The following is a 114,173-nucleotide window of genomic DNA, read 5'->3' as shown; positions in this document are numbered from 1 at the left end:
GCTGGTGGAACACCGACTTGCCGTTGCGCAGCCGCAACGGCAGGCGGTCGCCGTACCCGCGGACGCCGCGCAGCATGCCGAAGTAGTGGTCGAAGGAGCGGTTCTCCTGCATCAGCACGATCACGTGCTCGATCGCGTCGAGCCCACCGGGCCGGATCGGTTGCGCCATCGCCGCGTGCAGCGACGGTGGGAGCAGCGACAACGCTGCCCCACCGGCTGCGGAACCAAGAACCAGGCGGCGGGAAATGTCAGTCATGCCCCGGACAGTAGGTCAGGACCGGCCGGTCGCGGGATGCCTCGCGACCGACATTCTCCTGAAGTTCACGCGCCCGTACGACGCTTGATCACGGCGTCGCGCAGACCCTCCAGCACGCCCACGGTGGTGTCCCAGCCCAGGCACGCGTCGGTGATCGACTGTCCGTAGGTGAGCGGCTGCGTCGGGTCGAGATTCTGCCGGCCCTCGACCAGGAACGACTCCAGCATCACGCCGACGACCGCCTTGTTGCCCTCGGCCACTTGCTGCCCGATCTCGGCGGCGACGGCGGGCTGGCGGTGGTGGTCCTTGCGGCTGTTGCCGTGACTCGCGTCGATGACGACCCGCTCGGGCAGGCCGGCCTTGCTCAGCAGTTCGGTGGCACCCGCGACCGACTCGGCGTCGTAGTTGGGTCCGGCGTCGGAGCCGCGCAGTACGAGGTGGCAGTCGGGGTTGCCGCGGGTGTGCAGGATCGCGGGGGCGCCGTCGTGGGCGATACCGGTGAAGACGTGCGGGACGGCCGCGGCCTTGATCGCGTCGACCGCGGTCGCGATGCTTCCGTCGGGACGGTTCTTCATGCCGATCGGCATCGACAGACCGGACGAGAGCTGCCGGTGCACCTGGCTCTCGACGGTCCGCGCGCCGATCGCACCCCACCCGACCGTGTCGGCGATGTACTGCGGGGTGATCGGGTCGAGGAACTCACACCCGACCGGCAGGCCCTTGGCCAGTACTTCGAGGAGCAGGGCGCGGGCCGTCCGCAAGCCGGTGTTGACGTCGCCTGAGCCGTCGAGACCCGGGTCGTTGATGAGGCCCTTCCAACCGAGGGTCGAGCGCGGCTTCTCGAAGTACACGCGCATCACCACGAGCAGACCGTCGGAGAGTCGCTCGGCGACCGGTCGAAGGCGTTCGGCGTACTCGAGCGCCGCCTGCGCGTCGTGCACCGAACAGGGGCCGACGACAACGAGCAGCCGGTCGTCGGTGCCGTTGAGCACGTCCGTCACGGCCTGCCGCCCGGCGACGACCGTCTCGGCGAGCTCGGCGCTCAGCGGCAGTTCCTCGTGCAGGGCGAGCGGGGTGATCAACGGGACGGTCTTCTCGATCCGTCGATCGACGACCGCGCCTTGCGGAACCTGGCGGACCTGCTGCGGGAGGGTGTTCATGGGGGACCTTTCCGCCGGTACTCCGCGGTGGACCCGAGGACAGCGCCGGCTGGGAACGAGAAAAGGCAAGGACGAATGTCCTTGCCTCAGAGCCGGCTGAAGTTTCTTGGTCAGGCGTCAGCGATCAGCTGAGCTACCCGGCACAACAGCCGGCCACTCAAAAAATCGCCAATACCAACGCTTCACGTCGCCGACGATATCACCCACCGCAACCGGCCCCCGAAATCGCCTCGCCTTCCGGCTCTCCCCCATGGTTGCCTCAGGCCATGACCACGATCCGCCGCAGCACCGCCGGCGAACTGATCCACCTGCAATCGATCGAGCTGGCGGCCGGGGCGTTGTTCCGCGAGATCGGCATGACGGATGTCGCCGGGCATCCGCCGCCGTCGATCGAGACGCTCGAGCGCTACCGGCAGGCCGCGCTGGCCTGGACCGCAGCCGGGCCGGACGACCAGGCGATCGGCTACGTGCTCGTCGACCTGGTGGACGGCGCCGCGCACATCGAGCAGGTCAGCGTTCACCCGGATCACGGCCGTCAAGGCATCGGGCGCCTGCTGATCGACGAGGTCGACAGCTGGGCCGCCGGCCGAGGACTGCCCGCCCTCACCCTCAGCACCTTCCGCAACGTCCCCTGGAACGCCCCGTACTACGCCCGCCTGGGTTTCCTTGAGTTGGCGGCCGGCGAGCTCACTCCGGGGTTGATCGAGGTTCAGCGGCATGAGGCCGCGCTGGGGCTGGATCCCGCGCAGCGGCTGTTCATGCGACGGGAGATCGGGACGGACAGTGTCAGGGGGTGAGATCTGGTTTGGGGGGTGTAACCGGGGGTGGGCGTGGGTCGTTGAGGGTCGCAACAGGTTGAGGGCTTTACTGACGACTTTCTAAGGGGTGCGCGCACGGTGGCAGGTCCGCTCGGGGGTCAGGGGTTGCTGGTGCCGTCCGGTTGTCGGCCTGCCGAGGCCCGGCGGTGAGGCCGCGGACTTTCGAACTGGTCCGCTTCCGCGATCTCAGCGGGGTCTCCGGCACCGGCGTGGTGGCCGAGGGGTGCGTGTTCACCGACGGGTCGGTGGCGCTGCGCTGGCGGGGCAACAACCCGGCGACGGCCGTCTGGCCCGATCTGGAGTCGGTGCTCGCCGTCCACGGCCACCAGGGCGCGACGGAGGTTCGCTGGCTCGAGGTCCCGGCGGACGACGCCTGGACCGAGTCCACCACCGAGGCCGGGCCTGAGTTCGACCTGGCGCAGCTCTTCGGCGAGCAGCACAACGTGCGGCCGCCGAGTTCACTCACCGACCCTTCCGCGCTCCCGCCCAGCCGCGCCAGAGGCTGGGCCGGGGCGCGCCATCTCCGGTAGAACATCCTCGTGACCCAGATCTACCTGGTTCGGCACGGTCAGCCGGACTACGCGCCGGTGGATAGCCGTGGCTGGCCCGGTATGGCCGCTGACGCCGCTCCGCTCACCCCGGAGGGCGCCAAGCAGGCCGAGGCCGTTGCGGACCTCCTGAGTGGCATCGGTGCCACCTACCTGGTCAGCTCGCCCTTCACCCGCGCCCTGCACAGTGCCGCCATCATCGGCCACCGGCTGGCCCTCGGCGTACGGGTCGACTACGACCTGCGCGACTGGCTGCCGGACAGCACGGGCTCGTGGCGCGGGGTGGCCGACGTACGGGCTGCTCAGGCGGAGCTGGACGAGTACGGCGGCGAGTGGCCCGAGGGGATCGTGCGGGCGTGGGAGCCGCTGTCCGCCGTACGGGCTCGGGCGCGGGCAGCGCTGGCGCGGCACACGGCCAGCACCGACGGCCCAGTGCTGGCGATCACGCACGAGATGGTCATCCGGGCACTGACGGGCGAACGCGACACAGCCCACGGCAGCCACCGGTACTTCCGCTACGACCCCGCCGACGACTAGCGGCGCGCTGCTGAGACCAGGGCGTTGACAGCGTCCGGCAGGGAGTTCACCCAGCCGTCCTGCTCACCCAGCACCTTCCAGCCCGGCCCACCGACCACCAGCCGGTACGACGGCCTGGTGCGCGCCAGGGAGCGCACAGCCTCCAGGTCGGCGGTTGCGGGCGCACTGGACCAGATGAAGACCGCTGCGGGCCGGATCAGGCGCACGGCACTCGACAACGCCTCCACCGGCGTCGCAGCGCCCAGTGTGCGCACCCGCACCCGGCGCTCGGCCAGCGCGGCCGCCACGGCCAGCAGCGGTAGCGCATGGTCCTCCCGCTCCAGACAGGCCAGTACTACGGGTCGCGCCGACTCGTCCGGCTTGAACCGGTCCAGTGCGCGCCGGGTGTGATACCTGAGGCCGCCGGCCACAGCATCGGAGGCAAGGTGCTCGACCTCCACACAGGCCTTGGTCTGCTCCCACTGGTCGCCCACCTTGACCAGCAACGGCATCAACCGGCTGGTCCACGCTTCGACGGCGCCCGACCGGTCCAGGCTGCGGGCGATCTCGTGGGTGAGCCGCTCGGCGTCCATGGCGTTCGCCAGCTCGAACAGGTCAGCCAGCTTGCCCGGCTCGGAGGCGCGAGACCGCGCGGACCGGCGTACCGGCTTCAGCGGCGCTTCAGCGCCCGACCGGGTGCCGTCGGCAACGGAAGTGGCGGATGTCACAGTGGGTGATTGCGCAGGGTAGATCTGGTCACGAACCGACGCCGCCGCCTCGGCCGTCGGCATGCCCTGCTCGACCATCCGCAGCATCGTCCGGAGCCGGACCAGATCCTCCGGGCTGTAGCGCCGATGACCGCCTACTGACCGTGCGCTCGGGCTCAATCCGTACCTGCGCTCCCAGCTCCGCAGGGTCGGCGCGGCGATGCCGAGCCGGCGCGCGGCGGCCCCGACGGTGAGAGTTTCCGAGTCGGTCGGCACAGCGTTCATGCTGCCCGATTCCCGCTCAGCGCGGACCGGAATCGCCACGTCCCGATAACAACTCGACCGACTTTCGAGACAACAAGGGTTGAACTGCGCATGAGTTGAGCATAGTTTTCACCGAGCGCCCGTCCGCGCTCACGGTGAGTCAAGGAGGTTGCCATGTCGAGAGGGATGCCTCGCCTACCCCGCCCGCTCATGGATCTGTGGGACTGGCAGTCGCAAGCCGCTTGCCGCGACGTCAACCCGGAGCTGTTCTTCTCCCCCGAATCGGAGCGTGGCGTTCGCAAACGCGCTCGCGAGATGGTGGCCAAGTCGCTCTGCGGTACCTGTCCGGTCCAGCCCGAGTGCCGCCAGCACGCCCTCTCCGTCGGAGAGCCCTACGGCGTCTGGGGTGGGACCACGGAATCCGAACGGGACAACGTCGTCCTCGCCGAACACAGGAAGTCCGCCTGACGGCCGCCGGCAACTGAACCACCTCGACCCACCCGGGTCCGGCCCTCGCGCCGGACCCGGTCCCCGATCTCCAGCGGCCTCACCCGCTCACAGATCGGCACAAACCCGGCCTGGCCGCGGTTGCCCAGCTGGCATCGATTGCAGCTCGCGATGCTCCTCCACCGCTGAGAAATTTGGTGGCGGAGGGCAAGCTGCGAAGCCAGCATGGGGAGATGCTCAGCGACGGTCAGCTCGAACAGTTCGCGCGCGACGGGATCGTGCGGATTCCTGGTGCCTTCGCGGCCGACGACGCGGCGCGGATGCGGGACGTGCTCTGGCGCGAGCTGGCCGAGTTGTACGGGATGCGGCCGGACGACCGGAGTACGTGGACGCCGCTGCGGCCCACCAAGCTGGTGGCGACCAAGAAGCATCCGGCCGCGAACGCGATCCTCGGCCTGCCGCTCCGGGCCGCGCTCGATCAGCTTCTCGGGCCGGCAGGCTGGATCGAGCCGCGGCACCAAGGGCAGGTCCTGGTCACCATGCCGACCGGCGAAGACTGGTCGGTACCGCATCGGCAGTGGCACACGGATGTCGGCTTCGACGTCCCGCAGGACGGCCCGGGAGGCGTCAAGATCTGGGCTTTGCTGGGCGATCTCGAACCCGGCGGTGGCGGTACGCCGCAGGTCGCCGGCTCCCATCGAGTGATCACCCGCTACCTGAGCACGACTGACGAGCGGGACTTCACCACGGTCCGCGACGAAGTCCTGGCATCCCATCCATGGTTCGTCGACCTGACTCGCGAGCACAGAACCACTGACATCGACTTCATGACCGAGGCCGACCTGGACGGGATCCCGGTCCGGGTAGTCGAACTCACCGGACACGCCGGCGACGTCTACCTCACCCACCCCTGGATCCTCCACTCCATCGCCCCCAACGCCCGCAAGACCCCACGCCTGATGCGCAGCCGAATGATCTGGAGAAGCTGACTGTGGACACGCCCTCGACGCCTCCGGCCGTCGTGATTGAAGCGTTTGCGATCACCGGCGAGCCCGTTCTTCTCCGCGGCGGTCGAGGTGGCACCTGGCGGGCCGGCAGTGTGATTCTCAAGCTGGTCGACTTCGCCGACGAGACCAATTGGCGAGCCGACATCCTCGACGCCCTGCCGGACTCCGAGCATTTCCGGATAGCGCGCCCGGTCCGCACAGTCGACGGAGCCTGGATCGCCGAAGGGTGGGAAGCCTGTCGAGTCGTCGACGGAGCCACCGACGTCAGCCGGCCGGACGACGTACTACGAGCCGGGATCGACTTCCATCGAGCCATCGCATCCGTCCCGCGCCCCGACTTCCTGGACGTTCGCCAGGACCCCTGGTCCACCGGAGACCGAGCCGCCTGGGAGGAGATCCCGTTCCAGCTCGATCCCGCAGCCGACCCGTTGACCCAACCGTTGAGCCGGGCCCGTCGACCCGTCGACCTTCCCTCGCAGGCGGTCCACGGCGACCTCCCCGGCAACGTCCTCTTCGCCGCGGGTATGCCACCGGCGATCATCGACTGGCCCGTCTACTGGCGCCCTCCGACCTGGGCCCTGGCCATCGCGGTCGTCGACGCTCTGTGCTGGTACGACGCAACCCCTGACCTCGCGGAGCGCTGGGCCTACCTACCGGCGTGGGGCCAGATGCTGGTCCGCGCCCTGATGTACCGGATCGCCACTGACGAAGCAGCTTCCGGCCCATCGTGCTGGACCACGTCCCGGCTCAACGCCTACCAGCCGACGGTCGACCTCGCAGTCATGATCGCCCGTACTACGAATGGCGGCGGGCGAGATGGGTGTGGATCTCCGCGTTGAGTTCCACGGTTTCGGGCAGGACCTCGAGGATTCGGCGGAAGACCTGGTCCCGGTCGGCGGGTTGCAGCATCACGTACGCCGAGACCGTCGAGAGCTGTCCGACGTAGTCGTGGGCGCTCATCGTCAAGCGCCGTTCGATCACCGCCTGCCGGACATCGGTGAACCACTCGGACTCCTGGAGCTCCGTGCCGGGCCATTCCATCGGGCGATCCGCGGCGGGTGTGCCGTCAGGCGACGGCACACCGTCGTTCTCCAGGTACGGCGCACGCGCCGCGCGCACGGCCTCCTTGAGCGCCGGGTCGGCCAACTGGATCGGTACGGCGAACGAGGCGAACACGCCACCCGGCCGGACCAGCGCGGCCATCCGGTCCCACCGGCCTTCAGGGTTGGTCCAATGCAGCGCGGCAGCCGAATACACCAAGTCGTACGACGAATCCAGCGGCAAGTCCTCGAACGCGGCCAGCACGGCGGTCACGTTCCCCGGCACGTTCTTGCGCAACTCCGCGAGCATCGCCGCATCCGGCTCAGTCGCCGTCACCGCAATCCCCGCCTCCGCGAACAGCCGCGTCGCCTTCCCCGTCCCAGCACCGAACTCCAGCGCGGACCGCACCGACCCACCGGCGTACCCCATCACCAACTCAAGCAGCTCCACCGGATACCCAGGCCGAAACCGCTCATACGCCTCCGCCACAACCCCAAAACTCAACCCCCGCGCAACCATGCCCAGCATCCTGACACCCTCCCCCGCCCCAGCGCTTGCGAATTATCGATGGCCCCGCCCAACGGGATGGCAGACAATCACGGAGTGGCACAGCTGATGCTGAACGGCCGCCTCGAACAGCGCTACAAGCTCGTCTCGCCAGAATTCCGTCCAGGGGGTGCAGCGTAAAGCAGTGAGCCTTCCGTCTTGAGGGGGACAAGGAGAGTGGAGGCGCTGATGGCGGAGCGAGACAAGGCGTTCGTCGAGTTCGTCGAGGCGGCGACACCGTCGCTGCGGCGGACGGCGTACCTGATCGGCGGTGACCGGCACAAGGCGGACGACGTCGTCCAGGAGACGCTCTACAAGGTCTACCTCGCCTGGCCGAAGGTGCAACGGGCCGGCAACCCGTTCGCCTACGCCCGCAGGATGCTGGTCAACGTCGCGTACGACGGTGGCCGGCGACCCTGGCGCCGGGAGGTCACCATCGCCGAGGTCCCGGAGCACGACGCCCACGGCGGCGACTTCGCGACCGGCCACGCTGAGCGGGACGAAGTGCTCGAAGCGCTGCGAGCACTGGGACCACGGCAGCGAGCCTGCATCGTCCTCCGGTACTACGAGGACCTCTCGGTCGAACAGACCGCGGAGATCCTCGGCTGCTCGGAGAGCACGGTGAGAAGTCAGGCCTCCCGCGGCCTCGATGCTCTCCGCAAGGCCATCGACCGGCGACGGAGTCCGGCGCTGTGAAGGAGAACGACATGGAAGACACCCGCGAGGTCAGCGCCGAACTACGCCGCCTGGCCGACGCCGAACCGCTGGATCGGTTCGACACCGCAACGGTCCTCACCCGAGGCCGCCGCGGCCTCCGCCGTCGCCGCATCCTGGGCGCGGGCGGCGCCGTCGCCGGCGTCGCGGCGGCAGCCCTCGCCGTCACCTTCATCCCCAACGTCACTGCCACCAGCGACCAACCCGGCGTGGCGAACACCGAAACCGAGAACTCCCAGTTCAGCCCGGTTCCCGGCGTCCCCCGCGGCGAGGACGGCGCCGGTCAGCGAATCTCCCGCGAGGAGGCCGAACGCCGCTGCCAGTTGCGGTTGGGCGGTCCGAAGTACCCGCTCGAGGGAGACGGCTTCCGGTCCGTGAGCAGTCGGGCCTTCGACGTGCGGAAGGATCCCAAGAGCGGGGGCCGCGGCGGTTGCGTGATCCCCGGCGGGGACAAACCGTCGGCCGCGCTGATCGCTGCCGCGAAGGCGGATCCGGACCCGAAGACCGCGGCCGGCCAGCTGCGCAACTGCTCGGTGAAGGCGTGGGTCGACATGACCAAGTGGGAGATCAAGGTCTCCGATCGGCTGGACCAGCGGGCCGAGGGAAGGTTCCCCGCCTTCGAAGCTGCACTGCTGATCGCGACCTCGCCGTCGGGCAAGACAGCGATCATCTGCCAGCCGCGGGTGACCGATTCCCTGGGTCGAGGCGGCGGCCTAGGCTGGGGCATCACCGCCGTCCGCCTCGACAACCTCGGCCCGGACGACCCGCGGGTCCCCTGGCCGGACGGGACCGCGGCCAAGCAGATCGGCGCCATGATTCTCGGAAGTTCGGACTGCGACGACACCGGCAAGATCTGCGCCCGATCGCTGCCGATGGGTTGGGGACGGGCACCGGCGGACACCGCCAAGGTCGTCGTCCAGGTCGGCTCCGGCCCGAAGTACGAGGCGCCGTTCAAGGACGGCTGGTTCGTCTTCACCGCGCTCGACAAAACCTCACATGCCAGCGCCGACAGGATGACGGTCAGGGCGTACGACAAGGACGGAAAGTTGCTCGACAAGCTCTACCCCGAGAAGTGATCGCGACGCCGGCCCGGGACCACCCCGGGCCGGCGTTCTGTCGCGCGCTAGAGGGCATAGCGGAGCAGGGCTACGCCGTTGTCGAAGGCGGTTGCCTCTAGCAACTGCATGGACCGGCGGTCCTCGAAGAGGTGGGTTCCCTGGCCGCGGGACGCCGGGCAGACCAGCAGCCGGACCTCGTCGACGACGCCGGCCTCGACCAGGGAGCGCAGCAGGGTCAGGCTCCCCCACAGCCAGATGTCCTTGCCGTCCTGCTCCTTGAGTTCGCGGATGGTCGCGGCCGGGTCCTTCGTCACGGTCGCGGCGGAGAAGTCACCCCACGGCGCATCCTCCAGTGTCGAGGAGGCGACGAACTTGGTGAGGCTGTTGAGCTTCTTGCCGTACCGGCCCTGGTCTTCGGCGTACGGCCAGTAGCCCTTGGTCTGGTGGTACGTGTTGGCGCCGAGAATCATCGTGTCGACCGAGTCGATGAACCCCATCAGGTTGTTCTGGAACGGGTTGCCGGTGACCGTGTCGTCGAACGGCTCCCCCGCGACGAAGCTGAGGCCACCGTCCTCCTCCGCGGCGATGTTGTCGACGGTGACCCACTGCTGAACGACGAGCTTACGCATGATTGAACTTCCATTCCGTGTCGATGAGCGGCCACCTGGCTGCCCTACATTCCTGAGACGAAGCCGTCGCGCCGCTCTCTACATCCTTTGACGATGTCCGGATGAATTGGCCGATGTGGTCGTTGAGCACCAGTTGCTGACCGCAGCCCGCCGTGCTCACGTCGCGGCACACCAGAATCCCGAGCTGTTCGCACCTGACGACCACGCCCAGTTCGGCGGCGGGCCGTGCTCAACTCGATCTGGCTCTGCTTGGCCGATCTCTGCCCGGTCACGACCAGGTGGCGGGCAACGTCGTCGAGGCGGCGGCCGGGCTGCTCGACCTGCAGGCTCGACAGCCGTGGGGAAAGCGCTCGGTCAGAGCTACGTCACCGGCTACGGAATCGACGACACCCGCCACCAACGGACACGCCAGTTCGGCCACGACCTCGACCCGGCCGTTCCCCCCGCCATCGCCGGGCGCACTCGCAGGCGGCGCCAACTCGCAACCAAGCCCCGACTTCCCGTACGACGCCCGCCTGGTCGGCCAACCACCCCAGTGCTGCTACCTCGACGAGCCGACGTCCGAGGTCACCAACGACATCTGCATCCGATGGAACGCGCCGCTCGTCTACCTCGCGACCTACCTCGATCGCCAGCAGCCCACCTGAACGCCCCCGCATGGCGAGAAACTGTGCCAGACCTACACAGTTCGGTCGACCATTTCGAGCTCAGCCGAAAATGACGTCAGGGCTTGTCGTCCGGTTCGGTGTCGGCAACCTCGGGTTCGTCTTCGCCCTTGGCCGCGTCCGCCGGCTTCTCCGGCTCGGGCTCCGGCTCGGGCGGCTTCACGGTGGTTCTGGGGTCGCGGTAGCGGTCCAGGGTCGCCAGGAAGTCCGGGTCGTCGTCGGGGGCTACCGGGCGGCCTGTCGGTTTGGTTTTGGGGACGGCGGCTCGCTCGCGGCGTACGGCATGGCTGCGCGACATCAGCAGCCAGACGATCGGGCCGACGAAGGGCACGAAGACGATCAGGACGATCCAGACCAGTTTGGGCAGGTAAGGGACGTCGTCGTCGCGTGTCTGGATGCAGGAGAAGAGCGCATACACGCTCAGCACCAGGCTGATCAGGAACGGCAGAAATCGGACCACACTCCAACAGTACGGGGCCGGGCGGCAACGGTCGGCCCAATCGGGCTGAGACCGCGCCGCCAGGCGGAGACGTCATGGTCCCGTAATCAGACGCCGGCCGTCTCGAGCTCCTGCTCCGGCTCGGTGGTGGCGCGGCGCCCGGCGACCCGGATGCCGTAGGTGACCACGGCCGCCCAGAGCACCACCAAGATGCCGTACACCAGGAATCGCGGCCCTTCGGCGACTCCGAGCCCCTTGAGCAAGGTGCGGGCGTTCGTCAGGATCAGTACCAGGCCTACGCCGACCCCGAGCCAGCGAGTGGCCAGCCGGGAGACGAGCCAGGCGGCCAGCGGCGCCGCGAGGACGCCGCCGATCAGCAGCGCGGCGACGATGCCGACCGGGATGTTCGAGGAGCCGAGGCCGAAGAGGAAGCCGATACTCGCCGCGACCGACACGATGAACTCGGCCGCGCTGACCGAGCCGACCGTACGGCGCGGTGCCAGCTTGCCGCTGCTGAGCAGCGTCGAGGTCGCGACCGGACCCCAGCCGCCACCGCCGGTGGCGTCGATGAAGCCGGCCACCAGGCCGAGCGGCCCGAGGAACCGGCCGCCGACCTTGCCCTCGATCACGGCCCGGACCTTGCCGGTCGCGAACCGGGCCAGGATGTAGACGCCGAGCAGGAGCAGCAGCGCCGCTACCCACAAAGATGCCGATTCGGTGGACAGATTCGACAGGAAGGTCGCGCCCGCGAAGGCTCCAATTCCGCCGGGGACGCCGATCAGGGCGACCACCCGCCAGTCGACATTCCCGAACCGCCAGTGCGACAGGCCGGAAGCGAGCGTGGTACCCACCTCGGCCAGATGCACGGAGGCGGAAGCGACGGCCGGTGAGATGCCGGTGATCAGCAAAGCGGTGGTGGCGGTGACGCCATAGGCCATGCCAAGGGTGCCGTCGACCAGCTGGGCGATCGAGCCGAGCAGGGCGATGAGGATGAGACGACGCACGGAACTGCTCCTTCGGGCGGAGGAGAACGGGAGGGATGAAGAAGTGCGCCGAAGGTCAACAGCAGGCGGAGTTCACGCGCAGCAGGTCGACGTGCCGCCGACGCGTGAGCGCGTCGCCGGGTGCGTTCCGGGTGACCTGCATGGCCTCTATGAAACCTGACAATGTCGAGCAAGATGCTGGTATTTCGCGATGTGAGACAGAAACTCACAACCTGAGACGCTTGAAACGACCGATCCGGAAGCCGAACGGCGCCGAAGACTTCCCGAGCTGCGACGAACAGGGTCAGCAAACTTGTTCGAAACTTATGCAACGGGAAGGCTTTCACCATGACCGGCGACCGTCCGACCGCCGCGGTCCTGGGCTCCGGAGTCTCCGGCCTCACCGCGGCGTACCTGCTGAGCCGCACCCACCGGGTGACCGTCTTCGAGGCCGACGACCGGCCCGGCGGCCACGCGCACACCCACGATGTGACCGATTCGGCCGGCCACGCGCTGCGGATCGACAGCGGCTTCATCGTCCACAACGAGCGCACCTATCCGAGTCTCCTCCGCCTCTTCGCCGAGCTGGGCATCCGCACCCAGCCGACCGAGATGAGCATGAGCGTGCACTGCGACGGCTGCGGTCTCGAGTACGCCGGTGGGCGCGGCGCCGCGGGTGTACTCAGCCAACCGCGGCGAGCCGGCGACCCCAGGTTCCTCCGGATGCTCACCGAGGTCCCCCGCTTCCACCGCGAAGCCCGAAAGGTGCTCGCCACCGGCGACGACCTGACCTGGTCAGACTTCCTCCGCACGCGCGGCTTCTCGCGGTACTTCGTCAGGCACTTCGCTCTGCCGCTGGTGGCGTGCGTCTGGTCAGCCGGCTCCGCTGACGCCGGGCTCTACCCGGCGCAGTACCTGTTCCGCTTCCTGGAGCACCACGGCATGCTGACGGTGAGCGGCTCCCCGCAGTGGCGGACCGTCAGCGGCGGTTCGCGTGCGTACGTCGATGCAGTGGTTGCCCGGATCGCCGAAGTACGTACCTCGACGCCAGTGCGCGCAGTACTGCGGCACGACGACGCCGTCGAGGTGATCACCGACCGGACCGAGGAGTTCGACCAGGTCGTCGTCGCCACTCATGCCGACACCGCCCTCGACCTCCTCGCCGACGCGACGCCCGACGAGAAGACGCTGCTCGCCACGTTTCGCTACTCGACCAACCCGACCTGGCTGCACACGGACACCACGGTCCTGCCGTCGGCGAAGCGTGCCCAGTCGTCCTGGAACTACCGCATGGCCAGTTGCGACACCGACCAGTCGCAGGTCCTCGTCAGCTACTGGATGAACCGCCTGCAAGACCTGCAGAGCCCTGACGAGCACCTGGTCACCCTGAACCCGCACGGCTGGGTAGACCCCACCACTGCCATCGCGCAGATGACCTACGCGCACCCGATCTTCACCCCGGAGTCAGTAGCCGCAGCACCCGTACTACGAACCGCCGGCGGCCCACGTCTCGCGTTCGCCGGCGCACACCTCGGCTGGGGCTTTCACGAAGACGGCTGCCGGTCAGGAGTCGAGGCAGCCGAGAGGCTCGGCGCAACGTGGTAACCCTCCCCCAGCTGCCAGCCGTAGTGGTCGGCCACGTCAGTCACTCCCGGCGGATGCCACTGCGCCACCGCTTCCGCTACCGCACGTACCAGTGGCTGGTAGACGTCGACCACCTCCCCCGACGCCGCTTCTCTGCTGCCGACCACCTAGGGCCGGGCCCTTCGTTGCGGGCCAACGTGGCTGCCTTCACCGAGGCGCAAGGCGTCCCCCTGCAACCGGACGACCGAGTAGTGATGCTCGCCAACGCCAGGAGCCCGCTCGGGTTCGTGTTCGACCCGCTGAGCGTCTTCTGGTGCCTGACGTCCGGCGCCGAGCTGCGCTGCGTAGTACTGGAGATCCACAACACGTACGGCGAGCGGCACGCGCAGCTGGCGAGACCTGATGCCAACGGACGCTTCACGCTGGGCAAGGAGTTCTACGTCTCGCCGTTCTTCACCGTCGACGGCCGGTACTCCGTGACGTTGCGGCTGGACGCCGAGCGGGTCTCCGTGGCGATCGACCTGGTCCAGCGCGAGCACCGGGTGTTCTCGGCAGCCTTCATCGGGCAGGCACGGCCGGCGAAACGGCTGGCCGTCCTCAAGGCGGCGTTGCTCACACCCTTCGTGACCTATCAGGTCTGGGCGCTGATCCGAATGCATGGTGTCTGGCTCTGGCTGCGCCATCTCCCGGTGGTCCGGCGAGAGCCCCACATCCCACCGGAGGGAGTCCGATGAGTTCCCTGCCCCTTGTCGATGCAGACCGATGGCCAGGCGTCGCCCGTACGCCGTACAGCCCGGTGCGGGCCGCCGCCGCCCGGCTGATCCTGCGCAGAGCGGTCCGCGACCTTCCCGTCGTCGTCCTGCTGCCCGATCGCAGCCGGCTCGGCGCGGGTGGTGCGGCCGCACCTGTGCTGGACATCGTTTCGGAGAGGTTCTTCCACCGGATCGGCGCGGATCTCAAGATCGGTTTCGGCGAGGCGTACCTGGCCGGCGACTGGCGAGCCGGTGATGGCACCGACCTGGCCGATCTGCTCACCGTCTTCGCCCCACGGCTGGGTGACCTCGTCCCGCCGGCGCTGCAGCGGTTCCGCAAGCTGGTCGAGCAGCGGATGCCTCGCGAGGAGGCCAACGACCGCTCGGGTGCGCGCGCGAACATCGCCCGGCACTACGACCTGTCCAATGAACTCTTCGCGCTGTTCCTGGACGAGACGATGACGTACTCGTCCGCCTGGTTCGACGGGCAACTCGCGGGTTCCGGACAGCTTGCCGGTTTCGGGCAGCTCGCCGCGGCACAGCGTCGCAAGATCGACGGTGTCCTCGACTACGCGGGCGTCCAACCCGGCACCCGCCTGCTGGAGATCGGTACCGGCTGGGGACAGCTCGCGATCCAGGCCGCCGAACGCGGCGCGATCGTCACGTCGGTGACGCTCTCGGCCGAGCAACGCGACCTGGCCCGCAAGCGGATCGCCGAAGCCGGCGTCGACGTAGAGGTCGAGCTCCGCGACTACCGCGATGTGCGAGGCCAGTACGACGCAGTCGTCAGCGTGGAGATGATCGAAGCCGTCGGAGCGCAGTACTGGCCGGCCTACTTCGCGACGATCGACCGGCTGCTGGCGCCGGGCGGGCGGTTCGCGCTGCAGTCGATCACCATGCCGCACGACCGGCTCCTCGCCACCCAGCATGCGCAGGGCTGGATCCACCAGTACATCTTCCCGGGCGGCCTGATCCCGTCGCTGACCGCGATCGAGCAGATCGCCGGCACGGCGGGCGGGCTCAGGATCGAGCAGCGTCGCGATCTCGGGCCGTCCTACGCGCACACGCTGCGGCTGTGGCGGGAGCGCTTCACCTCGCGGGCCGGAGAGGTCGCGAACCTCGGTTTCGACGCCGTCTTCCGGCGGATGTGGGAGTTCTATCTCGCGTACTCCGAGGCCGGCTTCCGCGCCGGGTACCTGGGCGTCTCCCAACTCGCCTTGGTGCGGAAGCACTGACATGGAACTCGCAGGCCGCCGGATCTGGGTCGTTGGCGCATCATCGGGCATCGGCGCGGCGCTCGCGAAGGAACTGTGCCGCCGGGGCGCACACGTCGCGATCTCCGCTCGGCGCGCCGACGCACTGAAGGAGGTCGCGGGCGACTGGATGACGGCGGTGCCGTGTGACATCACGGACGCCAAGCAGGTTCGCCAAGCGGCCGGGGTGGTCGCGGCCGAGTTGGGCGGGATCGACATCGCCGTCCTGAGTGCGGGCTACTGGCAACAGATGGGCGTCGAGTTCGACGTCGAGTCGTTCAACCGGCATCTCCAGGTCAACCTCACCGGGATGGCCAACTGCCTAGGCGAGCTGATCCCCCGGATGAAGGCGCAGCGAGCCGGGATGATCGTCGGCATCTCCTCGGTCGCCGGGTACCGCGGGCTGCCCGGCTCCGAGGCGTACGGCGCGACGAAGGCCGCTCAGATCAACCTGCTCGAAGCCCTGCGGGTCCGGCTGCGCCCGGACGGCATCGACGTCCTGACCGTCTGTCCTGGATTCGTCGAGACCGAGATGACCGAGCAGAACACGTTCCCGATGCCGTTCATCGTCTCGGCCGAGCAGGCCGGCCGGGCGATCGCGGACGGGATCGAGCAGCGGTCCGCCCGGATCGCCTTCCCGTGGCAGATGTCACTCCTGATGCGCGCCGCACGCCTCGTTCCCGACCGGCTTTGGGCGGTTGCTCTCACGCCTCGGTCGTGAGCTGTCCAGATCAGGACATGGGGATTGCCGGGTGGTCGCACAGGTGCATACGGTCCTTCGGGACTGTCGCCTTGGTGAGGAGCTTGCCTGATGTCTGTTGCCTCGGACAGCTGGACCCCTGGTGGACCATTGACCGCGGACAAGCTCACCACCGAGTACGCCGATCGCCCGCTCGGCACGGACGCGACCAGGCCACGACTCGGCTGGATCGCCACCGCACCGGGGTACGGCGCGACGCAATCGGCGTACCAGGTGCTGGTGGCGTCATCGCCTGAGTTGCTGACGCCGGAAGCGGCCGATGTGTGGGACTCGGGTCAGGTTGCCTCCGCTCGGAGCTTCGGCATCGAGTACGACGGTCCGGCCCTCTCGCCGCGGACTCGGTACCACTGGGCCGTCCGGTTGTGGGACGGCCTCGACCAGGTGGGCCGATGGAGTGCGCCGAGCTGGTTCGAGACCGGGCTGCTCGGCGACGGGTTCGGTTCGGCGCAGTGGATCGGCGCGCGGGAAGAAGTACGGGATGAGGATGTTCCGGCTCCGCTGCTGCGGCGGGCTTTTGCGTTAGGTGCGCCGGTGGAACGGGCGCGGTTGTATGCGAGCGGGTTGGCGTATCAGGAGCTGCGGATCAACGGTCAGCGCGTCGGCGACTCGGTGCTCGACCCGGGCTTCACCGACTATGAGGAAACCGTGCTGTCGGTCGCGTACGACGTCACCGGGCTGCTGCGGTCCGGGGACAACGTGCTCGGGGCGGAGCTCGGTCGTGGGTTCTTCGGGCTGTCGACTTCGAATACCTGGCGCTGGCACCAGACACCGTGGAACGCCGAGCCGCGGCTGCTCGCCCGGCTCGTGATCGAGCACAGCGACGGCACCGTGACCGAGATCGTCACCGACGACGCGTGGCGGGTGACCGACGGGCCGACTCGCTCCGACTCGCTGTTCTGCGGCGAGACCTACGATGCGCGGCTGCACCCCGACGGGTGGGACGAGGCCGGCTTCGACGACTCGGGCTGGAGCGCGGCGCTCGTCGTACCGGCTCCGCGGGGTGAGGTCCGGGCGCAGGAACACGAACCGATCCGAGTGATCGAGGACGTCGCTCCGGTGTCGTTCACCCAGCCGAAGCCGGGCGTGTGGGTCGCCGACTTCGGCCGGACCACGGCCGGCTGGACCAAGCTCCGGGTGAGCGCCCCGGCCGGTACGACGATCAGCCTGACCCACGGCGAGTGGTTACTTGCCGATGGCACCGTTTTCGCGCAGAACAAGCACGTGCACAAGGATCGCTTCCAGCGCGACGAATACATTGCCTCGGGCAACGGCATCGAGGAGTGGGAGCCGCGCTTCTCCTACAAGGGATTCCGCTACGTGCAGCTCGAAGGTTTCCCGGGTGAGCCGACGACGGGCTCGGTGACGATGCGGGTGGTGCACTCCGACGTCGCGATGATCAGCCGGTTCAGCGCGAGTCAGCCGCTGTACGAGCAGATCGACCAGGCGATGCGGCGGACCGTGCTGAACAACCTGCACGGCATCCCGACCGACACCCCGAAGCTGGAGAAGAACGGCTGGACCGGTGACGCGCAGGTCGGCGCACCGACGATGGCCGGCACCCTCGGCATGGCCCGCTTCTTCACCAAGTGGCTCGGCGATCTGCGCGACAGCCAGGACGCCGACGGCCGGTTGCCGGTGATCGTGCCGACCGGCGACTGGGGCTACACCGAGCTCGCGCCCGCCACCGAATGGTCGACCGTCTACCCGTTCATCCTCCGCGAGATGCACCGCTGGTACGGCGACGAGCGACTGCTGGCCGACCACTGGGACGCCGTACGACGCTACGTCCTCTACGAACTCGACCGGGTCGAGGACGGGTTGTCCCTGAGCGTCCTCGGCGACTGGATCCCACCGGGCTACCCCGAGGGCCCGCCTCCTGAGGACCGCCGCCTGACCGGTACTGCGTACCTGTATCGCGCGCTCCTCGCAGTGGCCGAGATCGGCGAGATCCTCGGCCACCCGGTGGAGGTCAGTCTGCTCCGCAAGTCTGCCGCCGAACTCGCGGACGGGCTGAACCGCGCCTTCCTGGACCGGGAGGCCGGCCTCTACCGGTCGGAGTCGGATCCGGAGTACCGGCAGACGTCGAACGCAGTACCGCTCGCCTTCGGGATGGTGCCCGAGGATCTTGTCCCCGCGGTGGTGGCGAACCTGGTGGCTGACATCGAGGCTCGTGGTTTCCATCTCAACACCGGGTGTCTCGGGGTCGGTGTGCTGCTACCGGTGCTGACCGCGCACGGTCATGCTGATGTGGCCGCGAAGGTGGCGTTGCAGCGGACTTATCCCAGCTGGGGTTACTGGTTCGACAACGGTGCCGACACGATGTGGGAGATGTGGGAGACGGACACTCGGTCGCGCAACCACTACTTCCAGGGGACTGTCGCGCAGTGGTTGCTGGAGAACGTGGCCGGGCTTCGCAACCTTGCGAACGGGTGGGAGCGGATCTTGGTCCGGCCCGATGCGCGATCGCAGGTTGACTCGGCGTCGCTGCGGACTGACACAGTGCGCGGCCGGGTCTCCGTGTCGTGGCGACGGGTCGGGCGGGTGTTCCAGCTCGAAGTACAGGTGCCGGTGGGTGCGACTGCCGAAGTACACGTGCCTGCTGAGCAGGTGTGCGATGTGACCGCGGTACCGGCGCCTTATGCGGGCGAGCCGGTGCACCGCGACGGCTACTGCGTCTTCACCGTGCCGTCAGGTCACTGGAACTTCACGTCGCGGACTTCGTGAACATGAGGTCGTGACACACCCGACCCTCGGCGTGCGCGCGTGACTCGAACTTGGTGATCGGTCGCCAGTCGGGTCGCGGCGCCCATCCGTCGTACTCGTTGGTCAGCAGCGGTTCGGCTTCGCAGATAGCGAGCATGGAGTCGGCGTAGTCCTGCCAATCCGTTGCCAGATGCAACCTTCCGCCGAGAGTCAGGCGTGAGGCAAGCAGTTTGACGAACGGCGCGGTGATCAGCCGCCGCTTGTGATGCCGCTTCTTCTGCCAGGGATCCGGGAAGTAGACCCGTACGCCGGCCAGTGTGTCGGGCAGCACGTGATCCCTCAGGAAGTCCAGCGCGTCACCGTGCAGCAGCCTGACGTTGTCCAGCTCGTACTTCTCCACCCACAACATCAGCTGCCCGAGACCAGCCGGATACACCTCAGCCGCCAAATGATTAGCCTCAGGCGCCTGCCGGGCCAGCTGCGCGGTCCCTTCCCCCATCCCCGACCCGATCTCCAACACAACCGGCGCCACCCGCCCGAACCACGCATCCAGATCAACAGTCCCGACTGGCAGATCTTCAAGCTTGCGGCCCAGGTCAGCCCAGTTGGTCTCCCAAACCCGCTGCTGCCCCACCGTCATCCGAACACTCCGCCGAACATGACTGAAAACCCCAGCCTGCCGAACCTGATCCACCATCTCCACCCCCCAATCCTAGGGTTCTGCTTCAGTCGCCCCAGAACAGGTGGTCTACTACGTTGCGGGCTTGGCGGGTTCGGCGGAGGTAGTCGTCGGAGAAGCGGCTGGTTTCGCCGGCGTTGTAGCCGCAGATCTGGGCTACTGCGGCCAGGTCTCGGGGGTCGCGTGGGAGGGAGTCGCCGGGGCGGGCGCGGGTGAGCATGATGGCGTTGCGGATGCGGGTGGCCATTTCCCAGGCGCGGCTCAGGACGTCGGCGTCGGGGGCTTCGACCAGGCCGACGTCGACTGCTGCACGGAGGGCGCCAAGGGTGCGGGTGGTTCGGAGGCCCTCGATGCGGTGGGCATAGCGCATCTGCAGCAACTGGACTGTCCACTCGATGTCCGCGAGCCCGCCGCGGCCCAGCTTGGTGTGGGTCGCCGGGTCCGCTCCGCGCGGGAGACGTTCCGCGTCCACGCGGGCTTTGATGCGGCGGATCTCCATCACGTCGCGGTCCTGGATCCCGCCCGCCGGGTAGCGCAGCGGGTCGATCAGTTCGCGAAACGCCTTGCACAGTTCGGCATCGCCACAGAGCGGGTCGGCTCGTAACAACGCCTGCGCCTCCCACACGGCCGACCAGCGGGCGTAGTACGAGGCATAGGAGGCAAGTGTCCGCACCAGCGGTCCCTGCCGGCCCTCCGGTCGCAAGTCGGCATCGATCGCCACGGCGGGGTCCGCGCCGGGCAGGGCCAGCAACCGCCGCAGCTCCGTCGCGACCTGCGTGGCGAAGTCCGTCGCCGCCTTTTCGGAAGCCCCAGGCACCGGGTCGTGCACGAACATCACGTCCGCATCGCTGCCATAGCTCAGCTCATGCCCGCCGAACCGCCCCATCGCGACGATCGCCATCCGCGTCGGCTCGGGCTGACCCTTCGCCACAGTCCGCCGGGCGACCTCGAGCGCGGCCGTCAGCGTCGCCACCGAGACCGTCGTGAGCGCCTCCCCCACCGCCTCGACCTCGAGCAGCCCGGACAGATCGGCCGCCGCGATCCGGAACAACTCCCGCCGCCGCGCTCCACGAATCGCGGCAACCGCGGCCACCGGCTCGTCCTGCCGACGACCGGCCGCCGACATCTCGGTCAGCAGCGACTCGAGAGCGCGCGGCGACAGCTCCCGCTCATCCGCAAGCATCGCCGTCGCCTCGGGAGCACGCTGCAACAGGTCGACGGCGTACCGGCCGCTGGCCAGCAAGTGCGCGAGCCGCTCGGCCGACGCGCCCTCGTCGCGCAACTGCCGCAGGTACCACGGTGTCGAGCCGAGCGAGTCCGAGATGGTGCGGAAGGCAAGCAACCCCGCATCGGGATCCGGCGACTCGGCGAACCAGCCGAGCATCGCCGGCAGCAACGCCCGCTGGATCGACGACCGCCGCGAAACCCCCTCCGACAACGCCTCGATGTGCCGCAGCGCCGACGACGGATCGGCGTACCCGAGTGCCGTCAGCCGCTGCTTGGCAGCCTCCGGCGTCAGCCGTACTTCGATGCCCGGGATCCGCGCGACCGCGGCCAGCAGCGGCCGGTAGAAGAGCTTCTCGTGCAACCGCCGGACTTCGAGCCCGTGTTTCTTCCACGCCGTGGTCAGCTCGTCGATCGGGTTCTTCGTGAACCCCAGCGAGCGCCCGAGCCGGCGCAGATCGTCGTCGTCGTCCGGCACCTGATGCGTACGCCGCAGCCGGTACAACTGGATCCGATGCTCCATCGACCGCAGGAACCGATAAGCATCAGCCAGTACTGCGCCGTCGGTCCGCCCCACATACCCGGAGCTGGTCAACTGCTCCAGCGCGATCAGCGTGGTCCCACTCCGCACCGACTCGTCACTACGCCCATGCACCAACTGCAGCAGCTGTACTGCGAACTCGACGTCGCGCAATCCGCCCGGACCGAGCTTGAGCTGGCGATCCGCATCCGCGGCCGGGATGTGGTCGACGACCCGCCGGCGCATCGCCTGGACATCCCCGACGAATCCTTCCCGGTCAGCGGCCGACCACACCAGCTCGCCGGTCTTCTCGGCGTACAGCCGGCCGAGCTCGGCGTCCCCGGCGATCGGTCGCGCCTTGAGCAGGGCCTGGAACTCCCAGGTTTTCGCCCAGCGCTGGTAGTACGCGAGGTGGCTGTCGAGCGTTCGTACCAGCGGTCCTGACTTGCCCTCCGGACGCAACGCGGCGTCGACCGGCCACAGCGTCCCTTCGGCGGTGTGCGCCGAGCAGGTCCGCATCGTCGCCACCGCCAGTTGCGTCGCGGTCTTCAGCGCGGGCGCCTCCGGCTCGCCCTCCAGCGGCTCGGCGACGAACAGGACGTCGACATCGCTGACATAGTTCAGCTCCCGCCCGCCGCACTTGCCCATAGCAACAATCGCGAGCCGGCAGTCCGCCGCCTCCGGATGCAGCTGGAAATACTCGTTCCGCGCGATCTGCAATGCGGTCTCCAGTGCACCACCGGCCAGGTCAGCCAGTACTGCGGCGGTCTCGTCGACCGGCAACCCTTCGGCCAGATCGCGGGCCGCGAGCCGCAGCAACAGCCGCCGGTACTCCACCCGGAGCGCGTCAACCGGTTGCGGCGCATCGACGGCGGTGGCGAGGCAGGCGGCGACATCGTCCGGCGTCGGGCGGGAGGCTGCCAGCGCGGGGTCGGCCAAGTCGTACCAATGCCGCGGATGCACGCTCAGGTGCCGCCCGAGCGCTTCGCTGGCGCCGAGCACGTAGACGAGGCGGCGGCGGAAGTCGGCATCCACGTCGAGGGTGCGCGCGAAGGCCCCGAGGTCGAACCCGCCGGCGTGCAGCGACTCCGCGATCCCGAGCAGACCGGTCAGCGCGAGATCGGGATCAGCGGACTCCGACAGCGACGCGATCAGCTGGTCGCCGGCCATCGGGCTGTGCTCCCCCGGGGCGCTCAGTGCGTCGAGCGCATCCAGTTGATCGAGCATCCGCCCAGCCCGCGCGGAATCCGCAAACCCAGCCCGCGCCAACCTCCCGGCCCCAGAAACCCTCCGCACCTCCGCCACAGCCACCACCCTAATGCGCCCCTCCGGCAAGGGGTTGCCGGAGAGGGAGTCCCGCGAAGACCCGCCGGCTCCCCCGCCCTCTGAGGGGTTGACCCCGCAATGGCAGGGTTGCCCGGCGAGATTCCGGTGGGGCAACCCACCCTCTGAGGGGTTGACCCCTCAGAGGGTTGTCGACCGGGCGAGGGGCGGGTGCGCGGGCAGATCTCGGGGAGCGCGCGGGCCGATTGCGGGGGGATTGCGGTCAACACACGGAGTTGCCTGGCATATTCGGGCTGTAGTCGGCATGATGACTCGTTATGGTCATGATGACGGGGTCGCTCGCTGTTCGGGGCACGGTGGTCTGGTTGACGCCCCAGCAGGGTGGGCGAGTGTCCGGGCCGCCCGAGCCGGACTACGACTACGACTACACAGCAACCGCCTACCTCCCACCGAGGACGGCCGAAGACGGGCAGGCGGGGCTCTCGCTGCGCCGGTTCGCGCCGGGTGCCTGGCGCACCCCCGCGGAAGGAATCCTGGTACCGGGCAAGGGCAACCGCGCTCAGCAGGTCGTGCCGGGCAACCTCGTGGTGATCACCGAGGGCGTCCGCCCGGTCGGCCTGCTCACTGTGGAAGAGGTCCACGCCCTCGCCCCCGACGGCACGGCCGTCCCCGAGCGCACCCCGGAGATCGACATCACCGGCCTCACAGCCCTCCGTCCACCAGCAGGCGGCCCACCAGCGAACGCCGACGCGCCGTACCGGCACTCCACCGCTTCCTCGCGGTGGGGCACTCAGGAACGCGCCGGCGCCAGCTGATTCCGGCGCCGGCTGATTACTGAGCAGCCAGCTGGTTCAGTACCGCGAACTTGTCCGTGGCGCCGCTGTTGGAGGCAACCACGATCTTGCGGGTGATGGTGTGGCTGTCACCCGCGGGGAGGTCGAGCTTGAACTTGCTCATCGTGAAGTTGCTCTGCGAGTACCCCGTGAAGGCGCCGCTGTCAGCGCTGTAGATCAGGCCGTAGGTCTGGTTGTCCGGTCCTGTGCCCGCCTGACCGATCCACCGCTTCGCGTCCGGAACCTGGCTGAACGGACCACCGCTGGTGACGACCGGGAAGCCCGAGACCGCGGAGCGCGACCCCGCACCGTCGTGGTCGAGCGCGTCGCCGGCCCACACCGGGAGAGCAGCACCCGAGTCGTTCGTGAACGTCGTGGCGGCGGTGATGAACTGGTCGTCCGGCCTGGCGGTGTAGGTCGTCACGATCCTCAGGCCAGGGTGCTCGGCGGAGGTCCCCGCCACGCGGACGACGGCCTTCGAACCGGTGTTCTCGACGACCTGTACGTCGTTCGACCGCGTCTGGAGCTGCGCCCATGCGTTGCCACCGAGCGGCTCGGCGGTGCTCACATAGGGCAGGTTGATCCAGTCCAACTGGTCCGGCTGACCAGTGATCGCCAGGTCCAGCACCTTGCCGGTGGTCGACTGGTTCAGTTGCGGGTCGTTGTAGACCTTCGCGACCGCCATCGCCAGCCGCTTGTTCTCGATCACGATGTCACCCGGTCCGCCTTCGACCAGCCCACTCGGCAGCCGCTTGCCGATGCTCGCGTCGACGGTCACCGGCGAGATCTCGAGGTTCACCTCGGTCGCTCCCCCGGCGCCGACCTCGAGCTCGCGGGCGGCGGTTCCGAAGCCGAGCTGGGCAACCTGGACGGTGTACTTGCCCGGTCCTTGTTTCAGCGGCAGCTTGTAGTTGCCTTCGGCATCAGTTGTGGTGGAGCCGAGAGCGGCGCCACCCTGCACGACGCTGACCGTGGTACCGGCTGCCGGGGCGCCGCTGACCTTGTTGGTCACCTTGCCGGTCACGACCGGCCACCGGGTCGCCGCGGTACCGCCCGGGGTGAACGCGTACAGGTTGCCGTCGAGCGCCCCCACGACGACGGTGTTCCCGCTGACCGCCGGACCGGCCGCCACCCAGGTGCCGATGTTCTGCTGCCACAACGGCTGGCCGGTACCGGCGTCGAGTGCGTAGAACCCACCACTGTTCGCACCCACGAACAGCGTGTTCCCGGACAACGCCGGCGAGGTGAACGAGCCACCCCGGTACTGCGAGCCGGGCAGCAAGTGGTCCCAGATGACCGCGCCGGTCGTGGCATTCAGGGCGGTCACCGCACCACTCGGGAAGGACATGTAGACGGTGTTGCCCTTGATCGTCGCCGCTGACGGGGTTGCACCGCCGTTGACCAGAGACGGATGTGAACTGCGGTAGCTCCACAAGACCGCGCCGGTCGCCCCATCGCGAGCGACGATGCCGTTGTTCGAACCGATGTACACCTTGCCGTTGCCCGCCGACGGAACGCCGTCCTGCCAGCCGCCTAGGGTGTCGGTGCCGGTCCACAGTTTCTTGCCGGTCGCCAGGTCGTACGCGATCACGATGCTGCCGTCGTGGTTCCCGACGTACACGCGGCCGTCGGCGACCGCCGGTGTCCCGTCGCTCATCGTGCTGCCCGCCATCGGCGAGGCCCAGATCCGCTCACCCGTCGTCGCGTCGAGGGCGAGCAGGAGGCCGGCCGCCGCCTCGCCGAAGCGGGTCTGGTACGGGTAGAGAACCTTGCCATCGGCGACCGTCACGCCGTAGTACCCATAGGTGCGCTGATTGCTGCCCGCCGGCGCCGGCCCGGGGTCGTTCCGCCACTTCAGCGTGCCGGTCCGGGCGTCGACCGCGAACAGTGAACCGCGCAGCGTCGGCACATAGACCAGACCCTCGGCGACCGCGATGCTGCCGTGCACCGAGGACGGCACCGGGTACGTCCACAGCACCTGCCCGGTGGCCTGCGACACGGCGTGTACGGCGCTGTTGCCGGAGCCGTTCTCGTCCCGCGTACCGGCGTACACGACGCCGTCGACGATCGCGGGTGAGCCGGTCAGGAAGGTGCCCTTGGTCCGGTACGACCAGGCCAGCCGCTGACCGGCCTCGATCGCATCGCCGGCGACACCGGTGTGCGCGGCGTCGCCGTGGTGCTGCGTCCAGTCGGCGCCGGCGACAGGCACGATCGCCTGGTCCGCGGTGAAGGTGAAGTTCGAGGTAGCGGTCCACCGAGCACCGTCCTCGTCCTCGACCTCCACCTCGACCGAGTGCGGCCCGATCGGCTTCTTCAGGCCGGCGGGCAGCGCGGCGTACCAGGTGAACTCACCGGTCGATCGCAGGTCCACCCAGCGGCCGCGGTCGATCCGGTACCGCGCGCTCACCGGCGCGTCCGAGGTGTCGTAGGCGTTCACCTGGATGCCGGGGAACTTGTCCAGCGGTACCGCGGTTCCCGGCGCCGGGCTGACGATGGTGAGGTCCTTCTCGGCGCCGTAGAGCCGGAACGGGTTGTCGAAGGTCTTGTTGTCCATGCTGACGAACCGGAACCCGCGCGGCGAGTTGTCGATCGTGTACGAGCTCGACACCGTCTGGACGTGCTTCGCGGTTCCGGCGAAGTCGCTCTTCGGCTCGACGTCGTTCGAGTGCTCATGGCCGACCAGCATCAGCTCGGCGCCGTACTGCTCCAGCACCTTGCCGTACTCGTCGTACACCGACGGCGACCCGAACGGCACGTTCATCGGCTGATGGGCGAGCACCACCAGATGCTTGCCCCGGCCGACGTTCCGGGCCAGGTCGGCCTTGACCCATTCGAGCTGCTCGGCGAACGGCGCGGCACCGTTGTTCTCCAGCACCAGGAAGTGCCGGTCGCTGTAGTCGAAGGAGTACCACTCCGGGCCGACGTGCTTGCGGTAGTTGTCGATCCGGGCCGCGTACGTCGCGCCGGCGGCGTACTCGTGGTTGCCGACGGCCGGCCAGACCGGGACCTTCGAGTGGGCCGTGCTCGCCTTGTAGTACTCGAACTCCGCATCGGTCGCGTTGTTCGTGAGGTCGCCGCTGACCTGGATGAACGCGAGGTCCTGGCGGGTCGTGTTGATCTCGGTGATCTGCTCGGACAACTGAGCGTTCACGTGCGGGTCGGCGACGTTGCCGAAGGTGAATCCGCCACTCCGCGAGGCCTTGTCCTTGCGCAGGCCGAAGTTGACCTCGTGCGCCGTTCCGGCGGCCAGCGTGCCCAGGTTCCGGTAGAACTTCGGCTGCATGGTCTCGTCGGTGCCGACCGAGTAGCCGGCCGGCTGGGTGACGAAGACCAGATCGGTACCGCGCCGCTCGATGTCGGAGGAGAAGGAGTAGCGCCCGGCCGCGTCGGTGAGAACGGTCTGCTGACCGTCCGACACGCTGACACCGGCCAGTCCCTTCTCGCGGTCGTCGATCCGGCCGTCGTTGTCCTCGTCGTCGAAGACGGTGCCGGAGATGGTGGCGCTGGGCCCAACGACTGCGTCCGCGAGTGCGCCGGTGAGCGGCACTGCGATGACGAGCGCGGTGAGGCCGGCGGTGGCGGCGTACAGGAGCTTGTGCCACCTGCTGACCCGAGGCTTGTGGGGAGTCATGAGAGGAAGAACCTTTCTACGAACCAGAAGAGGCCGAAGACGGCGACGACCCCGGTCGCCGTGCGTTGCGCGGACAGCGCGAAGCGGGTCTTCCGGACCAGCAGGAGCAGGGGGAAGACGGCGGCCAGCAGGATCGCCTGGCCCGCCTCGATACCGACGTTGAAGCTGAGGAGCGAGAGCAGCAGCTCCCGGCCGGCCTCATCGGTGATCCGCAGCGACCCGGCGAAGCCCAGGCCGTGCAGAAGACCGAAACCGAAGACCACCGGCAGCCGGTGGGGGACGGAGCCGCCGAGCAGGTTCTCGACCGCGACGAAGGCGATCGAGAGCGCGATCAGGGGCTCGACGACGATCGCGGGCACGCTGCTCCCGCCGAGCAGGGTGGAGAGCAGCGTGACGCTGTGCGCCACGGTGAACATCGAGGTGACCTGGAGCAGGCTCTTGAGACTCTGCGCGCCGATGGTCAGCGCCACCACGAACAGCACGTGGTCGAGGCCGAGCAGGATGTGCTTCACGCCCAGCCGGCCGTACTGCAGGCTCGACGTCAGCAGCGAGTTGTCGCCGACGGTGAAGTCGGAATGGCTGCGGTCGAACACGGTCCGGCCGGAGTGGTCGCCGAAGCGGTACTCGACCTGGTTGGTGTGGTCGTCGGCGACGGCGTCGGAGTCCTGGAACACCTGGTAGCGCAGGTGGAACGAGCCGGTCGATCCCGGGCAGGAGAAGGTCAGCGCGAGCTCGGCGTACGGCGTCCCGGCGCGCTTGGCGATCGAAGTACCGGTGAGTTCCGGTTCACAGGCGGCGCCGTCGAGCGAGACGACCAGGCGCTCGTCGAGGTACTCCATGAGTCGCGGCCGGGCCGCCGCCAGGGCCTGTTCGCGCTGAGCGTCATCGTCGGCCGGTACGCCGAGGTCGACCGCCCGGGCCAGTACGGCGTACTCGAGGCTGAGCCGATAGTCGACCCGGTCGCCCTCCTGGGTGACGGTCGAGTACCCGGTCGAGGCGATCACGTGCGCGTCGGCCGTACCCGCCCCGAATCCGAGCAGGCAGCACAGCAGTCCGCCGAACACCAGCCATCGCCGCATGAAACGACATCTCACGCGACCCGGACGGCCAGTAGGTGACCAGTCAGGAAACTATTTGCCGCTCAAGGGCGGCAAATAGTCAGAGCACCGGTAGCAGCTTGTTGAGTTCGAACGGGGTGACCTGTTTGCGGTAGTCCTGCCATTCGGCTCGCTTGTTGCGGAGGAAGAAGTCGAACACGTGCTCGCCGAGCGTCTCGGCGACGAGTTCGCTGTCTTCCATCGCCTGGATCGCCTCGGCGAGGCTACTCGGCAGCGGCTTGATGCCGAGGGCCTTGCGCTCGCGCGGCGTCAGCGACCAGACGTCGTCCTCGGCCTCGCGCGGCAGCTCGTACCCCTCCTCGATGCCCTTCAGCCCGGCCGCCAGCATCAGCGCGAACGCGAGGTACGGGTTGGCCGCCGAGTCCAGCGAGCGGAACTCGACCCGCGACGACTGCCCCTTGTGCGGCTTGTACATCGGCACCCGGACCAGCGCGGAGCGGTTGTTGTGCCCCCAGGAGATGAACGACGGGGCCTCGTCACCGACGGCGAGCCGCTTGTACGAGTTGACCCACTGGTTCGTCACCGCGGTGATCTCGGCCGCGTGGTGCAGCAGACCGGCGATGAAGGCCCGCCCGGTCTTCGACAGCTGGTACTGCGCGCCGCCCTCGAAGAACGCGTTCCGGTCACCCTCGAACAGCGACATGTGGGTGTGCATGCCCGAGCCGGGCTGGTCGCTCAGCGGCTTCGGCATGAAGGACGCGTAGATGCCCTGCGACAGCGCCACCTCCTTCACCACCACCCGGAACGTCATGATGTTGTCGGCGGTGCTCAGCGCGTCGGCGTACCGCAGGTCGATCTCCTGCTGGCCCGGGCCGCCCTCGTGGTGGCTGAATTCGACCGAGATGCCCATCGACTCCAGCATCGTGATCGCCTCGCGGCGGAAGTCGTTGCCGATCCCCTGCGGGGTGTGGTCGAAGTACCCGGACGAGTCGACCGGTTCGGGGTACGTCCCCGGCGCGCCGGACAGCGACTTGAACAGGTAGAACTCGATCTCGGGGTGGGTGTAGAAGGTGAAACCGAGGTCGGCCGCCTTCGACAGGGTCCGCTTCAGCACGTGCCGCGGGTCGGCGAAGGACGCCGAGCCGTCGGGCATGTTGATGTCGCAGAACATCCGCGCGGTGCCCATCGTCTCGCCCCGCCAGGGCAGGATCTGGAACGTCGAGGGGTCCGGCTTGGCCAGCATGTCCGCCTCGGTCACCCGGGCGAAGCCCTCGATCGCGGACCCGTCGAACCCGATCCCCTCGGCGAACGCGCCCTCCAGCTCGGCCGGCGCCACCGCCACCGACTTGAGGAACCCGAGCACATCGGTGAACCAGAGCCGCACGAACCGTACGTCGCGCTCCTCGAGCGCGCGCAGCACGAACTCCTGCTGCTTGTCCATCGGCGAGTCCACCTCTCGTGATCCAAAAATCGCTCAAAACCCACGGCCTCACACAGTGTGCCCCGGACGTGTTAAGCAGACGTTACGTGTTGAAGGAGACATCGCTCGCATCCGGCCCCGCAGTACGGTGGTGGCGTGCCGAACAGCAGCCGATCCGGGCCGATTCTGATCTTCGACGGCGACTGCGCCTTCTGTACGACGAGCGCCCGCTGGCTGCAACGCCGGCTGGGTGGCGCGGTGCCGGTCGAGCCGTGGCAGTTCACCGACCTGGCGGCGCACGGGACGACGGCCGAGCGGGCGCAGTACGAGGTGCTCTGGGTGGACGAGGCCGGGCAGGTTCACGGGGGCGCGCAGGCTTTCGCGCGCTGGCTGATCCACAGCGGGGGCTGGTGGCGGCCGGTCGGCCGGATGTTCACGTTCCCACCGATCCGGTGGGTCGCGGCCGGGGTCTACCGGCTGATTGCCAACAACCGCGACAAGATGCCGGGCGGCACGGCGGCGTGTGCCCTGCCCCCCGAGAAAATGCCCTAGTCTCCTCCCCGTGCGGACGATTTTTCACGTGGCCCTGGTCATTGCCGCGATCCTCTGCGCGTCGGACCTGCTGCTCAGCACCGCCCGGTTCATCCGGTCCATCCAGCGCAAGCGCCCGGTCGAACGTGACGTGCTGGGCCGCCGCTGGCTGCCGATCCCGGAGCTGGGCTACGGCATGTTCGCGTTCTGCTGTCCCGGCCTGGTCACGCTCGGTCTGACGAATTCCGACGCGGAACTGCCGACCAAGCAGATCCTGCTCGCCGCGCTCGTCTTCGGGTACGCCGGTGCGGTGCTGTCCCGCGTCGTCCGTACGCCGGGCCCGGGTGGCCGCCGCTTCCGGCTACGCGCCGGCCTGCTCCTGGGCCTGCCGGCCATCTTCGGTCTGGTCTTCGGCCTGTCCGGCGTCGCGGTCTGAGCCACCCTCTGAGCCAACCCTTCGGCGCTGGAACCACGGCACGATCCGCTCCAGCGGCGCGAAGGCGAGCCAGCAGACCACGGTCGGCAGGAAGTGGATCAGCAGGATCGCCGTGTTCGCGACGTGGAAGCCGATGAAGAACAGCGCCCCGAGTAGTTGCCATCGGCCCTTGAGCCAGAGGATGACCGGCGAGCAGAACTCGCCGATGATCCCGACCCACTGCATCACGTGCAGCATCCACGGGTACTGCAGCAGCCACTCCCCGACGGGATGCGGCCGGCGCACGATGGCCCAGGTGAGGATCGCGCTGCTCGGCCAGCCGAGCGTCCAGCCCGCGCCGCGCAACTTGGCGACCGCGGACAGGAAGTAGGTCGCGATCACCGAGATCTGCACACATCGGACCGCCCAGCCCGCCGCCTCCGACGTGGTCTGATCCGCGTACGGCGAGACGTCCCGCTTCCACGTCCAGCCGGTACTGCGCGGCGCCACCGTCGGCAGCACCCAGAGCGCGACGACCAGCGCGAGATGGTCGTGATCGACCTTGCCGTCACTCATCCCGATCAGCACCCACCAGGTGAACGCCGGAGCAACGATCCAGCCGGCCAGCCGGGGCATCCGGTTGGCCGCGCCGATGAGGCAGAACACGATCAGGACGACGTACAGGGTGGTTGTGTTGGCGACCGACGGCTTCGGCAGGTCGAAGAGGCGGGCCAGGAAGAGCGGCTGGTAGAGGCCGGGGCTCTCACCCTTGAGACGGGTGTCGCGGACGAACGCGTGCATGTCGAGGATGACGAACAGGTAGAGGACCGTCCGCAACCACGCGATCCGGGCCAGCGCGATCTTCGGGGTGAACCAGTTCGCGACCCGCTGGCCACGAGTGACCTCCGGCGCGGCCGTGCTCATCGGCGGACCTGCCAGGTCGCGAGAACCTCGGGGACCGGGTCACCCTCGACGCGGCCGTCGACCAGGGTGGTGGTGTCGCGGATCAGTTCGAGCTTCACGTACTTCGGCTCGTCCGGATGTTTGCGCGCCCAGCCGTCGGCGACCGCCTGCAGCAGGGACGGGTCCTTCACGATCTCGCCGGTCCGCGCCTCGATCTCGGCCCGGGCCACGCCGGCCCCCTCGATGTTGAGCGGCACGTCGACCGTCGTACCGGCGTCGGTCTGCGCGCTGATCCGGGTGTAGGTGATCGACGCGTCGTCGGCGATCATCCCGGCGTACTGCGACATCGGGCCGAACGGCCAGGCGTCGTCGGTGGCGCGCACCGATCCGTTGATCAGCAGGCCGATCCCGATCACTGCCACCAGGACCCGGACGGCCTTGCCCACTCGGCCCAGCCGGACGTCCCCAGCCCGCTCCTGCTCCTTCGTCACCACGCCCGCCATTACACACCAAGCACGTTGTCAGCCCTCTTCATCGGCCCGCGGCGGGAGGGTCGGGTAGTCGGTCGTCGGATAGAGACCGACCGTGAACCCGTACGTCGTATCGCCCGCGCGCGGCAGCCGGTCGAACTCGTGGATGACCTGCTCGACCTTCGCCCAGAACTCCTTCGCGCGTTCCTCCGGGATCCGCGCGTGCCGGATGAACGACCGCAACTGGCCTGCATCGTAGGCGGCGACGGACTCCTTCGCCGCCACCTCGAAGTCGTTGAAGTCCTGCGGCAGGTCACCGCCGTCCGCGCTGCCGCGCCCGAGCCCGACGTAGAACATCCGGGCCGCGCGGCCGTAGTACCGCTCGTCGATGGCCCGGACGCGGCGGGTCCGGACCACCCGCAGCAGGCCCGCGTCGGCGAGCACGTTGACGTGGTGCGCGACCGTGCTCTTCGGGCGCTTCACCGCGGCCGCCAGCTCCGTCACGGTCGCGGCCCGCTCGTGCAGCATCTGCAGAATCGTCGTCCGCAGCGGATCGCTGATCGCCCGGACCTGTTCGGCGGTGGTGAGCTCGATGGTGTCTTCGAGCTCGTAGTCCGGGACCTGGGGGTTGTTCGCCATGGTCTGATCAGACTAACATCGCAGATCGTTCGAGATATTTGGATCATTCACCGTTTGAAGGAGCCGGCGATGGCCGAGGTTGTGTTGTTCCACCACTCACAGGGACTCACCGAGGGGGTGCGCGCCTTCGCCGATGCACTGCGGGCGGTCGGCCACGTCGTCCATCTCCCGGACCTGTTCGAGGGCAAGACGTTCGGCACCATCGACGACGGGATGGCCTATGTGCGGGAGGTCGGCTTCGGGGCGATGGCCGAGCGCGGCATTGCTGCTGCCGCCGACCTTGGTGACGGCGACGGCCTGGTCTACGCGGGCCTTTCCCTCGGAGTGGTGCCGGCCCAGCAACTCGCCCAGACCCGCGCCGGAGCTCGGGGCGCGCTGCTGGTGCACGCCTGCCTGCCGTTCACGGAGTACGGCGAAGCCTGGCCGGCGGGCGTTCCCGTCCAGGTGCACGCGATGGACGAGGACCCGTTCTTCACCGAGGAAGGCGGTGACCTCGACGCGGCGAAGGCTCTGGTCGAGAGCACCTCCGAGGCCGAACTCTTCCTCTACCCGGGCAAGGAGCACCTGTTCAGCGATTCCTCGCTTCCGGCGTACGACGAGGCCGCGACCAACCTGCTCACGAGCCGCGTGATCGAGTTCCTGAAGGGCTTGTAGCATCGGCGGATGCCGACGATCCAGCAGGTGGCCGAGGCGTTCTCGAGTCACCGGTTCACCGAGATCTACGACTTCATGCACCCGCAGGTGGAGTGGACGCTGGTCGGCGTCGCGCGACTCGAGGGCATCGACCAGGTGCGGGCCGCCTGCGAGCGGTCGCTCGGCCAACTGGAGCGGATGACCACCCAGTTCCTGCGGTTCAAGACGATCGCGGGACCGGACTCCGTCGCCATCGACACCGTCGCGAAGTACGTCGACGCGAAGTGGCAGCGCTCGTACGTCCGGTCCTGCGACATCTACGAGTTCACCCAGGGCTACCTGACCGCGATCACGTCCTACACGGCCGCGATCGAGCCCGAGGACCTGCCGTAGGTGAACCTGCGGACCAGGGTCTCCATCGGACCGCGGTACGACCGCAGGTGCATCCAGTAGGCCAGGCAGACCGTGCCCACCCAGGTCATGGTGGCGAGCAACGCGGTGGTCGTGACGCCGAGGTGGCCGGACAGATCCCCGAAGTACGGGGTGAAGGCGACGGTCCAGACGACGGACTGGGTGAGGTAGCAACTGAGTGATCGTTGGCCGACGGCCGCGATCGCCTGGGTGATGCGACCGTGGTCCCGCCCGATCCGCCGGGCGATCAGCACGACCACGGCCGCATAGCCCAGCCCTCCGAGGACGCCGGTCGAGTCGTGCAGCGGGCCGATCAACTCCAGAACGTCCTGGGACGGCTTGCCGATGAAACCACTCAGCATCAACGACACCGGAAGGGCACCGGCGATCGATGCGGTGATGCCGACGACGGCGGTCGGGATCAGCAGACGCAGGTGCTGCTCCGGTTGTTCGAGCACGCGCCGGCGTCCGGCCCAGAGCCCGATCAGGAACGGCGCGGCGAAGCCGATCGGGCCGAGCAGGGCGATCACCGGAAAGACGCCGATGCGGGCTTCGAAGGCCGCAAACAGATTCGGCGGCAGCATCGAGGCGTCCGGTGCGTCCGCGCTGATGGCCAGGGAGCCTTCACCCGGCAGTGAGGTCAGCACGAAGAAGAGCGCCGCGACGATCAGCAGCGTGCGGGCCTTCCAGCGAATTGCCCAGACACCGAGGAACAACAAGACGCCGTACGCCGCGAGGATGTCGCCGACGTAGAACAGCATCGCGTCGACGAACCCGAGCACCACCAGGAACAGGCTGCGTCGCCGGAGCAGCCGCCGGACGCCGCGCGGATCACGACCGGCCTCGCTCTGCCGGCGGGCGATCTGCGCGACGCCGTACCCGAACAGCAGCCCGAACAACGGGAAGGCGCGGCCGTCGACAATCGTGGCGATCAACAGAATGAAGACGTTGTCGAGGCTCGACCCGTCCTGCGGAAAACCGCCGAGCACCGAATCGGCGGGGATGAAGTAATGCGAGTTCGCCAGGGCGATGAACAACAACATGAATCCGCGCGCCAGGTCCGGCCCGAGGGCCCGCCCGCGTAGTCCGGTCGGGCCGGCCGTCGAAGCGCTCTGCAGTGAGGTCACGTTCTCACCGAACCATTCGCACACCCCGGCCGGCCGCTTCCTAAAGTCTTCCGCCGGCCGACCTTCGGATGAACCGCGACGGACCGGCCTTGTAAAGACGAAGGCACTTATTCGGCCGTTGAGGTCGTGGAAGCACCCGCGACCAGTAAGGTGCTGCCGTGCCTCAGCTCCGGGTTGCTCTCGCTCAGCTCAACGTGACGGTCGGTGATGTCGACGGCAATGCCGAAAAGGTCGTCACCTGGACCCGGAACGCGGTCGAGCGCGGCGCCCACCTGATCGCCTTTCCGGAGCTCGCGCTGACCGGTTATCCGGTCGAGGACCTGGCCTTGCGCGCCTCGTTCGTGGCCGCGTCGCAGGCCAAGATCAAGAAGCTCGCGCAGCGCCTGGCGGACGAAGGCCTCGGCGAGATCGTCGTGGTCTGCGGCTACCTCGACCGCGCCTCCGGTACGGCGATGGGCATCGACCGGCTCGGCCGTCCGAAGGGTTCACCGACGAACGCGGCCGCGGTGCTGTACCGCGGTGAGGTCGTCACGTCGGCGGTCAAGCACCACCTGCCGAACTACGGCGTCTTCGACGAGTTCCGGCATTTCGTCCCCGGGGACAGCCTGCAGGTGATCCGGATCCACGGCATCGATGTCGCCCTGGTGATTTGTGAGGACCTGTGGCAGGACGGCGGCCCGGTCGCGGTGGCTCGGGCGGCCGGCGCGGGACTGCTGCTGGTAGTGAACAGTTCGCCGTACGAGGCCAACAAGGACGACGTGCGCGGTGAACTGGTCACCCGTCGAGCGCGTGAGGCCGGGTGCTCGCTCGCCTATGTGAACCTGGTCGGTGGGCAGGACGAGCTGGTGTTCGACGGCGACTCACTGATCGCCGATGCCGAGGGCAAGGTGTTCGCCCGTGCTCCCCAGTTCGAGCAGGGCAGCATGGTCGTCGACCTCGACCTGCCGGCCGCGACCGGTACGCCGAGTGGCGAGCATGAGGGCATCCGCATCGAGCACACCGTGCTCAACGAGGAGCCGCTGCCGGAGTACGAGCCGATCGACTCGGCCCTGGCACCGCGGCTGTCGGACGAGGCGGAGATGTACGGCGCGATCGTGCTCGGGCTACGCGACTATGTCCGCAAGAACGGCTTCAAGTCGGTACTGCTCGGACTGTCCGGCGGCATCGACTCGTCGCTGGTGGCCGCGATCGCCTGTGACGCGGTCGGTCCGGACCACGTGTACGGCATCTCCAACCCCAGCGTGTACTCCAGCGACCACTCCAAGGACGACGCCGCCGAGCTCGCCGCCCGTACCGGACTGAGCTACCGGGTGGTGCCGATCCAGCCGATGGTGCAGCCGTTCCTGGACACGCTCGGGCTGACCGGTCTGGCCGAGGAGAACCTGCAGGCCCGCGTCCGCGCGGTGATCTGGATGGGGCTGTCGAACGCCGACGGCCACCTGGTGCTTGCCTGCGGCAACAAATCTGAACTGGCCGTCGGCTACTCGACCATCTACGGCGACGCGGTCGGCGGCTACGCGCCGCTGAAGGACGTGCCGAAGACGGTGGTCTGGCGGCTGGCCAAGTGGCGCAACGAGGACGCGAAGGCACGCGGCCAGCAGCCGCCGATCCCGGAGAACGCGATCGCCAAACCACCCTCGGCCGAGCTCCGGCCGGGCCAGGTCGACACCGACTCGCTGCCGCCGTACGACCTGCTCGACGACATGCTCGACGACTACGTCGAACAGGACCGCGGGACCGCGGAGCTGCTGGCCGCCGGCTTCGACACCGAGCTGGTCAGCAAGGTGATCCAGCTGGTCGACAAAGCGGAGTACAAGCGGCGGCAGTATCCTCCGGGTCCGAAGATCACCCACAAGGCCTTCGGGCGCGACCGGCGACTGCCGATCACCAACGCCTGGCGTGAGGACGCGAGCCGGGTGGCTACCAGAGGGGCGACGGAAACCTGAGCGGATCCTGGCGTAACCGCCCATTCAACGACAGTCCGTTCTTTCCGCCCGAGGATTCCGAGCAGGCTGATCCCTTCGGCGTGCCCGCGGACCGGAAAGCTGACCCGTCAGGTGTGAGCGATCCCTCAGCCACGGCCGGTAGCGCTCACCCTCCGCAACGGTGGGACGATGAGGGCATGGTTGACAACTTCCTGTCGGCCGGTACCAACGGCGACGCCGACGACGAACTGCCGGCGCCGTACGGGACCGGACCGAAGAACCGGACAACCGAGGAGCAGCACCGCTCGGACTACGGCTACAGCGAAGGCTCTGGCGACCGCGGATGGCGCGACCGCCCGGCCTCGCTGAGCGGGCTCGACCCCGCGCCGTCGCTGCCGAACGCTCCGCGGGCCTACGACCGTGGCCCGGTGCCGCAGCAACCGTATGTACCGAAGCCGCCCTTCCGCTCGGACAGCGACTACCCCGCTGGTGGCGGTTATCCGCAGGCGGAGCCGCAGTACCGGGACTCCGCGCCGTGGGGTGAGCCGGAGACCTTCCGGGAGTCCGGTGCGTTCGAGGAGTCGCCGTTCGCACCGCGCTCCCCGTACGCCGACCAGTCGACGCCGGACCGCGCTGCCCAGGAACGCTCTGCCCAGGAACGGGCCTCGCAGGAACGGGCCTCGCAGGAACGAGCTGCCCAGGAACGCGCCGCGCAAGAGCGTGCTGCGCAGGAACGTGCCGTCCAGGAGCGGGCTGCCCAGGAACGCGCTTCACAGGAACGTGCTGCCCACGAGCGCGCTGCCCACGAGCGGGCTGCGCAGGAGCGGCAGGCGTTGGAGCGACAGCAGCAGGAGCGGTACCAGGAACGCGGTTATCCAGAACAGACCCGCTACCCGCAGCAGCCGCCAGGCCCGCCGCAGCAGGCACAGCAGAACCCGTTCGGCCCCGGGCGCAACGGCACGAGCGGTCCCCCGCCGACCCGCCCTGGACAACCAGGCCCCGGTACGCCGCCCGGCCCGGCCGGCCCAGCACCGGCACGCCCAGGCGCGCCTGGTCCGGCGAGCAACGGCCTGACGCCACATTCCTCAAACGGCTCACCTGGCGGCAACGGCTGGGCCCCAGCCGGCCCTGACGTACGAGCCGCCGGTTCCAACGGCCTGTCGACTCCGACCCCGCCACCGAGCCCCGCCGGACCACCTCCCAGCGGCAATAGCCTGCGCCCACCCAACCTCCCGGGCTCCAACGGCCCGGACGTCAGCGGCTCGCGCTCAAACGGCTTGGGCTCCAACGGGCTTGCGGCCGGCAACACCGGGCCTTTGCAGAACGGCGTCACTCCGCCGCCGAGCAACCCCGCCCCGCCAGCACCAGGCAACCAGGCAACCCCCACGGCCCGCTCCGGCGGACCCGGGGGTCAAGGACCCAGTGGTCAAGGCCAGACCGGCTGGACCGGTAGTGCGCCGGCCAACTCGTCCCCACCGCCCCCCAACGCATCGAGTTCGGCCAACGGCTACCCGTCGGACCCCTCCGCGGAGTACGAGGGCAACGCGCCGCTGAGTGCCGCGCCCTCGTCCAGCGGCCAGCAAGAGAGCAAGCCGACGCCGGAGGGCTCGCAGCGACCCGCGGGCGCGCGGCGGCGGGCCGACGTACAGCAGGATGCGCCGAGCCAGGTGCCCGAGGTGCCCGCCAGTTCTCACCGCGCGGCGCGTCGAGCCGGAGCAGGTCCGGCAGCGAAGGCGGAGCCGTCCGCCGAGACCACCGCCCCCAAGGAAGCGGACCAGCCCGCCACTGTCAGCAACAGCATCGGCGGCGTGGGCGGTTCCGCCCAGACTTCATCAGGCGGGAGCAGTGTGTCCACAGACGCGACGAAGCGCCCGCGGCGGTACCGGATCCACCATCTGCGGGACATGAAGAACCGTGGCGAGAAGTGGGCGATGCTCACCGCCTACGACCAGTACACCGCGGAGATCTTCGACCAGGCCGGCATCCCGGTGCTGCTGGTCGGCGACTCCGCCGCGAACAACGTCTTCGGCTACGAGTCGACCCTGCGCGTCACGGTCGACGAGCTGATCCCGTTGGCGCGGGCAGTCGCGGGTGCTGTCGACCGTGCGCTCGTCGTCGCCGACCTGCCGTTCGGTTCGTACCAGGCGTCGCCCGAGCAGGCGTTCCACACGGCTGTGCGGTTCATGAAGGAAGCCGGCGTGCACGCGGTCAAGCTGGAGGGCGGGCGCAACGTCGTACCGGCGGTCGAGAAGCTGACCCAGTCCGGCATCCCGGTGATGGCTCACATCGGCTTCACCCCGCAGAGCGAGCACACGATCGGCGGGTACCGGGTCCAGGGCCGTGGCGACCAGGCCGCCGCGCTGATCGACGACGCGGTCGCACTGGCCGAGGCGGGTGCCTTCTCGGTGGTCCTCGAGATGGTGCCGGGTGACGTCTCCGCGGAGATCACCAAGCGCGTCTCGATCCCGACCATCGGCATCGGCGCCGGCCGCGACACGGATGCTCAGGTGCTGGTGTGGCAGGACATGGCCGGGATGCGTTCCGGTCAGATGCCGCGCTTCGTCAAGCAGTACGCCGATCTGCGCGGCGTGCTCACCCACGCGGCCACCACCTTCGCCGCCGAGGTCACCTCCGGCGCCTTCCCGACTGACGAACACACCTTCTAGATCCAGGGCAGGGCGGAGCGCTCCGACCAGTACTCGGCGGGCTCTTGGACGAACTCCTCCAGAGGTCCGCGGACGACCGGTGCCAGGTTGCTGGCGAGTTGTTCCGCGGTCGTCGCGCCACTGAGCACCACGTCAGCCCACGGTTGCGCCGCAGCGGTTCCAAGGGCCAGTGCATCGGGAGCCACGCCGTGCTGGACCGCGAAGGCGTTGAAGGGCGTCTCCCCCGCCCGCGCCGTCAGCCGTCCGTTGGCAACCGCTTCCTTCACCACCACGAACCAGCCCGCGTCATGCGCTTCGGCGAGAGCCGGACCAGCGGATCGCTCCAGCACGTTCCAAGTGGACTGGACCGCAGTGAACGGAGTCTCCAGGGTCAGTGCCTTGCGCAACGTCTCCGCCTGATGCGGCCCACTCGTCGACAGACCGACCCGTACGCCGCTGTCTGCCAGCTCACGCAGGCGGTCCAGGAGCTTCGGGTCGTCGAGTGCCGGGCTGTCCTTCGTGAGGCTGTGCACCAGGTAGAAGTCCGGCGTACCGCCGAGTGCCTGTAGCGTCTCGGGCCACTGCCGCTCGAACGTCGCGAGCGAGTGGTCCTTCACCTCATGGGTTTCCGCGTCATGGCGCCAGTCGGCAACGTAGGTGTAGCCCCACTTCGACCCGACGGTGAGTTCGCCGCGTCGCTCCGGCGTCAGCCACTCCCCCAGGAACGTCTCGGCCAAACCATAGGACCGCGCGGCATCGAAGTACCGGACCCCTGCCTGCCATGCCTGTTCCAGCAACTCATGCGTCCGGCGGCGAAGGCCATCGACCTCGCGCCCGGGTGGCAGGTCCTGGTCGTGGCCGAGGTTGATGTAGCCGGGACGACCGATGGCCGCCAGTCCCAGGCCAAGGTGCGCAGTCATACGCCGATCGTCTCACCGCGTCCGCTGCCGTGTTGGCAGACCGTTGCCGAGTGCCCGCATTCGGGACGCCGCGACGAGACGCGCCGCGCGACGCGTCGGAGTACCGGCTGTGTCGTCTAGCGTTTTGAGGTGTGACTGAACCCCGCCTGCCACCGCCCGGCACCGTCGTCCGGCGTACGACGGCCCGCGTCCTGCCTGTCCGCCCGGACGGCAAGGTGTTGCTGCTGCACGGCTGGGACCCGCTGAAACCACAGACGCCGTACTGGTTCACGATCGGTGGAGGCGTCGAGGCGGGCGAGACGGTCGAGCAGGCCGGCAGCCGGGAACTGCGCGAGGAGGTCGGCATCGTGTTGCCGGCCGAGCGGCTCGGTGCGCCGGTGGCCACGAACACGATCGAGTTCGAGTGGGGCGGCTGCCCGATCATCCAGCACCAGACGTTCTTCGCGGTCGGCGTCGAGACCGTCGAGGTGAGTTTCGCCAACCAGGAGCAACTGGAGCTGGAGACGATCAGCGCGCACGGCTGGTGGTGCCCTGACGAGCTGGAGGCGACCGGGCAGGCCGCGCACGTCACGATTCCGGGGCTGCTCCGGCAGGCGGTCGAGGCGATCAGGTACCGCGAGGCGTCCTGAGGGGCGCCCGGGTCAGCGGGCGCGGGCCTTCTTCAGGAGCTTCTTGGGCAGCTTCTTGTCCACGACGTAGTGGCGCAGGTCGAGGCGCTCCGCGCAGCCGGCATCAGCCAGCCGCTTGAGGACCACCGGGCACTTCTTGCACCTCGGCTTGTCCTTGCAGCACTTCTTCTTCGCGGTCATGGACGGCACGCGGCAAGCGTAGGTGAGGCTCGCCTAACCGTCTACCTGACAGCGCAGTCATCGTGGCGTAGGTCACGGCAACTGTTCGGTCAGTACCGCCCGCGCCTCGACCAGGGAAGGCCCGTACCAGGTCAGGTGCCGCCCGCTGACGCAAAAGGCCGGCCGCTCGAAAGCCTCCGGACCGTCGGCGGGTGAGAACGCATATGGCTCGTCCGGCAGCACCACCACGTCGTACTCCGGTAACGCCGTCAACTCGATCTTCGGATACCGCTCCGGTGATTGTCCGAGCACATTGTCGAACCCCAGTCTTTGCAACAGATCACCCGCGAAGGTGTCCCGGCCGAGCGCCATCCAGGGCCGCCGCCAGATCGGAATCAACGCCCGCCGGCGCGGCCCGGCGTACGGCGTACTCCACACTTCGCGTGCTTGGCCGAGCCACTGCGGCACTTCGCCGGTGACGGCGGTGAGCATTCGCTGGAGTGAGTCGAGTGATTCCGCGACGGTGGCCGGCGCGGTCACCCAGACGGCGAGACCGGCCGCGCGCAACGCGTCGAGATCGGCTGCGCGATTCTCTTCGGCATTCGCGATCACGACGTCCGGCGCGAGCTCGCGGATCATTTCCAGGTCGGGGTTCTTGGTGCCTCGCACACGGGTCACGGCGAGGTCTTCGGGATGTGTGCACCAGTCCGTCGCACCGACCAGCAACTCGCACCGTGTTGCCGCGATCGCTTCCGTCAACGACGGCACGATGCTGACCACGCGACGCACGCGTGCCGGCAACGCGACCACTGTTCCCAGGTCGTCCCGCATGCCTTCCCACCTCACTTTTTCCTGCCTCTCCGGCAGACGTTGCCGAGGACAACACTTCGCGCAACGACGCCGAATCGGCCGGAGAACGGCTACTTTGCGCGCGTGTCGCCAACAAATCTTAGCCGCCGTCCGGCAAGCTCGGACCGCGGTGAAAACCCTTGTCCACAAGGATTTTCGCGCTATTCCCCCGGATTGCGGTTCGGGACGCCTTAACGTGTGGACGTTTCAGGTGCTTTACGTAGCCACCAAGTGTTGTCATCATCAGGACGACGAGGAATCCACCGTGGTTTTCCTCAGCCGCACCAAGGAGGCGAAGTGCCAGCCAAGAAGGCAGCCGCAGGGAAGGCGACAGCCAAAAAGGCTTCTCCCGCCAAGAAGACTGTCGCCAAGAAGGCCAGCGCCGCGAAGACGACCACCGCGCGCAAGGTCACAGCGAAGAAGACGACAACGGCGAAGAAGGTGAGTGCGGCGAAGAAGGCACCAGCCACGAAGGTCGCCGCGAAGAAGGCACCGGCGAAGAAGACCGTCGCCAAGAAGGTCACCGCTGCGAAGAAGGCACCGGCCAAGAAAACCGTTGCCAAGAAGGCGCCGGCGAAGAAGGTGACCGCCGCGAAGAAGACGGTGGCCAAGAAGGCACCGGCCAAGACCGTGGCCAAGAAGACGACCGCGAAGAAGACGGTCGCCAAGAAGGCACCGGCCAAGAAGTCGACCGCCGCCAAGAAGGTCACCGCGGCGAAGAAGACGGTCGCCAGGAAGGTGAGCGCGGCCAAGAAGGCCGTCGTGAAGAAGGTCGCCAAGAAGGCACCGACCCGCAAGGTCGCGGCCAAGAAGGCACCTGCTCGCACAGCGGTCGCGAAGAAGGCCCCGGCCCGCAAGGTCGCCGCCAAGAAGGCACCTGCCCGCACGGCGGTCGCCAAGCGCGCGACGTCGGCGCGGAAGGCACCGGCGCGCAAGGCCGCCGCGAAGTAGGTCAGATCGGTTACCGCAAAACCCGAGGGGCACCACCGATGCGGTGGTGCCCCTCGGTCATGTCCGCCGGTGGCGAATCAGTCGTCGTTCCATTTCGGGTCGTTGTCCCAGGCCTCATTGCGTTCCTGGACCTTTTCCAGCGCCCGGGCGGCTTCCTCCGGCGAACTGTAGGGCCCGAGCCGTTCGGCCGCCTTGTCGCCCTGATAGGGCTCGACCTGGCCGGTTTTCACGTTGTAGTACCACTCGTTGCTGTGATCGTCGCTCATAAGGCCTGACCACCCTCCTGGGAGTCTTGTCGCAGCTCACTAGTGTCCCGTGATCGGGATAGCTTGAACGATGGAGGTGTCCAGGTGCGTGCATCGCAAGGCGGAGGAGCGTCCTCGATGCGGAGCATCGTGGACGTTTCTCCAACGCCGCGAGGTGCGTGCCTGGGCGCTCCAGCGTCAAGCTATCCCGATCACGGGACACTACAATGATCTCACCATGTCGCTACTCACTCCTGGCATCATCTCGCCTCGCCGTCCGGTACCCGCTTCCATTCCCAGGCCGGAGTACGTCGGCAAGCCCGCGCCCACGCCGTACGACGGTTCTTATGTCACGTCGCCCGAGCTGGTCGAGAAGATGCGCGTGGCCGGCCGGCTCGCCGCGCGGGCGCTCGAGGCGGTCGGTGCGGCGGCCAAGCCCGGTGTCACCACCGATGAGCTGGACGCGGTCGGCCACGAGTACTTGGTGGAGCACGGTGCGTATCCGTCGACCCTCGGCTATCGCGGGTATCCGAAGTCGTTGTGCACCTCGGTCAACGAGGTGATCTGCCACGGCATCCCGGACGACCGCCCGCTCGAGGACGGCGACATCGTGAACGTGGACATCACCGCGTTCCTCGACGGCGTGCACGGCGACACGAACGCGACGTTCCTGGTCGGCGACGTCGACGAGGAGAGCCGGCTGCTGGTCGAGCGCACCCGCGAGGCGCTGAACCGCGGCATCAAGGCGGTCAAGCCGGGCCGTCAGGTCAGCATCATCGGCCGCGTGATCGAGTCCTACGCCAAGCGCTTCGGCTACGGCGTCGTCCGCGACTTCACCGGCCACGGCATCGCGACCGCGTTCCACTCCGGCCTGATCATCCCGCACTACGACGACGAACGCTTCGACGACGTGATCGAGCCGGGCATGACGTTCACCATCGAGCCGATGCTCACCCTCGGCAGCCACGACTACGACCTCTGGGACGACGGCTGGACCGCCACCACCAAGGACAAGTCCCGCACCGCCCAGTTCGAACACACCCTCCTGGTGACGACCACCGGCGCCGAAGTCCTCACCCTCCCGTGACGATCACACAGTACGAGCAGGCCCACCTGGCGGGCATCCTCGCACTGTGCGAGGCAGAAGGCTGGCCGAGCTTCCCGGCCGACCCCGGGCGCGCCCACAAGGTCCTCACCGCCCCGGGCGTCACCACCGTGATCGCCCTCGACGGCGACCTGGTCATCGGCTTCGCCTACCTGCAAAGCGACGGCCACATCCAGGCCCATCTCTCCCAGATGGCAGTCCACCACGCCTACCGCCGCAAGGGCATCGGCCGAGCCCTCCTCGAGTACGCCGCCCCTCTCACCGGTGCCCAACGCATAGACCTCGTCACCGACACCGCCAAAGCCTTCTACTCCTCCTTCGACCACAAACAACTCAGCGGCTTCCGCATCTATCCCGACTGACTTACAGGGCCAGGGCGGTGGTTATCACTGTGTGGCCGTAGGGGATGGCGGAGTTGGCGTCGGCTGTGGTGAAGGTTTGGGGGGTGCCGGCTCGGTGGTTGAGGCAGCGGTGGAGTAGGGCGGACCAGTGCGGGAAGGCGACCAGGGCGTGTTCGCCGGCGGCGGTCTTGGAGATGATGTTGCCGGTGGCAAGGAGTGCGTGCAGGCGCGGTACGCCGAGCATCACCCACGGCAGGACCCAGTCCGGGAGCGCCTGGTCGTCGGGCCGGTTGGCCGTGGCGGCCTCCAGTTGGTCGAACTGTGAGCTCCAGTACGTCTTCAGGTTGTCGCGGGTGAACGCTTCTAACGCCTCCTGATCGTCATGCACGACCAAGTCGGGCGCAGTACGGAGTGGGATGGACTGGCGGGCCAGCTCCGACCAGAGCACCGGTGAGACCGGGCCGCCGGACGGTGCTTCCTTGAAGACGCCGTCCTGGGTGAAGACGACCTGCTTGTCCCGGTCCGGCGGCGCCGCGAGCTCCGCGGCGGTCAGGTAGGTGACGTCGAAAGCCGGTGTCGTCGGCAACTGTTCGTGCACCTCGCGCACCACCGACGCATCCCGCAACGGGTCCGCCGTCACGACGACACCGTCTATGTCGCTGTGTCCCGGCCGGAAGTCACCCAGCGGCAACGATCCGGTCAGGTAGAGCCCGGTCACCTGCCCCGGAAGCACCTCGTCGACCAGTTCCAGATACCGCTGCGTCGTACCGGTGACTTCGGCCGGGAGTTGGGTCATCGGTTGGAGGCTCCCTTGAGGAAGGCGGTCAGGTCCTTGGACTGTTGCCGCCGCGACGGTTCGTGCACGTACATCATGTGACCCGCCGGGTAGTAGCAAAGTTCGATGTTGTCGCGAAGTTCCGCCGGAATCCGCAGCCGCCCGATGGTGTACTCCGTAGCGAAGTACGGCGTTGCGCAGTCGTAGTGGCCGGAGGCGACGTGCACCTTGAGGTGGGGATTGGCGCGCATCGCCTCGGCCAGTTTGTCCGCGACGTTGACGTGGTTGTTCTCGAACTCCTTGAACGACCAGTCCTTGGCCGCCGTGCTGCTGAGGAACTCGTACGGCAGGTCGTTGCGGTAGCCGAGTTCCGCGTGCAGGTAGTGGTTCAGCGCCGCCGTGTACGGCCCGATGATCGCGCGGAACGACGGATCGTCGACCGACGTCTCGCCACCGGAGTCTGAGTCCCAGCCGGTGAAGCGCGCGTCCAGCCGGCCGACCACCTGCCGCCGCGACCGGAGCAGCTCGGCGAAGAACCGGGTGTGCTCGACCCGCAGGTTCACCCGGTCGAGGTAATCCTCCGACAACCCGGTCAGCCCGGCCAGCCGGCTGAGCACCTCGGCCCGGAAGTCGTCCGGGATTCTGTTGCCTTGGGCAAGAGCATTGGGATAGCGGCCGGCCGCGAAGCGCTCCGCGTCGGCGAGCACCTCGTCGAGGGTCCGGTCCGGGATCAGCCCGTGGTAGTGCGCGGCCGCGGCGTACGACGGCAGGAACAGCGTGTACGGCAGGTCGTTGCCCGGACCGAACTCCAGCGTGCTGAACTCCAGCGCCGCCGAGATCAGCATGATGCCGTTGAGGTACATCCCGTACCGGTCCTGCAGATGCGCGGCCAGCCCGGCGGCGCGCGTCGTACCGTAGGACTCGCCGGCCAGGAACTTCGGTGACATCCAGCGCCCGTTGCGCGAGGTCCACAGCCGGATCACCTCACCGACGGACTCGAGGTCGGCGGTGAACCCGTGGTACTCGCCCGGCTTCTCACCCTCGACCGCGCGCGAGTACCCGGTAGACACCGGGTCGATGAACACCAGGTCGCTGTCCTTCAGCAACGTCTCCGCGTTGTCCACCAGCCCGTACGGCGGCGCCTCGAGCTCGCCGGCGTCGCCCGACACCACCCGGCGCGGACCGAGCAACCCGAGATGCAGCCAGATGCTCGACGACCCCGGCCCGCCGTTGAACGCGAAGGTCACCGGCCGGCTCCCCGGATCGGCATCGTCGAGTGTGTACGCCGTCAGGAACACCTCAGCCTTGGGCTGGTACCCGTCGAACTTGCCGTCCGTCACCACCTCCTGCCGCAGCACCACCCGGCCGGTGGTCGCCGTGTACTTCAGCGTCCGCCGGCCGATGGTGAGGGTGTGCTTCGAACTGATCAGATCATCGACCGGAGTCACTGTGGGGGCGGTCTCGGCCGGCTTGTTCTCCGCGCTCTCCGGAGTCTGTTCAGGGGTCGCCATGCCGGAAAACCTATCTCAGCGGACGGAGCGCACCTCCGGGCTCACGGACGGCACTGGCTGCGGTGCCACCAAGCGCGCCGCGGGGATCGCCAGAGCGACCGCCGCCAGCAGGAAGGCGACCCACGGGCTGGTGACCACCGCGAGAGCGCCGAGGCCGACCGAGCCGACCGCACCGGCGGATTGCAACAACAGCGACTGTACGGATACCACCGTTGCTCGCTCGCTCGTGGTCACCTGGCTGTGCAGCAGCTGGGACAGCGGGCCGGCCGCGATGCCGAGTCCGACGAACATCAGCAGGTAGGCGATCGCCACGGCCAGGATTCCCGGGAGTCCGGTCACCACACTCGCCGCCGCCATCCCGGCCAGCGCGAGCACGCTGACGCAGTACCCGATCCGGCAGACCGCGCGGATCGATCCGATACGGCGCAACAGCGGCATACTCACCGCACTGCCAAGGGCATCGGCGGCGAACCCCACAGCAGCCACCAGCCCATAAGCAAGCACACCCCGCTCAGCGGATCCGGCCAGTTCGGCCATCCAGGCAGGCGTCAGCAGTTCGATCACCGCCAGCGTGACCCCCAAGCCGGCGCTGACCATCAGCACGCGGGTCAACGCGAGGCTCCGTACTGCGAGGCGCACACCGCTCGCGATCGCCGAGGGAACTCCCCGGAGGACGCTGCCCACCGTCGACGCCTCGTACTTCGACTCCGGCATCGCAACCACCGTCACGACCAGCCGCAGCAGGTCGGCACCAGCAGCGATCAGCACTGGCACGGCAAGACTCACGTCGAGGCCGACCGGAATCAGCGCACCCGCAACCGTCCCGGCGGTCAGGGCAATCGACGACGCCATCACTCCCATCGAGAGCCCACGAGCCATATCGGCCGCATCCTCCGCGGGGACCTGGTCGACGTACCAGGCCTCGACCGGGCCACTGCTGAGCGCGCGAGCGACGCCCCGCAGTACGGCGGAGATGGCCAGCAGCCACAGCGATTCCGACAGGCCGAGCAGCAGCAGAGCGGCCAGGCTCGCGGCGGCCGACGCGATCATCACCGGCCTGCGCCCGATCACGTCGGCGAGACCGCCGGTCGGGAGTTCGAGCACCATCACGGTGGCCGAGTACGCGACACCGAGAGCGGCCACCGTCGTCAGGCTGATTCCCCGGTCCAGCAGGAGGACGACGAGAACCGGGATGTACAGACCGGTCGGCAACCAGGTGAGGAAGCTGATCAGCGCGTACCGCCGGCGAGCCGCCTGGGCCGTCATGACGCGGCGGGTCGCGGGAATCCGCCGACGACGATCGAGACGCGGCGCGCTGCTTCGTTGCCGGCGTCCCTGGCCTTCAGCTCGTCGAGGTCGGAGTAGAAGCGATCCCAGAGTTCGTTGAGCGACTCCGCGGTGAGTTTGACCAGCAGGTCGCCGACGCCCGCTGCGTCGATCCACTCCGGTGGAAGCGAGTCTTGGAGTTGCTCGAACGCCTCGACATCGGACTGCAGGATTCCGGCCTGCTGCCGGCGCATCCAGTCGGCCGCCGCACGGCCTTCGCCGGTCGCGCCGACCTCTGTGTTCTTCCAGGTCGTGGTCTTGTGCACTGCCTGCCAGTGCCGGGCCCGCGGATGCCCATCGACGGCCACCTCCTCGACGAACCCGTACTGCGCCAGCTTCCGCAGGTGGTAGCTCGTCGCACCCGTGTCGGTGGCGAAGCGCCGGGCCAGCTCGGTCGCGGTCGCCGGCCCGTCCTCGCGCAGTACGGCGAGCATCCGCACCCGGAGCGGATGGGTCAGCGCCTTCAGTTCCTGGCCGTCGTGGACCTCTCGCTCGCTCATACCGGCCAGAGTAGGTCATGCAGAATAGTTTTTGCAAAGACTTTTCTGCATACGTCGGTTGCCAGGGTTTCCAGCGGCCGGGCACTAGGTTTGGGCGCATGGCTCTGATCCTGCATTTGGCCTTCGTCGAGGAGTGGGAAGCCGCCCAGCGGGCGGGCAGCTACCGGATCTCCACCCGGGGCCGGTCACTCGACGACGGCGCGACCTTCATCCACTGCTCCTGGCCGGACCAGGTCGCCATGGTCGCGAACTCCTTCTACGCCGACGTCACCGAGCCGCTGTGCCTGCTGGTGATCGACACCGGGCTGCTGGTGTCGGCGTTGTGCGACGAGGACCTGGACGCGGTGGGCATCTCGTTCCCGCACCTGTACGGCCCGTTGAACCTGGACGCCGTGGTCGACGTCCGCCCGTACCAGCGGGCCGCCGGCGGCCGATGGCCGGAAGTCGGCGCGCAGGCTCTATCCTGACAGTGAACGGGCCGGTCGGGCGATCGCGTCGTTCACCGGCAACGGTGGGCGCCGAGGAAAGTCCGGACTCCACAGGGCGACGTGGTGGGTAACGCCCACCCGGGGCAACCCGCGGGACAGTGCCACAGAAAACAGACCGCCAGCGGCCTGGATGAACCCCGTGGTTCTTCCAGGTGCGGGTAAGGGTGAAACGGTGGTGTAAGAGACCACCAGCTCCGCAGGTGACTGCGGAGGCTAGGTAAACCCCACGTGGAGCAAGGCCAAGAAGGGCGACGGGCGACCGTCGTCCGCGCGAGCGCTCGAGGGCTGCCCGTCCGAGCTCGCGGGTAGGCTGCTGGAGGTGCCCGGCAACGGTCACCGTAGATAGATGATCGCCGACCACAGAATCCGGCTTACAGACCGGCCCGTTCCTCACTCTCCCGGATGGCCCGGGTTTCGTGTCACCATCTGGCATGGACCGGATCCCAGGGGTGATGAAGCGTCGAGGGTACTTCGCCGTCGGTGGGCTGACGACCTGGAACGTGGTGCTCTACGCGGTGAGCGGCGGGCGGTACATCTGGCTCGAGGGGCGCGTCACCAACGGGGTGTTCCGCAACTGGTTGCGGCGGTTCAGGTATCGGCCGGAGCGGGTCGCGCATCCGGCGAGTGAGCAGGAGATCGTCGAGCTGGTCAGGTCGAGTGCGCAACTGCGGGTGTTCGGCGCCGGCCACTCGTTCAACAGCGGGATCGCGACGAGCGGAACGCTGATCTCGCTCGATCGGTACTGCGGTGTGGTGGCCAAGGACCTGGCCAAGAAGCAGGTCACCTTCAGGGGTGGGACGCGGATCCGCGACGTCGCCAACACCCTCCTCGCCGACGGGCTCGCCTTCGCCGCGCTGCCCTCGCACGACGCGCAGAGTCTCGCAGGCATCCTGTCGACCGACGTGCACGGCACCGGTCGCGACTGGGGTTTCGTCAGCGAACACGTGGTCCGGCTCAAAGTTGCTGACGGCAACGGTGTGGTGCACGAGTGCGGGCCCGGCGACGAGCTGTTCGCCGCCGCCATCGGTGGGATCGGTGCCATCGGCATCATCATCGAGGTGACCGTGCAAGCGGTCGATCGGTTCAACGTGGAGCAGAAGGTCGAACTCGCGGAGCTGCCGGACGTGGCGGCGAAGCTCGACGCGCTGCTCGAGCAGCACACCCATCTGAGCCTGTACCTGTTCCCGTTCACGGAGCGCTGCCAGATCAACACCTGGGAGCCGACCGGCAAGAAGCGGTCCTTCCTCGGTGACTTCCGGGAGTTCGCCAGCATCTCGGTCGACGCCTTGCTGGCCGCCTGGATGGCCGGGTTGCTGGCGCGGTCCGGACTGCTGCCGAAGGTCTCGCGCGCCGCGCACCGGCTCAAGCGCGGCAGCAACCTGGTGCTGGAGAGCAACAGGGCCTACAACCGGTCGATCTACCACCTGCATCAGGAGCTGGAGTTCGCGATCCCGTACGAGGACGCGATGCCCGTCGCCCGCCGGTTCCTCGAGCTGTACGAGTCGATGTACTCGCGCGACCTGCCCTACACGTTCCTCGAACTGCGGTTCACCCCGGCCGGCCACGATCGCACGCTGCTCGGCGCGGGCCGGGATCGCCGTTCCGTCTGGCTCGACCTGCTCTCCAACGACTGCCACGACTTCGAGGGGTACTACGCCGCCGCCGAAGCGGTGATGCGCGAGATCGGCGCTCGCCCGCACTTGGGCAAGTACGGGCGGAGCATCACCAGCGCTGACCTCGCGAAGGTTCACGGTGAGCACTACACGCGCTTCCTCGAGCTGAAGGCGCAGCACGATCCGGCGGGCAAGTTCGCCAACGAGTTCACCGATCGGTTGTTCCAGCCGTAGTCAGGCGGGTTCGCGCAGGCGGAGGGTCAGCAGGCAGCTGAGCGCGGGCAGGAGAGCCAGGGTCGCGAGGACGAGTTGCAGGGAGGTCGCTTCGGCTGCTGCGGCCAGGGCGGGCGCGGCTACGCCTCCTGCACTGACGGCCAGGCCGAGCGTGACGCCGCTCGCCGTGCCGACACGGGTGGGCAGGTAGTCCTGGCCGAGGGTGATGTGCAGCGAGAACGGGACATACAACGCCACGGCGCTCAACGCGACGAAGGCGAACAGCGCGACCGTCGGGACCAGCGCGACTCCGGCCAGGGCGAACGCGGCGACGGCGTACGACCAGCGCATGGTCGGCAGGCGACCGAAGCGGGTCGCGAGACGGCCGCCGAGAAGCGTGCCGATCACTCCCCCGCCGAACAGGACGAAGAGAGCCGTCGCGCTGGCGCCGGTGCTGAGGTGCAGCCGCTGACCGACGTACAGGCTGAGGAAGGTGCTCAGGCCGACGTAGGCGATCGCGCGCAGGACGATGATCGCCGTCAGGGTTCGGAAGGACGGCCAGTTGTTCACCCCCAGGAGACTTCGGGTGCGGAGGCGTGCTGCACCTGCGGATCGCAGGAGAGGCAGGGTGATGGCGGCGCCGGCGAGGGCCGGGAGGATGAGGAGTGGGGTTGCCGCCAGGCCGGAGTACGCGAGAAGTGGTCCGGCGGCGGGCGCGACCGCGAAGCCGAGGTTGCCGCCGAGGGAGAACCAGCTCATGCCGACGTGACTTCCGCCCGTCACGGATCGCGCAGTACGGGCAGCTTGTGGGTGGTAGGCCGCTACGCCGATGCCAGTCAGCCCGATCGCGGCCAGGGCGAACGGGTACGACGAGGAGAGGCCGATCAGCGCGACTCCCAGGCCGGACGTGATCGTGCTGGCCGGGATCAGCCACGGCATCGACCAGCGATCTGTCAGCAGGCCGAAGAGCGGTTGGACGACTGACGAGAGCAACGTCGCGGCGAGGACGAAGCCGGAGATTGCGAGATAGTCGTAGCCTCGGTCGGCGACCAGGAACGGCACGAGGACGGGCACGATGCCCTGGTAGAGGTCCACGCTGCCGTGGCCGGTGGACAGCAACGTGGTTTGGAGGCGCTTCACGTCTTCCAGCCTCGGCGACCTTGGTGCTGACCGGCTTCCGATAATCTGTCAGATGATGTCGATTCCCCGCCACGCTCCGATCGCGCCGACCGCCCTGCGCCGGCTCGCTCCCGGCAGCGGTATCGACGCGCATCGGCATGACGACCACCAGATCGCGTACGCCGCGACCGGGGTGCTCGCCGTGACCACGGATCGCGGCCATTGGATCGCACCCGCGACCCGCGCGATCTGGGTGCCGGCCGGCACCGTGCACGAGCACCGCGCCTACGGTCCGACCGACCTGCATCTCGTCGGATTGCCTGCTTCCGTCAATCCGGTCAGCCTGGTTGCGCCCGCCGTACTGGCGGTGGGGCCGTTGCTCCGCGAACTGATCATCGCCTACACGGCCGACCCCTCCGACGACAGCGCCGCGCGGGCCCGGATCCGCGCCGTCCTGCTCGACCAGCTGGAAAGGTCGCCGCAGCAACCAATTCGTTTGCCCACAGCAACCGATGATCGGCTGGCCGCGGTCTGTGGTCTCTTGTACGCCGATCCCGCCGACGGGCGCGGACTGGCCGAGCTGGGCCGGCAGGTGGGTGCGGCCGAGCGAACCTTGTCCCGGCTGTTCCGGCAGGAGTTCGCGATGACGTTTCCCCAGTGGCGAACCCAGCTCCGCCTGCACCACGCCCTGATCCTGCTGGCCGAGGGCGAACCCGTCACCACCGTCGCCCACCGCTGCGGCTGGTCCAGCCCGAGCGCCTTCATCGACGTCTTCCGTCGAACTTTTGGGCAGACGCCCGGGCGGCAGTTCTAGAGTTCGAGTTCGTAGTACTGGCCGAGCAGGTCTTCACCCCAGAGGTTGTGCGGCTCCTCGCTGGTCAGCTTGAAACCGCGGGCCAGGTAGATGTGGCGGGCGGCAACCAACGGGTCGTTGGTCCAGAGCACCATCCGCTTGTAGCCGGCCTCGCGCGCGAACGCCAGGCAGGTGTCGACCAGCCGGGCACCAAGGCCGTGCCCACGGCTCGACGGGTGCAGGAGAAGCAGACGAAGCTTGGCCGTTCCCTCATCCGGGCCCCGCACACAGAAGATGCTCCCCACCCGTTCGCCGTCGTGCTCCGCGATCCAGGCCCGTTCGGTGGCCGGATCGTGGTCCTTGCCGAAGTCCGCGACGATCTGCGCGATCAACGCCTCGTACTCCATCCCCCAGCCGTACTCCGCGGCGTACAGCTCACCGTGGGCCTGGACCACCCAGCCGAGATCTCCCGGCCGGTCTAGTTGCCTGATCTCCATCGACACCACCCGATCTACTGACACGACTGTTTCAGTAAGTGATACTAGCCGGGTGGCCACGACGAAACCAGCCCCTTCTGCCCGGGAGACCGAACTCCTCGAGCGCGCCTACGCGTACTCGCTGAGCCACGGACTGGCCGATCTGTCCCTGCGCCCACTCGCGACGGCGATCGGTTCGAGCCCGCGGGTGCTGCTGTTCCTGTTCGGCAGCAAGGACAGCCTGATCCGCGCCCTGCTCGCCCGCGCCCGCAGCGACGAACTCGACCTGCTCGGCCAAATCACCAGCCAGTACGACGAACCGCCCGGGCTCGACGTGGTCGCCCGAGAACTCTGGACCTGGCTGGCCGCCGAGGAACGCCGCCCACTGATGAAGCTCTGGGTAGAGGCCTACGGCCGCTCCCTGGTCGCCCCCGACGGCCCCTGGACCGACTTCGCCCGCTCAACCGTCGACGACTGGCTAGACCTACTCAAATCCGTCCAGCCCGGCAAAGACACCAAGTCCGCGCAGGCCCGCCGCACCGCCGTACTGGCCATCCTCCGCGGCGCCCTACTAGACCTACTAGCCACCGGCGACACCACCCGCACCACCGCCGCCGTACTGGCGGCCTTAGAAGACTAACCACCTTCTCCCCACGCGCCGGCCCCGCGGTGGCGGCCGGTCGGTGCTCTTCGCCCGCCCTCCGCACGGCTGGCACTGGCCGCTACGGGATGAGCTGGAAGGCGACCGCTCGTTTCATGATGTCGGCTTCGGTTAGTTTTACTCGGACTGGTTGGCCTAGGGGTAGGGCCGTTGTGGCGGTGACCCGGCCTTCGATGGCTAGGGTGGAGAGGGCTACGACGCCTCGGGTCGGTTCGCGGTCGTCGATGTCGGTGATGACGCCGTCGAAGGTCGAGCCGACGTGGTCGGCGACCAGGCCGGCTTCGACCATGCTGACGATCGCGCGTTCGTAGGCGTTGGCCTTGCGGTCGCACTCCTCCATGATCTTCGGGATCTCGTCCATCGACTCGCGGACCCACTGCGGCACCTCGGTGTCGGCGCACAGCGCTAGACAGATCTCGCTCGTCCAGCGGTCCACCAGGCGGCGGAGCGGCGCGGTGCAGTGGGCGTACTCCGACTTCAGCGCGGCGTGCTCCGGCTGCTCCGGGACGCCTCCCGAGAACGCGGTGTAGCCGGCGCCACGGAACAGCACCGTGCAGGCCGCGAGCATCGCCGCGTGGGCCGGGACCTTGGGGTCGAGGCCGTGGATGAACGCGGCGTACGAGACGCCGACCGGCCACGGGATGCCGAGCGCCTTGGCGGTGTTCTCGAGTTTGCGCCGGAGGTCGTCGTGCGACTCGGGCAGGGTGCGGAGGATGCCGATCTCGCCGTACATCATCAGGTGCGCGGCGGCCATCCCGGTGAGCAGGGAGATCTGCGCGTTCCAGCCCTCGACCGGCAGCGGCGCGCGGAACTCCAGCGTCCACTCGCCGTTGGCGGTGACGATCTCCTGGTCCGGGATGGGCAGGTTGACCCCGCCGCGCTCCCGCTCGCGCTGCTCGCGCAGCTTGCCGACCTCACGCAGGAGTTGCAGCGACTCGGAGGCGGTGCCCGCGTCGAGATCCTTCTGGACGCCGGCGTAGCTGAGCTTGGCGCGCGACTTCACCAGCGCGCGCTCACACCTCACGTCCGTGCCTTCGCCGGCAGCATCGACCGCGATCGTCCACAGGACCGCGGGCCGGACCTGGTCCGCCAGCAGGGATGCCGCACCCTCGGACAGCTCCGGCGGGTGCAGCGGGATGCGCTTGTCCGGCGCATAGAGCGTCTCGCCCCGCTTCCGCGCCTCGACGTCGATCGGATCGCCGGGCTGGACGAACGCCGCGACGTCGGCGATCGCGTAGTGCACGGTGTACCCGGCACCGGCCCGCTCGATGTGTACGGCCTGGTCGAGATCCATCGAGTCCGGTGGATCGATGGTGACGAACTCGATATCGGTCCGGTCCAGCTCCGGCAACCGCGGGTTCGCCGCCGCGGCCAGGGCGGCCTCGACCACCTCCGCCGGGAACTCCGCGGGGACGTCGAGCTCCCGCCGGATCGCCCGCAACGACGCGCGGAAAACCTCAGGAACCTCTTCGGCGAAATGCACCCTCTGCAACGGCACGCGACCACTCCGTCCATCCGCCAGGCACCCCGTCGTGCCCGGCTCTTGGGTCAGACTAATGCGGGTTGGACGTTGAACGCTTTCAGGGACGCCAGGCCGTCGGCGTACCAGTGGATCTCGGTGAGGGTGGCGGGGGCCAGTTCCATCCGGAAGAGGGAGTTCATCGGCGCCTGCAGTACCGAGCGGACCATCAGTTTGATCGGGGTCACGTGGGTCACCACGAGCACCGTCTTTCCGGGGTACGCCGCGAGCAGCCCGTCGCGCGCCGACCGGGCCCGGCGGGCGCACGCGTCGAAGGACTCGCCACCGGGCGGGGCGACCGAGGTCGACTCCATCCAGGCGTTGAGGGCCTCCGGCCACTTCTGCTGCACCTCGGCGAAGGTGTGCCCGTCCCAGTCACCGAACGAGCACTCCACCCAGCCCTTCTCGATTGTCACGTCGAGGCCGAGCGTCTCCGCGACGACCGCCGCGGTCTGCTGGGTCCTGCGCATCGGCGAGGCCACGATCGCATCGATCCCGCCACGCCGTGCCAGGTACTGCGCCGCGGCGCGCGCCTGCTCCTCGCCGATCTCGCTCAACCCCGGGTCGTCCCCACCGGACCCCGAGAACCGCTTCTCGACGGTGTGCGGGGTCTGCCCGTGCCGCAGGAAGATCAGCTGGGTCGGCGGCTCGGTCTGCGCACCCCAACCCTGCAACGCCTTCTGCTGATCCGAAGACTCAGTCGGTACTACGGCCGAAGGGCCTGCCGCGACCGGTCGCAGCGGCACCGGCTTGCCGTCGAGCGCCAGGTTGGCGAGCGCGTCGGCGGCGGCGTTCTGGGCGCGCGGCACCCAGGTCCACTCGGTCCCGAACGGGGCGAGCGACTGCGCCTTGATCGCCAGCGGCTTCATGTCCGGGTGCTTGATCTTCCAGCGCCCGGCCATCTGCTCGATCACCAGCTTGGAGTCCATCCGGACCTCGATCGAGGCGTCCGGCGCGTACTCGCGGGCCAGCTCCAGCCCGGCGATCAGCCCGCTGTACTCCGCGACGTTGTTGGTGGCGACGCCGATGGTGACACCCACCTGGGCGATCACCTCACCGGTCGCCGGGTCACGCACCAGCGCGCCGTACGCGGCCGGTCCCGGGTTGCCCCGGGAGCCGCCGTCGGCCTCGACGATGACGTGCGACGGGCCGTTCGTCACAGGGTGCTCTCCGCCGTCCGGACCAGGATGCGCCCGCACTCCTCGCAGCGCAGTACGACGTCGGCCGCGGCGGCCTTGAACTTGCCCAGGTCGGACGGCGCGAGCTCCATCCGGCAACCCATGCAGCGCTTGCCGACCAGCGGCGCGGCGCCGATCCCGCCGTTGCGCTCGCGCAGCTTCTGGTACATCGTGACGAGCTCGGCCGGCAGTTCGGCGGAAACCGTCGCCCGCTTGTCGCCGACGCCCGCGCGCTGCTCGTCGAGCTCCTTCAGCGCCGCGTCCCGGGTCGCCTCCAGCTCGCTCTGCCGGCCGGCGAACGCGTCCGCGCGCTTCTGCAGCTCGGCCTGCACCGCCTCGGCGGCCTCGAGCTTCTCCATCACCTCGAGCTCGGCATCCTCCAGCGCCAGGATCCGCCGGTCGAGCGAGCCGATCTCGTGCTGCAGGTTCTCCAGGTCGCGCGGCGAGGTGACCTGCCCGGAGTCCATCCGCTGCTGGTTGCGCGCCTTGCGCTGACGGACCTGGTCGACGTCGCTGTCCGCCTTCTTCTGCTCCCGGCGCAGGTCGCCGACCTCGGTGTCGGCGGTGACGAGCTCACGGTCGACGACCGCCTTCTCCTTCGCCAGCTCCGCCAGGGCCGCGTGCTCGGGCAGCGACTTGCGCTTGTGCGCGATCTGATCCAGCTGCAGGTCGAGGTCCTGCAGCTCCAGCAACCGGCGTTGGACAGCGGGCTCGGCGTTCAGGGTCGGCTCCTTAGATCGCGTTCAGTTGTCAGCCCCGCACCGATCAGAGCCACTTGGTCAGGCGCCGGTACCGAGCATCGAGATGTGAGTGTCCACGGTACTGCCCCACATCGCAACCCACGCACGACGCCCCACCGCCCCGCCGGCGGCCGGGCCGAACGCAGTACCGGCCCGCCTCCCGGGTGCTAGGCCGCGATCGCGATCAGCGCGACGGCGGGCAGGACGGATGCGCCGACGGTTCCGCGGATGCTTCCGCCGCGGGGGCGCCAGTAGCCGAGTGCGTCCGCGACGCCCATGAACAGCGAGGCGATCAGCATGTAGAGGCAGCTGACGACCACCACGGTGGTGCCGGTGGACGTGTCGCCGGAGCGCACCATCCCGAGTCCGATCAGCGTGCCCACGCCGGCCAGGGCGTTGCGGGCGCCGATGCAGAACGACCACAGGTGCACATTCTCGATGCCGTGCGGTTCGATGCCGAGGAACCACTGGACCCACGGACGGTCGATCAGGAAGGCCTCGAAGGGGAAGACCGCGAGCATGATCAGCGCCGCGATACCCGCGCTGAGCTGTGCGATGGCATTCATGGCTACCTCCCTGGAACAGCTTCGATGAGCGAGAGGGTGGAGACTGTGGGAAGAATCCGGTTGATGCGGAACCCAGCACGGTCGAGCAGCGTGGTGAACTGCCGCTCGGTGCGCTCGCGGCCGCCGACGAAGATCAGCATGTCGAGGTCGAGAGCCTTCGCGAAGTGCGGAGTGTTGCCGGCCGGAACGACGCTCTCCAGCAGCAGCAGGGTCGAGCCCCGCGGCATGTGGCGGCGTACGGTGCCCAGGATCTCGACGGCCTGCTCGTCGTCGAAGTCGTGGATCACCCGGCGCAGCACGTAGAGATCGCCATCGGACGGTGCCGTCTCGAAGAACGACCCGGATTCGATGCGGCACCGGTCGCGGACCCCTGCCTCACGGAGCTGAGCCTCGGCCGGACCGACCAGCGCCTCCCGCTCTTGCAGAACGCCCTTCGCGGTCGGGGAGGCACCGAGCATGAGCGCGAGCAACTGCCCGTGCCCTCCACCGATGTCGACGATCGTCGAGTACGGCGTGAAGTCGTACGCCGCCACGACGGTCGGCCAGTCCAACGCGGTCAGGCACGTCATGGCGTTGTTGAACGTCGCGGCGAACTCCGGATTCTCGTCCAGGTACTCCCACAATTGCTTGCCGAGGGCAACCTCCACGGCGGGCTCGCCGGTCTCGACGGAGTAGGCCAGCCGTCCCCACGGACCCTGGTACTGCGGGTCGCCGAGCATCAGGATGACCGGCAGGATCGAGCCGGGTACGCCGGAGCGCAGGCCGCTCCCCAGCGGGGTCAGCCCGAAGCGTCCGTCAGCGCTCTCGGTGAAGAGCCCGAACATCACACAGGCCCGCAGGAGCCGATAGGTGGCATCGGGGTCCGACCCCGTTTCCGCCGCGATGTCGTCCGCCGACAGTGGGCCGTCCGCCAGCACGTCCGCGATGCCGAGCTTCGCCGCGGCATACACGGCCTGCGTCCCCATGAAGCCCGAGGCGAGCTCCAGCAGGCCGATCTCCGGCGGAACCATCCGCCGGGTCAGGGTCAGCAGCGCGGTCCGGACGGCCGTGGCGGCCCGGACGACTTTGACCGGCGGAACTCTGCTCATCGCGCACCTATAATCGTCAGTATTGGTGACTAATTTTGGTCAGCAATACTGACTACTGTCAAGGGGTGGAATGGACCTCGCCACGCTGATGTTCATCGCCTACCGCGCGATGGACGACCAGGTGATCCGCGCCCTGCGGGAGGCCGGCTACCAGGTGACCGTCGCCCAGGCGCGGATCGCCCAGCGGATCGCGCCGGGCGGCTCCCGCCTCACCGAGCTGGCCGAGCAGGCCCAGGTCACCAAGCAGACCGCGAGCCTGCTGGTCGCGGCGCTGGAAGTGGAAGGTCTGGTCGAGCGAGTCCCGGATCCGGCCGACGGGCGGGCGCGGCTCATCCGGTTCACCCCGAAGGGACGGAGCGCGGCGAACCGAGCCCGCGAGGTGGTGATGAGCGTCGAGCAGGACTGGAACGAGCACCTCGGCCCCGAGCTGGCCACCGCTCTGCACCAGGCCCTCACCAAACTGCGCGAGGTGACCGACCCCTACCAGTGACGTGATCGTAGGGTGGCGAAATGACCACAGTGCTTTGTGTGCCGCAGTGGCAGGGCTCCGGGCTGGGCGATTCGCCGCGCCTCGCCGAGGGGGCTCGCCTGACCGCGGAGCTCGCTCCGGCGGATCGCGTGGTGACGGTGCCTGTTCTCGACACGGGCGGCAAGCCTGAAGCCGGCGTACGAGGGCTGGATGTGCTGCTCGAGAATCTCCGGCTGACGTATGACGCCCTGGCCGGCATCGACGATCTGGTGCTGACCGTGGGCGGGGACTGTGCGGTGGACCTCGCGCCGATCGCGACCGCTCGCGACCGGTACGGCGACGAACTGACTGTCCTGTGGATCGATGCGCATCCCGACCTGTACACGCCTCAGACTCTGCGGTCCGGCTCGTTCCACGGGATGGTGTTGCGCACGCTGCTCGGCGAAGGGCCGGCTCCGATGATTCCGGCGCGGCCGTTGGTGCCTGGGCAAGTGATCATCGCCGGAGAGCGAGCCGGTGATGCGTCGGAGCACGAGTACCTGAAGAAGGCCGGCATCCGGCGGTACGGCGTCGGTGAGCTTGATCGAGTGCTGGACGGTCTCATCGGTCCGGTGTATGTCCATGTCGACCTGGACGTCCTCGAGCCCACCGAGTTCGGGTCGCTGGGCTATCCCGAGCCTGATGGAATACCGGCGCAGCAGTTGATCGAGCTCGTCTCCGGCGTGGAGAACGTCGTGGGCGCAGCCATCACAGAGCACATGCCTACCGGGACAGCCGGCGACGCAGCCGATGCGGAGGTTGTCCGCCGCCTGGCGACCGTGCTCTGTCGATGACCTAGAGGTGAAGCGTCCAGGCGTCGGTGCAGATGGTGGAGACCTGGGTCTCGACGGTGAAGCCGCGAGTTGCCAGGGCATCGGTCACCAAGCGCTCGGCGTCCTTCAGCCACGGCCATTCGCTGGCCCAGTGGGCAACGTCGACCAGCGCCGGACCTTCGTCGTACGCGCGCGCCTCGGTGGCGGGATGGTGCCGCAGGTCGGCCGTCACATAGGCGTCCACACCGGCCGCACGCACCCGCTCGAACTCCGAGTCTCCAGCCCCACCAACTACGGCCACCGCCTCGATCAGCCGATCAGGATCCCCCGACACCCGTACTCCGTGCTCCGTCCGCGGCAGCCGCTCCCCCACCAGCTCGGCGAACCGCTTGAGCGGCAAAGCCTCCGCCAGTACGCCGATCCGCCCACCACCCCGATTGCCGGCCAGCGCGGCCAGCTCGAAGATGTCGAAGGCAGGCTCCTCGTACGAGTGGGCCGCCTTGAGCGCCTCCACCACAGCCCGGCGACGGTGTCTCGGCAACACCATCTCGACCCGGTCTTCCACCACGCGCTCGACAGTGCCGACCTCGCCGATCGCCGGGTCGGCCCCTTCCAACGGCCGGAAAGTCCCTTCTCCGGTGGACCTCCACGCCGCGCGGTCGTACTCACCGATCCGCCCGGCCCCGGCCGCGGCCAGCGCGTCGATCATCGCCTGCGTCTCGGCCACCGGCACGTAGACGACAACCTTGTCCATCGGCTCGCTCGGCAACGCCTTCAACGGCCGGGTGTCCTTCAGCCCCAGCGCGGCGGCCAGCGCGTCACTCACCCCGGGATTCGCGTTGTCCGCGTTCGTGTGGCACACCTGCAACGCGACGCCGCCACGGATCAGGTCGTGAATCACCCGCCCCTTGGGCGTGGTCGCCGCGACGCTGTTCACGCCGCGCAGCAACAACGGGTGGTGGGTCACCAGGAGATCGAACCCGCCGCCGATCGCCTCGTCCACCACGACCCGCATCGGATCCACCGCGAACAGGATCCGGCGCACCGGCTGCCCCGGATCGCCGGTCACCAGACCGACCGCATCCCAGCTCTCCGCCCAGGCAGGGTCGTACAACCCGTCGAGCACCTCGACCACATCAGCAAGCGTCGCGTCCACCCCCACATCCTGCCAGCGCCACCACCATCAGGTCAGAGAACACCCGACTTCTCGAGGACTGCGAGGTCGCGGACGGCGTACCGGTGATGCTCGGCCTCTTCCTTGAGGACCACCTTGAGACAGCGCCGGACGACATACTCCTTGTCCGGATACATGTCGGCCGGCTTCCGCGCGCAAACCCGGTCGAGCTCAGCATCGGTGAGACTGTCGAAGACCCGCCGTAGCTTGGACATCCGGGCCAGCCGAGGCGCGAGCACCTCGTCGAGCGTCGGCGTGGCCTCGAGAGTGAGCCCGAGCTTGGCCGCCTCCTCGGTCGGCGTCCCACCGGCCGGGAAGCCGAACGGATGGTACGGCTCTTCCTCCTCGAGCACGCAGTTGCCGGCCCAGGCGTCGCTGGCGAACAGCAGATGCCGCTGCGTCTCGACGAACGACCACTCGCCGCCGACCCGTTCGTGAAGCTTTGCCTCAGGCAACAATCTCGCGCGTTCGAGGGCCGACTCCCACAGTTGCCCGACCGCGCTCCAGGCCGCACGGTAGTCGTCGACGGTGGTTGCGTCACGGGCCAGCACCCGCGCGGGGTGCAGCCGGTCGAGCTCCGCATCGACGTACGCGGTCACGTCGACATCGTTGACGACGACTCGCTGGAAGTCACCGCCGAGGTAGACGTCGCTGCCGTAGCAGTCGACGATCTTCAGCCCATTGACCTCGCAGTCGCGGATCTCGAGCCCGGCGAGGTCGCACAGGTGAATGCGCGCGCCCCGGAACTGGTCGGTCTCAACGTATTCAGTAGCCATAACGGCAGTCTGTCCCAACGCACCGACAGTTTCTGCCACTCAAGCTGTTCGACCGCTGGCGCCCCGCCACGTGCGGCGCCAGCGGTCGAACAGGGATCTGGCTAGATGAGCCAAGCGGTGGTGTCAGTGGGAAGCTTGTCGCCTTCGAGCGGCGAGCTGGAGAGGACGACCGCGCCTTCAGGCAGCTCGATGGGAGCCGCACCGAAGTTGGTCACCGACTGCCAACCGCCCGGGCGGCTGAAGTGGAGCGCCCACTCGACGTCGTCGATCCACTCCAGGCCGGCACCCGTCTGCAGACCCCGGCGTACTGCGAGGGCCTTGCGGTAGAGGCTCAGGGTCGACGACGGGTCGCTCTCCTGCGCCTCCACGGAGTACTGGCCGAACCAGGTCGGCTGCAGCAGGTGCGAGCCGCCCGAGCCGAAGCCGAACGACAGCCCGCCGACAGTCCACGGCAGCGGCACCCGGCAGCCGTCGCGACCCTTCTCAGCGCCCTTCGAGCGGAAGTAGGCAGGGTCCTGCAGGTTCGCCGCCGGCAGCTCGCCGACCTCCTGCAGCCCCAGCTCCTCCCCTTGATACAGGTACGCCGAGCCAGGCAGCGCCAGCATCAGCAGTACTGCGGCCCGAGCCCGTCGCAGCCCCAGCTCGACATCGACGGTGGGCTCGGTGCCGTTGCTCAGCAGCCACGCCTTGCCGTCCTGCCACGCACCCTCCGGGTCCTTCGGCAGCCCGTACCGCGTCGCATGCCGGACGACGTCGTGGTTGGAGAAGACCCAGGTCGAGGACGAGCCGTTCTCGTCGGCCAGCGCCAGGTTCTCCTTGATCACCGTGCGGAACTTGTCGAAGTCCCAGTCGGCCTGCAGCAGGTCGAAGTTGAACGCCTGGCCGAGACCCTCGGCACTCGCGTACCGGGCCCGGCGCGCCGCCGGTACGAACGCCTCGGCGACAGCCGACCGGGGCGGGTCGTACTCGTTCAGCACCTTGCGCCACTCGGTGTAGATCTCGTGCACGCCTTCGCGGTCCCACAGCGGGTGCGCGCCGTTGGACTCCGACTGCCGCGGCAGCGTCGTCTTCGACGGCAGCGGCTCGGTCAGGTCCTTGACCAGCGCGTGCGCCACATCGACCCGGAAACCGTCCACCCCGCGGTCCGACCAGAACCGCAGCGTGGTCAGGAAGTCGTCACGGACCTCAGGGTTGTCCCAGTTCAGGTCGGGCTGCTCGGCCGCGAACAGGTGCAGGTACCACTGGCCGTCCGGGGTCCGCGCCCAGGCGGACCCGCCGAACACCGAGTCCCAGTCCGACGGCGGCTCGGAGCCGTCCGGCCCGGTGCCGTCGCGGAAGATGTACCGGTCGCGCGCGGGTGAGCCCTTCGGCGAGCGCAATGCCTCCTGGAACCACTCGTGCAGGTTCGAGGTGTGGTTGGGCACAATGTCGACGATCAGCTTGATCCCGGCCCCGTGCAGCGCGGCGACCAGTTCGTCGAAGTCGCTCAGCGTGCCCAGGCGCGGGTCGACGTTGCGGTAGTCGTCCACGTCGTACCCGCCGTCGGCCAGCGCCGAGGGGTAGAACGGGCTGAGCCAGATCGCGTCGATCCCGAGCTTGGTCAGGTACGGGAGGCGGCTGATGATGCCCTGCAGGTCACCGACACCGTCACCGTCGGAGTCGGCGAAGCTGCGCGGGTAGATCTGGTAGACGACGGCCTGCCGCCACCAGTCGGGGTCGCTCGGGTCGTCGGCACGGGTCACCAGGGTCGCGGTGCTGGTCAAGAGAGCCTCACTCGGTTCGGAGGGTGGTCCGGGGGTACTACGCAAGGACGGCGGATGTTTCCAGCTGGTTCCGGCGGGGTTGCCGCCAGATTTATATAGACTCTAAATTTAGATTCTGCAGTATTGTGCGCGGGGACTTGCGAGGAGGTCAAGAGGGAATATGGCGACAACCCCGGCGGCCACGCCACCGATGCTGCGCAGAGTGAACGCGAGCAAGCTCCTCGGCGTGCTGTCGACGGCCGGGGTGATGACCGGTACCGGCCTGATCGAGGCCACTGGTCTCACCCGCGCGACCGTGCATGCCGTCTGCAACGACCTGATCGCGATGGGCTGGGTGGTCGAGCTCGACCCCGGCCACGACGCTCCCGGTACGCCGGTCGGCCGGCCCTCGCGCCGGTTCGAGTTCAACAGCCGGGCCGGCTATGTGCTCGGCATCGACGTCGGTGCGGGCAAGACCACCGTGCTGCTGTCCGACCTGCGCGGCGAGACCGTCGCCAAGGCCGGCCGCTCGTTCGAGTCGGTGAAGACACCCGCTGAGCAGACCGCGGTGGTGAACGAGGCCGTGCTGGAGGTCATCGCCGTGGCCGGAGTCACCGACGCCGAGGTGCTCGCGGCCGGTGTCGGGGTGGCCGCGCCGGTCGACCGGGAGGGCAACATCCTGGTCGACGACGAGTTCTGGCGACGCTTCGACGCGGGCCTGACGAACCGGCTCACCGAACTCCACGGCTGGCCCGTCCTGCTGGAGAACGACGCGAACCTGGCCACGCTGGGCGAGCACTGGCGAGGTGAGGCCCGTGACGTCGATGACTTGGTCGTGCTCCTGGCGGGCGAGCGGTTCGGTTCCGGCCTGATGGACTCCGGCCGGTTGTTGCACGGCAGCCGCGGTGGCGCCGGTGAGATGGTCTATCTCAAACTTGTCGAGGGTGTCGGCGACACAGCCGGTATCGCCCGGACCGCCCGCGAGCAAGGCACGAAGGCGGTGGCGGACGCGACGGTCGAGACGAGCCTGCGCGAGCTGGCCGACGGCAGCCCGATCACCGCGGAGCTGGTCTTCGCGGCCGCGGCCGACGGCGACACAGTTGCCCTCAGCATCCTTCGGCACATCGCCTGCCGCACCGCCAGAGTCCTTGCCACGTTGGGAATCCTCTTCAACCCCGAGCTGATCGTCATCGGCGGCGCCGTCGCGACCGCCGCCAAAGCCTTGCTGCCGGACATCGAAACCCAGCTGGCCACCTTCACCGCCACTCCACCCCGGATTGCCGTCTCCTCCCTCGGCGACACCATCGTCTCCGTCGGAGCAGTCCGCCACGCCCTCAACTACGTGGAGCAACACGCCCTGGACCTGCAGCTGACCGGCGTACGGCGTACCAGCTAGGCGAGCGTCCAGCGGGGCGCCGGAGTTCCGGGTGCTGGCGTCCATTCGGGGCGGATGAGGCTGTGGATCTTGGAGTCCCGCCAGCCGCTGCGGATCAGGACCGTGCGGCGGAGGACACCTTCGTACGTCATGCCGATGCGCTTCAGGACCGCGGCCGAGGCGGAGTTGCGGGGGTCGCAGGTCGCCTCGATGCGCTCCAGTTCCAGCGCCTCGAAGCCGAACTGGCAGAGCAGCCGGGCGATCTCGCTGGCGACACCCTGGCCCCAGTAGTCGCAGTGGACGGAGTAGCTGATCTCGCCGCGCTTCCAGGCGACGTGGCGGATGTTCAGCTCGCCGATGCCGAGCACACCGGTGGCCGGGTGGGTGGCGACCCAGGCGTACCGGTGCTGGGGATCCGCTGTCCACGAGGCAGCGGCCGCCTCCGCGAAGACCCGGGTCTCCTCCTCGGAGTTGGGACCCCACGGCTGATACCGGCAGGACTCCTCCCGCGAAGCCCACTCATGAATCCGCGGCCAGTCGTCGTACCGGATCGGCCGGAGCGTGATCTTCGACAGGTCCAGAGCGTTCACCCGAGTCAGGCTAGCCCTGGAAACGTTGCCTCAGCGGCACTTAGTCCCTGGTGTGGTGCTCGAACAGGTCCAGTTCGCCGTCGAGTTCCAGTTCGATCACCGTGCAGTCCCGGTCCAGCGCGGTGTCGGAGTCGATGAACAGGTACTCCCAGCCCGGTACGCCGGCGTGGCCGCCCTGCCGGGTGGTGCGCAGCTCGACCTTGCTGCCCAGGATGGTTGCCTTGAGCACTTTGTTCTTCAGGCCGCGGACCACGACGTACTCGTTCGGGCGGTCGAACACGAACAGGTACAGCTTCCGGCGGTCGAGCGAGACCGTCGACGCGCCATAGAAGGCGCCCAGCGGCAGCCCGCGGGTGGTGTCGTAGATGGCCGGTTCGTGCCGGCGGATCCAGTCGCCGAGCTCGCGCAGCCGCTCGACCTGCTCCTCGGGGATGCTGCCGTCCTCGCGCGGTCCGACGTCGAGCAGAAGGTTGCCCCCGCCCCCGATCGTCTCCGCGAACAGCCGCACCAACTGCCGGACGGACTTGTAGGCGTGGTCGTCGTGCTGGTAACCCCACGACTCGTTGATCGTGACGCAGAGTTCCCAGGGACCGGCCGGCGGCACGACGGGCACACCCTGCTCCGGCGTCGCGTAGTCGCCGAACCCGCCGCGCATCCGGCCGTTGATGATCGTCGCCGGCAGCTTCGACTCGATCAGCTGCCGGACCTCCTCCATCCGCCACTGCTCCGGATCGCGCTCCCAGTCCCCGTCGAACCACAGCAGGTCCGGCTGGAACCGCTCGATGATCTCGGTCAGCTGGGCCCGGTGGAAGGCAAGGAACCGCTCCCACGCCTCCGGGTCCTCCTCCCCCGCCGCCGGTACCGCGAACGGGTTGCCGCGCTCGTCGGCCGGCATCTCGGCCGGCCGCACCGACGCGTAGTCGGGATGCGACCAGTCGAGATGGCTGAAGTAGAGCCCGGTCTTCAGGCCGTGCCGGCGCAGCGCGTCCATGTACTCGCTGACGATGTCGCGCGCGGCCGGCGTCGCCTTCACCGTCGACAGGTCGTTCGCCGCCGTGTCGTAGAGCGCGACTCCGTCATGGTGCTTCGACGTCAGTACGGCGTACCGGGCGCCGGCCGCCTCGAACAGCTCGGCCCACGCCTCGGCGTCGAACTTCGCCGCGGTGAAGCCGTCGAGCTGCAACATGTAGTCCTCATGGCTGATCGAGCCGTTGAAGAACGACCAGGACTCGGCGATCCCGTTCACGGCATAGATGCCGTAATGGATGAAGATGCCGAGCTTGGCCTCGCCGAACCACGGTTGGATCGCCATCGCGCACTCCTCGAACTGGGGGTCGCAATAGGATATAGGATTTATGGCACGCGAGTCAGTAGCTGTGCGGCCGCCTCCAGAACGACGAGGTTGCGCCCGTAGGTGACAGCCGTCGGCACGGTCGCCGGCACTAGGGCCCGGTCTTCCGGAATCCCCGTGCAGAGCACGAAAACGTCACCCTCGTGGCTCTCGAGCAGCTTCTGCAGAGCGGCGCGCATCCACGGAGTACGGACCGCATCCTGGACTGCGACCACCAGCGGCCGCCCGATCGAGGCTGCCTGAGCATCCGAGAGTGCGGCGTCGTCGTCGCCTCGCAGTACGACGCCTGCGGAGCCCGGCGCGACCTTGGCGAAGACCTCCGGAAGACCGCTGAAGTACGGATTCCACGCCGGGTGCAGGCCCTGGGTCAGATCCACCACGTACGGCGATCCGCCCAGTCCGGGGAAGTCCTGCCCGGTGACGGTGCGAGCCGCGACCTCACGGGTCGGCGCGCCGTCGAGGCCGGGCTGGTGCGGTCGCGCGGCGAGCGTGGTCGCCAGGGCGCGCACCCGGCCGGCGGCATCCGCGAGCCGGGACGCCTCGAGCGTTCCGTCGCCGACTGCCTGGACCAGGCGAGCCGTCAGCGTGCGGGGATCGGCCTCACCGATCGCGATCATCGCCAGGTCCGCACCCGCCCGGATCGAGGCGACGGCGGCATCCTCGATCGACCGGGTCGCGGTGATCGCCTGCATCTCGAGCGCGTCGGTGGTGATCACTCCGGTGAAGCCGAGCTCCTCGCGCAGCAACCCGTGCAGGATCCGCCGCGACAGGGTGGCCGGCTGGTCGTCGTACGCCGAGAAGATGATGTGCGCGCTCATGATCACGTCCGCGCCGGCCTCGATCGCGGCCTTGAACGGCGCCAGCTCGACCGCGGTCACCTGCTCGATCGACCGGTCCACCCGGGGCAGCGCGAGATGGGAGTCCACGGCGACGTCGCCATGACCGGGGAAGTGCTTCGGGCAGGCCGCGATGCCGGCGTCCTGGACGCCCTGGACGAAGGCGACTCCGTGCCGGGAGACGACATCGGCCGACGTACCGAACGAGCGGGTCGAGATGATCGGGTTGGCCGGGTTGCTGTTCACGTCCACCGAGGGCGCCAGCATCAGGTCGATCCCGAGCGAGGCGAGGGTGGCGGCGGCGTCGCGAGCCGCGGCGCGGGTCAGGCTGACGTCGTCGAGCTCACCGAGCGCACGGGGTGACGCCAGCGGCCAGGGGTTGGCGGGGGCGAGATGGCTGAACTCGCCACCCTCGTGGTCGATGGCGATCACCAGGTCGGGCCGTTCGGCCCGCAGCGAGGTGGTCAGGGCAGCGACCTGTTCGGCACTTTCGACGTTGCGGGTGAACAGGATGACGGCACCGAGTCCGGCGGCGACGGCACGCAGCAGCTGGTCGGGGGCGGTGGTTCCGTTGAAGCCGACGATCAGGGCGCCGGCCGCGTCACGATCCAGTTGGTCACTCATGGGGCCTACCCTCTCGCGCTCGTCCCGAGGGCGCTACCTCACGCCGTCACGGACAGCGAGACGAGCACGCATTTGCGGTCACCTGAGCGCTTGAGAGGCCATCGTTGTCAACCTTTGTCATGGCATGATTCCAGCGCTCACCTGCGGGATCAGCGCGATTAGCAGGGGTTAGGCCTCGCCGGATGGGCTGGTTACAGATAACGTTGTCTCCCGACCAGGCCGCCCTACGACGGAGTCCCGCACAGTGACCTTGCCGATCAGCACCGAGCAGCTCCGGGTGGCAGCGAACGTCCGGACCGACCAACCGCACCGGGACTGACGGGGGGACCATGAGCGACCACGCAGGCACGGTGCTGGGCATCGACATCGGCGGCACGAAAATGGCCGCCGCGATGGTGTCCGCCGACGGCCGGATCGTCACCGCGGACCGGATCGCCACCCCGGCCGGTGGCGCGGACGACGTGTTCGCCGCACTGACCGAGCTGATCGGCCGGGTCCAGCGGGACGCCGGCTCGGCGGTGGGCGGATCTGTGGGGGGCGGTTCTGCGGTGGCCGCGCCTCTCGCGGTCGGGATCGGGTCTGCTGGGCCGCTGGATCAGGAGCATGGGCTGGTGTCGCCGGTGAACATCGCCGGCTGGCGGAACTTTCCGCTCGTGGACCGGGTCCGCGAACTGGTCGGCGACGTACCGGTGACGCTGGGTGTGGACGGGCACTGTTTCGCGCTCGGGGAGTTCTGGACCGGCGCCGGACGCGACGTCAGCAGCCTGCTCGGCATCGTCGTCTCCACCGGCGTCGGCGCGGGCATCGTGATCGACGGACAGCCGATGATCGGACAATCCGGCAACGCGGCACACCTCGGGCACGTAGTGGTCGACCTGGACGGCGAGGCGTGCGCCTGCGGGTCGTACGGTTGCGTCGAGACCTACGCGAGCGGCCCGCGGATGGTTGCCCGGGCCAAGCGTCGCGGGTGGCGCAGTACCGAGGAGGTCGACGCGGCGGTGCTGTCCGCGGACGCCGCCGGCGGGGACGAGATCGCCCTCGCGGTGTTCGACGACGGCGCCCAGGCGCTCGCGGCGGGCATCGTTGCCACCGCTGTCACCGTTGACCTTACGACCGTCGTGATCGGCGGCGGAGTGGCAAAGGCCGGGCCGGTGCTGTTCGACCCGGTGCAGCGCTGGGTCAAACGACTGGCCCAGCTCCCGTTCGTCGCCGACCTGACCGTCGAACCGGCCCAGCTCGACAACGCCGGCCTGATCGGCGCCGCCCGGCTCGGCTGGGATCTGTTGCCCCCGGCCAGTACCGCTCACCGGTCCGGGAGCGCGCAGGGGTAGCCCACCCGGCAGTTGGCGCCACCCCGTCCCCTCGACGACGGGCTGGGACCCTTCGCACACAACTGTGTCGTGCGGAAAGGGGTCTCCTGAGCAATTTTGCGCAGTTTTTACGCAATTGCCGAAATCCTTGTAACGGCGACCCCTGCTCTTCCGATGCAACGGATGGATGGAGTGGGGGCACGCTGTCCGTGGGCAATCAGGGGGGCCTGCATGCCAGGGATTGACCGTTTGCGTGGGTGGCGAGGAGGCGACTCCTCGCCGCTCGCGCAAGCAACCGCAGTACCGATGTACGCACGTCCACCAGCGTTGTCCGGGGCAACGCTCGACCGTAGGGACAGGTCCTGATGGACGTCGTCGTTCTCATCGTCTTCGCACTCTTCTTCACCGCGCTCGTGATCGCCACGACGACCAGCCACGGCCTGCTCCGCGCGTCGGTACGCCGCCCGCGGCTGTTCCAGTCCGTCGTCGTGCTCGCGGCCGCGGCCACCGTCCCGGTCGACCTGTACGCCGTCGTGTACGGCACGGTCGGCCCCGGCGGCAGCGCGCTCGGCGAGGTCGCCGGCCGCCTGCTGCTCCTGAACGTCGCCGCCGCGAGCGGCGTCGCAGCCTTGCACGAGTCCCTGCGGGGACGCGCCCTCTCCACCGGCTCGGCCCTGGACGAACAGTCCGAGTCCGACCACCCGGTCCGGATGGGCGTGCTGGGCTGGAGCGGCCCACTGATCGCGTTCGTCGCGGTCACCGCCGTCGTCGTCCTCGGCTCCCGGGGGAACGGGCCCGAGCTCGGCGACGTCGGATCGGTCTGGGCCGTCTATTCCCTGCTCATCTGCATGATCAGCGCCTTCGCGCTGCTCCGCCGGCGAGTAGTCGAGGTAGGTGCGGTCGATCCTCAGGAGGGATGAGGATCGAGCGCGGGTTCTGCACCGCGGACGGTGAGCCAGAGGCTGCGGGAGGGCAGCCACCGGACCAACACCCCGTCCACGGTGCAGAACCGACTTCTTCGGGGTCCTAGCGCCCGCAGGGCACTAGCCGAGCCACTCGGGTGCGGGCAGCCTGGAGCGGTCGAGTTTGCCGCTGGCGTCGAGTGGGAGGTCCTCGACGGGGATCAGGTCCGCCGGTACCAGATAGATCGGCAGCTCCTTGGTGAGCTCCAGCAGCAGGTTTGCCAGTACTGCGGGGTCGCTGTCCTCCAGGACGACGTACCCGATCAGGCAGGTGTCGCCGGCGGGGTCGGCGCAGGCGACGACGACGGCGTCGATCACACCGGGTAGGTCGGCCAGTACGTGCTCGGTTTCGCCCGGCTCGACGCGGTGGCCGCGGATCTTCACCTGGTCGTCGGCGCGGCCGAGGTAGTCCAGCGACCCGTCGGCACGCCAGCGGCCGAGGTCGCGGCTGCGGTACAGGCGCCCGCCCGGATGCGCCGGGTCGCTGACAAAGGCCGTTTCGGTTTCGTCCGGCCGGCCGAGGTAGCCCTGGGCCACGGCGACTCCGCCGAGGTGGATCTCGCCGATCGCGCCGACCGGTACCGGCCGCAGTGCCTCGTCGAGCAGGCGGACCACCACGTTGTCGATCGGCCGGCCGATCGACGGGCGGTCCTCGTCCGGGTCGACCTGGTGGATCGTGGTCACCACCGAGGCCTCGGTCGGGCCGTACTCGTTGTAGAGCGTGCAGTCGGGGTGCGCCGCGAGGAAGTCGCGGATCTTGTGCGTCAGCACCATCGCCTCACCACCGGCGACGATCTCGCGCAGCGCCGGGAGCTCGGGCAGCTTGCGCATCGTCGCGAGCAGCGCGGTCAGCGGGGTGAACGCCATGAACAGCCGCTCGACCGCGTGGTCCTTCAGCGCCGCGACCACCGCGTCGGGGTCGTACCGGTCGTCCTCGCCGATCAGCACCAAGGCCGATCCGGATGCCAGTGCGGTGAACATCTCCTGCACGTGCACGTCGAACCCGAACGACGTCCACTGCAACGTGCGCAGCGATCGCCGCGTCCGCAGGTAGTGGCGGATCAGGTTGACCGGCCCGCGATGCGGTACGGCCACGCCCTTCGGGTTCCCCGTCGAGCCGGACGTGTAGATGCAGTAGGCAATGTCATCCGCGGCGGCGCGTACCGGCGGTGCCTGCTTCGCGCGCAGATCGCCATCACCAGCAGCCACGGGCACGAGCCGCAGGTTCAGCCGATCGGCCAGCGCGGCGTCATCGCCGACCAGCGCGACGGCGCCTGCATCCGTTGTCATGAAGGACCAACGCGACTCCGGTACGCCGGGGTCGAGCGGCAGGTAAGCAGCACCGGACTTCAACACAGCCAGTACTGCGACCACCAGCTCCGCGCCGCGGGCGACTCTGACCGCGACCAGCTGGCCGGGTTTGATGCCCAGGTCAACGAGTTGCCAGGCGACCGCGTTCGACCGGCGATCGAGTTCGCCGTACGAGATCTCGCGGTCGCCGTGGATCAGCGCGATGGCGTCGGGAGTCCTGGCGACCTGCTGCTCGAAGAGGGTGTGCAGCCCGCTGAGTTCACCGGCGACGACGGCGTCCCGGCGTACCCGGCCGATCGGTCCTGCTGGTGCCGCTTCGCCTTCGAACTCGGCGAGGAGCGACTTGTCGTCATCGATCGGGAGCATGAGTTCGGGCAACGGGAGTCGCGGGTCCTCGATCGCGCGGCGCAGTACGGCCTCGAGGTAGGCGAGCAGTCGGTTGATGGTCAGCTCGTCGAAGAGGCCGGCGCGGTAGTCCGCAGTACAGGTGATGCCGCCGCCGTGGTACGCCAGCCGGAACCGGATGTCGAGGCCGGCCGCCAACTCGTCGTCGCCGTCCTCGAACTCGACCAGGACCTGGAAGAGCGGATCCCGCTCCAGTACCGCGAGATCGACGGTCGCGTGGTCGACCGCGGCCGTGGTGATCTCGCGCACGCGCTGGGCGAGATCGCCGAGGTCGGGCTCGCCGGAGAGGTCGAGGCGGAGCGGCAGGGCCGGCTGCGGGGTGGTGTCGCCAGGGTGGCGCAGGGCCGCCGTGCCGATGGTGATGTCGTCCTGCGCGGCGAACCGGCCGAGCACCGTTCCGACCCCGGCCAGCATCGTCATCAGCGGGCTGACCCGCCGGTCACGGCTGAACGCGAAGACGGCGTCGCCGAGCTCCGAGTCGAGCTCGTGGACAACGGTGGCGATCACGTCGTCGCCGGCGGGACGCGGTCGGTCGGTCGGCAGCACCAGCGGCTGAGCCCCGTCGAGCACGGCCTCCCAATACTCCAGATCCCTTACCCGCTTGGCTTTCGCGGCCGCTGCTTTGTCTTCCTCCGCAACCGCGGCCTTGGCAGCTTTCTCTTCCTCACTCTTCGCGTCTGTAGTGACCGGTACTGCAGGCGCCGGCTTGCTCTCAAACTTCTGTGCTGTTTCGTTGAGCAGTGCGAGTTGCTCGTGCATCAGCTTCGTCACGCCGTCGACCAACTGCCCGGCAATGCGCAACTGCTGCGACATCAACGCCGCCATGCCCGAACCCGGCAACTCCGCCTCACTTGTCGCCGACGCTGCCGCATCCACCTTCGCCGCCAGCTCAGCCAGCCCAGAGCCGAGCACCGCAAGCGCAGTACGGGGATCTGATCCGGTTGCGTGTGCTTCTGCGTTGGGCTCGTCAGCGCCGCCCTGCGTGTCGTCCGCCGGCGAACGGAGCAGCTCCAGCGGGTCGACCTCGTCACCCTCCGGTTGCTTGCGCGAGGCAACAGCCGACGCGAGCTTGTGCGGGGTGTTGAGCTCACCGAACAGCTCACTGACCGCAAGCTCGACCTCGAACCGCTGCCCGACCTCCTCGACCACCCGCAGCATCGACAGCGAATCCGCGCCGAGTTCGGCAAACGTGTGATCCACCGTCAGGTCATACGGATCCAGTCCGAGCTGCTCTCCGGTCAGATCGAGCACAACCTCCAGCGAGTCCCGATAAACATCCGCGGGCGCGCTGCTCTCGGCGGGCGCCTCGGCTGCAGGCGCGTCATCAACGGCTGGCTCAGCGATCTCCGCGGGCACTTCGTTTTCAGCCACAGGCTCCGCGGGCGTGCTCTCAGCCACCTTGCCGTTTGACGTGTGGGCGGGCGGAAGCATGCGTACGTAGGCGGTCTCGACCAGGTCAGCGCCGGCCGGCGGAGTACGGCGGTCGGGGTCGTCGTCGGCCGGGATCGCGAACGGCGACAGGTCGTGGGTCTCGATTTCCTCCAGCGCCGGTACGACGGCGCCGTTCGGCGTGGGCGGGTCGAGCGGGATGCGCTTCAGCGCCGCCCCGCTCCGCTCGATCGAGAGCTCCTCGACCGCCGGCGGCTGGCTCAGCGCGACCGGACGGGCCGACGCGTCGACCGGGTGGTGCACCCGGCGGAACGGGTACGTCGGCAGCGGTACGCGTCCGCTCTCCGGGTAGACCTTCGCCCAGGCGATCTCGGTGCCCTGCTCGTACAGCTCGGCCAGCCCGTTCATCGTCGCCAGCACCGGGTCCTGGCCGAGCCGTTGCGCCGGGATCCACGTGCTGTTCGGCGCGATCCGCCGACCGGCCGGGCTCAGTACTGCGTCCGGCCCGAGCTCCAGGAATCGCCGGCACCCGGCGGCCGTCAACGCCTCGACGGCGTCACCGAACAACACCGGCTGGCGAAGCTGACCGACCAGGTAGTCCGCATCGAGCGCAGTACCGCTCTCCAGCAACTCCCCCGACCAGCTCGACACCATCGGCATGCGCAACGGCTTGAGCTTGATCTGGGCAACGACCTCGGCGAAGTCCGCGAGAATCGGATCGACCAGCGAACTGTGGAACGCGCGGTCGACCTCGAGCCGCTGCCACTTGAGTTCCAGCCGGTCGAGCTGCTCGGCCAGCTGCCCGACGATCACCTCGGAACCAGTCAGCACGAACGACTGCGGACCGTTGCCTGCGGCAATCTCCACGCCAGGAGTCTGCGCCAACTCCCGAACCCGATCAGCGTCCGCCCGTACGGCGACCATCGCGCCCGGCGCGGTCCCGCGTTGCATCAGTACTCCGCGCTGCGCGGTCAGCTTGATGCCGTCCGACAGTGACAACGCCCCGGCCACGCACAGTGCGGCGTACTCGCCGACGCTGTGCCCGATCACCAATGCAGGCTGCACGCCGAACGACTGCCACAACCGCGCCAGCGCCAGCTCGAACGCGAACAGCGCCGGTTGCGCGGTCTCCGTCGGCCAAACCCCATCCGAGCCGGCCGGCGTCAGCAGCAACTCCAGCAGGCTGCCGCCGATCTCCTCTTCGTAGACCTTGTCGCACTCGTCGAGCACGGCGCGGAAGGCCGGGAAGCGCACAGCAAGACCGGCCGCCATCCCTCGGCGGGCGGCACCTTGCCCGGTGAACGCGAATCCGAGCGGCCCGGGGCCACCACGCGGTACTTCGGCAGCAGCAGCGGTCGACAGCGCTTCGGCCAGCTCGGCCTCCGAGGAACCCGCGACGGCGATGCGATGCCGATGCGCGGGCCGGCCGATCGCCGCAGTACCGGCGAGGTCGATCAGGCGCTGACCTGTGCCTTCCTCGAGTTCGGCGCGGAACAGTTCGGCCAGGTCGGCAAGGGCGGCCGGGTCCGGCGCGGAGAGCGGGAGCACGACCGGGCCGTCTTCGCCGCGACGGATCTGGCGTGGCGCCTCTTCCAGGATCACGTGCGCACTGGTGCCCTTGGCATCGAGTGCGCTGACTCCGGCGCGCAACGGCGTACCGGCTTCCCAGTCGCGGACCTCGGTGCCGACCACAAAGGGGCTGTTGGCAACGGCCAGGTCTGGGTTCGGCGCGCTGTAGTTGATCGTCGGAACCAGCGTGCGGTGCTGCAGCATCAGGATGGTCTTGATCAGGCCAGCCATGCCCGCGGCGCTGTCGAGGTGGCCGATGTTGGGCTTGACCGAACCGATCGTGCAGAAGCCGACCTCGTCGGTGTGCTTGCGCAACGCCGCGGTGAGAGCGCGGAACTCGACGGTGTCGTCGGCCGCCGTACCGGTCGCGTTGGCCTCGACGTAGCTGAGCGACGAGGCCGGTACGCCGGCCTTCTCGAGCGCGCGCTCGACCAGCTCGACCTGACCGGCGGGGCCGCCGTCGTTGGTGACCGCGGAACCCTTGATCACGGCGTACACGGTGTCGCCGTCGGCGACCGCCTGGTCGAGCCGCTTCAGCAGCACCGCGGCGACTCCGTTGCCGCCGACTGTGCCATCGGCGTCCGCGTCGAACGCGCGGACATGGCCGGTCGGCGACAGGATCGAGCGAGCACTCGCGTGATAAGCCGTTGCCTGAGGCACGTGCACCGCGGCGGCGCCGGCGAGCGCGAGATCCGCGTCACCACTGCGCAACGCCTGACAGGCAAGGTGAACCGCCACCAGCGAAGACGACCAAGCAGCCTGTACGCCGATCGCCGGCCCGGTCAGCCCGAGCCGGTACGCGACCCGCGTCGCGAGATAGTCAGGCGGCTGGCTCTGCTGGGTGTAGAGGTTCATGCCGGAGCCGGCGAAGATGCCGATCCGGCCCGACGTACCGGCGTACCCGCCGTGCTCCAGCGCCTGCTGGCAAACCTCAAGAAACAGCCGCTGCGCAGGATCCGTCAGCTCAGCCTCACGATCGCTCAGCCCGAAGAAGGCGGCGTCGAACAACTCAACGTCATCCAACGCCCCGCTAACCGCAACAAGCTCCTCGTCCCCAAACGCCTCACCCCCACCGGCCTCCCGCAACTCCTCCTCGGAAAACCGCCGAACACTCTCCACCCCACCGAGGAGGTTCTCCCAAAACTCCTCAACAGACCCAGCCCCCGGGAACCGCCCCGCCAACCCCACCACAGCCACCGGCTCAACCACACCAGCCTTACCCCGACCAGCGCCCTTCTTCCGAGCCCGCTCCCCCACACCCCCACCAGCCACCACGTCCCCAACACCAGCAACCCCAGCAGCCGGCCGTTCCCTAACCCGCCCCGCTGCCTCCCCGACACCCGCGGCAGGCACCTCAACCACAGAAAGCCCCGCCGCATCAACCTGCTCGCCAGCCACAGACTCAGCAGCCGACTCCTCAACGGGAGCAACCTCCGCACCGTCTAGAGCCTCTGCCGCAGGCAGGTCTGCACCGGCCTCGGCACCGTCGGGAGCGCCACCCTCCACCAGCTCCGCCACAGGCTCCACCGACGCACCCACCGCGCCATCAACCTGCTCGTCGACTGCGACGCCTTCAGAAGACCCGTCCGCAGCCAGCTCATCCACAACAGGTGCAGCCGGGTCCGCTGCAGCCTCCTCCAGAGCATCCGCACCGACGTCTTCAGCCGCTTCGGCTACCGGCTTGTCCGCACCATCCGCCTCCTGTACTGCGGACACCACAACCTGCTCATCAGCCGCGTCGACTGCTGCGTCATCCCCGGCGGCAGCGTCAACTGCTTCCGCAACAGCCGTCTCCACAGCAGACTCTGAGCCTTCAGCCTGCTGCTTCTCCTGCTCCGCGGACTCCACCGCAGCCGGCGTCTCAGACGACTCGTCCGCGACCTCGCCGGTGTCAGCGTCCGCTCCCGTCGAAGCAGCAACTGCTTCTGCGGTCGCCATCTCCACCGCAGACTGCTCCGCGACGACATCCGCGCCTACAGCAGTCTCGCCCTCGCCCTCAGCCGACTCGTCAACGCCGAACTCCACAGCGTCCGCGGCCGTCTCCCCAGCAGCATCAGCCACGTCCTCATCCGCGAGGGCTATTTCAGCTTCTTCCGCGGCCGACTCGTCCGCAGCGGGCTCCACACTTTCGGCCGGCTGTACTCCGGGCGCTGCCGCAGCCTGCTCCTCGGCCTCGTCAGTCCGACCGCTCGAGTCAGCGACCGCACCCGACGCCGTACCAACAGTCGACTCTTCAGCCGCCGTCTCGGCACCAGCGATTTCCTCGGCTGCAGCTACCTCCGCGCCGGCAGACTCCTCAGCCTCAGCCACCTCCGCGACGGCAGGTTCCTCGGCCGTAACTGCCCCGGTGGCGGCAGACTCTTCGGCCTCAACTGCCTCCGCGACAGCAAGCTCGTCCGCCGTCGCTGCCTCGATGGCGGCGGGCTCCTGGGCCTCAGCTGCCGTGGCCGTAGGCTCCTCGGCCGTTGCTGCGTCGGTCGCAGCAAGTCGCTCGGGTGCCGGCCCCTCGCCTGTCGGGTCCGCAGCGGGCGGCACGTCCGTGGCGGCGGCCTCGGGGGTCGGTGCTTCGGCTGCGGGCTCCGCCTCGACCGATGCGTCCGAGGAAGCGTCTGCCGTGGCAGACTCGTCTCGAGCTGGCTCGTCTTGAGCAGGTTTGTCTTGGACTGGCTCGCCTTGGACCGGCTCGGCCTCGGCCTCCGGCTGGTGGTCGGCTGTGGGCGAGTCTGTTGCTTCCGGCTCGGCGTTGCTGTCCGTGGCATCGACCGTGACCGCGGCGGGGTGCTCCGGGTCGGCAAGCTCGCCGGCCTCCTCGGAGCTGTCGGCGGTGGCTTGCTGGTCGGCTGTCGTATCCGCGGGCTTCTCGGCAGCCGCTTCGTCAGGCGACGCGAGCGGAACGTCCGCGTCCTCTGCAGACTGCACGTCGTCGCCAACGGACTCAGCAGCCGGTACGTCGGTGCTGGCGGGCTCAGCAGCCGCAATCTCGTCGCTCGCAGCATCAGCAGCCGGTCCTTCGGCTCTGTCAGCAGTCGGTACCTCGGCATTGTCAGCCGCAACTGTCGGTCCGTTGGCCTCGGCAGCGGCGACCTCGCCGCTCGCCGCAGCAGCAGGCGCTACCTCGGCACTGTCAGCCGGAGCAGTCGGTACGTCGGCCTCGCCAGCTACAGCCGTCGGTACGTCGGTACTGACGGGCTCAGCAGCCGTAGCCTCGCCGCCCACAGCATCAGGCGCCGGCACCTCAGCACTGTCAGCCGCACCAGTGGGTGCGTCGGCGCCAGCACGCTCGTTGCTCTCGGCATCAGCAGGCGCTACCTCGGCACTGTCAGCCGCAGCAGTCGGTGCGTCGGCCTCGGCAGCTACAGCCGTCTGCGCGTCGGCGCTGGCGGGCTCGGCAGCCGCACGCTCGTTGCTCTCGGCATCAGCAGGCGGTGCCTCGGCACTGTCGACGGCATCAGTCGTCGGTGCGTCGGTCTCGGAGGCTTCAGCTGTCTGTGCGTCGGTGGTGGGGGGCTTGGGGGTGGTGTCGGCTGCTGGGCGGATGGCCGGGAGTTGGGTGGTTTCGTCGTCGAGGTCCGACGTGGGGTCCGCGGGGACGGGGGCGGGGGCCGGGGCTTCGGCGGTTGGCTGGGGTGGCGACGGCTCCGGCTGCTCGGGGGCTGCGGGGGCCGTGGGGGGTGCTGTGCGGGTTGAGAAGGCGGCGCTGTTGAAGAAAGCGTCGGACTCGTCGTCGGGATCCTCGGTGGGCTCGGTGGAGGACGCTTCCGGGGTGAGCGTGCGCGGGTCAGCGGCGGCGCGCTCGGTGGCGGGCAACTCGATGGAGAGCGCGTCGGCTGTGTGCGGCGCTGAGACCTCGGCGGTGTCGGTGGTCGAGTCTGCAGAGGCTGGGCTGGAGAGGCTGTCGGCGGCCTCCTGCAGGTCGGTCGAGAGTGCGCCGGCCTCGGCAGGCTCCGGGGTGCCGGTGGAAAGGGCGTCCGCGGCGTCAGAGTGCGGAGTACCGGTGGAGAGCGCGTCTGCCGCGTCAGCGTCCGGAGTACCGGTGGAGAGCGCGTCTGCCGCGTCAGCGTCCGGAGTACCGGTGGAGAGCGCGTCTGCCGCGTCAGCGTCCGGAGTACCGGTGGAGAGCGCGTCGGCCGGGTCAGATCCCGGAGTACCGGTGGAGAGGGCGTCTGCTGGTGGGGGTGGGGGGTCTGTGGTTAGGCGGTTGGCGCCGAGGGTGGGGCGGGACGGTGGGGTGGGGATGGAGTCTTGGAGGGTGCGGTGCCAGGCTAGGCGGATCACTGGGAGTTCTGTGGTTTGTTCGCTGGCGTCCTCGTCGAAGTCCGCGCGGGACGTGGGGATCGAGCCGACTCGGATGGGGTCGCCGTACGGGGAGGCTGTCGGCGGGGTCGCATACGGGCCGGGGGCCGTCTCGAGGGTGTTGTCTAGCCAGCGTTGCTTCAGGAGGGGGCGGAGGATTTTGCCGCCGGGGGTTGTCGGGAAGTGCCGGCGCGGTACGCCGACCACGCGTGCGTCCAGGCCGAGTCGACCGCGGACCATCGAGCGGATCGCCTCGTCGACGCCCTCCGCCGACTCGGACGACAACGCGTAGAAGATCAGCAGACGCTCAGTCCCAAGCGCCGCGTCCGCCACCCCGCACGCCGCGACCAACCCCGCCTCAGCGCCAGGAGCGGTCGCCGCGACGGCCTCGATCTCGTGGGCGTAGTACGTCTGCCCGTTGAGGATGATCCGTTCGCTGTCGCGACCCGTGATCACCACCTGCCCGCCGGACATGAACCCCTGGTCACCTGTCGCCAGCCACTTGCGCGCCGGCCAGTTCCCCGTCGGGAACGCAGCACGGTCCGCATCCGGATTGCCGAGATACCCCGGCGTCACCCGAGCGGACGCGATCTGCAGCTGCCCGATCCGCCCCTCCGGCAGTACTGCGCCGTTCGGACCGACGATCCGCACAGTCGCCCCAGGGGCCGGTGCACCCACCGACACGAGGCTCAGTACGCCGGGAGCGTCCGTGCGCCCCTTACCCGGCCGGGCGACGGCAACCTTGCCGGTCGTCGTCCTCTGGTCCACCCACTCGACCACGCCGGCTTGCGAGATCCGCACCCGGTGCACGTTGGGCGTGAGACCCGGTCGCGCGAACGTGATGCCGGTGACCGTCTCGGTCATCCCCCACGCCGCGACGAACGTCTCCGGTACGACGCCGAAGCGGTTCGTCAGCCGCAGGAACTCGCTCATCACCGGCACGGTGATCTGTTCGCCACCACTGACGAGACTGCGCAGAGCCGACAGGTCCCAGTGCCGGTCAGGCTCACCCGCGATCGCCGCAGCCGCCAGCCGGTACCCGAAGTTCGGCGACCAGGAGTGGTTCACCCGGTGCTGGTCCATCAGGTCCAGCCAGCGCAGTGGGTCCGCGAGAACCCAGTCGGTGGCGACGTGGATGTTGGTGCAGCCGGTGAACACCGGGAGCAGGTGGTAGAGCAGGAAGGCGCCACTGTGGTCCAGCGGCAGCCAGTTGAGGGTCGTCTGCCCGGGTCGCACCGGCAGCATCGCCGGCGTACCGGCCGCGAACTCCACCAGACCGCGATGGGTCAGCTGGATGATCTTCGGCGTACCGGTGCTGCTGCCCGACGTCATCATCAGTACTGCGACGTCGTCCGCAGCCGGTCGGTGGAACTCTGTCGTCGGCTCGTGCCCAGCCAAAGCGTCCGGATCGAGCACAGGCAGGCCGAGATCGTTCGGCAGGTCCGACGGGCGGCCGATGAGCACGGCCCAGCCGAGCAGGTCGGTGACCTTGTGGAGCCGCTCGCGGCCCTCCTCAGTGGTGTCACCCTCGGGCGACGGCGACATCAGCAGCGGCCGGATGCCGCCCAGCGTGCAGGCCCAGAACGCGGCGAAGAACCCGACCGGCTCGGTGCAGTGCACGACCGCGGGATCACCGGCCCGTACGCCGTTCGCGCGCAGCCCGGCCAGGATCCGGGCGGCCAGCTCGAGCAGCGTCGGGAAGTCGAGTCGCGTCTCCCGCCCGTCGGGGCCGATCTCGACGACGCCCGCGGTGGAGAAGTCGCGCGCGGCCCGGAGCAGGGCGCTCGGGAGGTCGCGTGGATACCCCGCCGGGATCATCAAAGCCGGGCCGGTGCTGATCGCCGGCCGGTCTGCCCCGTTCCTCATCGCATCGGTCCTGCGCTAGCCGGCCGAACGGCAGCGGAGGGCACAGGCCGACGACACACGGACACACGCCTCCCCACTGGACGGAGCCGGGCTCAGGGCATACCCGTCTCGCTGCAACGACAGAACAGCCCCGTTGCCGACCGCCCGACGACGGTGACCGAGTGGTCCCGGTGCGTCATCGCGTCAGCCGACGAACGGGAACCTTACCAGTCGAAATGTGACGTGGCCGAGGCAGTTCCGGCAGCCGATTGTTAAGAAAATCGGCGCGTCGCGCAGCCGGGCCGAAAGCTGTGGCATCGACCACCTTCCGGGACCGGTGGTGGCTACAGAAACTGACAACCATTATCGTTTGCGCCAATCCGCTGACTGCTGTGCGGGCGCCGCCGCGCCCAGAAGGAATGGGGTAACCCCGTATGTCCCACCAGCCCAGTTCATCCGCACTGAGCCGCCGCCGCTTCCTCGCCCTCACGACGGCCGGAACGGCAGCCATCTGGCTACCCGGCTGCGCCGATGAGACCGCGGCGCCAACGGGTGGTCAACCGCGTTCCGGGGGCCGGCTGCGGGCAGCGTTCTCCGGTGGTGGAGCAGCTGAGGTGCTCGACCCGCACCAGTCCAACCTCTACGTCGAGATCGCCCGCGCCAAGGCGTTGTTCGACAAACTCGCCGAGTACGGCTCGGACATGTCCCCGCAACCGCGGCTGGCCGAGCGCTGGGAACCCAGCGCGGACCTGAAGACCTGGCGAATCACGCTGCGGAAGGCGTCCTTCCACGACGGACAGCCCGTCCGGCCAGCGGACGTGCTCGCGAGTTTCGCGCGGATCGTCGAGCCGGGCTCCACCCGGCGCGCGAAGTCGGCCCTGTCGGTGATCGATCTGCCCACCAGCCGCGCGATCGACGAGCGCACCATCGAGTTCCGGCTGAAGCGCCCGTACGGCGAGTTCCCCAACGCACTGGCCACCCTCGGCGCGTACATCGTCCCGGCCGGTACTCCGAACCTGAAGAGCCCGGTGGGTTCGGGACCGTTCCGGTTCGCCTCCTTCGAGCCCGGCCGCGGCTTCCGGGCCACTCGCAACCCCGACTACTGGGATGGCCCGCCGCACCTGGACGAACTCGAGATCGTCATCAGCAACGACGAGTCGGCCCGCGTCAACGCCTTGCTGGGCAAGCAGGTCGAGTACGCCCACGACCTGACCCCGACCAGCGCCAGGACCCACGAGAAGGGCGGCCAGCTCACGATCCACCGGCTACCGCTGAGCAACTTCCACGGCCTCGCGATGAAGGTCGACCGGCCGCCGTTCAATCGCCCCGAGTTGCGGCAGGCTCTGTTCCACCTGGTCGATCGCGAAGAGCTCATCCGTTCCGTGCTGCAAGGCTCGGGCCAGCTCGGCAACGACCTCTACGGCAAGAACTACAAGTACTACGCCGGCGACCTGGCCCAGCGCGCTCCGGATCTCGACAAAGCCCGATCGCTGCTGAAGAAGGCCGGCGCGGAGGGCGCGACGATCGACTTCGACACCTCCGACGCGTCGACCGGGCTCAAGGAAGCCGCCCTGGCGATCAGCGACCAGGCCCGCAAGGCCGGCCTGAACCTCAACGTCAAGCTCGGCAACAAGGACACCTACTGGTCCGACATCTCGAAGAACGGCGTGCTCGCCAGCTACCGGTCCGGCGCGATGCCGCTGGAGTCGCACATCTCGCAGCGGCTGCTGACGACCTCGACGACCAACAACACCCAGTGGCGGCGCCCGGAGTTCGACAAGTTGTACTACGCGGCGCAGTCGACCACGAACGAGCAGGACCGCGCCGACCGGTACCGCAAGATGCAGGAGCAGCTCTTCACCGAGGGCGGCTTCCTGTGGTGGGGCGTGTCGGACTGGATCGTCGCCTCCGCCCCGGCCGTTCAGGGCATCGACGATCGCGCCCCCGCCAACACCCTGGACTGGGCGCGCTTCGACCGGGTCTGGCTGGCGTGACGATTCCGCGCTACCTGGCCCACCGGGCGCTGCTCGGAGTGGTCCAGGTGCTGGTGGTGATGACCGGCATGTTCTTCCTGACCGAGGCGCTGCCGGGTGACGCCGCCGTGACGATCGCCGGGGACAACCCGGACCCGGCGATGATCGCCGACCTGCGGGAACGTCTGGGGCTGAACGAATCCGGCTGGCACCGGCTCGGCGACTGGTTGGTCGCCGCGCTGCACGGCGACTTCGGCCAGTCCCTGCTGGCACCGCGATCCGTCGTGGACATCGTCGCCTCCGCCGCCGAGCCGACCCTGCTGCTGGCAGGTCTGACGCTCGCCCTGCTCGTCCCGCTGTCGGTCGGCCTCGGCGTCCTCGCGGCGCACCGCGAGGGCGGCCGGCTGGACCGGCTGATCACCGGTACCACCCTCGGCCTGTACTCCGCCCCCGAGTTCGCGATGGGAATCCTCATCGTCACGGTGTTCGCCGTGAAGCTGGGCTGGTTTCCGCCCACAGCCGTCGGCACCGCACTCACGGACAACCCGGCCGTGCTCGTCCTCCCCGTGTTCGTCCTGCTGCTGCGCCCCATCTGCTCGCTGAGCCGGCTCGTGCGGGCCGGCATGATCGACGCGCAGCACTCGGACTACGTCCGGCACGTCCGCCGGCTCGGTCTGTCGCCGGCCGGGGTCCGCTTCACGCACGCCCTGCCCAACGCGGTCGCCCCTGCTGCCCAGCAACTCGCCCGTACGGTCGATTGGCTGGTCGGCGGCGTGATCGTCATCGAAGCGATCTTCGTCGTACCCGGCCTGGGGACAACCCTGGCCGCGGCCGTCGCGGCCAGGGATCTGCCGGTGATCCAGGGCCTCGCGGTGGTCTTCGCCACCACCACCGTGCTGGTCAACCTCGTCGCGGATGTCGCCGCCCGCGTCCTGGCTCCCACCGCGGAGCTGGGCCGATGAAAACCTTCCGCAGCTATGCGATCCCGGGAAGCCTCGTCGCAATCCCCCTCCTGCTGGCCTTGTTCGGACCGCTCTTCGCCTCCGCCGACACCACCAAGGACGTGGCCTTCAGCCTCGGCGGCGGACACTGGTTCGGTACTGACTTCGTCGGCCGCGATGTGTGGAACGAGGTCCTGCAGGGTGGCCGGTCACTGGTGCTCGTCGCCGCCGTCGCCACCGTCTGCACCTACCTGGTCGCCGTACCGCTGGGCCTGATCGCGGGCATGACCCACAACCGCGCGCTCGACGAGGTCCTGATGCGCCCACTCGACCTGCTGCTCGCGGTCCCGTCGATGCTTATGCTGCTCCTGCTCGTCTCGATCGCGCCCCAGGCCCCATGGGTGCTGATCGCTGTGGTGGCGCTCATCAATCTCCCCGATGTCGTGCGCATCAGCCGAGCCGCCGCGCTGTCGCTGTCCGCCCGCCCGGCGGTCGAGGCAATGCGGCTGCAGGGCGAGAGCCGGATCCGCATCGGGCTCGGCTACGTGGCCCGTTCGATGCGCCGCACCCTGGCCGCCGACCTCGGCACCCGCTTCACCGGCGCGACCTACCTGGTCGCCTCGGCGAGCTTCCTCGGCGTCGGGATCTCTCCGCAGGCCAGTGACTGGGCCGCGATGGTCGACCGCAACCGCGTCGGCCTGTTCGTCCAGCCCTGGGCGGTCGTCGTACCGGCGCTCCTGATCGTGATGCTCGCCGTCGGTGTGAACCTCACCTTCGACCGCCTGCTGCGCGACCGCCACCCGCAGCCGACGTTCCAGGAGACGCGTTGACCATCGCCGACATCCGCAATCTCACTGTCCGGGTGGCCGAGCGCGAGATCGTCTCCGACGTCTCGTTCGCGCTGGCAGCCGGCCGGATCACGGCGCTGGTCGGCGAGTCCGGCAGCGGCAAGACCACGACCGCGCTGGCGTTGCTGGGCGAGAAACCGGCGGCGGCGAGCATTTCCGGGCAGATCGAGATCGCCGGCACCATCGTCGACTCCAGAAACCCACCGACGCGCGGCACCGTCGGCTACCTCCCCCAGCAGCCCTCCGCAGCCCTCAATCCGGTCCGCCGGATCGGCCCCGTACTCCGGCAGGTCGCACGGCTCCATGTCGGCGCCGACTCGTCCTCCCGGCGAAAAGAGCTGGTCCGGGAGCGGGTCCTGGAGGCGCTGAGACGAGCGCAGATACCGGACGGCCAGGATCTCCTGCGTCGCTACCCGCACCAACTCTCGGGCGGACAGCAGCAACGCGTCGTACTGGCGCACGAGCTCGTGGGCCGACCCAAGATCCTCGTCGCGGACGAACCCACCACCGGGCAGGACGTGCTGATCCGGGCCGGGCTGGTGACGGAACTGCGCGCCGTCGCCGAGCAGTGCGTCGCGATCCTGCTGCTGACCCATGACCTCGAACTCGTCCGCGCGCTCGCCGACGACGTGCTGGTGATGAACCGCGGCGAGATCGTGGAAACCGGGCCGCCCAGCGAGATCCTCACCGCACCGCGGCACCCCTACACGCAGCGCCTGGTCGACGCCCAGACCGTCGCCACCACCGAAGAGCGCCGGACACCGGACGCGCGTGAACCAGTGCTGTCGGTGCGCGGCCTGACAGCGGGCCACCGTCGCGTCGAGACGCTGCACGATGTGTCACTGACGATCGACCCGGGCGACACGCTCGCCGTGGTCGGCCGCTCCGGCAGCGGCAAGACCACCCTGGCCCGCTGCATCGCCGGGCTCCATCCGCACCGCGACGGCGAGATCCTGCTCGGCACCACCGCGCTGTCACCGCTGCTGCGACGACGCTCCCGTGACCAACTGGCCCGCATCCAGTACGTCCACCAGGACGCCCGTGCCTCGTTCAACGAGTTCGTCCCGGTGCTCGACCAGGTCGCCCGCACCGCCGAATGCCTGCGCGGTCTCCCCCGCGCCGAGGCCCGCCGCCGCGCGCTCGACCAGCTCGCCCGGCTCGGCATCTCCGAGATCGGCGCGAGCCGGCTGCCCGCGTCGCTGTCCGGCGGTGAGCTCCAGCGAGCCGCGCTCGGGCGCGCGCTCCTCGCGGAACCGGACCTGCTGATCTGCGACGAGATCACGTCCGGGCTGGACACGGTCAATCAGGCCGGCCTGCTCGACGTACTGCGCACTCTTCAGGACACCACCGGCTGTGCCCTGGTGGTCATCACCCACGACCTTGCTGTCGTCACCGGTCTGGCCCACCGGATCCTGATCATGGACGACGGCCGGGTCGTCGAGCACGGCCGGACCGCGGAAGTTCTGGCCCACCCCGAACATCCGCTCACCCGCGCACTGGTGACTGCCTCCGGCGGCATCGAGGAGGAGACCCGTGACAGAGCCAACTGAACGATCCATCGGCCGGTACGACGTCCGGCCCGCCCGGCGCGACGACATCGAGGGGGCGCGATCGGTCATGCTCGACACCTTCTACCGGGTGTTCGAGCACGGCTACGTGCCACGCTGGCACGCCGACGTGATCGATCTGGGCCGGGCGTACTTCGATCACCCCCGGCAGCGGCTGTTCGTCGCCGCACTGGACGACGAGATCGTCGGTACCGCCGCTGTCCGGGCCGATGGTCCCCAGAGCCCACCGCACGCACCCTGGATCGCACAGCGCTACCCGTCCGGCACGACCGCGCAGATCTTCCGTGTCTACGTCCGCCCGGAACACCGCCGCAACGGACTCGCCCGCGCTCTCGTCGAGCTGGCCTGCCGGTTCGTTGCCGGCACGCCCGGCTACCAGACGATCTACCTGCACACGAACGCGGCCGTCGACGGCGCCGAGCCGTTCTGGCGCAGCGTCGCCGAGGAGATCCACGACGGCCGCACCGACCCGCGGTACAGCCCTGCCGTCCACTTCGAGATCCCCATCCCCACACCCGGCGAATCACCCAACCACTGGCCCAGCACGTGAGACCTGCCGGATCGGAGATACGGGCGAGGTGTGAGCCCAGGGACCTTGGGTCAGGTGGGTCGGGTTCCGCGGGTGGTCGGGTTCCGGGGGTGGTCGGGTTCCGGGGGTGGTCGGGGCGGGTAGGTCGGGGGCGAGTTGCGCCCGGTACAGGGTGGTTGCTGGGGGCAACGAAGCTCCGTGCATACCCAAGTCGGCCGGGCAAACGCTTACCTCGGCGTGTCGGCGCCGCCGCGACGGGTGATGCGTGCACGGGGGTCCGGGAAAGGAAAGGTGGGCGCTGAGGGGATCGAACCCCCGACATCTTCCTTGTAAGGGAAGCGCTCTACCGCTGAGCTAAGCGCCCTCGTTCCACCCTCGAAAGGCGGAGCGCAGAGTCTATCCGAGTCCGGGGCGAAGGTTGGCCAGGGCCTCCGCATAGTCGTCCGGGTCGCGTGCCTCGGCCATCGGGTTGACCACCGACCAGCGCACCACCCCGGTCTGGTCGATCACGAAACTCCCCCGCACCGCGCAGCCACGCTCGGCGTCGAACACCCCGTACGCCGACGCGATCGCGCCGTGCGGCCAGAAGTCGGTGAGCAGCCCGAAGTCGAGCCGCTCGGCCTCGGCGTACGCGCGCAGGGTGAACATCGGGTCGCACGAGATGGCCAGGAACTCGGCCCGGGCGAGCAGTTCCGGCCGGTCCCGGAGCGCGTCCAGCTCGCTCGTGCAGACCCGGCTGAAGGCATACGGGTAGAACACCAGGACCACGTCGCGCCGGCCCTGGTACTCCGAGAGCCGGACCTGCTCGCCGTGCTGGTTTCGTGCGGTGAAGTCCGGTGCCTGACTGCCGACCCTGGGGACGACAGCAGTCACCGGAGCATCACTTCCTGACCTTGGGCGACTTCGGCAGCACCAACTTCGTCGCCGACCAGTCGTCGGTGACGCTCAGGCTGCTGGTGGTCTGCATGCCGGCGGTCGGCGCCGCCTCGGCGATCTCGGCCGCGTCGACGTAGCCCTCCCGGCCGACCTTGGGGGTCATCAGCCAGACGGCCCCGCCGGCCTTCAGGTCGGTCAGCGTCTCGAACAGGGCGTCGACCAGATCCCCGTCGTCCTCGCGGAACCAGAGCAGGACGACATCCACCGCGTCGTCCGGGTCGTCGCCGGTGAACTCCTCACCGGTCAGTTCCACGATGGCGTCGCGGAAGGCGTCGTCACAGTCGTCGTCGTAACCGAGCTCCAGCACGACCGTGCCGCTCTCGAAGCCGAGCCGGCCGGCCATGTTCGGCCCGCCGCTCTTGCCGTCCGCGTGGTCCGCGGTCGCGCTCACGTGTCCTCCTCCGTCGTCCCCGGTGGCCGGGGGTAGGCGTCAGTAGCAGTAGTCCATCGTGGCCTACCGCGTCGCGCAAGTATGCACGAGGGGTCCGTGACGTGTCCGGTATGCGCCTGCCGGACACGGTGCGTGTCCGGTGGGAACCCACTGTTCGAGGCGAGATCGGCCCCGGTTGTGGATGCGAAGTAGAACGCATTCCGGTCAGGTGACAGGATTGCCAGCAGTTGGACCGACTAGACAGAACGGCAGGACACCGTGGCTTCCGGACACGAACCACCAGCCATCATCACCGAGGGGATGCCCACCCAGCTCCCCGACATCGACCCCGACGAGACCCGTGAGTGGGTCGAGTCGCTCGACGCCGTGCTGGACGAACGCGGCAAGGGCCGAGCGCGCTACCTGATGCTCAAGCTGATCGAGCGGGCCCGGGAGCGCCAGGTGGGGGTGCCCGCGCTGCGCAGTACGGACTACATCAACTCGATCCCGCCCGAGCGTGAGCCGTGGTTCCCCGGCGACGAGCACATCGAGCGGCGGATCCGGGCCTTCATCCGGTGGAACGCCGCGGTGATGGTCAGCAAGGCCAACCGCAAGGGCCTGGAGGTCGGCGGTCACATCGCCACCTACCAGTCGGCGGCCAGCCTGTACGAGGTCGGCTTCAACCACTTCTTCCGGGGCAAGGACGCGCCCGGCGGTGGCGACCAGGTCTTCATCCAGGGCCACGCCTCCCCCGGTATGTACGCCCGCGCCTTCCTCGAGGGCCGGCTGACCACCGACCAGCTGGACGGCTTCCGCCAGGAGGTCTCCCGCGGCCCGCACCAGGGCCTGTCGTCGTACCCGCACCCGCGGTTGATGCCGGACTTCTGGGAGTACCCGACGGTCTCCATGGGGCTGGCGGCGCTGGACTCGATCTACCAGGCGCGCTTCAACCGGTACCTGCACAACCGCGGCATCAAGGACACCAGCGACCAGCACGTCTGGACGTTCCTGGGTGACGGCGAGATGGGCGAGCCGGAGTCGCTCGGCGCGATCGGCCTGGCCGCCCGCGAGGAGCTCGACAACCTGACCTTCGTGGTCAACTGCAACCTGCAGCAGCTGGACGGCCCGGTCCGCGGCAACGGCAAGGTGATCCAGGAGCTGGAGGCCTTCTTCCGCGGCGCCGGCTGGAACGTCATCAAGGTGATCTGGGGCCGCGAGTGGGACTCGCTGCTCGCCCAGGACCACGACGGCGTGCTGGTGAACAAGATGAACACCACCCCGGACGGTCAGTTCCAGACCTACTCGGTCGAATCCGGCGAGTACATCCGGAACAACTTCTTCGGCGGTGACCAGCGGCTGCAGGCGATGGTCCGCAACCTGTCCGACGAGGACCTGCGCAAGCTGCCCCGCGGCGGTCACGACTACCGCAAGGTGTACGCCGCGTTCAAGAGCGCCAAGGAGCACGTCGGCCAGCCGACCGTCATCCTGGCCCAGACCATCAAGGGCTGGACGATCGAGGCGCTGGAGGGCCGCAACGCGACCCACCAGATGAAGAAGCTCACCTCCGACGACCTGAAGACCTTCCGCGACCGGCTCTACCTGCCGATCGAGGACAAGGCCCTCGAGGACGCCTACAACCCGCCGTACTTCCACCCCGGCACCGACTCGCCGGAGTACCAGTACATGATGGAGCGCCGCTCGCAGCTGGGCGGATTCCTGCCCGAGCGGCGGGTGAAGCCGAAGACGCTGAAGCTGCCTGGTGACCACGTCTACAAGCCGCTCAGCAAGGGCAACGAGAAGACGCCGGTGGCCACCACGATGGCGCTCGTCCGGCTCTTCCGCGACCTGATGAAGGACCCGGAGATCGGGCACCGGATCGTGCCGATCGCGCCCGACGAGTACCGCACCTTCGGGATGGACTCGATGTTCCCGACCGCGAAGATCTACTCGCCGCACGGGCAGACCTACGAAGCGGTCGACCGCAACCTGCTGCTGGCCTACAAGGAGTCCGAGAAGGGTCAGCTGCTGCACGAGGGCATCAGCGAGGCCGGCGCGATGGGCTCGATGATCGCGGCCGGTACGGCGTACGCGACGCACGGCGAGCCGATGATCCCGTTCTACATCTTCTACTCGATGTTCGGGTTCCAGCGCACCGGCGACCAGCTCTGGGCGATGGGCGACCAGCTCGGCCGCGGCTTCCTGATCGGCGCCACCGCGGGCCGGACGACGCTGACCGGTGAGGGCCTGCAGCACGCGGACGGACACTCGCCGCTGCTGGCCTCGTCGAACCCGGCGGCCGTGCACTACGACCCGGCCTTCGCCTACGAGGTCGCGCACATCGTCAAGGACGGCCTGCGCCGGATGTACGGCTACGGGCTGGACAAGGACAAGCCGTACGGCGAGGACGTCTTCTACTACCTCACCGTCTACAACGAGCCGGTCGCGCAGCCGGCCGAGCCGGAGAACCTCGACGTGGCGGGCCTGCTCAAGGGCATGTACCGCTTCAACGAGTACGAGACGGCCTCGGGCGACGACGTACCGCGGGTCCAGCTGCTCGGCTCCGGGGTCGCGCTGCCGTGGATCCGCAAGGCCCAGCAGATTCTCGCCGAGGAGTACTCGGTCGCCGCCGACATCTGGTCGGTGACGAGCTGGAACGAGCTGCGCCGCGACGCGATCGCCGCGGAGGAGCACAACCTGCTGCACCCGGACGAGGACGAACGCGTCCCGTTCATCACCGAGCAGCTGAAGGACACCAAGGGCCCGGTGGTCGCGGTCAGCGACTTCATGCGCGCGGTCCAGGACCAGATCTCCCGCTGGGTGCCGAACGACTACACGTCGCTGGGTACCGACGGCTGGGGCCTGGCCGACACCCGCGCCGCCGCCCGCCGGCACTTCCAGGTCGACGCCGAGTCCGTCGTCGTCGCCGCCCTGCAGATCCTCGCCAAGCGCGGCGAGGTGAAGCGTGAGGTCGCCGCCGAGGCGGCCCGGAAGTACCGGATCGACGACCCGAGCGCGGTCGCCGGAGTGAAGCAGGAGGGCGCCGGCGCCTGACGTCAGCAGCCTCGAAGGGCCGTCCACCGATCGGTGGGCGGCCCTTCGGCATGTACGAGAAATGACGTAGTACCAGGCGTCCGCGGTTGGGTATTGCGTCCGACGCGGGCAGCTGCCGCTCGTCCCTACCGTCGATGACATGACTGGCGCAGGCATTGCTCTTCTCGCGGGGACGGTATCGACCATCCTGTTCGCGTCGAGCACGCTGCCGATGGTGCTGAAGGCGATCCGGACCAAGGATCTCGCGTCGTACAGCCTCGCGAACCTCGTCCTCGCCAACGTCGGCAACGCCGTCCACTGCATCTACGTGGTGCACCTGCCGGTCGGGCCGATCTGGGCCCTGCACGGCTTCTACGTCGTGACGACCGGGCTGATGCTGCTGTGGTGTCTGCGCTACCGGTCGCACGCCGCGCTACGCGCTGAGCGGAGACTCGCATGATCACCGAAAGCATTGAGACCGTCATCATCGGAGCCGGGCAAGCCGGACTGGCCACCGGCTATCACCTGCGGAGGCGGGGCCGGCCGTTCGTCATCCTGGACAGCAACGCCCGCGTGGGCGACAACTGGCGCGCCCAGTGGGACACGCTGCGTCTCTACACGCCGGCCAAGTACGACGGCCTGCCCGGCCTACCTTTCCCGGCCGACAAGTGGTCGTACCCGACAAAGGACCAGGTCGCCGACTACCTCGAGTCGTACGCCGACCGCTTCGACCTCCCGGTCCGGATGCGGACCAGGGTCGAGAAGCTCGAACCACTCGACGACGGCCGGTACGCCGTGACGACGGGCGAGCACCAGATCCTGGCCGACAACGTAGTGGTTGCCACCGGCACCTTCGGCCGTACGCCGTACCTGCCCGACTTCGCCGTCGACCTCGACCCGGCGATCCGGCAACTCCACTCCAGCGAGTACCGGCGGCCCGATCAGCTCAAGGACGGGCCGGTGCTGGTGGTCGGCGGTTCGCACTCGGGGACCGACATCGCCTACGAGCTCGCCCCGATGCACCCGACCGTGCTCTGCGGCCGGGACCCGGGCCAGATCCCGGTCCGGCTGGAGAAGAAGGGCGCCCGGGTCTTCTTCCCGGTGTTCCTCTTCCTCGGCAAGCACCTGATCACCCGGCGAACGCCGATGGGCCGCAAGGAACTGCACGAGCTCCGGTACCACGGTGGCCCGATGCTCAGGGTCAAGCGCGAGGACCTGATCGCGCGGGGCGTGGAGCGCGTCCACAACCGGGTCACCGGCGTCCAGGACGGGCGGCCGGTCCTCGATGACGGCCGGGTGATGGACGTGGCGAACGTGGTCTGGTGCACCGGATTCCGGCAGGTGTTCGACTGGATCAAGGCGCCGGTGATCGCAGACGACGGCTGGCCGGTGGAGCTGCGCGGGGTCGCCGACGGCGCGCCCGGCCTGTTCTTCTGCGGACTCTGCTTCCAGTTCGCCTTCGCCTCGATGACCCTGCCGGGCGTCGGCCGGGACGCGGAGTACGTTGCCAAACGCATCGTCGCCCGCGCCAAAGCCCTGCCCACAGTGACTGCCGCCTGAGGCGTGGCGCGCGTATTCTCGGGCCAAGGGGTGCCCTACCAGGGGCTCCGCACAAGGGGGATGGCGATGGGCATCGTCGACGACCTCGAGCAGGCGCGCAAGGCCTTCGAGCGGCGGGACTGGGCAGCCGTCTACGACCGGCTGTCGCTGGTCCCCGACCTCGGCACGGACGATCTGCTGAAGCTCGCCACCGCCGCGTTCCTGGCCGGCGACGACGACGCCTGCATCCGGGCGCTGCAGCGCGGCTACCAGGCCGAGGTCGAGGGCGGACAGACCCTGCGTGCCGTCCGCTTCGCCTTCTGGCTCGGTCTGGTGCTCAGTACCCGTGGCGAGGCGGCGGTCGCAGCCGGCTGGGCTGGCCGGGCCCAGCGGCTGCTGGCGGACCAGCCGCCCGACGTGGTCGAGCGGGGCTACCTCCTGATCCACGAGTTCTTCCGGCGGCTCGACCAACAGGACTTCCCGGGCGCGCTGCGGGTCGGCATCGAGATGGCCGACCTAGGCAGACGGCACGGCGAGCCCGACCTGGTCGCCCAGGGCCTGGTCTGCCAGGGCCGGCTGCTGATGTACTCCGGCCAGGTCCCGGAAGGACTCGCACTCCTGGACGAGGCCATGGTCGGAGTCGCCGCCGGCGAGCTGTCGCCGATCTTCGCGGGCAACGTGTACTGCGCGATGATCGAGGCCTGCCAGGAAGTGGCCGACTTCGCCCGAGCCTCGGCCTGGACGAGCGCGCTGACCCGCTGGTGCGACACCCAGCCCGACCTGGTGCCGTTCACCGGCCAGTGCGCGGTGCACCGCGGTCAGATCCTGCGGCTGCGCGGAGCGTTCAGCGAGGCGCTCGAAGAGTTCGAACTCGCCTGCCGGCGCTACGCCGAGTCGGGTTCCCAGGGCGCCGCCGGGCTCGCGCTGAGCGAGTGCGGGGACGTTCACCGGATCCGCGGCAACCTCGCCCTGGCCGAAGCCTGCTACGAGCAGGCCTCGGGGTTCGGCCACGAACCACAACCCGGTCTCGCTCTGCTGTGGCTCGCCCGCGGCCGCGGCCCGGCCGCCCTCGCCGCGATCCGCCGGCTGCTCACCGAAACCGGCGACCCCGTGCACCGCTCGCGGCTGCTCCCGGGGGCGATCGAGATCTTCGTCGCGTCCGACAGCGGTGACGGGGCCGCGGAGGCTTCCGGCGAGCTGACCAAGATCGCGGAGTCCTTCGGCTGCACCGGCTTGCGCGCGACAGCGGCGTACTGCGGTGGTCTGGTCGCGCTGGCAGCCGATGACGCGGACCACGCCCTGCCCGCGGCAAGACTCGCAACGCAACTCTGGACCGGCCTGCAAGCGCCGTACGAGGTCGCCCGCGCCAGGGTGCTTGTCGGGCGGGCGTTCCGCGGTCTGGGGGACGAAGACTCCGCGACCGCCGAGCTGAGCGCGGCGTACCAGGCGTTCTCCGAACTCGGGGTGACGACCTGCCAGGAGGAGGTCGCGAAACTCCTGCAGCGACCCAGCTCCGGAGGCTTGACCCAGCGGGAACTCGAAGTACTCCGGCTGGTTGCTGCTGGCAACAGCAATGCGGAGATCGCGGGCCGGCTCGTGCTCAGCGACAAGACCGTCGCCCGGCACCTGTCCAACATCTTCACCAAACTCGAGGTGCCGTCCCGGACAGCCGCCGTCGCCTACGCCCGGGACCACTCCCTGCTCTGATCGGCCGATGCGTTACGGTCGTTGCGTCGTGCAACCACCTGACGGGGAGTAGTCGAGCGTGTCCGTAACGCCGCCGGTCGAGGCGCAGGAAAAGCAGTTCTTCGGGCATCCGCGAGGGCTGCTGACGCTGTTCACCACCGAGTTGTGGGAGCGGTTCAGCTACTACGGGATGCGCGCGATCCTGTTGCTGTACCTGACCGACCAGGCCCACGGGCTCGGTCTCGGGCAGTCACTCGGCGAGGCGGTCGTCTCGATCTACGGCGCCTCGGTCTACCTGCTCTCGGTGCTCGGCGGCTGGTTCGCCGACCGGGTGATCGGCGCCCGCAGGACCGTTCTGTACGGCGGTAGCGTGATCGTGGCCGGCCACCTCAGCCTCGCCGTCCCGGTGGACGGGCTCGCCTACCTCGGGATCGCCTTGGTTGCCCTCGGCACCGGACTGCTGAAGCCGAACGTGTCGACCATGGTCGGCAAGCTGTACGCCGCCGACGACACCCGGCGCGACTCGGCGTTCTCGATCTTCTACATGGGGATCAACATCGGGTCGTTCAGCGCGCCGTTCGTGGTCGGCTTCCTGCGGCGCGAGTTCGGCTTCCACGTCGCCTTCGCGGCGGCCGCGGTCGGCATGACGCTGGCACTGGTCGCTTACGTGCTCGGCCGCCGGACGCTGCACGGCCGCGGCGACACCCCGCCGAACCCGCTCACCGCCGCTGACCGGCCGACGATGGTGAAGATCACCATCGCCGTGGTCGCGGTGCTGGCGGTCGTGTTCGCCTTGTCCGCCTGGGCTTCCGGCGGGGTCGGCCCGCGGCCGGTCGTCGACGCGATCTCGTACCTGTGCTTCCTGGCCCCGATCGCCTACTTCACCATGTTGCTGCGCAGCCCGCTGGTGACGCCGGTCGAACGCCAACGCGTCCGGGCGTACATCCCACTGTTCGTCGCGGCGATGTTGTTCTTCATGGTGTTCGAGCAGGCCGCGACGACGCTGACCACCTTCGCCGCGAACCGGACCAACCTGAGCGTCGTCGGCATCGACATCACGCCCGAGTTCTTCCAGTCGATCAATCCGTTCAGCATCATCGTGCTCGCGCCGGTGTTCGCGGTGATCTGGATCAAGCTCGGCGACCGCGGACCGAGCATCGGCCAGAAATTCGCCACCGGGCTGCTCTTCGCCGGTCTCTCGTTCGCCGTGATGTCACTGGCATCGATGGTGGCCGGCGATTCGCTGGCCTCACCGCTGTGGCTGGTCTGCGTCTACGTCATCCAGACCCTCGGCGAACTGTTCCTCTCCCCGGTCGGCCTGGCCGCCACCACACTGCTCGCCCCGAAGGCGTTCAACAGCCAGATGATGGCCCTGTGGTTCCTGGCTCCCGCGGCCGGCCAGGCGATCACCGCCCAACTGGTCCAAGCCACCGAGGACGCCTCCGACACCACGTACTTCGGCGGCCTGGCCATCGTCACGATCGCCTTCGCCATCGTCCTGTACTTCCTCGCCCCGTGGATCCGCCGGCACGCCGACGCCCGCGACTGACCACTCCCGAGAGGGAGTCCGATCCCTTCGCTGGGTGAGGACGCGGTACGGCGTACGGCGGGATGCTCGGTGGCATGACAGAGCATCCGGTACCGCGCTGGGCGAATCGCCTCGCGCACGTGATTCCGTTCCTGGTTCTTCCCTCGGGACTGTGGCGACTCGGGCTGGTCGCGGGGTCGTCGATGGGGATGGTCGACGATCACGGCCGGCCGATCTACCTGCACGGGTTCGGCGAATCGGCGTACGTCGTGTTGCTGACCGTGTTCTCCGAGCTGGTCGCGCTCACCGCCTTCGGGATGGTCCGGGCGTGGGGTGAGGTGGTGCCGCGGTGGATCCCGCTCATCGGCGGGCGCCGCGTCGCGCCGTCCGCCGCGATCATCCCCGCGACGCTCGGCGGGCTCTCGCTGATCGCGATCTGGACCTACGGCTTCCGGGACGTGTTCAGCGGCAACTTCCTGCCGTTCTCCAGCGACGCCGCCGCGGTCCTGATGATCAGTTGCTACGCACCTCTCAATCTGTGGGGACCCGCACTACTGGTGCTCACCTGGGCCTACTACCGCCGTCGCGTGCGCGGTTTGAGCCGCGTCCCGGGAAGAGCCGGAGCCGGCAGCGCGTCACCGTCATAGCCGGGAACGACCGGGAAGCGACTGCTCCCGCCGGCCTCCAGCGAAGCCATCCAGTCGTTGCGCGCGGCAACAACCTCGTCGTGGGTGCGGCCGATGAAGTTCCACCACATCACCAGCTCTTCCTCGAACGGTTCGCCCCCGAGGAGCAGGAAACGCGCCTCCTCGGGCGCGGTGAACTCGATGGCTTCCCGGCCGGCCCCGAGATAGACCATCTCGCCGAACCCCGGCCGCAGGTCGCCGATGGTGAGCGACCCGGCGACCACCAGTACGGCGTACTCGAAGGCAGGCGTCAGCGGCAAGGTGATGGTCCGGCCTTGGCCGACCTGCACGTCCGCGCCGACGAGTGGCGTGTACGCCGGGGCCGGCGAGGTGACACCGGCGACCGTGCCGATCATCACGGTGGCCGTGGCACCGTCGAGCTCCACCGCGGGCAGCTCGGCGTACGCGTTGAAGTGTGGCGCCACCGTCGTCCGGCTGGAGTCGGGGAGCGCCACCCAGAGCTGGGCGCCGTGCAGCGTCGGCGGACCGTCCGGCAACGACACCTCGGAGTGCGCGATGCCGTTGCCGACGGTCATGATGTTCAGCTCGCCGGGCCGCACCATCGCGTGCGAACCGACACTGTCGCGGTGCTCGATCTCGCCCTCGAACAACCAGCTCACCGTCTGCAGGCTGGTGTGCGGATGCGGCGGCACGAGCATGCCGCGCTCCCCCGGTACGTCGTACGAGTCGACCCGACCGCTCAGGTCGTCGGGTCCGTAGTGATCGACGAAGCACCAGGCACCGACCATCCGGCGGTTCTTGTTCGGCAACAACCGCCGCACCTTGGTCGTCCGCCCCAGCAAGACTTCCCGGGCCTCCAGCAGCTCCAGCACGGGACCGTCGGCCCCTTCGCCGCCACAGGTACCTTCCGCGGGACGCTCCTCCAGATTGCTCATGTCCTGAGTATCACCTCAGGACCCAACCTCAGGCCTTGCGGAGCCTGGCGATGATGCCGTCCAGGTCGCGGCTGAACATGGTGCCGCGGAAGATGTGGCCGCCCGGCTCCTCGTGCCACTCGTGCTCGATCCCGGCCCGGCCCAGCAGCGCGCGGAACTCGCGGTGCCCGGCGAGCACCTGGGTCTCGTTGGCCATGTCGAAGAAGTTGATCGGGTCCGGGCTGGTCCCGGCGACCAGGAAGACGCGCTTGTTGCGGTAGCTCTCGATCCGCTGCACCGGGTTGTCCGCGGTGACCCGGGCCTCGTCCCACAGCGGTGCGCCGTACACGGTGCCGCCGGCCAGGTCGATCGCGGCGGAGGAGAGATTGGCCCAGTTCACGACCAGTCCGCCGTCGCGGCGAATGCTGGCCGGCCCCGAGTGCGAGCTGACGGACGCGAAGTGGCCGTAGTACTTGGCCGCGTACTTCAGGGCGCCGAACCCGCCCATCGAGAAGCCGGCCACCGCGCGGCCGTCGTACTCCGCGAAGGTCCGGAAGTTCGCCTCGATCCACGGGCGGAGCTGGTCGATGTGGAAGGTCTCCCAGTTGCGCGGGCCGGTGTTGGAGTGGACCGGGTTCGAGTACCAGCCGGCGTGGCCGCCGTCGGGCATCACCACGATGATCGGGCGGCCGGCGGTGAGCTGGCGGATGCCCATCCGGTCGAAGGTGATGAAGTCCTGGTCGGTGCCGCCGCCGTGCAGCAGGTAGAGGACCGGGTACGTGCGGCCGCTGTCGTAGTCGTCCGGGAGCAGGACGTTGACGGCCGGGTTCCAGCCGATGGCGTCGGTGGCGAACCGGTAGTACTTCATCCGCGGGTCGGCCTCGTTGCGGTCGACGACGCGCAGACCGAAGCCGTCACCGACACCCGCACTGGCGGCCGACGAGGTGGCGAGAATCGTTCCGGCCCCCAGGCCGAGCGCGGCGGTCAGGCCACCGGCGGCCTTCAGGACTGTTCTGCGGCTGAGTTCATTCACTGCTACTACCTCCGAGTGTGGCTTTGCGCCACTGGGCGATTACTGCCTGTCGGTTAGTTAATACCATAACTTAGGGTTCAGGCGGTGATAGGAAGGTGCCGTGAGCAAGAAGGGCCGACTGGGTGGGCGTCCGGCGCAGATCAGCCTCGAGGACATCGAGCGGGCGGCGCTGGAGATCGGGCTCTCGCGACTGACGGTCCAGGGCGTGGCGACCGCGCTGGGGGTCACGCCGACCGCGCTCTACCGGCACGTCGACGGCAAACTCGGCCTGGAGCGGCTGGTGGGCGAGGCGGTGCTCAGCGAACTGCGGCTGGCCGACGATCCGGACGACACCGCCGCGGAGTACCTGATGTCACTGGCGCACCAAATGCGCGCTTTCTGCCTCGCGCATCCCGGGATGACAGCGTACCTGCAGTCGATCTTCCCGCGCGGGGAGTCGGGCGCGCGGCTGATGCGCTCAGGAATCGAGTCATTGGTGCGGCGCGGCTACACCCCGGACGTGGCCGGCGTGATGTGCAGCGGGGTCGCCACGGTCGCGATCGCCCTGGCCGCGGCCGAGGAACGCCATGAGGTGTACGCCGACAGTCGCGAACGCGCCGCGGCGGAGGCGGCGCTGGCCGCTGACTCCGTGCTGACCGCGTCTCAGGAGGGCCTCCCCACCATCGACTTCGACATGTACTTCCGGATGGTCCTGACCGCCTTCATCCAGGGCCTGACCACCGCGGCTCCCACCGGCCGGCCACTGCCGGAAATCCTGCAGGCGTTGGGCTTCGAACAGCCTTAGGAGGATGCGGTCCAGGTCTGGAGGGCGTCGGCGTCCCAGGTGTTGATGATCCGGTCGGCCGGGACCTCGCACTCCTCGGCACGCTCGCACCCGTAGATCTGCCAGTCGAGTTGCCCCGGGGCATGAGCGTCGGTGTCGATGGAGAAATGGCAACCCGTCTCGACGGCGAGTGAGAGCAGGCGGCGGGGTGGGTCGAGGCGTTCGGGGCGGGAGTTGATCTCGACCGCGGTGCCGAACTGCTTGCAGGCCTCGAAGACCACCTCGGCGTCGAACTGCGACTCCGGCCGGGTGCCGCGTCCACCGGTGATCAGCCGACCGGTGCAGTGACCCAGTACGTCGACGTGCGGGTTGGCGATCGCGCGCACCATCCGCTCGGTCATCGCCTCGGACTCCATCCGCAGCTTCGAGTGCACGCTGGCGACCACCAGGTCGAGCCGGGCCAGGATCTCGCTGTCGCAGTCGAGCGAACCGTCGTCCAGGATGTCCACCTCGATCCCGTTCAGGATGGTGAACCCGTCGAGCTCGTCGCCGAGCTTCTTGTTGAGCTCGGCAACCACCTCGAGCTGCTGCAGCCGGCGCTCCCGGGACAGGCCGTTGGCCACCGTCAGCCGGGGCGAATGGTCGGTCAACGCGATGTACTTGTGACCGAGCGCGGCCGCGGTCCGGGCCATCTCCTCGATCGGGCTGCCGCCGTCCGACCAGTCCGAGTGCAGATGCAGATCGGCCTGCAGTTCCGCCCGCAACGCGACCCCGGCGCCCGCCGTGGTCAGGTCGCTCGCCGCTTCCTCCAGCTTCACCAGGTACGACGGAGTGCCGCCGTCCATCGCCTCGATGATCACGGCCTCCGTCTTCGGCCCGATCCCCGCCAACTCGGTCAGCGTGCCGGCCCGCCGGCGCGCCCGCACCTCGGCCGGCGGCAACCCCGCGATCGTGTCCGCCGCCCGCCGGTACGCCTTCACCCGATGTGTGGGCTGCCGGTCGCGCTCGAGGAAGTACCCGATCTTCCTCAGCGCCTCCACCGCGGCCTCGACACCCGCCCGATCACTCATCCCCCCATCATGCCGCCTCCGACCGACAACCCCGGACGTTGTAGAACTGGTTCAGTGGATCTCGAGGCTGTTCGGACCTTTGTCGTGGCGGCGGCCTCGGGCAAGTTCCAGGACGCGGCCGACGACCTGCGGATCAGCCAGCAGGCCGTCTCCAAACGCATCGCGGCGCTGGAGCGACACCTCGACACACTCCTCTTCACCCGTACTGCGCGCGGCGCCCAGCTCACGCTCGACGGCGAGACATTCCTTCCCCACGCCCAAGCACTCCTCGACGCCGAGCGACGGGCCCTGGCCTCGGTCCGTCCCGGAAGCCGGGCTCTCCGCGTCGACGTGATCGCCGGGTTCCTCGCACCGGCCGGTCTGCTGCGCGACTTCCATCGCGCGCACCCCGACGTCGACCTCGACATCGCCACTCTGCCAAACGGGGCACCGGCCATCGCCGCAGTACGGGAAGGGAAGGTCGACGCGGCCTTCCGGGCAGTTCGCGGGACACTCGGCGCCGGCCTGATCGCGACCCGCGTCCTCGACGAACCGCTCCAACTGCTCACCGGACCCGCACACCCGCTGGCCGGCGCGGAATTCCTCCAACTCGCCGACCTCCAGGGCAGCGAGATCTGGATGCCCGGCAACCTCGCCGGCACCGAATGGTCCGCGTACTACGACGAACTGGCCGCCGCGTTCGGCTTCAGCATCGACACGACCGGCCCCAACTTCGGCCTCGACGTCATGCTCGACGGGCTCGCCGAAGATCCCACCCGCGCCACCTTCGTCGGCGAGCAGACGCGGTTCCGCTGGCCGGAGAGCTACAAACTGCGGCGAATCGACTTCCGCGATCCCACGCCGGTCTATCCCCACTCGCTGATCCGGCGCGCCGACAACCGGCATCCCGCGCTCGCCGCGCTCGGCAACCACTTCGCAGGACCAGTCGCGACGACGTCTGTATGGTCAGGACGTGGCGACCAAGCGGGCGATCAAGGCGCATGACGCGCGGGCGGAACGGTTGCAAGGCGCAACCGGCGCCCTCGCGACCGCCGCGATGACCGCGATGGACGAGAAGCTGCCGTGGTTCGGTCTGCTCTCGGCGCAGGACCGCTCCTGGATCGGCCTGGTCGCGCAGTCCGGCATCACCGCGTTCGTCGACTGGTTCCGCGACCCGGAGGCGCACTCGTCGATGCCGACCCGGATGTTCGGCTCGGCGCCGCGCGAGTTCACCCGGGTGATCTCGCTGCACCAGACGGTCGACCTGGTCCGCACCACCATCGAGGTGATCGAGAACCGGATCGGCGACCTGCTCCCACCGGACGACGTACCGATCGTGCGGGAGTCGATGCAGCGCTACGCCCGTGAGGTCGCCTTCGCCGCGGCGACCGTCTACGCCCAGGCCGCCGAGATGCGCGGCGCGTGGGACGCCCGGCTGGAAGCGCTCGTGGTCGATTCGGTGATCCGCGGCGAGGCGGACGAGTCGGTCCGATCCCGCGCCTCCGCCCTCGGCTGGACCGGCACCAGTACTACGGGCGGCACGTCGTCGGAGGTCGCCGTGGTCGTCGGGCGAGCCCTGGAGACCGAGTCCGGCAGCGCGAACGTGGCGGACGCAGTACGGCATGCGGCCCGGGAGGCGGGGGCCGACGCGCTCTGCGCGATGCAGGGCGACCGGCTGGTGGTGGTACTCGGTGGTACGAGTAAACCTGTCGAGATCGTACAAAAGCTGATCGGCTGGTTCGGGCCCGGTCCGATCGTGGTCGGACCGGTCGTGAAGGACCTGATGTCGGCCGTCACCAGCGCCCGGGCGGCAGTCGCCGGACTCCGCGCAGCACCCGCTTGGCCGGGCGCCCCACGGCCCGTCCAGGCCGACGAACTGCTGCCCGAGAGATCACTGTCCGGAGACGGTCACGCACGCAGGCAACTAGCTTCGGACGTCTACGGCCCGCTCACGATGGGCGACGGAGTCCTGCTCGACACCGTCGCGGCGTACCTGGACTCGGGTGGTTCGATCGAGGCGACGGCCCGGGCGATGTTCATCCACGCCAATACCGTCCGGTACCGGTTGAAGCGTGTGGGGGATCTCACGGGCTACTCGCCGTCGAATCCCCGAGACGCTTTCACGTTACGTGTCGCACTGGCCCTCGGGCGCCTGCTCAACCCGGACCCCAGCGCGTCCGTTTTGTAGGATTCCTACAAAGTCGTACCGGTAGAATTCGTGCCGCTTCGTGCACCGCGAAGGGCCCGGCTCAGGGAGAGTTGTCACGTGCTCGTCATCGTCGCGCCCGGACAGGGCGCCCAGACCCCAGGATTCCTCGAGCCGTGGCTGGCCGACCCCGTCTTCGAGAACCGGCTGAACTGGCTGTCCGCGGTCGCCGGTCTCGACCTCGCCCACTACGGCACCAAGGCCGACGCCGAGACCATCCGTGACACCGCGATCGCGCAACCGCTGCTGGTCGCGTCGAGCATGTTGTCCGCGCTGGCGCTGTTCCCGCACCCCGGTGACGCGTTCCAGAAGATGGGCGCGCTGGCCGGTCACAGTGTCGGCGAGCTCGCCGCCGCCGTCGGCGCCGGGGTGATCAGCGCCGAGCAGGCGATGGTGCTGGTCCGCGAGCGGGGCAAGGCGATGGCCGCCGCGTCCGCGCTGACCCCGACCTCGATGACCGCGGTGCTCGGCGGGGACCGCGAGGAGATCCTGGCCAAGCTGGCGCAGTACGGGCTGACCGCGGCCAACGACAACGGTCCCGGCCAGATCGTCGCCGCCGGCACCGTCGAGGAGCTGGCCGCGCTGCAGGCCGACCCGCCGGCCAAGACCCGGCTCATCCCGCTGTCGGTGGCCGGCGCCTTCCACACCAAGCACATGGAGCCGGCCGTCGAGACGCTGGCCGGCTACGCGCGCTCGATCACCACCTACGACTCCCGCACCCGGCTGATCTCGAACCGGGACGGCCAGATCGTGCACGACGGCCGCGAGGTGCTGAGCCGGCTGGTCCAGCAGGTCAATGCGCCGGTCCGCTGGGACCTGTGCATGCAGACGATGGCCGACCTGCAGGTCACCGGCATCCTGGAGATGACCCCGGCCGGCACGCTGACCGGGATCGCCCGGCGCGCGCTCAAGGGAGTCGAGACGTTCGCGCTGAAGACGCCGGACCAGCTCGACGACGCCCGCGCCTTCGTGGACAAGCACGGCAGCCCGTCGGAGCTCGACGCGTCGCCGACCTGGCGGCTGCTGGTGGCACCGATGAAGGGCACCTTCACGCGCGCCGGGCAGATCGCCCGCGAGGCCGGTGACACCGTCGAGGCCGGTGAGGTCGTGGCGACCGTGAAGAGCCTGCGCGACGAGGTCGAGGTCCGCGCGCCGCACGGCGGCAGCGTGGTCGAGTGGTTGGTGGAAGAGGGCGACCCCGTCGCCCCAGGACAGCCGCTGGTCCGGCTGCACCCGAGTGGAGTGAACTGACATGGGCGGACAGATCGCGGAATCGACCGGCGCCGCGCACGCCGGCGTACTGGGCCTCGGCTCGTACCGGCCGCGCCGGATCGTGCCGAACTCGGAGATCCTGGAGCACATCGACTCCAGCGACGAGTGGATCCAGACCCGGTCCGGGATCAAGGAGCGCCGCTGGGCCTCCGAGGACGAGACCGTGCTGATGATGTCGACGAACGCCGCCAAGGAGGCACTGGCCGACTCCGGGATCGACCCGGCCCAGATCGGCTGTGTGGTCGTCGCGACCGTCACGCACCTGTACCAGACCCCCGCGATCGCGACCCAGATCGCCGTCGCGGTCGGGGCACCGACCGCCGCCGCCTTCGACATCTCGGCGGCCTGCGCCGGCTTCTGCTACGGCATCGCGCTGGCCAACGACCTGGTCCGCGGCGGCAGCGCGAAGTACGTGCTGGTGATCGGCGTCGAGCGGCTCAGCGACATCACCGACCGGACCGACCGCGGGACGGCGTTCATCTTCGCCGACGGCGCCGGCGCGGCCGTGGTCGGACCGTCCGACGAAGCGGGGATCGGCCCGGTGGTGTGGGGCTCCGACGGCACCCAGCACCTGGTGATCAGCCAGCGGGAGTCCTGGCAGGAGGCCCACGGCAACGCCCAGTGGCCGAACCTGATGATGGACGGCAACCCGGTGTTCCGGTGGGCCTCGTTCGAGATGGCCAAGACCGCGCAGCAGGCGCTGGACGTGGCCGGCGTGAAGGCCGAGGATCTGGACCTGTTCATCCCGCACCAGGCCAACATGCGGATCACCGACGCGATGCGCCGTACCCTGAAGCTGCCCGAGCACGTCAAGGTGGCCCGCGACATCGAGCGGCAGGGCAACACGTCGGCCGCGTCCGTCCCGCTTGCCATCGCCACGATGCGCGAGAACGGCGAGGCCAAGAGCGGGGACCTGGCCCTCATCATCGGCTTCGGCGCGGGCCTGACCTTCGCCGCCCAGGTGATCCGCCTCCCATAGTTGTCCGGTCCGGCTCAAGTGGCCGGCCCGGCTAGCACCAAACGCAGCATTCACTGCTAACACAGCTTTCGAAAGGGAAACACACAGATGGCCAGCACCGAAGAGATCCGCTCCGACCTCGCCGAGATCGTCAACGAGATCGCCGGCATCCCGGTCGAGGACGTCCAGCTGGACAAGTCCTTCACCGACGACCTCGACGTCGACTCGCTTTCCATGGTCGAGGTGGTCGTGGCCACCGAGGAGAAGTTCAGCGTCAAGATCCCCGACGACGAGGTCAAGAACCTGAAGACCGTCGGCGACGCCGTCGCGTTCATCGAGCGCGCCCAGAACGGCTGATCGACTCGACTCGATCCTGCTGGCCGTGGGGGCTCACCGGATCCGTCCGGTGAGCCACCGCTCCGGCAGCACCGGCCGGTACGCCGTACCGGACTCCCCTGGCTCAACCACTCGCTGCTACGCCGAAGGATGAGGTAACCATGTCGAAGACCCGAGTCGTGATCACCGGGCTCGGAGCGACGACCCCGGTCGGGGGCGACGTCGCCAGCACCTGGGACGCCCTGCTGGCCGGCAAGTCCGGCGCGAAGCTGCTCACCGCCGACTGGGTCGAGGAGCTGCCGGTCAAGATCGCCGCACCCGCCGCCGTCGAGCCCACCGAGATCATCGAGCGGGTGAAGGCGCGCCGGCTGGACCGCAACGCGCAGTTCGCCGTCGTCGCCGCCCGGGAGGCCTGGGCCGACTCCGGTCTGGCCGACGTCGAGCTGGACAAGACCCGCCTCGGGGTGGCGATCGCCACCGGCATCGGCGGCCTGCTCACCACCCTGGCCAACTACGACGCGCTGCAGAAGGGCCCGCGCCGGGTCTCGCCGCTGGCGATCCCGATGCTGATGCCGAACTCGGCCGCCGCCAACGTCGGCCTCGAGCTCGGTGCCCTGGCCGGCGTGCAGACCCCGGTCTCCGCCTGCGCGTCGAGCAACGAGGCCATCTCGCTGGCCGCCGACCAGATCCGGCTCGGCCGCGCCGACATCGTGGTGGCCGGTGGCGCCGAGGGTTCGATCGCCGGCCTGCCGCTGGCCGCGTTCGGTCAGATGATGGCGCTGAGCAAGCGCAACGACGACCCCGAGCGGGCGTCGCGTCCGTGGGACGCCGACCGCGACGGCTTCCTGCTCGGTGAGGGCGCCGGCGTGCTGGTGCTGGAGAGCTACGACCACGCGATCGCCCGCGGCGCGAAGATCTACGCCGAGTTCGCCGGCGCCGGGATCACCGCCGACGGTCACGACATCGTCCAGCCGGACCCGACCGGTTCGGGGGCCGAGCGCGCGATGCTGCAGGCACTGCGCGAGGGCGACCTGGCCACCGGCGACATCGTGCACATCAACGCGCACGCCACCTCGACCCCGGCCGGCGACGTCGCCGAGTCGGTGGCGATCCGCAAGGCGCTCGGCAAGGCCGCCGACCAGGCCGTGGCGACCGCACCGAAGTCGATGATCGGTCACCTGCTCGGCGCGGCCGGTGCGGTCGAGTCGATCGCGACCGTGCTCGCCCTGCACCACCGGGTGGTGCCGCCGACGATCAACCTGGACAAGGTCGACGACGGTGTCGAGCTCGACATCGCGACCGAGCCCCGCAAGCTCGGTGACGGCGACATCGCGGCCCTGAACAACTCCTTCGGCTTCGGCGGCCACAACGTCGCGCTTGCCTTCAAGTCCATCTGACCTAGCTGATGCAGTAAGACGAGCCGGGAGACCGCCATGACCACCGCCCCTGTGAAGCCGGCCAAGCTGCCGCGCGAAGAGGATCCCCGCAATCCGGTCTCCCGGCTCACCGCCCTGTTCGATCCGGGCACCCTCGAGCTGATCACCCCGGACGACCTGTCCGGCATGCTCGCGGCCCGCGGCCGGATCGCCGGGGCACCGGTGATCGCGTTCTGCTCCGACGCCACCGTGATGGGCGGCGCGATGGGCGACCAGGGCTGTGAGGTCGTCGTCGAGGCGTACCGGGTGGCGCGGGCCGAGGGGCTGCCGATCATCGGGCTGTGGCACTCCGGTGGCGCACGGCTGGCCGAGGGCGTGCTGAGCCTGCACGCGGTCGGCAAGATCTTCTTCGCGATGACCCAGGCCTCGGGCAAGATCCCGCAGATCTCGGTCGTGCTCGGCCCGGCCGCCGGCGGCGCCGCGTACGGGCCGGCGTTGACCGACATCGTGGTCCTCGGTCCGGAGGGGCGGATCTTCGTCACCGGTCCGGACGTCGTTCGCTCGGTCACCGGTGAGGACGTCGACATGTTGCGGCTCGGCGGTCCTGAGCCGCACGGCCGGCGCTCCGGGGTCGTGCACATCACCACCGACTCCGAGGCAGCCGCGATCGAGAAGGCCCGCCGGCTCGCGGACCTGTTCGCGAATCCCGGTGAGGTGTCCGGCGACGTGTCCGACACCGACCTGTCCGGTCTGCTGCCGGAGTCGGCCAAGCGCGCGTACGACGTCCACCCGCTGGTCGGCGGCGTGCTCGACGAGGACTCCGGCGTCGAGCTGCACCAACGCTGGGCACCGAACATCGTCACCATCCTCGGCCGGCTCGGTGGCCGGACCGTCGGCGTGATCGCCAACAACCCGCTGCGCCTGGGTGGCTGCCTGGACGCGTTGTCGGCGGAGAAGGCCGCCCGGTTCGTGCGGATGTGCGACGCGTTCGGCGTACCGATGGTGGTGCTGGTCGACGTCCCGGGGTACCTGCCGGGTGTCGGTCAGGAGTGGGACGGCGTCGTACGGCGAGGCGCCAAGCTGCTGCACGCCTTCGCGGAGTCCGTCGTACCGCGGGTCACGCTGGTGACCCGCAAGACCTACGGTGGCGCCTACATCGCGATGAACGCGCGCTCGCTCGGTGCGACCCGGGTGTTCGCCTGGCCACGGGCCGAGGTAGCCGTGATGGGTGCGGTCGCCGCCATCCGTGTGCTGCATCGCCGCCGGCTGGCCGAGGTCGAGCCGGAGCTGCGCTCGCAGGTCGAGGCCGAGCTGGCCGCGGAGCACGAGAAGATCGCGGGCGGGATCGAGCGCGCCCGGGAGATCGGCGTCGTCGACGAGATCGTCGAGCCCGCGAAGACCCGCTCGGCGCTGGCCGCCGCGATCGCCACCGCCGAGTCCACCGGCCGCCGCCGCGGCCACCACGGCAACATCCCGCTCTGATTCCAGACCAGACAAAGGAAAAGGCGCGGACCGTGAGGTCCGCGCCTTCTCACGTGGTGCGGCCGCTGTTTGCGACAACCGGGGGTGTCCCGACACCCGGTGGCCCAGCGGCCACGGCTCCTCCACCCTGGTGGAACGTCTGACTCACAGCATGGTCGAAAAGTTCGAGGAAGTCTTGCGGTTCTTGGCTTTCTTCTGAAGTTCTCAGGTTCCGCTCAGACGACCTGATGGAGCCAGCGGACCGGTGCGCCGTCGCCGGCGTACCGGAACGGTTCGAGCTCGTCGTCCCAGGGACGGCCGAGCAAACGCTCGACCTCCTCGGTCAGATCCGCCTCGCCACTGGCAGCCTTCAGCATCGCGGCCTTCAGCCGTTCCTCGGGCACCATGATGTCGCCGTGCACGCCGGTGGTCGCGTGGAAGACCCCGAGGGTGGGCGTGAACGAGTAGCGCTCGCCCTCGACCCCGTTGCTCGGTTCCTCGGTGACCTCGAACCGCAGCTTCTGCCAGCCGCGCAGAGCGGACGCCAGCTTGGCCGCCGTGCCGGCCTCGGCCTGCCACGACAGCTCCGCGCGGTAGGTTCCCTGCGCCGCGGGCTGCGGTGTCCAGTCGAGTTTCACGGGCACACCAAGGATGCCGCCCGCCGCCCACTCGACATGCGGGCACAACGCTGACGGCACTGTGTGGACGTAAAGAACGCCACGAGTCGTCGCCACCGGGACCTCCTGTGTGCTCGAGGGGCGCCTTCCCCAGCGTTCTCGATCACCTGCCGTCGATCCCGGACAGCGAGCTCCATACTGCACCACCAACGGGTCGGACACCAGCAGCCTCGCCGTGTCAACTACATCACCGTCGTGTCGCGATTCCTCCTCTTCCCCGTCGCGGCGGCGTTCAGGCCGAGGAACGGACCACCAGGCGGGTGGGCAGGATCAGCGGGCTGGGTTGGTCGCCGGCCATCAGAGCAAGCAGCATCCGGGCCATCTCCCGGCCCAGTGCGTGGATCGGCTGATTGATCGTCGTCAGCGGTGGGGAGGTGTGACGAGCGCCGGCGATGTCGTTGAAGCCGATGACGGCGACCTCGGCCGGTACCGACCGGCCGGCCCGGGCCAGAACGCGCAGCGCGCCGATGGCCATCTGGTCGGAAGCGACGAAGACGGCATCGAGGTCCGGAGCGCGAGACAGCAGCCGCGCCATCGCCTGACTGCCGCCGTCCTCGCTGAAGCCGCCGTGCTCCACCAGGCTGCTGTCGAGCCTCGCCACGGCCAACGCATCCTGGAAGCCTTGCAGCCGGGCCGTTCCGGCACCCTCGTCCAGCCGCCCGGTGATCGTCGCGATCTTCCGGCGACCGGCCGCGACCAGATGTTCGGTGGCCAGCCGCGCTCCCCCGCGGTTGTCCGCGTCGACGTAGTACCGGGGCTCGAAGTTCAGCGGGCGGCCGCCGAAGACGACCGGTACCGACGCCTTGTCGGCGAGGCTGGCGAGCGGGTCGTCGCCGTGCAGGGACATCAGCATCACCCCGTCGGCCTGCCTGGTCCGCAGCAACTGCTCCAGTCGAGCCTGTCCCCGCGACGAGGTGGCGAGCGAGAGCATCAGTTCCAGCTCGGTCTCCTCCAGGACGGAGTTGATACCGATCACCACCTCGGCGAAGAACGGGTCCGCGAACATCGCCGGATCGTCGCCCGAGATGGCCAGCACGACCGCGCCGACCTGCTGGGTGGCCAGCGCGCGAGCCGTTGCGTTGGGCACGTAGCCGAGATCGTCGATCGCCCGCTGGACCGCCTCGCGTTTGGCCCGGCTCACGTGCGGCGCGTTGTTGATCACCCGCGACGCCGCGGACCGCGACACCCCGGCCCGCTCGGCAACCTCGTCGAGCGTCGGTTGCCGCCTGGGCGTCTCGGTCGCCACTCTCGCCGTCTCCTTCTCGATCGCCTTACCTGGCCGCGACTGTATCCCGGTCATCCGCGGACAGCTCCGTCCATGATGCCGCCGATGATCTGGCGGCCGAACAGGATGAACGCCAGCAACAACGGCACCGTCGCGATCAACGTGCCGGAGAACATCAACGTGTAGTCGGTGTAGTACTGCGAGGCCAGCTGGCTGAGCGAGAACTGCACGGTCGGGTTGTCCGCCTCCAGGATCGCCAGTGGCCAGAGGAACTCGTTCCAGGTGCTCATGAAGGTGAACAGACCCAGTACTGCGGCACCGGGGCGCAGCGCCGGTGACACGACTCGGACGAACAGCCCGAACGTGCTGCAGCCGTCCAGCCGCGCCGCCTCGATGAGCTCGTCCGGTACCGCGCGTTCGGCGTACTGGCGCATCAGGAAGACGCCGAAGGCGGAGACCAGGAACGGCACGATCACCGCCTGCAACTGGTTCTGCCAGCCGAGTTTCACCATCACCATGTAGAGCGGCACGATGCCCATCTGGACCGGAACCATCATGGTCGCCAAGACGACGAGCAGCAGCGCGTTGCGGCCGCGGAAGCGCAGCTTGGCGAAGGCGAAGCCGGCCAGCGAGGAGAAGAAGACCACCGACACCGTGACGGCGACCGAGGCGATCATCGAGTTGATCATGCCGCGGGCGAAGTGCGCTTCGGGGGCGGCGAAAAGGCGGCTCACGTTCTCGCCCAGGTTGCCGCCCGGCAGGAGTGGCGGCGGCATCTGCCCGACCACGTCGTTGGAACGGGTGGCCACGACGAAGAGCCAGTAGAGCGGGAAGACCGACAGCACCAGGCTGACCAGCAAGGTCAGGTAGACGAGGCTGTTCCCCGCGGTCCGTCGTCTCATTGACTGCCACCCTTCCAGCGGCGGGCGATCAGCGCGTTCGCGACGCCGACCACGACGGTGAGCAGGAAGATCGCCCAGGCGATCGCCGACCCGTAGCCGTAGTCGAAGTTCTGGAAGCTCTGCTCGAACATGTACATCGCGATGGTCTGGAACTGCCGCAGGCTGCCACCGGAGATGTCGCCCTGGCCGAACAGCAGTGGCTCGGTGAACAACTGCATGCCGCCGATCGTCGACATCACCACGGTGAAGATCAGGGCCGGGCGGATCAGCGGCACGGTGATCGACCGGAACTGCCGGATCGCGCCCGCACCGTCGATCTGCGCCGCCTCGTACAGCTCCCCCGGGATCGCCTGGATCGCGGCCAGGTAGATCAGCGCGTTGTATCCCGTCCAGCGCCAGTTGACCATGCTCGCGACGGCGATCCAGGACGACGCCTTGCTCGCCTGCCAGTCGATCGGGCCGGCCCCGACCAGCCCGATCACCCCGTTGACCAGCCCAGTGTCGCGGCCGTAGAGCTGCCCGAAGACGATCGCGACGGCCGCCACCGAGGTGACGATCGGCGCCAGCACGCCGAGCCGGAACATCGTCAGCGCCCGGATCGGGCGGTTGAGCAGGCCCGCGATGACGAGGGCGAAACACAGCTGCGGCACGGTCGACAGCACGAACAGGCCGAGCGTGTTCACCATCGCGTTCCAGAAGTCGGGATCCCCGGCCAGCCGCGAGTAGTTCCGCAGCCCGACGAATCCCGCGTCCCCGGTCAGCTCCCACGACCGCAGCGACACCCACGCGGTGTACACCAGCGGAAACAGCCCGAAGAGCGCGAACAACCCGAAGAACGGAGTGATGAAGAGGTACGGCGATCCGTGCAGATCAAGGCGGTTGCGCCGCTCTGCCCAGGCCCCACCTGGTCGCGGCATCCGCCCGCGACTCCCGTCGCGTCCGCGCCCGCCCGCTGCCTCGGCAGCCGGCGAGGGCGGACGGCTCAACGTGGCACTCACTTGTCGATCGCGCGCTTCGCGTCGTTCATCGCCTTCGTCCAGGCCTGGTCGGGCTGGAGTTTGCCCTGCTCGACCGCGGTGAGGGCGTCGCCGATGCCGTCGCCGACCACCTGGTTGTCAGGACCCAGGTAGACCGGCCGCAGGCTCTTGGCCGACTGACCGAAGATCTTTCCGACCGGCGCGTTGTTGAAGTAGGCGTTGACGGCACCCGACACCGCCGGGTCGTCGATGGCCTGCGGTGCGGACGGGAAGTTGTTCTTCGCCTTGAAGGCCGCGATCTGACCCTGCGGGCTGGTCAGGAACTTGGCCAGCTCGGCAGCCTCCTCCGGATGCTTGCTCTGCGCCGGTACGGCGAGGAACGAGCCGCCGCGCACCGCGCCCTCACCCGGCACCCGGGCGACATCCCACTTGCCGGCGTTGCCCGGGCCGGCCTGGTCCTTGATGATGCCGAGCATCCACGCCGGGCACGGAATGGTCGCGAAGCTGCCGGTCTTGAAGCCCGCGTTCCAGGCCGGACTCCACATCTGCAGCTTGCCGGACAAACCCGCGCCGACCATGGCGACCGTCTGGTCCCAGGCGGCCCGGACGCCGGGGTTGCTGTCGGCGATCAGCTTGTTCGAGCGGTCGAAGTAGGTCTCGTCACCCTGCTGCATCAAGATGTTCTGGTAGACGCCGCCGGCGGTGTCGAAAAAGCTCGCACCGGTGCCGGCCGCAACGAACTTCTTGCCGGTGGCAAGGTATCCGTCCCAGGTCGGCCAGAGTGCGCCGACCTCGGCGCGGTCGGTCGGCAAGCCGGCCTTGGCGAACAGGTCGGTCCGATAACACATGCCCTGGGCCCCGATATCGGTGCCCAGGCCAACGAGTTTTTTGCCGTCCGGGGTCAGTGCCTGCTGCCACTTCCAGTCCAGGAAGTTGCCCTTCAGGTCGCCCGCCCCCTGGTCGAGGAGGTTGACGAACTGATCGGGCTTGGCCATCAGCTTGATCAGGATGCCCTCCTCCAGCGCGACCACGTCCCCCGCGCCGTGGCCGGCCGTCAGCCACTGCTGCAGCTTGGGGGTGTAGTCGGCCAGCTTGGCGATGTTGTCCTGCTTGACGTTGATGTTCGGATGCGACGACTCGTAGCTCTTGATCAGCTCTTCGTAGCCGAACTGGCCGAAGGTCTTGATCGTCAGCGTCACCTTGCCGTCCGCCGACTCCGCACCGTCATCGCCTCCGCACCCGGCCATCACCAGCGTCATCCCCACGGCGGCAGCCAGAGTGACGGTAAACGCTTTCCCGACTCGCATCGTAAAACCCTTTCGTTCCGGGCAGATTTTGGAAGCGCTCCCAGTACTCCGGGCGCCGAGGCCACGGTGACGCCGCTGAGTCAGCGCCGGCCAGAACCCGTACTGCTGAGGGGCGGGTACTCGGGTTCAAAACTGGGAGCGCTTCCGGTCGACCATAGGGCACTCCGGACCGGTTGTGAAGAGCACGTTTCCCGCTCATTTCAGTCTTGACACGTCGCCGACCCGTCGGCACCATGCACAGGGACGCCGCTGACTCGAAGGCCGAAAGTGAAAGCGCTCCCAGCGCATTCCCGTCCGGAGGCAGCTCCCATGAACAGATTCCGAAG

At 68.9% G+C, this 114,173-nt stretch carries 103 protein-coding genes, 1 tRNA gene and 1 other RNA gene (2 of these 105 running past the window's edge); 55 read left to right on the top strand and 50 right to left on the bottom strand.

Annotation, left to right across the window (positions count from 1 at the left end):
- Positions 1-256: the 5' portion of a phosphocholine-specific phospholipase C gene (locus ACQPYM_RS16265; RefSeq protein WP_433021448.1), read on the bottom strand. Its footprint begins 1,817 nt before the window's first position; the window shows 256 of its 2,073 coding nt (coding positions 1-256); the start codon lies at positions 254-256; its stop codon lies off the left edge, out of view.
- 65 nt (positions 257-321) lie between these two features.
- Positions 322-1,416: a 3-deoxy-7-phosphoheptulonate synthase gene (locus tag ACQPYM_RS16260; RefSeq protein ID WP_433021446.1), complete on the bottom strand. Its 1,095-nt coding sequence runs from the start codon at positions 1,414-1,416 to the stop codon at positions 322-324.
- A gap of 266 nt (positions 1,417-1,682) precedes the next feature.
- Between ACQPYM_RS16260 and ACQPYM_RS16255 the strand changes: the two genes are divergently transcribed.
- From ACQPYM_RS16255 to ACQPYM_RS16245, 3 genes are all read left to right on the top strand, one after another.
- Entirely contained in the window at positions 1,683-2,213 is a 531-nt protein-coding gene (locus tag ACQPYM_RS16255) for a GNAT family N-acetyltransferase (protein ID WP_433021444.1), read from the top strand.
- Between the two features lie 167 nt (positions 2,214-2,380).
- Positions 2,381-2,764, top strand: coding sequence for a hypothetical protein (locus ACQPYM_RS16250; RefSeq protein WP_433021443.1), 384 nt, complete (start codon positions 2,381-2,383; stop codon positions 2,762-2,764).
- Between the two features lie 9 nt (positions 2,765-2,773).
- Positions 2,774-3,319 (top strand): histidine phosphatase family protein, encoded by a 546-nt coding sequence (locus ACQPYM_RS16245; RefSeq protein WP_433021441.1) that lies wholly within the window; start codon positions 2,774-2,776, stop codon positions 3,317-3,319.
- Here the strand turns inward: ACQPYM_RS16245 and ACQPYM_RS16240 are convergent.
- Positions 3,316-4,329, bottom strand: a complete 1,014-nt coding sequence (locus tag ACQPYM_RS16240) for a MerR family transcriptional regulator (protein ID WP_433021439.1) — start codon at positions 4,327-4,329, stop codon at positions 3,316-3,318. The genes ACQPYM_RS16245 and ACQPYM_RS16240 overlap by 4 nt on opposite strands.
- 114 nt (positions 4,330-4,443) lie before the next feature.
- Between ACQPYM_RS16240 and ACQPYM_RS16235 the strand changes: the two genes are divergently transcribed.
- From ACQPYM_RS16235 to ACQPYM_RS16225, 3 genes are all read left to right on the top strand, one after another.
- A complete protein-coding gene (locus ACQPYM_RS16235; RefSeq protein ID WP_012920258.1) occupies positions 4,444-4,737 on the top strand; it encodes a WhiB family transcriptional regulator in 294 nt (97 codons plus the stop codon).
- Between the two features lie 212 nt (positions 4,738-4,949).
- On the top strand, positions 4,950-5,705 hold the full coding sequence (locus ACQPYM_RS16230; RefSeq protein ID WP_433021437.1) for a phytanoyl-CoA dioxygenase family protein: 756 nt from the start codon (positions 4,950-4,952) through the stop codon (positions 5,703-5,705).
- A 2-nt stretch (positions 5,706-5,707) separates the two neighbouring features.
- Positions 5,708-6,562: a TIGR02569 family protein gene (locus tag ACQPYM_RS16225; RefSeq protein WP_433021435.1), complete on the top strand. Its 855-nt coding sequence runs from the start codon at positions 5,708-5,710 to the stop codon at positions 6,560-6,562.
- Here ACQPYM_RS16225 and ACQPYM_RS16220 read toward each other — a convergent pair.
- Entirely contained in the window at positions 6,519-7,292 is a 774-nt protein-coding gene (locus tag ACQPYM_RS16220) for a class I SAM-dependent methyltransferase (protein WP_433021433.1), read from the bottom strand. The two genes, ACQPYM_RS16225 and ACQPYM_RS16220, sit on opposite strands and share 44 nt — an antisense overlap.
- A gap of 207 nt (positions 7,293-7,499) precedes the next feature.
- On the opposite strand from ACQPYM_RS16220, the gene ACQPYM_RS16215 reads away from it, so the two are divergent.
- Together ACQPYM_RS16215 and ACQPYM_RS16210 are read left to right on the top strand one after the other, a co-directional pair.
- The gene (locus ACQPYM_RS16215; protein WP_433021431.1) at positions 7,500-8,006 is read left to right on the top strand and encodes a SigE family RNA polymerase sigma factor; all 507 of its coding nucleotides are present in this window, start codon (positions 7,500-7,502) and stop codon (positions 8,004-8,006) included.
- 11 nt (positions 8,007-8,017) lie between these two features.
- The gene (locus ACQPYM_RS16210) at positions 8,018-9,100 is read left to right on the top strand and encodes a hypothetical protein (RefSeq protein ID WP_433021430.1); all 1,083 of its coding nucleotides are present in this window, start codon (positions 8,018-8,020) and stop codon (positions 9,098-9,100) included.
- A 47-nt stretch (positions 9,101-9,147) separates the two neighbouring features.
- On the opposite strand, the gene ACQPYM_RS16205 is transcribed toward ACQPYM_RS16210, so the two are convergent.
- Complete coding sequence (locus ACQPYM_RS16205; protein WP_433021428.1) at positions 9,148-9,711, bottom strand: dihydrofolate reductase family protein; 564 nt, start codon at positions 9,709-9,711, stop codon at positions 9,148-9,150.
- A gap of 278 nt (positions 9,712-9,989) precedes the next feature.
- On the opposite strand from ACQPYM_RS16205, the gene ACQPYM_RS16200 reads away from it, so the two are divergent.
- Complete coding sequence (locus ACQPYM_RS16200; protein ID WP_433021426.1) at positions 9,990-10,358, top strand: glycoside hydrolase family 9 protein; 369 nt, start codon at positions 9,990-9,992, stop codon at positions 10,356-10,358.
- A gap of 76 nt (positions 10,359-10,434) precedes the next feature.
- On the opposite strand, the gene ACQPYM_RS16195 is transcribed toward ACQPYM_RS16200, so the two are convergent.
- The 3 genes from ACQPYM_RS16195 to ACQPYM_RS16185 all read right to left on the bottom strand — a co-directional run bounded on the left by ACQPYM_RS16195 (position 10,435) and on the right by ACQPYM_RS16185 (position 11,961).
- Complete coding sequence (locus ACQPYM_RS16195) at positions 10,435-10,836, bottom strand: PLD nuclease N-terminal domain-containing protein (RefSeq protein WP_433021424.1); 402 nt, start codon at positions 10,834-10,836, stop codon at positions 10,435-10,437.
- Between the two features lie 86 nt (positions 10,837-10,922).
- Positions 10,923-11,819 (bottom strand): sulfite exporter TauE/SafE family protein, encoded by an 897-nt coding sequence (locus ACQPYM_RS16190; RefSeq protein ID WP_433021422.1) that lies wholly within the window; start codon positions 11,817-11,819, stop codon positions 10,923-10,925.
- Positions 11,820-11,874: 55 nt separating this feature from the next.
- Positions 11,875-11,961, bottom strand: coding sequence for a putative leader peptide (locus tag ACQPYM_RS16185; protein WP_433023295.1), 87 nt, complete (start codon positions 11,959-11,961; stop codon positions 11,875-11,877).
- Between the two features lie 185 nt (positions 11,962-12,146).
- Here ACQPYM_RS16185 and ACQPYM_RS16180 point away from each other — a divergent pair, with 185 nt between their 5' ends.
- From ACQPYM_RS16180 to ACQPYM_RS16160, 5 genes are all read left to right on the top strand, one after another.
- Positions 12,147-13,403, top strand: coding sequence for an NAD(P)/FAD-dependent oxidoreductase (locus tag ACQPYM_RS16180; RefSeq protein ID WP_433021420.1), 1,257 nt, complete (start codon positions 12,147-12,149; stop codon positions 13,401-13,403).
- A 53-nt stretch (positions 13,404-13,456) separates the two neighbouring features.
- Complete coding sequence (locus ACQPYM_RS16175) at positions 13,457-14,116, top strand: DUF1365 domain-containing protein (RefSeq protein ID WP_433021418.1); 660 nt, start codon at positions 13,457-13,459, stop codon at positions 14,114-14,116.
- The gene (locus ACQPYM_RS16170) at positions 14,113-15,369 is read left to right on the top strand and encodes a class I SAM-dependent methyltransferase (protein WP_433021416.1); all 1,257 of its coding nucleotides are present in this window, start codon (positions 14,113-14,115) and stop codon (positions 15,367-15,369) included. Before ACQPYM_RS16175 ends, ACQPYM_RS16170 begins: the two co-directional genes overlap by 4 nt.
- Position 15,370: 1 nt before the next feature.
- Entirely contained in the window at positions 15,371-16,108 is a 738-nt protein-coding gene (locus ACQPYM_RS16165; RefSeq protein WP_433021414.1) for an SDR family NAD(P)-dependent oxidoreductase, read from the top strand.
- 90 nt (positions 16,109-16,198) lie between these two features.
- A complete protein-coding gene (locus ACQPYM_RS16160; protein WP_433021412.1) occupies positions 16,199-18,871 on the top strand; it encodes a family 78 glycoside hydrolase catalytic domain in 2,673 nt (890 codons plus the stop codon).
- Here ACQPYM_RS16160 and trmB read toward each other — a convergent pair.
- On the bottom strand, positions 18,852-19,490 hold the full coding sequence (gene trmB, locus ACQPYM_RS16155) for a tRNA (guanosine(46)-N7)-methyltransferase TrmB (RefSeq protein ID WP_433021410.1): 639 nt from the start codon (positions 19,488-19,490) through the stop codon (positions 18,852-18,854). The genes ACQPYM_RS16160 and trmB overlap by 20 nt on opposite strands.
- 85 nt (positions 19,491-19,575) lie before the next feature.
- The gene (locus ACQPYM_RS16150; RefSeq protein ID WP_433023294.1) at positions 19,576-22,542 is read right to left on the bottom strand and encodes a bifunctional [glutamine synthetase] adenylyltransferase/[glutamine synthetase]-adenylyl-L-tyrosine phosphorylase; all 2,967 of its coding nucleotides are present in this window, start codon (positions 22,540-22,542) and stop codon (positions 19,576-19,578) included.
- 404 nt (positions 22,543-22,946) lie between these two features.
- Here ACQPYM_RS16150 and ACQPYM_RS16145 point away from each other — a divergent pair, with 404 nt between their 5' ends.
- Complete coding sequence (locus ACQPYM_RS16145) at positions 22,947-23,372, top strand: hypothetical protein (protein ID WP_433021408.1); 426 nt, start codon at positions 22,947-22,949, stop codon at positions 23,370-23,372.
- 16 nt (positions 23,373-23,388) lie between these two features.
- On the opposite strand, the gene ACQPYM_RS16140 is transcribed toward ACQPYM_RS16145, so the two are convergent.
- The 3 genes from ACQPYM_RS16140 to glnA all read right to left on the bottom strand — a co-directional run bounded on the left by ACQPYM_RS16140 (position 23,389) and on the right by glnA (position 29,520).
- The gene (locus ACQPYM_RS16140; protein ID WP_433021406.1) at positions 23,389-27,021 is read right to left on the bottom strand and encodes a PQQ-binding-like beta-propeller repeat protein; all 3,633 of its coding nucleotides are present in this window, start codon (positions 27,019-27,021) and stop codon (positions 23,389-23,391) included.
- The gene (locus ACQPYM_RS16135; protein WP_433021404.1) at positions 27,018-28,100 is read right to left on the bottom strand and encodes a HupE/UreJ family protein; all 1,083 of its coding nucleotides are present in this window, start codon (positions 28,098-28,100) and stop codon (positions 27,018-27,020) included. The genes ACQPYM_RS16140 and ACQPYM_RS16135 overlap by 4 nt, the downstream gene beginning before the upstream one ends.
- A 79-nt stretch (positions 28,101-28,179) precedes the next feature.
- Positions 28,180-29,520 (bottom strand): type I glutamate--ammonia ligase, encoded by a 1,341-nt coding sequence (gene glnA, locus ACQPYM_RS16130; protein ID WP_433021402.1) that lies wholly within the window; start codon positions 29,518-29,520, stop codon positions 28,180-28,182.
- A gap of 135 nt (positions 29,521-29,655) precedes the next feature.
- On the opposite strand from glnA, the gene ACQPYM_RS16125 reads away from it, so the two are divergent.
- Positions 29,656-30,051, top strand: a complete 396-nt coding sequence (locus tag ACQPYM_RS16125; RefSeq protein ID WP_433021400.1) for a thiol-disulfide oxidoreductase DCC family protein — start codon at positions 29,656-29,658, stop codon at positions 30,049-30,051.
- Between the two features lie 10 nt (positions 30,052-30,061).
- Complete coding sequence (locus ACQPYM_RS16120) at positions 30,062-30,466, top strand: hypothetical protein (RefSeq protein ID WP_433021398.1); 405 nt, start codon at positions 30,062-30,064, stop codon at positions 30,464-30,466.
- Here ACQPYM_RS16120 and ACQPYM_RS16115 read toward each other — a convergent pair.
- From ACQPYM_RS16115 to ACQPYM_RS16105, 3 genes are read right to left on the bottom strand one after another with little or no spacing between them, the layout of a single operon-like run.
- On the bottom strand, positions 30,392-31,369 hold the full coding sequence (locus ACQPYM_RS16115; RefSeq protein ID WP_433021396.1) for a hypothetical protein: 978 nt from the start codon (positions 31,367-31,369) through the stop codon (positions 30,392-30,394). The genes ACQPYM_RS16120 and ACQPYM_RS16115 overlap by 75 nt on opposite strands.
- A complete protein-coding gene (locus ACQPYM_RS16110; protein WP_433021394.1) occupies positions 31,366-31,851 on the bottom strand; it encodes a hypothetical protein in 486 nt (161 codons plus the stop codon). The genes ACQPYM_RS16115 and ACQPYM_RS16110 overlap by 4 nt, the downstream gene beginning before the upstream one ends.
- A gap of 18 nt (positions 31,852-31,869) precedes the next feature.
- On the bottom strand, positions 31,870-32,457 hold the full coding sequence (locus ACQPYM_RS16105; protein ID WP_433021392.1) for an ArsR/SmtB family transcription factor: 588 nt from the start codon (positions 32,455-32,457) through the stop codon (positions 31,870-31,872).
- Positions 32,458-32,526: 69 nt separating this feature from the next.
- Between ACQPYM_RS16105 and ACQPYM_RS16100 the strand changes: the two genes are divergently transcribed.
- Both ACQPYM_RS16100 and ACQPYM_RS16095 read left to right on the top strand, forming a co-directional pair.
- A complete protein-coding gene (locus ACQPYM_RS16100) occupies positions 32,527-33,111 on the top strand; it encodes a dienelactone hydrolase family protein (protein WP_433021390.1) in 585 nt (194 codons plus the stop codon).
- Positions 33,112-33,120: 9 nt separating this feature from the next.
- Entirely contained in the window at positions 33,121-33,483 is a 363-nt protein-coding gene (locus tag ACQPYM_RS16095) for a nuclear transport factor 2 family protein (protein ID WP_433021388.1), read from the top strand.
- Here ACQPYM_RS16095 and ACQPYM_RS16090 read toward each other — a convergent pair.
- On the bottom strand, positions 33,447-34,628 hold the full coding sequence (locus ACQPYM_RS16090; protein WP_433021386.1) for a DUF418 domain-containing protein: 1,182 nt from the start codon (positions 34,626-34,628) through the stop codon (positions 33,447-33,449). The genes ACQPYM_RS16095 and ACQPYM_RS16090 overlap by 37 nt on opposite strands.
- 158 nt (positions 34,629-34,786) lie before the next feature.
- On the opposite strand from ACQPYM_RS16090, the gene ACQPYM_RS16085 reads away from it, so the two are divergent.
- Together ACQPYM_RS16085 and panB are read left to right on the top strand one after the other, a co-directional pair.
- On the top strand, positions 34,787-36,574 hold the full coding sequence (locus tag ACQPYM_RS16085; protein WP_433021384.1) for an NAD+ synthase: 1,788 nt from the start codon (positions 34,787-34,789) through the stop codon (positions 36,572-36,574).
- A 176-nt stretch (positions 36,575-36,750) separates the two neighbouring features.
- Complete coding sequence (gene panB / locus ACQPYM_RS16080; RefSeq protein ID WP_433021382.1) at positions 36,751-39,219, top strand: 3-methyl-2-oxobutanoate hydroxymethyltransferase; 2,469 nt, start codon at positions 36,751-36,753, stop codon at positions 39,217-39,219.
- On the opposite strand, the gene ACQPYM_RS16075 is transcribed toward panB, so the two are convergent.
- The gene (locus ACQPYM_RS16075; RefSeq protein WP_433021380.1) at positions 39,216-40,118 is read right to left on the bottom strand and encodes an aldo/keto reductase; all 903 of its coding nucleotides are present in this window, start codon (positions 40,116-40,118) and stop codon (positions 39,216-39,218) included. The genes panB and ACQPYM_RS16075 overlap by 4 nt on opposite strands.
- Before the next feature lie 131 nt (positions 40,119-40,249).
- Between ACQPYM_RS16075 and ACQPYM_RS16070 the strand changes: the two genes are divergently transcribed.
- Positions 40,250-40,747, top strand: a complete 498-nt coding sequence (locus ACQPYM_RS16070) for an NUDIX hydrolase (protein WP_433021378.1) — start codon at positions 40,250-40,252, stop codon at positions 40,745-40,747.
- A 12-nt stretch (positions 40,748-40,759) separates the two neighbouring features.
- Here ACQPYM_RS16070 and ACQPYM_RS16065 read toward each other — a convergent pair whose 3' ends face one another.
- Together ACQPYM_RS16065 and ACQPYM_RS16060 are read right to left on the bottom strand one after the other, a co-directional pair.
- Positions 40,760-40,936: a hypothetical protein gene (locus ACQPYM_RS16065; RefSeq protein ID WP_433023534.1), complete on the bottom strand. Its 177-nt coding sequence runs from the start codon at positions 40,934-40,936 to the stop codon at positions 40,760-40,762.
- Positions 40,937-40,999: 63 nt separating this feature from the next.
- Positions 41,000-41,737 carry a helical backbone metal receptor gene (locus ACQPYM_RS16060; RefSeq protein ID WP_433021377.1) on the bottom strand — a complete coding sequence of 246 codons (738 nt, stop codon included), beginning with the start codon at positions 41,735-41,737 and terminating at the stop codon, positions 41,000-41,002.
- Positions 41,738-42,052: 315 nt separating this feature from the next.
- Here ACQPYM_RS16060 and ACQPYM_RS16055 point away from each other — a divergent pair, with 315 nt between their 5' ends.
- Positions 42,053-42,706 (top strand): histone H1-like repetitive region-containing protein, encoded by a 654-nt coding sequence (locus ACQPYM_RS16055; RefSeq protein ID WP_433021375.1) that lies wholly within the window; start codon positions 42,053-42,055, stop codon positions 42,704-42,706.
- A gap of 77 nt (positions 42,707-42,783) precedes the next feature.
- Here ACQPYM_RS16055 and ACQPYM_RS16050 read toward each other — a convergent pair whose 3' ends face one another.
- Positions 42,784-42,972: a hypothetical protein gene (locus tag ACQPYM_RS16050; RefSeq protein ID WP_360287826.1), complete on the bottom strand. Its 189-nt coding sequence runs from the start codon at positions 42,970-42,972 to the stop codon at positions 42,784-42,786.
- Positions 42,973-43,189: 217 nt separating this feature from the next.
- Between ACQPYM_RS16050 and map the strand changes: the two genes are divergently transcribed.
- Together map and ACQPYM_RS16040 are read left to right on the top strand one after the other, a co-directional pair.
- Positions 43,190-44,038, top strand: coding sequence for a type I methionyl aminopeptidase (gene map, locus ACQPYM_RS16045; protein WP_433021373.1), 849 nt, complete (start codon positions 43,190-43,192; stop codon positions 44,036-44,038).
- Positions 44,035-44,418, top strand: a complete 384-nt coding sequence (locus ACQPYM_RS16040; protein WP_433021371.1) for a GNAT family N-acetyltransferase — start codon at positions 44,035-44,037, stop codon at positions 44,416-44,418. The genes map and ACQPYM_RS16040 overlap by 4 nt, the downstream gene beginning before the upstream one ends.
- Position 44,419: 1 nt before the next feature.
- Here ACQPYM_RS16040 and ACQPYM_RS16035 read toward each other — a convergent pair whose 3' ends face one another.
- The 4 genes from ACQPYM_RS16035 to ACQPYM_RS16020 are packed head-to-tail and all read right to left on the bottom strand — an operon-like array spanning position 44,420 to position 48,509.
- Positions 44,420-45,193, bottom strand: coding sequence for a nucleotidyltransferase domain-containing protein (locus tag ACQPYM_RS16035; protein WP_433021369.1), 774 nt, complete (start codon positions 45,191-45,193; stop codon positions 44,420-44,422).
- Positions 45,190-46,683 carry a S10 family peptidase gene (locus tag ACQPYM_RS16030; RefSeq protein WP_433021367.1) on the bottom strand — a complete coding sequence of 498 codons (1,494 nt, stop codon included), beginning with the start codon at positions 46,681-46,683 and terminating at the stop codon, positions 45,190-45,192. Before ACQPYM_RS16030 ends, ACQPYM_RS16035 begins: the two co-directional genes overlap by 4 nt.
- A gap of 15 nt (positions 46,684-46,698) precedes the next feature.
- A complete protein-coding gene (locus ACQPYM_RS16025) occupies positions 46,699-47,949 on the bottom strand; it encodes an MFS transporter (RefSeq protein WP_433021365.1) in 1,251 nt (416 codons plus the stop codon).
- A complete protein-coding gene (locus ACQPYM_RS16020) occupies positions 47,946-48,509 on the bottom strand; it encodes a helix-turn-helix domain-containing protein (RefSeq protein ID WP_433021363.1) in 564 nt (187 codons plus the stop codon). The genes ACQPYM_RS16025 and ACQPYM_RS16020 overlap by 4 nt, the downstream gene beginning before the upstream one ends.
- Before the next feature lie 98 nt (positions 48,510-48,607).
- Here ACQPYM_RS16020 and ACQPYM_RS16015 point away from each other — a divergent pair, with 98 nt between their 5' ends.
- From ACQPYM_RS16015 to ACQPYM_RS16005, 3 genes are all read left to right on the top strand, one after another.
- Positions 48,608-48,976: a DUF952 domain-containing protein gene (locus ACQPYM_RS16015; protein ID WP_433021361.1), complete on the top strand. Its 369-nt coding sequence runs from the start codon at positions 48,608-48,610 to the stop codon at positions 48,974-48,976.
- Positions 48,977-48,983: 7 nt separating this feature from the next.
- Positions 48,984-49,387, top strand: an RNA gene (gene rnpB / locus ACQPYM_RS16010) — RNase P RNA component class A.
- 62 nt (positions 49,388-49,449) lie between these two features.
- The gene (locus ACQPYM_RS16005; RefSeq protein WP_433021359.1) at positions 49,450-50,844 is read left to right on the top strand and encodes a D-arabinono-1,4-lactone oxidase; all 1,395 of its coding nucleotides are present in this window, start codon (positions 49,450-49,452) and stop codon (positions 50,842-50,844) included.
- On the opposite strand, the gene ACQPYM_RS16000 is transcribed toward ACQPYM_RS16005, so the two are convergent.
- Positions 50,845-51,963 carry an MFS transporter gene (locus ACQPYM_RS16000; protein WP_433021357.1) on the bottom strand — a complete coding sequence of 373 codons (1,119 nt, stop codon included), beginning with the start codon at positions 51,961-51,963 and terminating at the stop codon, positions 50,845-50,847. It lies immediately after the preceding gene.
- Between the two features lie 52 nt (positions 51,964-52,015).
- Here ACQPYM_RS16000 and ACQPYM_RS15995 point away from each other — a divergent pair, with 52 nt between their 5' ends.
- Complete coding sequence (locus tag ACQPYM_RS15995; protein WP_433021355.1) at positions 52,016-52,756, top strand: AraC family transcriptional regulator; 741 nt, start codon at positions 52,016-52,018, stop codon at positions 52,754-52,756.
- Here the strand turns inward: ACQPYM_RS15995 and ACQPYM_RS15990 are convergent.
- A complete protein-coding gene (locus ACQPYM_RS15990; RefSeq protein WP_433021353.1) occupies positions 52,753-53,256 on the bottom strand; it encodes a GNAT family N-acetyltransferase in 504 nt (167 codons plus the stop codon). The genes ACQPYM_RS15995 and ACQPYM_RS15990 overlap by 4 nt on opposite strands.
- 28 nt (positions 53,257-53,284) lie before the next feature.
- Between ACQPYM_RS15990 and ACQPYM_RS15985 the strand changes: the two genes are divergently transcribed.
- Complete coding sequence (locus tag ACQPYM_RS15985; RefSeq protein WP_433021351.1) at positions 53,285-53,851, top strand: TetR/AcrR family transcriptional regulator; 567 nt, start codon at positions 53,285-53,287, stop codon at positions 53,849-53,851.
- An 82-nt stretch (positions 53,852-53,933) separates the two neighbouring features.
- On the opposite strand, the gene ACQPYM_RS15980 is transcribed toward ACQPYM_RS15985, so the two are convergent.
- The 5 genes from ACQPYM_RS15980 to ACQPYM_RS15960 form a co-directional block, all read right to left on the bottom strand.
- Positions 53,934-55,370, bottom strand: coding sequence for an RNB domain-containing ribonuclease (locus ACQPYM_RS15980; protein WP_433021349.1), 1,437 nt, complete (start codon positions 55,368-55,370; stop codon positions 53,934-53,936).
- A 50-nt stretch (positions 55,371-55,420) separates the two neighbouring features.
- Positions 55,421-56,551: a bifunctional RNase H/acid phosphatase gene (locus tag ACQPYM_RS15975; protein ID WP_433021348.1), complete on the bottom strand. Its 1,131-nt coding sequence runs from the start codon at positions 56,549-56,551 to the stop codon at positions 55,421-55,423.
- Positions 56,548-57,261: a zinc ribbon domain-containing protein gene (locus ACQPYM_RS15970; RefSeq protein ID WP_433021346.1), complete on the bottom strand. Its 714-nt coding sequence runs from the start codon at positions 57,259-57,261 to the stop codon at positions 56,548-56,550. Before ACQPYM_RS15970 ends, ACQPYM_RS15975 begins: the two co-directional genes overlap by 4 nt.
- Before the next feature lie 215 nt (positions 57,262-57,476).
- Positions 57,477-57,875 carry a DUF1304 family protein gene (locus ACQPYM_RS15965; RefSeq protein ID WP_433021344.1) on the bottom strand — a complete coding sequence of 133 codons (399 nt, stop codon included), beginning with the start codon at positions 57,873-57,875 and terminating at the stop codon, positions 57,477-57,479.
- A 2-nt stretch (positions 57,876-57,877) separates the two neighbouring features.
- On the bottom strand, positions 57,878-58,963 hold the full coding sequence (locus ACQPYM_RS15960) for a methyltransferase (RefSeq protein ID WP_433021342.1): 1,086 nt from the start codon (positions 58,961-58,963) through the stop codon (positions 57,878-57,880).
- 70 nt (positions 58,964-59,033) lie between these two features.
- Between ACQPYM_RS15960 and ACQPYM_RS15955 the strand changes: the two genes are divergently transcribed.
- Both ACQPYM_RS15955 and ACQPYM_RS15950 read left to right on the top strand, forming a co-directional pair.
- Entirely contained in the window at positions 59,034-59,453 is a 420-nt protein-coding gene (locus tag ACQPYM_RS15955; RefSeq protein ID WP_433021340.1) for a MarR family winged helix-turn-helix transcriptional regulator, read from the top strand.
- 20 nt (positions 59,454-59,473) lie between these two features.
- A complete protein-coding gene (locus ACQPYM_RS15950; RefSeq protein WP_433021338.1) occupies positions 59,474-60,265 on the top strand; it encodes an arginase family protein in 792 nt (263 codons plus the stop codon).
- 1 nt (position 60,266) lies between these two features.
- Here ACQPYM_RS15950 and ACQPYM_RS15945 read toward each other — a convergent pair whose 3' ends face one another.
- From ACQPYM_RS15945 to ACQPYM_RS15935, 3 genes are all read right to left on the bottom strand, one after another.
- A complete protein-coding gene (locus tag ACQPYM_RS15945) occupies positions 60,267-61,400 on the bottom strand; it encodes a Nif3-like dinuclear metal center hexameric protein (protein WP_433021336.1) in 1,134 nt (377 codons plus the stop codon).
- Positions 61,401-61,432: 32 nt separating this feature from the next.
- Positions 61,433-62,194 (bottom strand): DinB family protein, encoded by a 762-nt coding sequence (locus tag ACQPYM_RS15940; protein WP_433021335.1) that lies wholly within the window; start codon positions 62,192-62,194, stop codon positions 61,433-61,435.
- A gap of 101 nt (positions 62,195-62,295) precedes the next feature.
- A complete protein-coding gene (locus tag ACQPYM_RS15935) occupies positions 62,296-63,957 on the bottom strand; it encodes a glycoside hydrolase family 13 protein (protein WP_433021333.1) in 1,662 nt (553 codons plus the stop codon).
- Between the two features lie 160 nt (positions 63,958-64,117).
- On the opposite strand from ACQPYM_RS15935, the gene ACQPYM_RS15930 reads away from it, so the two are divergent.
- A complete protein-coding gene (locus tag ACQPYM_RS15930; RefSeq protein WP_433021331.1) occupies positions 64,118-65,332 on the top strand; it encodes an ROK family protein in 1,215 nt (404 codons plus the stop codon).
- Here the strand turns inward: ACQPYM_RS15930 and ACQPYM_RS15925 are convergent.
- From ACQPYM_RS15925 to nagZ, 3 genes are read right to left on the bottom strand one after another with little or no spacing between them, the layout of a single operon-like run.
- On the bottom strand, positions 65,329-65,901 hold the full coding sequence (locus ACQPYM_RS15925) for a GNAT family N-acetyltransferase (protein WP_433021329.1): 573 nt from the start codon (positions 65,899-65,901) through the stop codon (positions 65,329-65,331). The genes ACQPYM_RS15930 and ACQPYM_RS15925 overlap by 4 nt on opposite strands.
- A 40-nt stretch (positions 65,902-65,941) precedes the next feature.
- Entirely contained in the window at positions 65,942-67,213 is a 1,272-nt protein-coding gene (locus ACQPYM_RS15920; RefSeq protein ID WP_433021327.1) for an alpha-L-fucosidase, read from the bottom strand.
- 41 nt (positions 67,214-67,254) lie between these two features.
- Positions 67,255-68,712 (bottom strand): beta-N-acetylhexosaminidase, encoded by a 1,458-nt coding sequence (gene nagZ, locus ACQPYM_RS15915; RefSeq protein ID WP_433021325.1) that lies wholly within the window; start codon positions 68,710-68,712, stop codon positions 67,255-67,257.
- Positions 68,713-69,041: 329 nt separating this feature from the next.
- Between nagZ and ACQPYM_RS15910 the strand changes: the two genes are divergently transcribed.
- The gene (locus tag ACQPYM_RS15910) at positions 69,042-70,043 is read left to right on the top strand and encodes an ROK family protein (protein WP_433021323.1); all 1,002 of its coding nucleotides are present in this window, start codon (positions 69,042-69,044) and stop codon (positions 70,041-70,043) included.
- A 344-nt stretch (positions 70,044-70,387) separates the two neighbouring features.
- Positions 70,388-70,942, top strand: a complete 555-nt coding sequence (locus tag ACQPYM_RS15905; protein ID WP_433021321.1) for a hypothetical protein — start codon at positions 70,388-70,390, stop codon at positions 70,940-70,942.
- Positions 70,943-71,065: 123 nt separating this feature from the next.
- On the opposite strand, the gene ACQPYM_RS15900 is transcribed toward ACQPYM_RS15905, so the two are convergent.
- Complete coding sequence (locus ACQPYM_RS15900; RefSeq protein ID WP_433021319.1) at positions 71,066-81,817, bottom strand: amino acid adenylation domain-containing protein; 10,752 nt, start codon at positions 81,815-81,817, stop codon at positions 71,066-71,068.
- Positions 81,818-82,410: 593 nt separating this feature from the next.
- On the opposite strand from ACQPYM_RS15900, the gene ACQPYM_RS15895 reads away from it, so the two are divergent.
- The 5 genes from ACQPYM_RS15895 to ACQPYM_RS15875 are packed head-to-tail and all read left to right on the top strand — an operon-like array spanning position 82,411 to position 87,676.
- Complete coding sequence (locus ACQPYM_RS15895; protein WP_433021317.1) at positions 82,411-83,790, top strand: ABC transporter substrate-binding protein; 1,380 nt, start codon at positions 82,411-82,413, stop codon at positions 83,788-83,790.
- Entirely contained in the window at positions 83,787-84,731 is a 945-nt protein-coding gene (locus ACQPYM_RS15890) for an ABC transporter permease (protein ID WP_433021315.1), read from the top strand. The genes ACQPYM_RS15895 and ACQPYM_RS15890 overlap by 4 nt, the downstream gene beginning before the upstream one ends.
- Positions 84,728-85,540, top strand: coding sequence for an ABC transporter permease (locus ACQPYM_RS15885; protein WP_433021313.1), 813 nt, complete (start codon positions 84,728-84,730; stop codon positions 85,538-85,540). Before ACQPYM_RS15890 ends, ACQPYM_RS15885 begins: the two co-directional genes overlap by 4 nt.
- Positions 85,537-87,108 carry an ABC transporter ATP-binding protein gene (locus ACQPYM_RS15880; RefSeq protein ID WP_433021311.1) on the top strand — a complete coding sequence of 524 codons (1,572 nt, stop codon included), beginning with the start codon at positions 85,537-85,539 and terminating at the stop codon, positions 87,106-87,108. Before ACQPYM_RS15885 ends, ACQPYM_RS15880 begins: the two co-directional genes overlap by 4 nt.
- Positions 87,092-87,676: a GNAT family N-acetyltransferase gene (locus ACQPYM_RS15875; protein ID WP_433021309.1), complete on the top strand. Its 585-nt coding sequence runs from the start codon at positions 87,092-87,094 to the stop codon at positions 87,674-87,676. The genes ACQPYM_RS15880 and ACQPYM_RS15875 overlap by 17 nt, the downstream gene beginning before the upstream one ends.
- Positions 87,677-87,947: 271 nt before the next feature.
- On the opposite strand, the gene ACQPYM_RS15870 is transcribed toward ACQPYM_RS15875, so the two are convergent.
- From ACQPYM_RS15870 to ACQPYM_RS15860, 3 genes are all read right to left on the bottom strand, one after another.
- Positions 87,948-88,019 (bottom strand) — tRNA-Val (locus ACQPYM_RS15870).
- A gap of 32 nt (positions 88,020-88,051) precedes the next feature.
- Entirely contained in the window at positions 88,052-88,528 is a 477-nt protein-coding gene (locus ACQPYM_RS15865) for a peroxiredoxin (protein ID WP_433021307.1), read from the bottom strand.
- A gap of 7 nt (positions 88,529-88,535) precedes the next feature.
- Entirely contained in the window at positions 88,536-88,982 is a 447-nt protein-coding gene (locus ACQPYM_RS15860) for a DUF3052 domain-containing protein (RefSeq protein ID WP_433021305.1), read from the bottom strand.
- A gap of 300 nt (positions 88,983-89,282) precedes the next feature.
- Between ACQPYM_RS15860 and aceE the strand changes: the two genes are divergently transcribed.
- From aceE to ACQPYM_RS15830, 6 genes are all read left to right on the top strand, one after another.
- Positions 89,283-92,012: a pyruvate dehydrogenase (acetyl-transferring), homodimeric type gene (aceE, locus tag ACQPYM_RS15855; protein WP_433023292.1), complete on the top strand. Its 2,730-nt coding sequence runs from the start codon at positions 89,283-89,285 to the stop codon at positions 92,010-92,012.
- Positions 92,013-92,151: 139 nt separating this feature from the next.
- Complete coding sequence (locus ACQPYM_RS15850) at positions 92,152-92,451, top strand: hypothetical protein (RefSeq protein ID WP_433021303.1); 300 nt, start codon at positions 92,152-92,154, stop codon at positions 92,449-92,451.
- Positions 92,448-93,551, top strand: a complete 1,104-nt coding sequence (locus ACQPYM_RS15845) for a flavin-containing monooxygenase (protein WP_433021301.1) — start codon at positions 92,448-92,450, stop codon at positions 93,549-93,551. The genes ACQPYM_RS15850 and ACQPYM_RS15845 overlap by 4 nt, the downstream gene beginning before the upstream one ends.
- A gap of 66 nt (positions 93,552-93,617) precedes the next feature.
- Positions 93,618-95,237 (top strand): LuxR C-terminal-related transcriptional regulator, encoded by a 1,620-nt coding sequence (locus ACQPYM_RS15840; protein WP_433021299.1) that lies wholly within the window; start codon positions 93,618-93,620, stop codon positions 95,235-95,237.
- Positions 95,238-95,295: 58 nt separating this feature from the next.
- Positions 95,296-96,765 (top strand): peptide MFS transporter, encoded by a 1,470-nt coding sequence (locus ACQPYM_RS15835; RefSeq protein ID WP_433021297.1) that lies wholly within the window; start codon positions 95,296-95,298, stop codon positions 96,763-96,765.
- A 74-nt stretch (positions 96,766-96,839) separates the two neighbouring features.
- Complete coding sequence (locus tag ACQPYM_RS15830; protein WP_433021295.1) at positions 96,840-97,391, top strand: hypothetical protein; 552 nt, start codon at positions 96,840-96,842, stop codon at positions 97,389-97,391.
- Here ACQPYM_RS15830 and ACQPYM_RS15825 read toward each other — a convergent pair.
- Positions 97,319-98,326 carry a pirin family protein gene (locus ACQPYM_RS15825; protein ID WP_433021293.1) on the bottom strand — a complete coding sequence of 336 codons (1,008 nt, stop codon included), beginning with the start codon at positions 98,324-98,326 and terminating at the stop codon, positions 97,319-97,321. The genes ACQPYM_RS15830 and ACQPYM_RS15825 overlap by 73 nt on opposite strands.
- A 28-nt stretch (positions 98,327-98,354) precedes the next feature.
- Positions 98,355-99,338 (bottom strand): alpha/beta hydrolase-fold protein, encoded by a 984-nt coding sequence (locus tag ACQPYM_RS15820; RefSeq protein ID WP_433021291.1) that lies wholly within the window; start codon positions 99,336-99,338, stop codon positions 98,355-98,357.
- Positions 99,339-99,438: 100 nt separating this feature from the next.
- On the opposite strand from ACQPYM_RS15820, the gene ACQPYM_RS15815 reads away from it, so the two are divergent.
- Positions 99,439-100,122, top strand: coding sequence for a TetR/AcrR family transcriptional regulator (locus ACQPYM_RS15815; RefSeq protein ID WP_433021289.1), 684 nt, complete (start codon positions 99,439-99,441; stop codon positions 100,120-100,122).
- Here ACQPYM_RS15815 and ACQPYM_RS15810 read toward each other — a convergent pair.
- Entirely contained in the window at positions 100,119-101,171 is a 1,053-nt protein-coding gene (locus tag ACQPYM_RS15810; protein WP_433021287.1) for a PHP domain-containing protein, read from the bottom strand. The genes ACQPYM_RS15815 and ACQPYM_RS15810 overlap by 4 nt on opposite strands.
- Before the next feature lie 54 nt (positions 101,172-101,225).
- Here ACQPYM_RS15810 and ACQPYM_RS15805 point away from each other — a divergent pair, with 54 nt between their 5' ends.
- The 7 genes from ACQPYM_RS15805 (at position 101,226) to ACQPYM_RS15775 (ending at position 108,780) form a co-directional block, all read left to right on the top strand.
- Positions 101,226-102,155, top strand: coding sequence for a LysR family transcriptional regulator (locus ACQPYM_RS15805; protein WP_433021285.1), 930 nt, complete (start codon positions 101,226-101,228; stop codon positions 102,153-102,155).
- Complete coding sequence (locus ACQPYM_RS15800) at positions 102,124-103,338, top strand: PucR family transcriptional regulator (RefSeq protein WP_433021283.1); 1,215 nt, start codon at positions 102,124-102,126, stop codon at positions 103,336-103,338. The genes ACQPYM_RS15805 and ACQPYM_RS15800 overlap by 32 nt, the downstream gene beginning before the upstream one ends.
- A 78-nt stretch (positions 103,339-103,416) precedes the next feature.
- The gene (locus tag ACQPYM_RS15795) at positions 103,417-104,607 is read left to right on the top strand and encodes an acyltransferase domain-containing protein (protein WP_433021281.1); all 1,191 of its coding nucleotides are present in this window, start codon (positions 103,417-103,419) and stop codon (positions 104,605-104,607) included.
- 1 nt (position 104,608) lies between these two features.
- Entirely contained in the window at positions 104,609-105,607 is a 999-nt protein-coding gene (locus ACQPYM_RS15790; protein WP_433021279.1) for a beta-ketoacyl-ACP synthase III, read from the top strand.
- 87 nt (positions 105,608-105,694) lie between these two features.
- Positions 105,695-105,943: an acyl carrier protein gene (locus ACQPYM_RS15785; protein WP_433021277.1), complete on the top strand. Its 249-nt coding sequence runs from the start codon at positions 105,695-105,697 to the stop codon at positions 105,941-105,943.
- Between the two features lie 140 nt (positions 105,944-106,083).
- Positions 106,084-107,319: a beta-ketoacyl-[acyl-carrier-protein] synthase family protein gene (locus tag ACQPYM_RS15780; protein WP_433021275.1), complete on the top strand. Its 1,236-nt coding sequence runs from the start codon at positions 106,084-106,086 to the stop codon at positions 107,317-107,319.
- Between the two features lie 36 nt (positions 107,320-107,355).
- Positions 107,356-108,780: an acyl-CoA carboxylase subunit beta gene (locus ACQPYM_RS15775; protein WP_433021273.1), complete on the top strand. Its 1,425-nt coding sequence runs from the start codon at positions 107,356-107,358 to the stop codon at positions 108,778-108,780.
- A gap of 215 nt (positions 108,781-108,995) precedes the next feature.
- Here ACQPYM_RS15775 and ACQPYM_RS15770 read toward each other — a convergent pair whose 3' ends face one another.
- The 5 genes from ACQPYM_RS15770 to ACQPYM_RS15750 form a co-directional block, all read right to left on the bottom strand.
- Complete coding sequence (locus ACQPYM_RS15770) at positions 108,996-109,493, bottom strand: DUF3145 domain-containing protein (RefSeq protein WP_132193951.1); 498 nt, start codon at positions 109,491-109,493, stop codon at positions 108,996-108,998.
- A 175-nt stretch (positions 109,494-109,668) separates the two neighbouring features.
- A complete protein-coding gene (locus ACQPYM_RS15765; RefSeq protein ID WP_433021271.1) occupies positions 109,669-110,736 on the bottom strand; it encodes a LacI family DNA-binding transcriptional regulator in 1,068 nt (355 codons plus the stop codon).
- Positions 110,733-111,563, bottom strand: a complete 831-nt coding sequence (locus ACQPYM_RS15760; RefSeq protein WP_433021269.1) for a carbohydrate ABC transporter permease — start codon at positions 111,561-111,563, stop codon at positions 110,733-110,735. Before ACQPYM_RS15760 ends, ACQPYM_RS15765 begins: the two co-directional genes overlap by 4 nt.
- A complete protein-coding gene (locus ACQPYM_RS15755) occupies positions 111,560-112,480 on the bottom strand; it encodes a carbohydrate ABC transporter permease (protein WP_433021267.1) in 921 nt (306 codons plus the stop codon). Before ACQPYM_RS15755 ends, ACQPYM_RS15760 begins: the two co-directional genes overlap by 4 nt.
- Before the next feature lie 77 nt (positions 112,481-112,557).
- Positions 112,558-113,847 carry an ABC transporter substrate-binding protein gene (locus tag ACQPYM_RS15750; RefSeq protein WP_433021265.1) on the bottom strand — a complete coding sequence of 430 codons (1,290 nt, stop codon included), beginning with the start codon at positions 113,845-113,847 and terminating at the stop codon, positions 112,558-112,560.
- Positions 113,848-114,156: 309 nt separating this feature from the next.
- On the opposite strand from ACQPYM_RS15750, the gene ACQPYM_RS15745 reads away from it, so the two are divergent.
- Positions 114,157-114,173, top strand: partial view of a glycoside hydrolase family 9 protein gene (locus ACQPYM_RS15745; RefSeq protein WP_433021263.1) — the start only. The gene runs 3,067 nt beyond the window's last position; the window shows 17 of its 3,084 coding nt (coding positions 1-17); the start codon lies at positions 114,157-114,159; its stop codon lies off the right edge, out of view.

The organism is Kribbella sp. CA-294648 (assembly GCF_050943845.1).
Classification (GTDB): Bacteria; Actinomycetota; Actinomycetes; order Propionibacteriales; family Kribbellaceae; genus Kribbella.
Note: the sequence above shows the minus strand (reverse complement) of the source record. Positions and strands in the feature narration are given on the sequence as shown.

Excerpts from the sequence above, each read along its gene's own strand:
- ACQPYM_RS16015 (WP_433021361.1), top strand. The coding sequence starts at position 48,608 with ATGGCTCTGATCCTGCATTTGGCCTTCGTCGAGGAGTGGGAAGCCGCC.
- ACQPYM_RS16215 (WP_433021431.1), top strand. The coding sequence starts at position 7,500 with ATGGCGGAGCGAGACAAGGCGTTCGTCGAGTTCGTCGAGGCGGCGACA.
- ACQPYM_RS15955 (WP_433021340.1), top strand. The coding sequence starts at position 59,034 with ATGGACCTCGCCACGCTGATGTTCATCGCCTACCGCGCGATGGACGAC.
- ACQPYM_RS16185 (WP_433023295.1), bottom strand. The coding sequence starts at position 11,961 with ATGCAGGTCACCCGGAACGCACCCGGCGACGCGCTCACGCGTCGGCGG.
- ACQPYM_RS16180 (WP_433021420.1), top strand. The coding sequence starts at position 12,147 with ATGACCGGCGACCGTCCGACCGCCGCGGTCCTGGGCTCCGGAGTCTCC.
- ACQPYM_RS15825 (WP_433021293.1), bottom strand. The coding sequence starts at position 98,326 with ATGAGCAATCTGGAGGAGCGTCCCGCGGAAGGTACCTGTGGCGGCGAA.
- ACQPYM_RS15885 (WP_433021313.1), top strand. The coding sequence starts at position 84,728 with ATGAAAACCTTCCGCAGCTATGCGATCCCGGGAAGCCTCGTCGCAATC.
- ACQPYM_RS15905 (WP_433021321.1), top strand. The coding sequence starts at position 70,388 with ATGGACGTCGTCGTTCTCATCGTCTTCGCACTCTTCTTCACCGCGCTC.
- ACQPYM_RS16255 (WP_433021444.1), top strand. The coding sequence starts at position 1,683 with ATGACCACGATCCGCCGCAGCACCGCCGGCGAACTGATCCACCTGCAA.
- ACQPYM_RS16095 (WP_433021388.1), top strand. The coding sequence starts at position 33,121 with ATGCCGACGATCCAGCAGGTGGCCGAGGCGTTCTCGAGTCACCGGTTC.
- nagZ (WP_433021325.1), bottom strand. The coding sequence starts at position 68,712 with ATGAGTGACCAACTGGATCGTGACGCGGCCGGCGCCCTGATCGTCGGC.
- ACQPYM_RS16235 (WP_012920258.1), top strand. The coding sequence starts at position 4,444 with ATGTCGAGAGGGATGCCTCGCCTACCCCGCCCGCTCATGGATCTGTGG.
- ACQPYM_RS16140 (WP_433021406.1), bottom strand. The coding sequence starts at position 27,021 with ATGACTCCCCACAAGCCTCGGGTCAGCAGGTGGCACAAGCTCCTGTAC.
- ACQPYM_RS16205 (WP_433021428.1), bottom strand. The coding sequence starts at position 9,711 with ATGCGTAAGCTCGTCGTTCAGCAGTGGGTCACCGTCGACAACATCGCC.
- ACQPYM_RS15850 (WP_433021303.1), top strand. The coding sequence starts at position 92,152 with ATGACTGGCGCAGGCATTGCTCTTCTCGCGGGGACGGTATCGACCATC.
- ACQPYM_RS16175 (WP_433021418.1), top strand. The coding sequence starts at position 13,457 with ATGCCACTGCGCCACCGCTTCCGCTACCGCACGTACCAGTGGCTGGTA.
- ACQPYM_RS16260 (WP_433021446.1), bottom strand. The coding sequence starts at position 1,416 with ATGAACACCCTCCCGCAGCAGGTCCGCCAGGTTCCGCAAGGCGCGGTC.
- ACQPYM_RS16110 (WP_433021394.1), bottom strand. The coding sequence starts at position 31,851 with ATGGCGGGCGTGGTGACGAAGGAGCAGGAGCGGGCTGGGGACGTCCGG.
- ACQPYM_RS15785 (WP_433021277.1), top strand. The coding sequence starts at position 105,695 with ATGGCCAGCACCGAAGAGATCCGCTCCGACCTCGCCGAGATCGTCAAC.
- map (WP_433021373.1), top strand. The coding sequence starts at position 43,190 with ATGTCGCTACTCACTCCTGGCATCATCTCGCCTCGCCGTCCGGTACCC.
- ACQPYM_RS16075 (WP_433021380.1), bottom strand. The coding sequence starts at position 40,118 with ATGACTGCGCACCTTGGCCTGGGACTGGCGGCCATCGGTCGTCCCGGC.
- ACQPYM_RS16170 (WP_433021416.1), top strand. The coding sequence starts at position 14,113 with ATGAGTTCCCTGCCCCTTGTCGATGCAGACCGATGGCCAGGCGTCGCC.
- ACQPYM_RS15960 (WP_433021342.1), bottom strand. The coding sequence starts at position 58,963 with ATGAGCAGAGTTCCGCCGGTCAAAGTCGTCCGGGCCGCCACGGCCGTC.
- ACQPYM_RS16050 (WP_360287826.1), bottom strand. The coding sequence starts at position 42,972 with ATGAGCGACGATCACAGCAACGAGTGGTACTACAACGTGAAAACCGGC.
- ACQPYM_RS16025 (WP_433021365.1), bottom strand. The coding sequence starts at position 47,949 with ATGACGGCCCAGGCGGCTCGCCGGCGGTACGCGCTGATCAGCTTCCTC.
- ACQPYM_RS15765 (WP_433021271.1), bottom strand. The coding sequence starts at position 110,736 with ATGACCGGGATACAGTCGCGGCCAGGTAAGGCGATCGAGAAGGAGACG.
- ACQPYM_RS15750 (WP_433021265.1), bottom strand. The coding sequence starts at position 113,847 with ATGCGAGTCGGGAAAGCGTTTACCGTCACTCTGGCTGCCGCCGTGGGG.
- glnA (WP_433021402.1), bottom strand. The coding sequence starts at position 29,520 with ATGGACAAGCAGCAGGAGTTCGTGCTGCGCGCGCTCGAGGAGCGCGAC.
- ACQPYM_RS15760 (WP_433021269.1), bottom strand. The coding sequence starts at position 111,563 with ATGAGACGACGGACCGCGGGGAACAGCCTCGTCTACCTGACCTTGCTG.
- ACQPYM_RS15755 (WP_433021267.1), bottom strand. The coding sequence starts at position 112,480 with ATGCCGCGACCAGGTGGGGCCTGGGCAGAGCGGCGCAACCGCCTTGAT.
- ACQPYM_RS16020 (WP_433021363.1), bottom strand. The coding sequence starts at position 48,509 with ATGAGCGAGCGAGAGGTCCACGACGGCCAGGAACTGAAGGCGCTGACC.
- ACQPYM_RS15995 (WP_433021355.1), top strand. The coding sequence starts at position 52,016 with ATGATGTCGATTCCCCGCCACGCTCCGATCGCGCCGACCGCCCTGCGC.
- ACQPYM_RS15930 (WP_433021331.1), top strand. The coding sequence starts at position 64,118 with ATGGCGACAACCCCGGCGGCCACGCCACCGATGCTGCGCAGAGTGAAC.
- ACQPYM_RS16160 (WP_433021412.1), top strand. The coding sequence starts at position 16,199 with ATGTCTGTTGCCTCGGACAGCTGGACCCCTGGTGGACCATTGACCGCG.
- panB (WP_433021382.1), top strand. The coding sequence starts at position 36,751 with ATGGTTGACAACTTCCTGTCGGCCGGTACCAACGGCGACGCCGACGAC.
- ACQPYM_RS16105 (WP_433021392.1), bottom strand. The coding sequence starts at position 32,457 with ATGGCGAACAACCCCCAGGTCCCGGACTACGAGCTCGAAGACACCATC.
- ACQPYM_RS15950 (WP_433021338.1), top strand. The coding sequence starts at position 59,474 with ATGACCACAGTGCTTTGTGTGCCGCAGTGGCAGGGCTCCGGGCTGGGC.
- ACQPYM_RS15845 (WP_433021301.1), top strand. The coding sequence starts at position 92,448 with ATGATCACCGAAAGCATTGAGACCGTCATCATCGGAGCCGGGCAAGCC.
- ACQPYM_RS16005 (WP_433021359.1), top strand. The coding sequence starts at position 49,450 with ATGAAGCGTCGAGGGTACTTCGCCGTCGGTGGGCTGACGACCTGGAAC.
- ACQPYM_RS15900 (WP_433021319.1), bottom strand. The coding sequence starts at position 81,817 with ATGAGGAACGGGGCAGACCGGCCGGCGATCAGCACCGGCCCGGCTTTG.
- ACQPYM_RS16230 (WP_433021437.1), top strand. The coding sequence starts at position 4,950 with ATGCTCAGCGACGGTCAGCTCGAACAGTTCGCGCGCGACGGGATCGTG.
- ACQPYM_RS16060 (WP_433021377.1), bottom strand. The coding sequence starts at position 41,737 with ATGCGGGACGACCTGGGAACAGTGGTCGCGTTGCCGGCACGCGTGCGT.
- ACQPYM_RS16030 (WP_433021367.1), bottom strand. The coding sequence starts at position 46,683 with ATGGCGACCCCTGAACAGACTCCGGAGAGCGCGGAGAACAAGCCGGCC.
- ACQPYM_RS15940 (WP_433021335.1), bottom strand. The coding sequence starts at position 62,194 with ATGGCTACTGAATACGTTGAGACCGACCAGTTCCGGGGCGCGCGCATT.
- ACQPYM_RS15840 (WP_433021299.1), top strand. The coding sequence starts at position 93,618 with ATGGGCATCGTCGACGACCTCGAGCAGGCGCGCAAGGCCTTCGAGCGG.
- ACQPYM_RS16035 (WP_433021369.1), bottom strand. The coding sequence starts at position 45,193 with ATGACCCAACTCCCGGCCGAAGTCACCGGTACGACGCAGCGGTATCTG.
- ACQPYM_RS16210 (WP_433021430.1), top strand. The coding sequence starts at position 8,018 with ATGGAAGACACCCGCGAGGTCAGCGCCGAACTACGCCGCCTGGCCGAC.
- ACQPYM_RS16220 (WP_433021433.1), bottom strand. The coding sequence starts at position 7,292 with ATGCTGGGCATGGTTGCGCGGGGGTTGAGTTTTGGGGTTGTGGCGGAG.
- ACQPYM_RS15830 (WP_433021295.1), top strand. The coding sequence starts at position 96,840 with ATGACAGAGCATCCGGTACCGCGCTGGGCGAATCGCCTCGCGCACGTG.
- ACQPYM_RS16165 (WP_433021414.1), top strand. The coding sequence starts at position 15,371 with ATGGAACTCGCAGGCCGCCGGATCTGGGTCGTTGGCGCATCATCGGGC.
- ACQPYM_RS16135 (WP_433021404.1), bottom strand. The coding sequence starts at position 28,100 with ATGCGGCGATGGCTGGTGTTCGGCGGACTGCTGTGCTGCCTGCTCGGA.
- ACQPYM_RS15910 (WP_433021323.1), top strand. The coding sequence starts at position 69,042 with ATGAGCGACCACGCAGGCACGGTGCTGGGCATCGACATCGGCGGCACG.
- ACQPYM_RS15965 (WP_433021344.1), bottom strand. The coding sequence starts at position 57,875 with ATGAATGCCATCGCACAGCTCAGCGCGGGTATCGCGGCGCTGATCATG.
- ACQPYM_RS15920 (WP_433021327.1), bottom strand. The coding sequence starts at position 67,213 with ATGGCGATCCAACCGTGGTTCGGCGAGGCCAAGCTCGGCATCTTCATC.
- ACQPYM_RS16100 (WP_433021390.1), top strand. The coding sequence starts at position 32,527 with ATGGCCGAGGTTGTGTTGTTCCACCACTCACAGGGACTCACCGAGGGG.
- aceE (WP_433023292.1), top strand. The coding sequence starts at position 89,283 with ATGCCCACCCAGCTCCCCGACATCGACCCCGACGAGACCCGTGAGTGG.
- ACQPYM_RS15790 (WP_433021279.1), top strand. The coding sequence starts at position 104,609 with ATGGGCGGACAGATCGCGGAATCGACCGGCGCCGCGCACGCCGGCGTA.
- ACQPYM_RS15775 (WP_433021273.1), top strand. The coding sequence starts at position 107,356 with ATGACCACCGCCCCTGTGAAGCCGGCCAAGCTGCCGCGCGAAGAGGAT.
- ACQPYM_RS16115 (WP_433021396.1), bottom strand. The coding sequence starts at position 31,369 with ATGAGCACGGCCGCGCCGGAGGTCACTCGTGGCCAGCGGGTCGCGAAC.
- trmB (WP_433021410.1), bottom strand. The coding sequence starts at position 19,490 with ATGACGGTGGGGCAGCAGCGGGTTTGGGAGACCAACTGGGCTGACCTG.
- ACQPYM_RS15780 (WP_433021275.1), top strand. The coding sequence starts at position 106,084 with ATGTCGAAGACCCGAGTCGTGATCACCGGGCTCGGAGCGACGACCCCG.
- ACQPYM_RS15810 (WP_433021287.1), bottom strand. The coding sequence starts at position 101,171 with ATGAGTGATCGGGCGGGTGTCGAGGCCGCGGTGGAGGCGCTGAGGAAG.